The organism is Anaerolineales bacterium, from assembly GCA_015075625.1.
GTDB lineage: Bacteria > Chloroflexota > Anaerolineae > Aggregatilineales > UBA2796 > UBA2796.
This window is the reverse complement of sequence record JABTTZ010000001.1, coordinates 692,059-807,401: the sequence shown is the minus strand read 5'-3', so window position 1 is coordinate 807,401 and position 115,343 is coordinate 692,059. Positions and strand designations below refer to the sequence as shown.

The 115,343-nt window shown below is 56.2% G+C and carries 89 protein-coding genes and 4 tRNA genes (2 of these 93 only partly in view); 39 read left to right on the top strand and 54 right to left on the bottom strand.

The genetic code is table 11. From position 1 onward, the window contains the following. The 4 genes from HS103_03380 to HS103_03365 form a co-directional block, all read right to left on the bottom strand. Window positions 1–1,983, bottom strand: the 5' portion of a protein-coding gene (locus tag HS103_03380) for a (Fe-S)-binding protein (protein ID MBE7511843.1). Its footprint begins 54 nt before the window's first position; 1,983 of the gene's 2,037 nt are visible here — the first part of the coding sequence; the start codon lies at window positions 1,981–1,983; the stop codon falls past the left edge of the window. A gap of 101 nt (window positions 1,984–2,084) precedes the next feature. Further along, window positions 2,085–2,906 (bottom strand): lycopene cyclase domain-containing protein, encoded by an 822-nt coding sequence (locus HS103_03375; GenBank protein MBE7511842.1) that lies wholly within the window; start codon window positions 2,904–2,906, stop codon window positions 2,085–2,087. A 69-nt stretch (window positions 2,907–2,975) separates the two neighbouring features. Beyond that, window positions 2,976–3,950, bottom strand: coding sequence for a squalene/phytoene synthase family protein (locus HS103_03370; protein MBE7511841.1), 975 nt, complete (start codon window positions 3,948–3,950; stop codon window positions 2,976–2,978). Further along, a complete protein-coding gene (locus HS103_03365; GenBank protein ID MBE7511840.1) occupies window positions 3,947–5,431 on the bottom strand; it encodes a phytoene desaturase in 1,485 nt (494 codons plus the stop codon). Before HS103_03365 ends, HS103_03370 begins: the two co-directional genes overlap by 4 nt. Window positions 5,432–5,774: 343 nt before the next feature. Between HS103_03365 and HS103_03360 the strand changes: the two genes are divergently transcribed. Then, entirely contained in the window at window positions 5,775–6,779 is a 1,005-nt protein-coding gene (locus HS103_03360; GenBank protein ID MBE7511839.1) for an N-acetylneuraminate synthase family protein, read from the top strand. After that, window positions 6,776–7,954, top strand: coding sequence for a UDP-N-acetylglucosamine 2-epimerase (hydrolyzing) (gene neuC / locus HS103_03355; protein ID MBE7511838.1), 1,179 nt, complete (start codon window positions 6,776–6,778; stop codon window positions 7,952–7,954). The genes HS103_03360 and neuC overlap by 4 nt, the downstream gene beginning before the upstream one ends. 23 nt (window positions 7,955–7,977) lie before the next feature. Here the strand turns inward: neuC and HS103_03350 are convergent, their stop codons facing one another. Continuing rightward, entirely contained in the window at window positions 7,978–9,510 is a 1,533-nt protein-coding gene (locus tag HS103_03350) for an HD domain-containing protein (GenBank protein MBE7511837.1), read from the bottom strand. A 105-nt stretch (window positions 9,511–9,615) separates the two neighbouring features. Here HS103_03350 and HS103_03345 point away from each other — a divergent pair, with 105 nt between their 5' ends. Next, window positions 9,616–10,692, top strand: a complete 1,077-nt coding sequence (locus HS103_03345; GenBank protein MBE7511836.1) for a hypothetical protein — start codon at window positions 9,616–9,618, stop codon at window positions 10,690–10,692. A 474-nt stretch (window positions 10,693–11,166) separates the two neighbouring features. On the opposite strand, the gene HS103_03340 is transcribed toward HS103_03345, so the two are convergent. The 6 genes from HS103_03340 to HS103_03315 all read right to left on the bottom strand — a co-directional run bounded on the left by HS103_03340 (window position 11,167) and on the right by HS103_03315 (window position 21,433). Next, window positions 11,167–12,489, bottom strand: coding sequence for a hypothetical protein (locus tag HS103_03340; protein ID MBE7511835.1), 1,323 nt, complete (start codon window positions 12,487–12,489; stop codon window positions 11,167–11,169). 58 nt (window positions 12,490–12,547) lie between these two features. Continuing rightward, window positions 12,548–12,856, bottom strand: a complete 309-nt coding sequence (locus HS103_03335; protein ID MBE7511834.1) for a hypothetical protein — start codon at window positions 12,854–12,856, stop codon at window positions 12,548–12,550. Between the two features lie 208 nt (window positions 12,857–13,064). After that, window positions 13,065–15,890, bottom strand: coding sequence for a serine/threonine protein kinase (locus HS103_03330; protein ID MBE7511833.1), 2,826 nt, complete (start codon window positions 15,888–15,890; stop codon window positions 13,065–13,067). Window positions 15,891–15,962: 72 nt separating this feature from the next. Beyond that, on the bottom strand, window positions 15,963–17,087 hold the full coding sequence (locus tag HS103_03325) for a beta-lactamase family protein (GenBank protein ID MBE7511832.1): 1,125 nt from the start codon (window positions 17,085–17,087) through the stop codon (window positions 15,963–15,965). 57 nt (window positions 17,088–17,144) lie between these two features. Beyond that, a complete protein-coding gene (locus HS103_03320; protein MBE7511831.1) occupies window positions 17,145–19,286 on the bottom strand; it encodes a protein kinase in 2,142 nt (713 codons plus the stop codon). Window positions 19,287–19,552: 266 nt separating this feature from the next. After that, window positions 19,553–21,433: a protein kinase gene (locus HS103_03315; protein MBE7511830.1), complete on the bottom strand. Its 1,881-nt coding sequence runs from the start codon at window positions 21,431–21,433 to the stop codon at window positions 19,553–19,555. Between the two features lie 222 nt (window positions 21,434–21,655). Here HS103_03315 and HS103_03310 point away from each other — a divergent pair, with 222 nt between their 5' ends. Further along, on the top strand, window positions 21,656–22,729 hold the full coding sequence (locus HS103_03310) for a hypothetical protein (GenBank protein MBE7511829.1): 1,074 nt from the start codon (window positions 21,656–21,658) through the stop codon (window positions 22,727–22,729). Between the two features lie 13 nt (window positions 22,730–22,742). Beyond that, window positions 22,743–23,849: an alanine--glyoxylate aminotransferase family protein gene (locus HS103_03305; protein ID MBE7511828.1), complete on the top strand. Its 1,107-nt coding sequence runs from the start codon at window positions 22,743–22,745 to the stop codon at window positions 23,847–23,849. Window positions 23,850–23,918: 69 nt separating this feature from the next. Here the strand turns inward: HS103_03305 and HS103_03300 are convergent, their stop codons facing one another. The 5 genes from HS103_03300 to mtaB all read right to left on the bottom strand — a co-directional run bounded on the left by HS103_03300 (window position 23,919) and on the right by mtaB (window position 28,909). Continuing rightward, window positions 23,919–24,821 (bottom strand): SPFH/Band 7/PHB domain protein, encoded by a 903-nt coding sequence (locus HS103_03300; GenBank protein ID MBE7511827.1) that lies wholly within the window; start codon window positions 24,819–24,821, stop codon window positions 23,919–23,921. Further along, window positions 24,822–25,460, bottom strand: a complete 639-nt coding sequence (locus HS103_03295) for a hypothetical protein (protein MBE7511826.1) — start codon at window positions 25,458–25,460, stop codon at window positions 24,822–24,824. Window positions 25,461–25,540: 80 nt separating this feature from the next. Next, window positions 25,541–26,533, bottom strand: a complete 993-nt coding sequence (locus HS103_03290; GenBank protein MBE7511825.1) for a glycosyltransferase family 2 protein — start codon at window positions 26,531–26,533, stop codon at window positions 25,541–25,543. After that, the gene (locus HS103_03285; GenBank protein MBE7511824.1) at window positions 26,517–27,587 is read right to left on the bottom strand and encodes a glycosyltransferase family 2 protein; all 1,071 of its coding nucleotides are present in this window, start codon (window positions 27,585–27,587) and stop codon (window positions 26,517–26,519) included. The genes HS103_03290 and HS103_03285 overlap by 17 nt, the downstream gene beginning before the upstream one ends. Continuing rightward, window positions 27,584–28,909, bottom strand: a complete 1,326-nt coding sequence (gene mtaB / locus HS103_03280; protein ID MBE7511823.1) for a tRNA (N(6)-L-threonylcarbamoyladenosine(37)-C(2))-methylthiotransferase MtaB — start codon at window positions 28,907–28,909, stop codon at window positions 27,584–27,586. The genes HS103_03285 and mtaB overlap by 4 nt, the downstream gene beginning before the upstream one ends. A 158-nt stretch (window positions 28,910–29,067) precedes the next feature. On the opposite strand from mtaB, the gene HS103_03275 reads away from it, so the two are divergent. Continuing rightward, the gene (locus HS103_03275; GenBank protein ID MBE7511822.1) at window positions 29,068–29,958 is read left to right on the top strand and encodes a GAF domain-containing protein; all 891 of its coding nucleotides are present in this window, start codon (window positions 29,068–29,070) and stop codon (window positions 29,956–29,958) included. Between the two features lie 48 nt (window positions 29,959–30,006). Here HS103_03275 and HS103_03270 read toward each other — a convergent pair whose 3' ends face one another. The 3 genes from HS103_03270 to HS103_03260 form a co-directional block, all read right to left on the bottom strand. Beyond that, entirely contained in the window at window positions 30,007–30,720 is a 714-nt protein-coding gene (locus HS103_03270) for an SET domain-containing protein (GenBank protein ID MBE7511821.1), read from the bottom strand. A gap of 694 nt (window positions 30,721–31,414) precedes the next feature. Beyond that, window positions 31,415–32,620 carry a ribonuclease D gene (locus tag HS103_03265; GenBank protein MBE7511820.1) on the bottom strand — a complete coding sequence of 402 codons (1,206 nt, stop codon included), beginning with the start codon at window positions 32,618–32,620 and terminating at the stop codon, window positions 31,415–31,417. Between the two features lie 200 nt (window positions 32,621–32,820). Further along, complete coding sequence (locus HS103_03260; protein ID MBE7511819.1) at window positions 32,821–34,329, bottom strand: S1 RNA-binding domain-containing protein; 1,509 nt, start codon at window positions 34,327–34,329, stop codon at window positions 32,821–32,823. Between the two features lie 688 nt (window positions 34,330–35,017). On the opposite strand from HS103_03260, the gene HS103_03255 reads away from it, so the two are divergent. The 3 genes from HS103_03255 (at window position 35,018) to HS103_03245 (ending at window position 37,214) form a co-directional block, all read left to right on the top strand. After that, the gene (locus HS103_03255; protein MBE7511818.1) at window positions 35,018–36,052 is read left to right on the top strand and encodes a sugar ABC transporter permease; all 1,035 of its coding nucleotides are present in this window, start codon (window positions 35,018–35,020) and stop codon (window positions 36,050–36,052) included. A gap of 12 nt (window positions 36,053–36,064) precedes the next feature. Beyond that, window positions 36,065–36,919 (top strand): carbohydrate ABC transporter permease, encoded by an 855-nt coding sequence (locus HS103_03250; protein MBE7511817.1) that lies wholly within the window; start codon window positions 36,065–36,067, stop codon window positions 36,917–36,919. A gap of 221 nt (window positions 36,920–37,140) precedes the next feature. Next, a tRNA-Tyr gene (locus tag HS103_03245) sits at window positions 37,141–37,214 on the top strand. A 70-nt stretch (window positions 37,215–37,284) separates the two neighbouring features. On the opposite strand, the gene HS103_03240 is transcribed toward HS103_03245, so the two are convergent. The 5 genes from HS103_03240 to HS103_03220 form a co-directional block, all read right to left on the bottom strand. Further along, entirely contained in the window at window positions 37,285–37,896 is a 612-nt protein-coding gene (locus HS103_03240; GenBank protein MBE7511816.1) for a Uma2 family endonuclease, read from the bottom strand. Between the two features lie 39 nt (window positions 37,897–37,935). Continuing rightward, entirely contained in the window at window positions 37,936–39,135 is a 1,200-nt protein-coding gene (locus HS103_03235) for an ABC transporter permease (GenBank protein MBE7511815.1), read from the bottom strand. Continuing rightward, a complete protein-coding gene (locus HS103_03230) occupies window positions 39,132–40,232 on the bottom strand; it encodes an ABC transporter permease (protein MBE7511814.1) in 1,101 nt (366 codons plus the stop codon). The genes HS103_03235 and HS103_03230 overlap by 4 nt, the downstream gene beginning before the upstream one ends. A gap of 182 nt (window positions 40,233–40,414) precedes the next feature. Next, a complete protein-coding gene (locus HS103_03225; protein MBE7511813.1) occupies window positions 40,415–42,175 on the bottom strand; it encodes a hypothetical protein in 1,761 nt (586 codons plus the stop codon). Between the two features lie 377 nt (window positions 42,176–42,552). Beyond that, window positions 42,553–43,224 (bottom strand): response regulator transcription factor, encoded by a 672-nt coding sequence (locus HS103_03220; protein MBE7511812.1) that lies wholly within the window; start codon window positions 43,222–43,224, stop codon window positions 42,553–42,555. Window positions 43,225–43,303: 79 nt separating this feature from the next. On the opposite strand from HS103_03220, the gene HS103_03215 reads away from it, so the two are divergent. From HS103_03215 to HS103_03180, 8 genes are all read left to right on the top strand, one after another. Next, window positions 43,304–44,437: a GAF domain-containing sensor histidine kinase gene (locus HS103_03215; GenBank protein MBE7511811.1), complete on the top strand. Its 1,134-nt coding sequence runs from the start codon at window positions 43,304–43,306 to the stop codon at window positions 44,435–44,437. A gap of 286 nt (window positions 44,438–44,723) precedes the next feature. Continuing rightward, window positions 44,724–45,398: a hypothetical protein gene (locus HS103_03210; GenBank protein MBE7511810.1), complete on the top strand. Its 675-nt coding sequence runs from the start codon at window positions 44,724–44,726 to the stop codon at window positions 45,396–45,398. Between the two features lie 79 nt (window positions 45,399–45,477). Next, window positions 45,478–45,930, top strand: a complete 453-nt coding sequence (locus tag HS103_03205; protein ID MBE7511809.1) for a hypothetical protein — start codon at window positions 45,478–45,480, stop codon at window positions 45,928–45,930. Window positions 45,931–46,120: 190 nt separating this feature from the next. Further along, window positions 46,121–46,193 (top strand) — tRNA-Pro (locus tag HS103_03200). 17 nt (window positions 46,194–46,210) lie between these two features. Further along, window positions 46,211–46,282 (top strand) — tRNA-Gly (locus tag HS103_03195). A gap of 12 nt (window positions 46,283–46,294) precedes the next feature. Next, window positions 46,295–46,367: transfer RNA gene (locus HS103_03190), tRNA-Ile, on the top strand. 480 nt (window positions 46,368–46,847) lie between these two features. Then, a complete protein-coding gene (locus HS103_03185; protein MBE7511808.1) occupies window positions 46,848–47,207 on the top strand; it encodes a hypothetical protein in 360 nt (119 codons plus the stop codon). Between the two features lie 140 nt (window positions 47,208–47,347). Further along, window positions 47,348–47,653, top strand: coding sequence for a hypothetical protein (locus HS103_03180; protein ID MBE7511807.1), 306 nt, complete (start codon window positions 47,348–47,350; stop codon window positions 47,651–47,653). Window positions 47,654–47,700: 47 nt separating this feature from the next. On the opposite strand, the gene HS103_03175 is transcribed toward HS103_03180, so the two are convergent. The 8 genes from HS103_03175 to HS103_03140 all read right to left on the bottom strand — a co-directional run bounded on the left by HS103_03175 (window position 47,701) and on the right by HS103_03140 (window position 54,591). Next, window positions 47,701–48,285 carry a HEAT repeat domain-containing protein gene (locus HS103_03175; protein ID MBE7511806.1) on the bottom strand — a complete coding sequence of 195 codons (585 nt, stop codon included), beginning with the start codon at window positions 48,283–48,285 and terminating at the stop codon, window positions 47,701–47,703. 7 nt (window positions 48,286–48,292) lie between these two features. Further along, window positions 48,293–48,916 carry a hypothetical protein gene (locus HS103_03170; protein ID MBE7511805.1) on the bottom strand — a complete coding sequence of 208 codons (624 nt, stop codon included), beginning with the start codon at window positions 48,914–48,916 and terminating at the stop codon, window positions 48,293–48,295. A 28-nt stretch (window positions 48,917–48,944) separates the two neighbouring features. After that, window positions 48,945–49,334: a pentapeptide repeat-containing protein gene (locus tag HS103_03165; GenBank protein MBE7511804.1), complete on the bottom strand. Its 390-nt coding sequence runs from the start codon at window positions 49,332–49,334 to the stop codon at window positions 48,945–48,947. Window positions 49,335–49,340: 6 nt separating this feature from the next. Beyond that, window positions 49,341–49,826, bottom strand: a complete 486-nt coding sequence (locus HS103_03160; GenBank protein ID MBE7511803.1) for an SMI1/KNR4 family protein — start codon at window positions 49,824–49,826, stop codon at window positions 49,341–49,343. A gap of 318 nt (window positions 49,827–50,144) precedes the next feature. After that, window positions 50,145–50,804: a response regulator transcription factor gene (locus HS103_03155; protein MBE7511802.1), complete on the bottom strand. Its 660-nt coding sequence runs from the start codon at window positions 50,802–50,804 to the stop codon at window positions 50,145–50,147. Further along, a complete protein-coding gene (locus HS103_03150; protein MBE7511801.1) occupies window positions 50,797–52,893 on the bottom strand; it encodes a hypothetical protein in 2,097 nt (698 codons plus the stop codon). The genes HS103_03155 and HS103_03150 overlap by 8 nt, the downstream gene beginning before the upstream one ends. A 106-nt stretch (window positions 52,894–52,999) precedes the next feature. Next, window positions 53,000–54,043, bottom strand: a complete 1,044-nt coding sequence (locus tag HS103_03145; GenBank protein ID MBE7511800.1) for a hypothetical protein — start codon at window positions 54,041–54,043, stop codon at window positions 53,000–53,002. Window positions 54,044–54,246: 203 nt separating this feature from the next. Further along, window positions 54,247–54,591, bottom strand: a complete 345-nt coding sequence (locus tag HS103_03140; GenBank protein ID MBE7511799.1) for a hypothetical protein — start codon at window positions 54,589–54,591, stop codon at window positions 54,247–54,249. A gap of 513 nt (window positions 54,592–55,104) precedes the next feature. Here HS103_03140 and HS103_03135 point away from each other — a divergent pair. From HS103_03135 to dnaJ, 3 genes are all read left to right on the top strand, one after another. Then, window positions 55,105–55,641: a nucleotide exchange factor GrpE gene (locus HS103_03135; protein ID MBE7511798.1), complete on the top strand. Its 537-nt coding sequence runs from the start codon at window positions 55,105–55,107 to the stop codon at window positions 55,639–55,641. A 27-nt stretch (window positions 55,642–55,668) separates the two neighbouring features. Beyond that, window positions 55,669–57,555, top strand: coding sequence for a molecular chaperone DnaK (dnaK, locus tag HS103_03130; protein MBE7511797.1), 1,887 nt, complete (start codon window positions 55,669–55,671; stop codon window positions 57,553–57,555). A 163-nt stretch (window positions 57,556–57,718) separates the two neighbouring features. Next, window positions 57,719–58,900 carry a molecular chaperone DnaJ gene (dnaJ, locus tag HS103_03125; GenBank protein MBE7511796.1) on the top strand — a complete coding sequence of 394 codons (1,182 nt, stop codon included), beginning with the start codon at window positions 57,719–57,721 and terminating at the stop codon, window positions 58,898–58,900. Between the two features lie 89 nt (window positions 58,901–58,989). Here the strand turns inward: dnaJ and acnA are convergent, their stop codons facing one another. Further along, window positions 58,990–61,725: an aconitate hydratase AcnA gene (gene acnA / locus HS103_03120; GenBank protein ID MBE7511795.1), complete on the bottom strand. Its 2,736-nt coding sequence runs from the start codon at window positions 61,723–61,725 to the stop codon at window positions 58,990–58,992. A 697-nt stretch (window positions 61,726–62,422) separates the two neighbouring features. Here acnA and HS103_03115 point away from each other — a divergent pair. Further along, a complete protein-coding gene (locus tag HS103_03115; protein ID MBE7511794.1) occupies window positions 62,423–63,793 on the top strand; it encodes an extracellular solute-binding protein in 1,371 nt (456 codons plus the stop codon). Window positions 63,794–63,882: 89 nt separating this feature from the next. Here the strand turns inward: HS103_03115 and HS103_03110 are convergent, their stop codons facing one another. Beyond that, entirely contained in the window at window positions 63,883–65,025 is a 1,143-nt protein-coding gene (locus HS103_03110; GenBank protein MBE7511793.1) for a Gfo/Idh/MocA family oxidoreductase, read from the bottom strand. A gap of 53 nt (window positions 65,026–65,078) precedes the next feature. On the opposite strand from HS103_03110, the gene HS103_03105 reads away from it, so the two are divergent. Continuing rightward, window positions 65,079–66,389, top strand: coding sequence for a glycosyltransferase family 39 protein (locus HS103_03105; GenBank protein ID MBE7511792.1), 1,311 nt, complete (start codon window positions 65,079–65,081; stop codon window positions 66,387–66,389). A gap of 1 nt (window position 66,390) precedes the next feature. Here HS103_03105 and HS103_03100 read toward each other — a convergent pair whose 3' ends face one another. The 3 genes from HS103_03100 to HS103_03090 are packed head-to-tail and all read right to left on the bottom strand — an operon-like array spanning window position 66,391 to window position 68,762. Next, a complete protein-coding gene (locus HS103_03100) occupies window positions 66,391–67,203 on the bottom strand; it encodes an HAD family hydrolase (GenBank protein ID MBE7511791.1) in 813 nt (270 codons plus the stop codon). 13 nt (window positions 67,204–67,216) lie between these two features. Beyond that, window positions 67,217–67,963, bottom strand: a complete 747-nt coding sequence (locus HS103_03095; protein ID MBE7511790.1) for a hypothetical protein — start codon at window positions 67,961–67,963, stop codon at window positions 67,217–67,219. A gap of 4 nt (window positions 67,964–67,967) precedes the next feature. Further along, window positions 67,968–68,762, bottom strand: a complete 795-nt coding sequence (locus HS103_03090; GenBank protein ID MBE7511789.1) for a hypothetical protein — start codon at window positions 68,760–68,762, stop codon at window positions 67,968–67,970. Between the two features lie 175 nt (window positions 68,763–68,937). Here HS103_03090 and HS103_03085 point away from each other — a divergent pair, with 175 nt between their 5' ends. Further along, a complete protein-coding gene (locus tag HS103_03085; protein ID MBE7511788.1) occupies window positions 68,938–70,365 on the top strand; it encodes an LCP family protein in 1,428 nt (475 codons plus the stop codon). 18 nt (window positions 70,366–70,383) lie between these two features. Here HS103_03085 and HS103_03080 read toward each other — a convergent pair whose 3' ends face one another. Further along, window positions 70,384–70,551 carry a hypothetical protein gene (locus tag HS103_03080; GenBank protein ID MBE7511787.1) on the bottom strand — a complete coding sequence of 56 codons (168 nt, stop codon included), beginning with the start codon at window positions 70,549–70,551 and terminating at the stop codon, window positions 70,384–70,386. A gap of 120 nt (window positions 70,552–70,671) precedes the next feature. On the opposite strand from HS103_03080, the gene HS103_03075 reads away from it, so the two are divergent. The 8 genes from HS103_03075 (at window position 70,672) to HS103_03040 (ending at window position 81,288) form a co-directional block, all read left to right on the top strand. Then, on the top strand, window positions 70,672–72,567 hold the full coding sequence (locus HS103_03075; protein ID MBE7511786.1) for a hypothetical protein: 1,896 nt from the start codon (window positions 70,672–70,674) through the stop codon (window positions 72,565–72,567). 113 nt (window positions 72,568–72,680) lie between these two features. Then, window positions 72,681–74,786 (top strand): LCP family protein, encoded by a 2,106-nt coding sequence (locus HS103_03070; protein ID MBE7511785.1) that lies wholly within the window; start codon window positions 72,681–72,683, stop codon window positions 74,784–74,786. A gap of 170 nt (window positions 74,787–74,956) precedes the next feature. Then, window positions 74,957–76,129, top strand: coding sequence for an aminotransferase class I/II-fold pyridoxal phosphate-dependent enzyme (locus tag HS103_03065; protein ID MBE7511784.1), 1,173 nt, complete (start codon window positions 74,957–74,959; stop codon window positions 76,127–76,129). Window positions 76,130–76,351: 222 nt separating this feature from the next. Continuing rightward, entirely contained in the window at window positions 76,352–77,275 is a 924-nt protein-coding gene (locus HS103_03060) for a hypothetical protein (protein ID MBE7511783.1), read from the top strand. Window positions 77,276–77,342: 67 nt separating this feature from the next. Then, a complete protein-coding gene (locus HS103_03055; GenBank protein ID MBE7511782.1) occupies window positions 77,343–78,107 on the top strand; it encodes a VWA domain-containing protein in 765 nt (254 codons plus the stop codon). Window positions 78,108–78,193: 86 nt separating this feature from the next. Next, the gene (locus HS103_03050) at window positions 78,194–78,664 is read left to right on the top strand and encodes an NADAR family protein (protein ID MBE7511781.1); all 471 of its coding nucleotides are present in this window, start codon (window positions 78,194–78,196) and stop codon (window positions 78,662–78,664) included. After that, on the top strand, window positions 78,661–79,383 hold the full coding sequence (locus HS103_03045; protein MBE7511780.1) for a protein phosphatase 2C domain-containing protein: 723 nt from the start codon (window positions 78,661–78,663) through the stop codon (window positions 79,381–79,383). The genes HS103_03050 and HS103_03045 overlap by 4 nt, the downstream gene beginning before the upstream one ends. Before the next feature lie 42 nt (window positions 79,384–79,425). Further along, window positions 79,426–81,288 (top strand): hypothetical protein, encoded by a 1,863-nt coding sequence (locus HS103_03040; protein ID MBE7511779.1) that lies wholly within the window; start codon window positions 79,426–79,428, stop codon window positions 81,286–81,288. A 7-nt stretch (window positions 81,289–81,295) separates the two neighbouring features. Here HS103_03040 and HS103_03035 read toward each other — a convergent pair whose 3' ends face one another. From HS103_03035 to ftcD, 4 genes are all read right to left on the bottom strand, one after another. Then, window positions 81,296–82,456 carry an iron-containing alcohol dehydrogenase gene (locus tag HS103_03035; GenBank protein MBE7511778.1) on the bottom strand — a complete coding sequence of 387 codons (1,161 nt, stop codon included), beginning with the start codon at window positions 82,454–82,456 and terminating at the stop codon, window positions 81,296–81,298. Then, window positions 82,453–83,490, bottom strand: coding sequence for a hypothetical protein (locus HS103_03030; GenBank protein ID MBE7511777.1), 1,038 nt, complete (start codon window positions 83,488–83,490; stop codon window positions 82,453–82,455). Before HS103_03030 ends, HS103_03035 begins: the two co-directional genes overlap by 4 nt. 274 nt (window positions 83,491–83,764) lie before the next feature. Next, window positions 83,765–84,787 (bottom strand): M23 family metallopeptidase, encoded by a 1,023-nt coding sequence (locus tag HS103_03025; protein MBE7511776.1) that lies wholly within the window; start codon window positions 84,785–84,787, stop codon window positions 83,765–83,767. Between the two features lie 3 nt (window positions 84,788–84,790). Continuing rightward, window positions 84,791–86,428 carry a glutamate formimidoyltransferase gene (ftcD, locus tag HS103_03020; protein MBE7511775.1) on the bottom strand — a complete coding sequence of 546 codons (1,638 nt, stop codon included), beginning with the start codon at window positions 86,426–86,428 and terminating at the stop codon, window positions 84,791–84,793. A gap of 199 nt (window positions 86,429–86,627) precedes the next feature. Between ftcD and HS103_03015 the strand changes: the two genes are divergently transcribed. Next, window positions 86,628–87,653 carry a ribose-phosphate diphosphokinase gene (locus tag HS103_03015; protein MBE7511774.1) on the top strand — a complete coding sequence of 342 codons (1,026 nt, stop codon included), beginning with the start codon at window positions 86,628–86,630 and terminating at the stop codon, window positions 87,651–87,653. Between the two features lie 57 nt (window positions 87,654–87,710). Then, a complete protein-coding gene (locus HS103_03010; protein MBE7511773.1) occupies window positions 87,711–88,856 on the top strand; it encodes a site-specific DNA-methyltransferase in 1,146 nt (381 codons plus the stop codon). A gap of 207 nt (window positions 88,857–89,063) precedes the next feature. Here HS103_03010 and HS103_03005 read toward each other — a convergent pair whose 3' ends face one another. From HS103_03005 to HS103_02980, 6 genes are all read right to left on the bottom strand, one after another. Further along, on the bottom strand, window positions 89,064–90,314 hold the full coding sequence (locus HS103_03005; protein ID MBE7511772.1) for a 2-oxo acid dehydrogenase subunit E2: 1,251 nt from the start codon (window positions 90,312–90,314) through the stop codon (window positions 89,064–89,066). Between the two features lie 2 nt (window positions 90,315–90,316). Continuing rightward, window positions 90,317–91,297, bottom strand: coding sequence for an alpha-ketoacid dehydrogenase subunit beta (locus HS103_03000; GenBank protein ID MBE7511771.1), 981 nt, complete (start codon window positions 91,295–91,297; stop codon window positions 90,317–90,319). Window positions 91,298–91,313: 16 nt separating this feature from the next. Beyond that, window positions 91,314–92,246 (bottom strand): pyruvate dehydrogenase (acetyl-transferring) E1 component subunit alpha, encoded by a 933-nt coding sequence (locus HS103_02995; protein MBE7511770.1) that lies wholly within the window; start codon window positions 92,244–92,246, stop codon window positions 91,314–91,316. Between the two features lie 390 nt (window positions 92,247–92,636). After that, window positions 92,637–93,365, bottom strand: a complete 729-nt coding sequence (locus tag HS103_02990) for a protein-L-isoaspartate(D-aspartate) O-methyltransferase (protein ID MBE7511769.1) — start codon at window positions 93,363–93,365, stop codon at window positions 92,637–92,639. Window positions 93,366–93,371: 6 nt separating this feature from the next. Further along, window positions 93,372–95,720 (bottom strand): ATP-dependent helicase, encoded by a 2,349-nt coding sequence (locus HS103_02985; protein ID MBE7511768.1) that lies wholly within the window; start codon window positions 95,718–95,720, stop codon window positions 93,372–93,374. Next, a complete protein-coding gene (locus HS103_02980) occupies window positions 95,717–97,861 on the bottom strand; it encodes a hypothetical protein (GenBank protein MBE7511767.1) in 2,145 nt (714 codons plus the stop codon). Before HS103_02980 ends, HS103_02985 begins: the two co-directional genes overlap by 4 nt. 164 nt (window positions 97,862–98,025) lie before the next feature. Here HS103_02980 and HS103_02975 point away from each other — a divergent pair, with 164 nt between their 5' ends. Then, the gene (locus HS103_02975) at window positions 98,026–100,167 is read left to right on the top strand and encodes a CHAT domain-containing protein (GenBank protein ID MBE7511766.1); all 2,142 of its coding nucleotides are present in this window, start codon (window positions 98,026–98,028) and stop codon (window positions 100,165–100,167) included. Window positions 100,168–100,589: 422 nt separating this feature from the next. Here HS103_02975 and HS103_02970 read toward each other — a convergent pair whose 3' ends face one another. Further along, window positions 100,590–101,807, bottom strand: coding sequence for a hypothetical protein (locus HS103_02970; GenBank protein ID MBE7511765.1), 1,218 nt, complete (start codon window positions 101,805–101,807; stop codon window positions 100,590–100,592). A gap of 166 nt (window positions 101,808–101,973) precedes the next feature. On the opposite strand from HS103_02970, the gene HS103_02965 reads away from it, so the two are divergent. Next, the gene (locus HS103_02965) at window positions 101,974–102,288 is read left to right on the top strand and encodes a metal-sulfur cluster assembly factor (GenBank protein ID MBE7511764.1); all 315 of its coding nucleotides are present in this window, start codon (window positions 101,974–101,976) and stop codon (window positions 102,286–102,288) included. A 124-nt stretch (window positions 102,289–102,412) separates the two neighbouring features. Further along, entirely contained in the window at window positions 102,413–103,708 is a 1,296-nt protein-coding gene (locus HS103_02960; protein ID MBE7511763.1) for an MFS transporter, read from the top strand. A gap of 13 nt (window positions 103,709–103,721) precedes the next feature. Here HS103_02960 and HS103_02955 read toward each other — a convergent pair whose 3' ends face one another. Then, window positions 103,722–104,894, bottom strand: a complete 1,173-nt coding sequence (locus HS103_02955; GenBank protein MBE7511762.1) for a DUF3426 domain-containing protein — start codon at window positions 104,892–104,894, stop codon at window positions 103,722–103,724. Between the two features lie 128 nt (window positions 104,895–105,022). On the opposite strand from HS103_02955, the gene HS103_02950 reads away from it, so the two are divergent. Beyond that, complete coding sequence (locus HS103_02950; protein ID MBE7511761.1) at window positions 105,023–106,246, top strand: alanyl-tRNA editing protein; 1,224 nt, start codon at window positions 105,023–105,025, stop codon at window positions 106,244–106,246. Window positions 106,247–106,377: 131 nt separating this feature from the next. Here HS103_02950 and HS103_02945 read toward each other — a convergent pair whose 3' ends face one another. The 4 genes from HS103_02945 to HS103_02930 all read right to left on the bottom strand — a co-directional run bounded on the left by HS103_02945 (window position 106,378) and on the right by HS103_02930 (window position 110,398). After that, window positions 106,378–106,884 (bottom strand): hypothetical protein, encoded by a 507-nt coding sequence (locus tag HS103_02945; GenBank protein ID MBE7511760.1) that lies wholly within the window; start codon window positions 106,882–106,884, stop codon window positions 106,378–106,380. A 95-nt stretch (window positions 106,885–106,979) separates the two neighbouring features. Then, on the bottom strand, window positions 106,980–107,996 hold the full coding sequence (locus HS103_02940) for a hypothetical protein (protein ID MBE7511759.1): 1,017 nt from the start codon (window positions 107,994–107,996) through the stop codon (window positions 106,980–106,982). Window positions 107,997–108,094: 98 nt separating this feature from the next. Then, window positions 108,095–110,053 (bottom strand): hypothetical protein, encoded by a 1,959-nt coding sequence (locus HS103_02935; protein ID MBE7511758.1) that lies wholly within the window; start codon window positions 110,051–110,053, stop codon window positions 108,095–108,097. Window positions 110,054–110,119: 66 nt separating this feature from the next. Then, on the bottom strand, window positions 110,120–110,398 hold the full coding sequence (locus tag HS103_02930) for a NifU N-terminal domain-containing protein (GenBank protein ID MBE7511757.1): 279 nt from the start codon (window positions 110,396–110,398) through the stop codon (window positions 110,120–110,122). 119 nt (window positions 110,399–110,517) lie between these two features. On the opposite strand from HS103_02930, the gene HS103_02925 reads away from it, so the two are divergent. Together HS103_02925 and HS103_02920 are read left to right on the top strand one after the other, a co-directional pair. Then, window positions 110,518–112,830, top strand: coding sequence for a CAP domain-containing protein (locus tag HS103_02925; GenBank protein ID MBE7511756.1), 2,313 nt, complete (start codon window positions 110,518–110,520; stop codon window positions 112,828–112,830). A 478-nt stretch (window positions 112,831–113,308) separates the two neighbouring features. After that, on the top strand, window positions 113,309–115,343 hold the 5' portion of the coding sequence (locus HS103_02920) for a hypothetical protein (GenBank protein ID MBE7511755.1). Its footprint extends 1,142 nt past the window's final position; 2,035 of the gene's 3,177 nt are visible here — the first part of the coding sequence; its start codon is at window positions 113,309–113,311; its stop codon lies beyond the right edge, outside the window.

The window sequence follows — 115,343 nt, the reverse complement described above, 5'->3', positions numbered from 1 at the left end:
CTTCACTTCTGGTCCATCGGTGATTTCACCCTTCGCATCGCTGAACATACGCATACAGAAGGGGCATCCCACAGCCACTATCGCTGCTCCTGTCTCTTTCGCCTCTGTATAGCGCGTCAGGTTCACGCGGGCATCACCGTGTTCTTCTTCTTTCCAAAACTGCGCCCCTCCCGCCCCACAGCAGAACGATTTCTTGCCATGTCGGGGCATCTCGGTGAGTGCCACGCCTAAGCCTTTTTCTAGAACGCTGCGCGGCGCATCGACAATATCATTTTGCCGTCCCAAGTAGCATGGATCATGGAAGGTCACGTTGGATTGGCGGTTGGGATGGGCGCTGGCGGGAAGTCTCCCTTTCGTGATCAATTCCTCAATCAATTCGGTGCTGTGGATTACCGTGTAGTTTCCGCCGAATTGATGGTATTCCTTGCCGATGTTATGGAGACAATGTGGACACATCGTGACGATGCGTTTTTCCGCCATCCCAATGCCATTGAGCGTCTCCACATTCGTTTCCGCCATCGCCTGATAAAGGTCTTCCCGTCCGGCGCGGCGGGCGGTATCCCCCGTACAGGCTTCCTGATCGCCCAACACGGCGAAATTCACCCCCGCCAAACGCATCAATTGGACGAACGAGCGGGCGGTTTGTTGGGCGCGGGGTTCAAAGGCGGCGGCACACCCCACCCAGTAGAGAATCTCAAAATTGGGGTTGTCGTCGGTTGTTGGTACATCCAAGCCCTCTGCCCACTTCAGGCGGCTTTCGTTCAACTGCCAGGGGTTGCCCTGACGCTCCATCCCATTAAAAGCGTTCTTGAGATCCCCTGGGAAGGATGCCTGCACCATTGCCAAATCACGCCGAATGTCCAGGATATCGAGCATGGGTTCGTTGCCCACCGGGCAAATATCGACGCACGCCCCGCACGAGGTACACGCCCAGACTGCCGATTCGCTAATGGCAAAGCCGACCAGTGGGTCTTTTGATTCCGCCCCACCGGCAAACGCCGCCATTTGCTCTTTGATCATGAAGCGCTTGTTGATCTCCAACGCCGAAGGGGAGAGTTCTTTGCCGGTGGTGTAGGCGGGGCAGACATCTTGACAGCGGTTGCACATGATGCAGGCAAAGGCATCGACCAGCCCCGTTTGGGAAAGGTGTTCCAAGCGTGCCGCGCCAAACTGCTCTTTTGTCTCGTCGTCAAGGTCTTCCTTCTCCATCTCCCCAAGCGAAGTGCGCTGTGGGCGGGTGAGGAAGTTGAGCGGCGCCATGAACAGATGCGCATGTTTCGTATAGGGGAAATAGGGCAGAAAGGCAACAATCAAGCCGAGCGCCGACCACCAAAAGAAGTGATCAAAGAATTTCAGCACATCGGGATTTGTCCCCCATATCCCGCTGAGCGCTGTGGCAAAAGGCTGCGGTCCGACCCCAATCCCATGAGCCATTTGCACCGATTGCCCCAAGAAGCGCGACCCTACATGAAGCAGGATAAACCCGCCAACAATGAGCGAATCCCGCCGGATACCGCCCGCTTTCACATTTGGATGGAGCAACACATTTTCCCGAAAGGTGAGTTGTTTTTCCTTAAAGACAAAGCGGCGCAACAAAAAGTAAATAACGCCAAGCAAGACAACAACGCTCAATAAATCGCCAATCAGACGATACCCTCCGGCAAGCAGCCCGCCTGTGCCGAGGAATTTGAAATCGGGCAAAAAGCCTTCCAGCGCATCGCCAACATTGACGAGGAAGTAGAAGGTGAAGCCCCACACAACACCGAGATGGATCAAGCTGACGAGGGGGCGGGCGCGGAGTGTCGTCCGTTGGGAAAGGTAGACGTTTAGCGCCTCAAGCGTCCGTGACGGCAGCTTGGCAAGGTTCAGCGTGCCTTCCCCCCGCCTAACAACTTTGTACATCTGCCAAAAGCCCCGCGCCGACAACCCGAGCGCGGCAATGACCAGCGCCACAAATAAGAGTTTTTCAAGGACAGAAAGCATGTTTATAAACCCCTGTTCTTTGGGCATGGTTGCCCGCGTGAATGCCCAATGTAACGCACGTTTCAGAAATTATCAAATGATCATTTGAATTCAATCTAAGCTCACCCGCTGCCTCCCAACCAACGGCGGATTAGTGTGCGAATTGCCCGCCCATAACGGATCGAACGCTCTTTGCTCTGGCTATCCAGCATGAGCACTGCCCCACTGGTGATCAAAATGTTCGTCACAAAGAAAAATAAAAATTCCTCTAATGGGAGTTTCCGAAAAAGGTGAACGCCCACCGTCTTTTCCGGGCTGATTGTCCAATTCCCGTTGGCGATTGCCAAGCGATCTGCGAGGGCAAGGTAGAGTGTCGCAGGGAGGATCGCCCCGGTGACCAACCCCCGCCGCCGCCAGAGAATATCACCGCCAAACGCCCATTGGAGTAAGAGGGGGGGCAGCGCCCATGAGAGCAAAAGAGTGAGGTAGGTTGTCCGTTTGACACCGCTGATCATCAGCAGGGTGGAGAGCAGCCAGGCGATGCCGCCAACCAGCAAGCCGTGCCGGCGGATTGCCATGCCCTGTTCGCCTCCACTTGGAGGGATGGTGGAGGGAAGGTAGCGCCCCACCGTCCCTAACCAAGCGCCGGTCAAAAGCGGTTGGAGGATGAAAAAGGTGTATTCTTCAAGCGGCACATAGCCGATCACTTTGCCCGTGACCCGTGCCTTGTCGTACCACCAGACCTTTGTTGCCACAAGGTAATTGTCCCAGGGGGTGGTGTACAGCAGCGCAATTGCGGCATGGAGTCCGAGGACATCCCACAGCGGGAAGCCGCGCAGCCCATTGGGCAAAGCACGCCCGCCCCTTTTATCGAGCAGCTCCCAAAGGCGCAGCAGAAGGGTTGGGGCAACAATATAGCGAGCCAGAAAGCCGAAATAGGTCACAACGAGTTCCCAATTGCTAGATTCAGTTGACATTTTGGTTCAGAAGGGTTCAGCCCCCACCACCGCTGCTCATGGGAGGTGCGGGGCTTGAAGCCGCCGCATCCGCCACCAAATAGCGGGGATGCGCCGCATTTTTTCCGACAAACTAAGCCGCGCCCGTTCGGTGAATACATTGCAGCCGTTTCGTTCGATCACATCCAATATGCCCCTATAGAGATGAGCCGCTGCGCCAATGGCAAAGCGCCCCTCACGGTTCAAAAAGGCGATTCCCGCCTGTGCCTCAGCGTAAAGCTGGCGGGTGCGGGCAATCTGATAGGTCATGAACGAACGCCAAGCTAGAGTGACCCGCCCGGTTTGGCTGCTGAGGGCAATCTCCCCTTCGCTAATCCCAAAACGGGCGAGATCGTCCTTCGGCAGGTATAACCGTCCACGTCCCCAATCTTCGCCAACATCGCGCAAGATATTCGTCAGTTGGAGGGCGACGCCCAATTTCACCGCATAGGGGATCGTCGCTTCACCAGCAAAGCCAATGATATGCATTGCCATGAGTCCAACCGTAGAGGCAACGCCATAGGCATAATCGGCAAGGTCAGCAAAGGTTGTGTAGCGCGTCTGGGTTAAGTCGCGGGCGACCCCTTCAATCAGTTGGAGGGCATAGCCTGTTGGGATGTGAAAGTGCGCTTGTGTATCTCCCCACGCCAACGCCACAAGCCCCTGCGGTTCATCGCCCGTTGGGTGCGGCGCGGTAAGGACACCCCGCCACGACTCAAGGGCGGCGCGGGCGGTCAGCCCCTCTGATTCATCGACCAGATTATCCGTAACACGGCAGAAGGCATACAAAGCGCGGACAGCGCGGCGCTTTCTGGGCGGCAGAAACCCAGAGGCGAGGTAAAACGTCCGGCTGTAGGCGGCTGTCATTCGTTCACAATGATGGTATGCCCGCTGCAAAAGCGCGTCATCGGCGTGGGATACCGGACGGGGCAAACTGGCAGCCGCATCCCACGCCCGCCGCAGAAGGGATTGTTCCCATGCTTGGGTCGTCACGCCCGCACCTCACTGCCAATCAAATTCGCTGCGATGATCGCTGAGGATAACACACCGGGCAGCCCTGCGCCGGGGTGTGTCCCCGCCCCAACAAAATAGAGGTTTTCTACGTCCTCTGAGCGGTTGTGGGGGCGAAACCACGCCGATTGCAGCAAAATAGGCTGGATGGAAAATGCCGCGCCGAGGTAACTGTTCAAGGTGGTTTCAAAATGGCGCGGATCGATCCAGTGTTCAGCAGCGAGATTCTCGGTCAGATTGGGTAGATAGTGTTTTTCTAAAAAGCCCATGATCGCATCCCGATAAGGCTTCGCGGCGTGCGCCCAATCGATCCCCGACCCTAAATGGGGGACGGGGGCAAGGACGTAAAATGCCTCGTGTCCGGGTGGGGCAATGCTTGGATCGGTCAGGGTGGGCATGTGCAGATAGAGCGAGAAATCATCCGCCAACACTTTTTCCTTAAAAATATCGCTCAACAGTCCCTTGTAGCGTTTCCCCAAAAGGATGTTATGGTGGGCTAACCCGTGATCGCGGTAAAGGCGTTTTGTCCCAAAGTAAATGACGAACAAGGACATGCTGTACTTGTAGTTTTTCACGCGGCGATCGGTGTATTTGCGGCGGTGTTCGGGGGCGATCAGGGTGAGGTAGGTAGAGGCAACATCGGCATTGGAGACGACAACATCCGCCGCCATCTCTCGCCCATCCGCCAAGCGGACGCCCACCGCCCGCCCGTTTTTGATCGTGATCTGCTGAACGGGCGCGTTCAGGTGAACTGTCCCGCCCAGTTCGGCAAACAAGCGCCCCATCGCGGCGACCAATGCGCCCGTCCCTCCTAGCGCGTAATGAATCCCCCATTCGCGCTCCAAGTAATGGATCATCGCGTAGATGGAGGGTGCATCAAAGGGGTTGCCGCCAATCAAGAGGGGGTGGAAGGAAAAGACACGGCGCAGAAAGTCATTCTTCACATACTGCGAGACATAACCGTAAACGCTTTTGTAACTTTGCATTCGGATCAGGTCGGGGGCAACCCTCACCATATCGGTGAATTTCAAGAAAGGTTTATCCGCTAGTTCGAGAAACCCCTTTTGGAAAATTGCCTTTGTTGTCCCCATGAAGCGTTGATAGCCGTCTCGATCTGCGGGATTCCACTTGGCAATTTGGTCGAGGATGAAGAACTCATCTCCATTGTAATCAAAGCTGCGCCGGTGGTGATCAAAAATCCGGTAGTAGGGATCGCAAGGGACGAACTGGACGTAATCTTCGCGCCGCCGCCCCGCCGCCGCCCACAGATCATCAAACATGAAGGGGGCGGTGATCACGGTGGGACCACCGTCAAATTGGAAACCATTCATGCTGTAGACATAGGCACGCCCGCCGAGCTTGTCGCGCCCTTCGAGGATGGTCACCTCATGCCCCTGCGCGGCAAGGCGGATCGCCGCCGCAAGCCCTCCAAAACCGCTCCCAATGACGAGGATTCGCCCCATGTGTGGTTGTTTTCCGTCTGGCTGATGATCGATGTCCTTCTTAGTTTTACGCGGATTGGGCGGGAATAGCAATTACATAGAGCCTGATCCCGCCGCTAAAGCAGCGGGCTGAAAGTAGCCACCCCTTCGGGGCTTAGAAGGCAAAAGACGGCGTTCGCTTTTCCCCTTCTCTCGCAAGGAAAAAAGGGTTAGAGGGATGAGGGCTGGCGGGCACCCCAGGGGACGTCCCTATGGGGTGATGGACTAGGGCAGATTGACTGCACCGTTGAGTCGTCTTTCGGCTTTCGCTATAATGATCATGAATGAATGGCTGTTCCCTTTCAGCAAGGATTTTCCCTTCTTCATGACCCACCCCTGCTTGATCATTGCCGAAATTGGTTCTGTTCATGATGGCAGCCTCGGCAACGCGAAAAAACTGATTGAAGCCGCCGCCCAAAGCGGGGCAGGTGTCGTCAAATTTCAGACACATATTGCAGAGGCAGAAACCCTCCGTGATGCGCCGATGCCCCCTTATTTCAAGGGCGAGCCGCGCTATGAGTATTTCCAACGGACGGGCTTTAGCCGCGAAAAATGGCTAGAGCTGAAGGCACACTGCGAAGCACATGGCGTTGAATTTATGTCCTCGCCGTTCTCCATTGCCGCTGTTGAACTGCTAGACTCCATCGGGATGAAGCGCTACAAAATCCCCTCTGGCGAGGTGACGAATATCCCCATGTTGGAGGTGATCGCCCAGACGGGAAAACCGGTTATCCTCTCCTCTGGGATGAGCAGTTGGGCAGAGTTGGATGAGGCTGTGGCGACGATCACCCGTCACCACACCGATCTGGCAATCCTCCAATGCACCTCTGAGTACCCCTGCCCCTATGAGGAGGTGGGGCTGAACATCATGGCAGAGATGAAAACGCGCTACGGTGTTCCTGTCGGCTTATCCGACCATACCCTGACGCCCTACGCGCCGCTGGCGGCGGTGTGTGTGGGGGCGACAATCATCGAAAAACACTTTACCTTCAGCCGTCTGATGTATGGCAGCGATGCGAAAAACTCGCTAGAGCCAGCCGAATTCGCGGACATGGTGCGCGGTATTCGGGCGGTAGAAATCATGCTGAACACCCGCCTTGACAAAGACCTTGTGGCGGCGGGCAAAGGCGAGATGAAAGCGATTTTTGAGAAAAGCATTGTCAGCCTCATCACCATCCCCGCCGGGGCGACGATTACTGCCGAGATGGTGGCAGTCAAAAAGCCCGGTACGGGAATTCCTGCCCGCCGCCTCCCAGAAATCATCGGCAAACGCGCCCGCATCGCTATCCCATCCGACACCTTGATCAAAGAAGACGATCTTATCCCATGACAGCCAGCACTAGGACACCCACGAAACGGACGATTTGCGTCGTCGTCGGCTCACGCGCTAACTACAGCAGCATCAAATCAGCAATGCGGGCAGTTCAAGCGCACCCTGACCTCATCCTTCGGGTCGTTGTGGGGGCGTCGGCGCTTTTGGATCGCTATGGGGCAGTGGTCAAACTGATCGAAGCCGATGGTTTTCCCATTGATGCCCGCGTTCACATGCTGGTGGAAGGCGAGACACCCGGCACAATGGCGAAATCGACGGGATTGGGGCTGCTGGAACTCCCCACCATTTTTGAGTCCTTGCAGCCGGATATTGTCCTGACCGTCGGGGATCGCTTTGAGACGATGGCGACGACCCTTGCCGCAGCATACATGAATATTCCACTGGCGCATACCATGGGCGGGGAAGTTTCCGGCACGATTGATGAAAGCATTCGCCACGCCGTGACGAAATTTGCCCACATTCACTTTCCCGCCTGCACCGATGCGCGGGATCGGATCATCAAGCTAGGCGAACGCCCCGACGATGTGTACCTTGTAGGCTGCCCTCGGATTGACCTTGTAGCAGAGGTTTTGACGAACGATGCCAACGGGCTGGGTCCTGATCTGTTCGCGCAAGGGGTGGGCGGCGTCTTTGACCTGAATCAGCCCTTTTTGCTGCTCTCACAGCACCCTGTGACGACGGAATATGGCGAGGGTGAACGGCAGATCACCGAATCGCTCATGGCAATTCACAAGTTGGGTATACCGACCATCGCCTTGTGGCCCAACGCCGATGCTGGCTCAGAGGATGTGGCGCGTGGGATTCGCAAATTCCGCGAACATTACGACGATTCCAAGATTCATTTCTTCAAGAATCTCCCCACCGATGCCTACATTGCCCTTATGCGGCGGACGGCGTGCCTGATCGGGAATTCCAGCAGCGCGATTCGGGAAGGGGCGTTCATCGGCACGCCGGCGGTCAACATTGGATCGCGCCAGACGATGCGCCAACGCGGGAAAAACATCATCGACGTGGACGCCAACCGCACGGCTCTGATCGAGGCGATTCAAGCGCAAGTGTCACATGGGCGCTACCCTAGCGAGCCAATCTATGGCGATGGACACGCCGGAGAACGGATTGCCGATGTGCTTGCCACCTGTACATGGCAGATTCAGAAGTTGATCACATATTAAAATGGTTCAGCGCATGGCTGCCCTTAGCTCCCTTCCAAGAGGATGCGGGCAAGGGCAAGCGCCTCCTCTGCCGTGTGGATCGTCCCCACCGCTTGTTCTTCCAACAGAAGGGTCAAGAGTCGTCCAATCTGAGGGCTTGGCGTTAGCCCTAGTGTGTTCATGAGATCTGTTCCGCTCACTAGGGGAGGTGGGGCAATACGCTGATCGTAGTGGTTGACATAGGCATCCAAAAGGGCTTCAATCACTTGCAAGCGCCCTAGCCAGGTGTGTACATTCAGGGCTGCCCCCACCTTTCCCAGATAGTCCGCTTGGGCAAGCAGACAAATATCCACTCCCCCAAGATCGCCCGTCGCCCGCCAATAGCGGTGAATCAGGCGCGGCGTTAGCGCATCACCCTCCTGTGCAGCAGCTTCCACCAGATCGCTTATAAGATTGTGGCGGGCAACCACCCCCACAAGGCGCTCGCTTTCCTCGTTGCTGAGACGCAGGGCTTCGGCGTGGGCGCGGGCGATCTCGGCACTTGCCGCCTCGTGACCGAAAAAACGCGGATCGCCGTCCGCATCCACACTGCGCACGGAGGGCTTGCCGGAATCATGCAGCAGCGCCGCCAAGATGAGCAGCGCCCGCACACTTCGTCCATTGGGGAAAAGATGGGCAAGGTGGGTTTGGAGGGCGCGGCGATAGCGGTCTAGGCTGTAGACAATCATCCCCAACGCAGAGTCGGCGGCGGTATCGTCCGTGCGTTCGGGGCTGATCACCGTCAACACACCGTCCAAGCGCTCCACCACAGCGTAGGTGTGCGCCAAGAGATCATAGATGTGCGCCTTCCGCTGCGCCAGTCCGCGCATTGCGTCCACCTCGGGGATGATCAAGGATAGCAACCCAAGCATATCCAGCGTCCGCAGCGCTACATGGGGGCGTACCCCCCCAAGTATCGCCATAAACTCATCGCGCACCCGCTCTGGAGAAGTTTGGCGAAACAACGCTCCTTCGCGTTTAATAGCGGCGAGGGTATCTGGGGTCATCAGCAATTTGAAGGCGACGCTCTGACGGACTGCCCGCAGCGCCCGAATCGGGTCATCAGAAATGGCGCTTGGGGCGCACAGGCGCAGACGGCGGGCGGTGAGATCAGCGATCCCGCCGAGGGGGTCGAGGAAAGGCTGCGGTTCGGCGTCAATCTCGCTGAGGGCAATGCCAATCGCGTTTAGGGTGAAATCGCGGCGGCTCAGATCATCAGCAAGGGAGTCCCCGCGCTGGCTGGCGACATCAACATTATAGCGTTCGCCTTCATACTCGATGATTGCCCGCCCCACACCTCGTGTTGGGTCAAGGCGGTAGAACGATCCCTGAAAGGCATTGGCAATCCGCCGCGCCCAGGGCTGACCATCCCCCGCTACGGCGAAATCAAGGTCTTTTGCCGGACGGCGCAGCAGGGCATCGCGTACCGCGCCACCGACAAGGAAAAGCCGCTTGGCATCCGTCCCTAGCGCCTCCTGAAGGGCGTTGAGGACGGGCGAAAAGGGGACATGGTAAGGAAGGATGGTTGGGGTGATCATGATCTCTAGTTTAACACCTCCAACACACATCACCCTTGCGGGGATATGGTATAGTTTTTCTGGGCAAGGGACATCCGTTCCAAAATTGGAAAGCGCGAGGGCATTGTGTACAGCTACCGTAACCCGAAAGAGCCGAATCGTCGTCAGACGCTGGATTACCGTTTTCAATTGGTGCGTGATGTGTTGACGAACCTCCATCGCGGCGAGTGTGTTGGCGTTGTGGGCGTAGGAAGCTGCGGAAAGTCTCGCCTGCTGCTGCACATGACCCGCCCAGAGACGATGGAATACCACCTCGGACGGGAGGCTTACGATCACTTCATCGCCCTTGTCGAATGCAATTCATGGCTTGACCAAACCTCATGGGGCGCTTATGAGGGGATCGCCCGTGCGCTGGATGATCTGGTGCGCAATGCCAACCACCCTCGCCTTTCCGCCTTCCAGAACGACCTTGCTCCCATGTATGACCTTGTGACGAAAGAGCGCGATCTCGCCTTCCGTCACCTCATGACGGGGATCACCTACCTTCTTGAGGCGTACCCCTTCAAATTGACCTTATGTTTTGATGAATTCGACTTTGTGTTTCAAAATTACGATGCGCAATTGTTCCGTAACCTGCGGGCGCTGCGTAACAAGAGCAAATACCAACTGACCTATCTGGTCGCCACGCGCCGCCAAATGCCCTACCAACGTCACATAGATCGCCAAGAGGAAGTGGAAGAATTCTACGAACTCTTTACCTCAAACACCTATGCCATCGGTCCCTATGACGCCAAAGACGCCCAAGAGATGGTCTTGGATTTGGAGCAGCGCTACGACTACAAGTTGAAGAAAATCACCCGTGATATGCTGATTGATGTGACGGGCGGGCATTCGGGGATGATCGGCGCGGCGTTCAAAGTCCTTGTTGATTCCCCACAACCGCCCACAACCCCTGAGCAAATGGGGCAGTTAGTCGTTCGCAATGCGTCGCTGTGGAAAGAATGTGAAAAGATTTGGGATTCCCTGCGGGAAGGTGAACACGACGCGCTGAAACGGCTGGTGAGCGGGCAGCGCCCCACCCGTGAGGATGTTGTCCCCTTACAAGAACTGAAGGCAAAGGGCTTGGTCAAGACGATTGGGGAGCGGGGGACGATGCTTGCCTTCAGCCCGATTATGCAGGAATTTGCCCGCAATAAAGCCTAAGTACAAAAAAATCTTTTGGCGTGAGGAAAGTAGAAATCTCTGGGCAGCGACGCCTTTTAAGCCCCAAAGGGTCGGCTGCTTTCAACCCCCACTTTAGCGGCGGGAGCAGTGGGATTACACTATCAACACAATCTACAGCATATTTCAAGGAGATTGACCCCTTAGTGGTTGACAGCCCCCCTTATCACGACATACTTACCGATGGGCTAGGCGATGATGATCTAAGGCGTAAACGAACGACGCTTGCCCTTCTTGTAAGAAGGCTGGTTGCAGCCCAACCAGTGAGGGTACGGCAATAATAACCAGTAGTGCGGATTCCCCGTTTTCGTGGGAGTCCTCATCCCCCTAGCCCCCTTCTCCCATTGGGAGGAGGGGGGTTTCGCTTTTTGAGGGGGCTTCCCCCTCAGACTGTCCCTTTGGATACGTACAAAGCAACCAGGGTCAAGGGCGTAACCCCTATACCTTTCCTATCCATCAGGGCTGCCGTTTGTAGCCCATTTTCTCGGCGTAGGCTTTCACCGCCGCATAGACTGGGCGCGGCGTAAAATCGGGGTCTACCATGCGGAAGTAATACCAACTCTGGTTTTTCTCGCTTTCGTCGGGGCGTTTGAAATACCAATAACAAATCACCCCCGTCCATTTCCATTCCTCGCGAACGCGCTGATAGGCATCAACCACATACTGCGCCCCTTGCTCGTCGGTCACCTGCCCATAGACATAGCGCCCGACCATATCCGGCGCAGTTTCGGCATCGGGGACGGGATTCCACGCCATTTCCCCGATCCAGATGGGCTTCTCACCATCGCCATTGGCAATCATCACATCGCGCAGCCACATCGGATAGTTAAAGTTGATTGTGGTGATGCGCACGCGCCTATCGGTGGGTCCGCTGAACAAGCCGTAGCCTTGCCCGCCAAGAATATCAAAGCAGGGCTTTGCTCCGGCGTCATACATTCGCTGAAGGAAGATGTTCGGGTTCAGGTTGTAGCCGCTAATATCCACCGTTGGCGCTAACGCTCCGGTGATCACGACGATCTCTGGATCAATCGCTTTAAGTGCCTGATACGTTCGGCACAGCATCTCCGTATAGCGCTCTGGGCTAACCGGCTGCCCACCCCATTCGATCTCCAAATTTGGCTCATTCCAAACTTGCACATGGCGAATACGCCCTTTGTAGCGGGTGATCACTGCTGCCGCGTAATTGACGTAATCTTGAAGGTCTTCCGGCGGGGCAAATGTCCCCTTCACGCCCTCTGGCTGACTCCATGCCGGAGGCGTCCCCAAGCGAGCGATGATCTTCACCCCGTATTCGTTGGCAAGGTCAACAATTGTGTCGTATTTTAGCCATGCGTCTACTGGATCGGGCGTCCCGTCGCCGTTCATGTCGTTGCGACGATCCATAAAGTCGCCGCGCCCGTGAATTTCAATGTCTTGCCAGGTGAACTTTTGGCGCATCCAGCCGATTCCCGCCTCAGCAATCATGATCATCTGCCGTTCGCGCTTTGCCAGTTCCGGCTCAAGCTCAAGAAAGGTGTTCACGCCCAACGGGTTTTCGACGGGGTAGTTGGTGGCGATCTCATCGGCGGTGTTCGGCAGGCGGCGGGTGACGTTGCCGAGATAGGCAAGGTAAGCGTAAAGTTGTGGAAAGGGGTCTACTTCGCCGGTGAGGCTGTACAGGTAGCGCCACAAGGCGCCCCGCCCGCGCAAATCGAAAACGGCAAAGACACCGCCAAGAAAGAGGACAGCGGCGAGGATAGCGAACAGGCGGCGGCGGGGACGTAGAAGCAAGGTGGTCAAATGAGGTGGTATCCTTAGAAATAGTCCGGCTCAACACGGGCGATAAAGTCTATCCAATCTACCGCAATCGCCAGTTTTCGCCCATCATCCCCGCCATGCACCTCGGCAGGAACAGCCCATTCATCGTAGCGTAGGGGCGACCCCGTGTGGTCGCCCGCACCATCCCCCCCGTAGGGACGTCCCCTGGGTCGCCCACGCCCGCCCGACGGTAATCCATCGGGCTATGGGTAAACCACCCCACCCTAAAGGGCTTGTCCGGTAAGGAAAAGAAGGCAGCGTCTATGGACAATCCAAGCCAACAACAAAAGCATTGAACAATGGATATGACTACCTTCTTCACCGAATTATAGGTGTAGACGTTACGCACAGACCTTCACCCCCTAACCCCCTCTCCCGCTAAGCGGGAGAGGGGGAATGCACTTTTTTGTTTTTTGAGGGGGAAACCCCCTCAAACTGCCCCTTTCGATGAATACGGGGTGAACAAACCCAACTGCGTAAGGGGAAGAAGTACGACGGCTATCAGCTATCATGTTCCCCTCTCCATTTGGAGAGGGGGCTTGGGACATACTCCCCCTCTAAGGCATTTTGGGCGGCACGACGGGTAGGGCAAACCCCGTCGGCATGGTGAATTCCTCATACATATCAATCTTCAGCGTTGCCCCATCATGCAGTTCGATCAGACGTATCCAATCGTTGCCCGCCCAACCATTCGTTGTCGGCTGTATGACGATCTTCAAGGCATACTGCGCCACCCCTGATTCCCAGACCGCCAGTGTGAATTGCCCCGCCCCCTGAACGCCGATGAACAGGTAATACCAGCGGTTGGGGTTCAGGGTCACGCTGCTGCCTGGGTTTTGGGTGAATTCCTTCCCCGCGCTATCCCATCCCCACAGATAGGGAAACCATGTATTTTCGCTCCAATTTGCGGTAAAATTCAGACGGCGGTAGCCGGGTTTCGCCCATTCGCCGCTGCTGAGATAAAAGGACTTCGCGCCGCTGCCGTCGGGCGATTGAAAGCGCATTAAAAGCCCCTTCCCACTCGTCAGGGGTGGTTCTGAGCGGTAAATCGATTCGTAATCGGCTGCTACCCTGTTTTTGAGTGTTGCCACGCCCTGCTCAAAATCGATCTTCAACCCTGTGACGGACCACCTTCCGGCGAGGATTTCGCTGAAGCTGTTGAATTCCTGACGAGTCGTAATCTTTACGCCCAAAGAATGGAACGGCGAAAGGGGTGTGGCTGTCGCCGTCAGACGCGGCGTTCGTGTTGGGGCGGGGGTGGGTGTTTTCGTTGCCGCTTGGCTCACCCTTGCTCCCGGTGGCAGGCTGGGCATGGCGAAGCCAGCGGGAAGAGCATAGGATTCGTAGGTATCCAGTAAGATCGTGTTTGTGTTCCCCCCCGTCATGTAGACAGTGGGCTGCCATAGTTTTCCTGACCAACCTGACCCTCTTGGGTAGGCACCCGTATTCAACAAAAACGCGGAGGGGTTTTCTTTTTCCCACACATAGATAAAGACACGTCCCGTCGTCCCCAAGCGGAAGAACAGGTAATACCACGTGTTCGGTTTTAAGGTCACCGAAGCGAATTCATTCGTGCAGTCGGTGGTTTCCCCTAGACCGATGCAGTAGGTTGCCGCCCATCGATTTGAGTTGTCGCTGATGAAGTTCCAGCCATGATAGCTTGTTGTCGGATACTGTCCCATCTCAATATACAGGTTGCGCAGCCCAATGGGTGTGCTGTAGGAGAATAAAAACAGCGCTCCTTGCCCGTCCTTTATTCCCGTTCCAGCCCCGTGTATTGCCGCCGCGCCAAGAGGATCACGCAGGCTCATCGCCATGACGCCATCCTTGAAGGCAAGTTTGTAATCGCCACCGATATTCCAAGCGTTTACAACCGCGCTCAGATTATCAAAGCCGTGATCGGTCAGGCGCAGCGCCCCTGTTTCCGCCAAAATCGGAACCGCCGCCGCAACCCGCTGTGGCGTCCGTGTTGGGGTGGATGTGGGCGGCTTGGTATTGGTGGGTGGTCGGTTGGTGGGAGAGGGAGTATTCGTCGGACGCAGCGTGTTTGTCTTGGTGGGCGGTGGGGTAACGGTGTTCGTAGGACGTGCCGTGTTTGTATTTGTTGGGCGCGAGGTGACCGTGTTTGTTGGGAGGGCTGTATTTGTCGCCTTCTCTGTCGCCGTTGGAGGTAAGGTCTCTGTCGCCCCTGCCGCTGCAAGAAGGCTAGGCGTAAGGAAGGGATTCTGTGTCGCCTGAAGGACAGCCCGTGTCGGCGGTTCGGTGGGGGGGAGTGTGGCGGTTTCCACGACGGGCGCTCCGCCCCGCCCGCTGAGGGCGACGACGCCCACCACCGCCACAATGAGAACAGCGATTCCAGCCAAAAATGCCACCGGAGAGCGCCGTTGGGGAGGATCGTCACCGGGAAGGGCGGTGGTGGGTGCGGGCATCCCGATTGAACTTCCGCTATAGCCTTCCCCCGCTGTGATCGGCAGCGGGTTCGTCAGATCGCCGCTGATTCCTACCGCCGTTGCCTCCGCTGCATGGGGTGCGGATCGGGCTGCTCCTCCAACCGATCTTCCATTAAACGCCGCCGAGAGCGCTTCCGCCATCTCCCCTGCTGTGTTGAAGCGCCCATCACGCTCTTTGGCAAGTGCCATTTGCAGCACGGGATCAACGTCTTTGGGTACGTCTGGGCGCAGCAAGCGTGGGCTAGGCGGCGGGTTAAACACGTGCATATGCATCATCGCGTAGGGGGTATCCGCCGTGAAGGGAACGCTGCCCGTGATCATCTCGTAGAGGACAATGCCTAGTGCGTACACATCGGAGCGAGCATCGAGTGTTTCGCCACGCCACTGTTCGGGAGACATGTACGCCGGTGTTCCCATCGCTGTCCCTGTCTGGGTCAGCGACATCATCTCGGCGCTCACTTTGGCTATGCCAAAATCGGTCAGAATGGCGTTTCCCCGCTCATCGATGAGGATGTTTTGGGGCTTCAAATCGCGGTGAACAATACCCCGTTCGTGGGCATAATCGAGCGCATCGGCAATCTGGCTGAACAGACGGTTGATCAGGGGAAAATCGAGGCGTGTTTGGGCTTTGATCAGGGCGGCGAGGCTGCCTCCCTTTTGCCACTCCATGACGAGGTAAATGACCCCCTGCACCTCGCCATAATCGAACACTTTTAAAATATTGGGGTGGGTCAGCGCTCCGACGGTGTTCACCTCGCGCTCAAAGCGCTGGAGCATGATCGCCGCATCGCCAACGCCGCTTTTGACGACCTTCACGGCGACATCGCGGCGGATGTTCTTTTGGCGGGCGCTGTAGACCGTTGCCATGCCGCCCGCCCCAATCACACCGGTGATCTCATAATTCCCTATGGTCGCCCCAATCAAATCGCTCATGAAAGAATTGCCTTTGTGTAGGTTGCTGCCCCTTTGAGGATATGATTGTAGATCAAAAGAGAATGAATGGGGTCAATCAGCCCCCTCGTGGACAAGAGCGATCACCGCCGCTTGGAGATCGTCAAAGAAAACGGTTTCAGCCGTTTCGCCGCCGCTGTTCGTCCACATGGCAAGGATCACCCCTGACTTAGGGTACTGCATCTGCACCGCCAAGTAACCGGGGAGTGACCCATCGTGTTCATAGCGCAGCCCGTGATCGGTCTGGCTGATGAAGATATGGTAGCCAACCTGTTCGCCATCCTCCCCTTCGGTAACGGGAGTCGTCATGAGCGTGGCAAGTCCGGCATCCAGCAGCGTGCCATCAACGAACAACGCCTTCATAAAGAGCGCCATATCCTCGGCGGTGGTGACAATGCCGCCATCGGGCAAGCCGCCGCCCTGATAGCTATCGCCAATTTCGATCAGCCCGTCGCCTTCATCCTCATACCCCCGCGCAATGCGCACAGGGACTGGCTCAAAGACCTCAATATAGGTGTGTTTTAAACCTAAGGGGGTGAAGATACGCGAACGAAGAACTTGGGCATAGGGCTGCCCGGTCACTTTTTCAAGGATCACGCCGAGCAAGACGGTATTCGTGTTGCTGTAGGCATAGGCTGTACCGGCGGGGAATTCGGCGGGTTTGTCCCATGCATAGCGCAGCGCCTCGGCAAGGGTGAAGTCCATTTTATTGGGGTCATCCATGCCGAAATCATCGCTGTTGAAGTAATCGAAAATGCCACTGGTGTGGGAGAGAAGCTGCCCTACAGTGGCGGTCTTGGCGTTCGCAATGTGGTCCCGATCATCGGCGCCTAAAAATGGGGCAATCGGATCATCGAGCGCCAAGGTCCCCTCGCCAATAAGCTGCATGACCGCCGCACCGACCCACACCTTAGAGCAACTGGCAATTCGCCCCACATCACTCGTCGTTAGGGCTGTCCGCGTCGTTTTATCCGAAACGCCAGCGGCGGCGAGGACAATCCCCGCTTCCGGTGTGTAGATGGCTATCGAGACACCAACCAATCCTTCCCGAACGGCATCATCGGCAAGCCGTTGTAGTGCCGCTTGAAGGTCTGCGGCGCGGGTTGGCACGGCGAGAGGCAAGGTGGCGAGGATAACCGCCAAAACCAGACCGCTTATGAGTGTTAAACGGGTGCGCATGGTCGATTTCCTTTAATGTCTTGCCAACCCTCGAATGCTATCGATAACAGCCATTGTTTAGGGGCATTGATGTTGGCAGGTGGGAAACGGAATGTGTGTCGGCGGAACTGCCGTCGGCGGGATCGCTGTCGCCGTTGGCGGAACTGCCGTCGGCGGGATCGCTGTCGCCGTTGGCGGAACAGCCGTCGGCGGAACTGCCGTCGGCGGAACTGCTGTGGGCGGAACTGCTGTGGGCGAATTATTGGCTGACGTCGACGGGTTATTGGCTGCCGTTGGGGGAATCGGTGTTGCCCCGCTGGAAGGATTGTTGTTGGGCGTTGCCGTAAACGTGCGGACACGGGTTGCGGTACGCATGGCGGTGGGCGGCACAACAACAGTCACCACGACATCAAAGGTTTCAAGCGCCATCATTTGGGCGACATTTTCCGTCCACAGGGCGCTTTCGTGAATCCAGCCCTTCTCTGTAGCATTTGCGACATTTGAGGCGTTGGGTACTTCAATTAAGAACCAGAAATCATTCGTCTCTTTGCTGCGTATTTTGGCAAAGGCACGCAGTTGAACAGACATATCGACCATGAGCAAGACACGGTAGCTTGTGCTGGGACCAATGCGGATGTTAGCCCGTGAGCGCGTTAGGACGGAGACCCAAGCGGGGGTCGGTGTTACTGTACTGGTGCTTGTAGATGTATAGGTGGCGGTTGGGATAGGGGTGTTTGTTGCCATCAGCGCCAGTGTGATCGCGTTTCCTGTTGCTGTCCGCTCTACAATCCATTGGGCGGTGGCAAGCAAATCAGGCGTCTCTGAGGGGGTGATTGTCATGGTCGCGGTATAGGCGGCTATAGTGGAGGCAATATCAAGCGTTTGCTTGGCGTTGAGCGTCGCCATGACCAACCCGACGAGCGTTTCCTGATTGGGCGCTTCGGTGGGCGTCAGGGATGGTGTGAAGGTATGCGTTGGAGTGAAGGTATATGTCGCAGTTTCCGTGTGCGTTGCCGTTGGGGTTTCGGTGAAGGTCGCCGTCGCTGTTGGGATGTCCGTTAGCAGCGCGGCAACTTCGGTAGGCTGTTCTGCGGAGGCGGCGCTTGGCGTTGAACGCCCGCTCATGGTCAGAAACAGTCCAATCATGATAAGGGCGAGAATGCTGACGACCCCCAGAACGGCAATGCCTCCCCGCTGAGGGGTAACCATTGTCTGTGCGACTGTCTGTGTGACTGTCTGTGCAGCAGCTGATGGTACGTATAATGGCTGTTGTACTGTTGATTGCTCTGGCACAAAAAGGGATGTAGGCATGGCAATTGCCACTGGCTGCGTTCCGGTGGGCATTTTCTCATATGTCCCCGTTGGCGGGGGGACGACAATTCCGGCGGGGAGGCGTCCGCTGTGGATTGCCGCTTGGAAAACCGTTGCCATGTGGTCGGCGGAACGGAAGCGTTGGTTGGGATTCTTCGCCAGTGCCACCGCCAAAAAGTCATCGATCACCGGAGGGAGCATAGGGTTGATGCTGGTTGCCTGCAGCGCATCTTCATAAATGTGCATGTGCATCATGCGGTAGGGCGTCTCCCCATTGTGCGGGGTACGTCCGGTGACCATCTCATAGACAATCACCCCTAGCGCGTAGAGATCGGTACGGTTATCAGCATAACTGCCGTTCCAGAGTTCCGGCGCAATGTAGGCGGGCGTGCCGACCACCGTCCCTGTGCTGGTCATTTTGCGTTCGGTCAGCAGCTTTGCCACGCCGAAATCGGTGAGAAAGGCGTTGCGGAAACTATCCAGCAAAATATTATCCGGCTTCAAGTCGCGGTGAATGATTCCCTGTTGATGGGCAACATCCAGCGCCCGCGCCACCTGCTGGAGCATCTCGCTCGCCTTCTCCAGCGGCATATCCCCCTCAGCGCGGAGCAAGCGGGCAAGGCTGCCCCCCTCCAAGAGTTCCATGGCAAGGTAGGCAAGGTCGCCCTCGCTGCCATAATCAAAGACCTTCACAATATGCGGGTGGCTCAATTTGGCAATCGTGTTCGCCTCGCGCCGGAAACGCTCCACAAACATGGGATCGTTCATCATGTCGGAGCGGATGATCTTGATCGCCACATCGCGTTCCACCGATGCCTGCCGTGCGCGGTAGACAGTTGCCATCCCGCCCACACCCAAGCGCGAGATGATCTCATACTGCCCTAAACGCTTCCCTATCAATGAGTCCATAATTCCCATCCTATAACCCTATGAGCTATGAAAAAAAATTTACTCACCTTACGCACAGCCCCTCACCCCCCAGCCCTCTCTCCCCCTATGCTGGCTGAGGGGGAGTGCATTTTTTTGAGGGGGCTTCTACTCTAAAACGTATGTCAAAAACCCCTATCTCTCTACCCCCTTTCCCTGCAAGCGGGGAAAGGGGGTAAACAACCCCTCTCCTTTATGGAGGGTCAAGGAGCGGGGTTTTGAAATGACTTGTACAAAAAACATCCTCATCATGTACATGGGTTTGGACCACAACTGGTTGGGATAGGCGTTCGGGTTGGCGTGAACGCGGGCAGGGTGGTTGGGGGAATGGGCGTTGCTGTTCGGGCAGGGACTGTTTCTACTGCCCCACTTGTTGCCATTATCGTTGGAAGCGGGTTCGCCCCATCGGGGGTGCTGGTCAAGGTTGCCTGACTCGGTGTGGCTGTGCGCGTGTTCAGCGGCGGCGGCGGGATGGTGATGGCAGTAGCGAGATTCACGGCGTAGATCGGATCGCTGACCTCCACAACATCTTCGGAAATCCAGCCCTGTTTTTGCAGGTTTGGCACATCAATCAAATACCAAATTGCCCCGTCTTTGCCCTTCACTTTGGCAAAGGCGTAGAAGTCGCTTGTTGTTTCAACCACTGCCAAAACCAGATAATTCGTGCCGGGACCCATCCGAATCCGTGTGCGGGGCTGCGCCATGATGCGCAGCATTGACTCTGTGGGGGTGGGTGTTGGAGTGTAGGTGTTTGTGGCGGTGGCGGTTAGGGTCGGGGTCTTTGTTGCCATCAGCGCCAGTCTGAGGGCGTTTCCCGTTGCTGTTTGTTCCACAATCCACTGTGCTGTGGCAAGAATATCGGGCGTCTCCGTCGGGGTGATCGTCATTGTCTCCGTGTGTGATACCATCACGGAAATAGCTTCCAGTGTTTGCTTGGCGCTGAGGGTTGCCATGACCACGCCAACGAGCGTTTCCTGATTGGGCGCTTCGGTCGGTGTCAGAGACGGCGTGAAGGTATATGTCGCTGTTTCGGTATAGGTTGCCGTCGCTGTCATTGTTGGCATGTCTGTCACCAGCACGGCAACTTCGCTAGGGGGGATCGTGGGATTGGCGCTCGGCGTTGAACGCCCGCTCATGCTCAACAGCAGACCGATCACGGCAAGGGTGAGAACGCCTACCACCCCGAAAACAACCGCGCCCCCCCGCCCAATCGATGAGGCAGCCTGAGACCTTGAGCGGGCGGTGCGGTTGGGCATTTGTTGAGACCCCGTTGGCGTGGGGACGACGATTCCCGGGGGGAGGCGTCCGCTGTGGATTGCCGCTTGGAAAACCGTTGCCATGTGGTCGGCGGAACGGAAGCGCTGGTCAGGGTCTTTCGCCAATGCCACCGCTAAAAAGTCATCAATGACGGGAGGGAGCGTCGGGTTGATGCTGGTTGCTGGCGGCGCATCTTCGTAGATGTGCATGTGCATCATGCGGTAGGGTGTATCCCCATTGTGGGGGACTCGCCCGGTGAGCATTTCGTAAACGATCACCCCTAGCGCGTAGAGATCGCTGCGGTTATCGGCATAACTGCCGTTCCAGAGTTCGGGGGCAATGTAGGCGGGCGTCCCAATCACCGCTCCGGTGCTGGTCATTTTCTGTTCGGTCAGCAGCTTTGCCACGCCGAAATCGGTGAGAAAGGCGTTGCGAAAACTATCCAGCAAAATATTATCTGGCTTCAAATCGCGATGAATGATTCCCTGTTGATGGGCAACATCCAGCGCTCGCGCTACCTGCTGGAGCATCTCGCTCGCCTTCTCCAGCGGCATATCCCCTTCGGCACGGAGCAGGCGGGCAAGACTGCCCCCCTCCAAGAGTTCCATCACAAGGTAGGCAAGGTCGCCCTCGCTGCCATAATCAAAGACCTTCACAATGTGCGGGTGGCTCAGTTTGGCAATCGTGTTTGCCTCGCGCCGGAAACGCTCGGCAAATACAGGATCATTCATCATGTCGGAACGGATGATTTTGATCGCCACATCGCGTTCCACCGATGCTTGTCGTGCGCGGTAGACAGTCGCCATTCCCCCCGCCCCTAAACGGGAGATAATCTCGTATTGCCCTAGCCGTTTTCCAATCAATGAGTCCATCAGGATTCCTGAAGAGTGTAAAGGGAGACCAAGCGTCAAACATTGTATCGCGCTTGTCCGCTTTATGGTTTAATGTAGATTAAAAAAAACAAATATTTACAAACAAAACAAATCCAAAGGGGTTGTATCCTACGTAAAGCAACACTCGTCAGGGGAGACTATTGCAAGGGGGCATGTTCCTTTGTACTATTATTCACGATTTTCCCAAGAGGAATGCGTGCTGTGACCACCGACGATCTCGCCCGTTACCGTCAAACCGATGCCAGTGGCATGAGTGACCATCTCGCCCGTTTCCCCGACGATCTGGCGGCGGCGTGGGCGCTTGGGGCGGGGCTGCCCCTTGCTGAATCGTTCCCGCGTATTGCACGAATCGTCATCGTTGGGTTGGCGGAGGCGAAACTTGCCGGAGAGATGCTCGCCGCCTATGCCGCCGATCTGTGCAATGTCCCAATCTGTGTTTGGGGTGGGCGCGATCTGCCCGCCTTTGCCGATGGGCAAAGCACACTGGTGATCCTGATCGACCACAGCGGCAGCTCAGCCGATCTGTGCGCGGCACGCGATCTAGCCGACGCACGGGGGGCAAAGATGCTTGTGATCAGCATGGGCGGGGCGCTGGCAGCGGCGGCGGAACGGGCTGGCTCTACACTCTGGCGCTATAAAACGGCTGCCTCTGAACGGGCGGCATTAGGGTGGCAGTTTGGCTTACTGCTGGCGTTTTTTGCCCGCCTAGGCTGGCTGCGCGATCTCGATTCTGACATGGGGGAGGCGATTCGTGTTCTGCGCGAGGAGCAGCCCATCATCGGGTTTTCTGTGCCGCCTACGGAAAATCCAGCAAAACGCCTCGCTGCTCAAATGATAGGACGCCTCCCCCTGATTTACGCTGGCGGCGTCCTGATTCCGGCGGCACGCCGCTGGAAGGCACAAATCGCCCTGAATGGGAAAGCCCCCGCCCTCGCGGATTCGCTCCCTGACCTCACCCTCATCACGCTTTCAGGGCTGGCGATGATTCCATCGGGTATCCGTATCGGGGCATTTTGTCTGGCAGCGCCGAACGAGCCGCCGCACCTTCGGGCAGCGGCGGAAGCGGCGCGGCAAGTGTTCATGATGGAGGGGATTGTTCCTGATACGGTCACGGCAAAGGGCGCCTCGTCATTGGCGCACCTGCTCTATGCCGTCCATTTCGGGGATTATGTCAGCCTTTACCTCGCCCTGCTGACAGACACCGACCCAACACCCACCCCTGCCCGTGACGAGGCTATGGCAATTCTGACTCGCGTGGAAACGACGAACAACTAAAAAGGAAGACCTCATGTCCGATGTGAAAAAGCCTGACCATGTGCGCCTGTTTATTCCCGGTCCCATCGAAGTTCGGAAAGAAATTCTGGACGAACAAGCCCGCTGGATGATTGGGCATCGCGGCGCGGAATTCGAGGCGCTGTTCAGCAGTGTTCAAACGAAACTTCGCCAAGCGTTCTTCACCCAATCGCGGGTGTATGTGTCCACCTCGTCGGGAACGGGCTTGTGGGAGGCGGCATCACGCAACTGTATTCGGGATAGCGTCCGCGTGCTGCACCTTGTGAACGGGGCGTTCAGCGAACGGTGGGCGGATGTTAGCGAGCGCAATGGGAAAAAGGTCGATGTGATCAACGCCGAATGGGGCAAGGCGATCAAGCCGGAAGACGTGGCAGAGCGCCTGAAGGCACAGCCCTACGACGCAGTGGCGATTGTCCTGAACGAAACCAGCACGGGGGTGAAAAACCCGCTAGAAGACATGGTGAAGGTGATTCAGCAGTACCCAGACACCCTGATCCTTGTGGACGCGGTAAGCATCTTTGGCGGCTATAAGATCGATTTTGACGGTCTGGGCTTGGATGTTCTGCTGACCAGCACGCAAAAGGCAATGGCGCTGCCGCCGGGCTTGGCGTTTGCCGCTGTTTCAGATCGGGCGTTGGCGCGGGCGAAGGAAATTCCCTATCGCGGCTACTATTTTGACTTCCTTGAACTGGAAAGTTTCCTCGTCAAAAACAATACCCCCTCTACCCCAAACGTCTCGCTGCTGTATGCTACCGAAAAGCAGATGGACTACATTGTCAATGTAGAAGGGTTGGAAAACCGCTTTGCCCGTCACCAGAAGCTGGCGGAAATGACCCGCGATTGGGTGGTCGAATCGGGGTTTGCTATGTTCAGCGAGGAAGGCTACCACTCGCCAACGGTTAGCACGGTGGCAAACACCCGCAATGTAGAAGTGAAGGCGCTGAACAAATTCCTAAAGGGGCGCGGGATGACGCTCTCTGATGGTTATGGGCAGTTGAAGGATAAAACCTTTCGCATCGCCCACATGGCAGATTTGACGGCGGACGATCTGCGTGAACTCTTTGCCGCAGTGAGTGATTTTCTGAATGGGGCGAAAGCCTAAAAACCCCTAACGCTATCTATGCGGTTTCGCCGGGCGCGTTCTGACGCGCCCTCACACGATGCCTTCCCTTTAGGCTTGTTTCCCGCCACTCATCGTAGCGACAATCTGCCCCACAATTCCGCTGATCTCCATAGGCAGGACAAACTTTGTAGAAGGCGACGAGCCGATCTTTTGCAGCGCCTCTAAGTATTGGAGCGCCATCGTCTTTTCATCAACCCCCTTCGCCTCGGCTTGAATCACGCTGAGCGCGGCAGCAAACCCTTGCGCCCGCAGCGCTTGTGCCTGTCGTTCGCCTTCTGCCGTCAGGATGGCGGATTGCTTCTCACCTTCAGCACGGAGGATAGCAGCCTGCTTTTCGCCCTCGGCAACCATAATCGAGGCTTCGCGCTCCCCGCTGGCGGCGGTGACAGTGGCGCGGCGAGTACGTTCTGCCGTCATTTGGCGGTTCATCGCCTCTTGAATATCACGCGGCGGCTCAATCTCGCGGATTTCAACGTTGGTGACCTTCAGCCCCCACCGTTCGGTGATCTCATCGAGTTTCACCCGCAGCGATTCGTTGATCGTCTCGCGCTTTGCCAGCACGTCGTCCAGCGGAATATCCCCGATCACGGCACGGAGGGTTGTGGTGGCAATGTTCAGCGAGGCTTGGACGACATCATCAATCTGCAAGATCGCCAACTTCGGATCGACCACGCGGTAGTACACGAGGAAGTCAATGGCGATACTGGCATTGTCTTTCGTAATCGAAATCTGACGGGGGATTTCAAGGAAACGTTCCCGTAAGTCCACCTTGATCGCGTTTTCCCAGGGCAAGACAATGGTCACGCCCGGTCCCCGCGTGCCGGCGTAGCGCCCTAGCGAGAGGATCACCAGACGATTGTATTCAGCGACGATCTTGATGGACCGCATCAGCAGCCACAAGAGCATGATGACCAAAAAGACGATAATGAGAATTGTGACTTGGTTTGGCATTTAGTTCTCCAGTTCTCCATCTGCACCCGTGCGGCGGGCGTCCCGTTTATCCTTCTGGCGGGCAACCACTAACCGCAGCCCATCCCGACGCATCACGACGACACTTTCGCCAATGGGAATGGTGTCGTCACTATAGGCAGACCACTGCTCACTGCGCACATGAACCGTCCCCCCTGCCGGGGTGACTTGTGCCACAACACGCCCCACCGACCCGGGCAGCAGTTCTTCATCACCGAGGATGGGATCGCTCAGGCGTTTGTTCAAGAGCGGCAGCAACGCCCATTGGTAAAGGGCGAAGGAAACCGTCGCCGTAAAGACGATCAAGACGGGCGACACAGGCGACCCGCTGAAGATAAACAAGCCGCCTGCCATTTGTACCGCTAACCCAACAAGCGCCAACTGCGCCAACCCTTTACGGTAGAGCGGTAAGAGAAGATAGGCAAGTGTTCCGGCGGTGACCATCCCCACGGCGATCCAATTCGTCATTGGGTTGGTGGCAAAAGCATAAATTCCCACGCCCAAAAGGGCGAAGGAAATCGTTTCACCTGCGCCCGTCCCGGGTGTGTAGATGCTGAACACCGCCGTCCACAGACCAACGATGAGCAGCATGTAAATCAAATTTGCATCTTGGAGAATCATTCCTAACCTCTCCTTCCCCTTCATTATAGCCGGGGTTGGCGAATATGAAGGCAACACCCCTGAAGATTGGGGGATGGCACTCATCTGCCGAGCGTCTTTTCCCCTTTTACGACAAGGGTGAGTAAGACGCGCTGAAAGGCAAAAAAGCGGACAAGCGTACTGCGTACCCACATCCGTTCAGGGACGCTGCGCAGCAGTGTCCCCCGCACGAGATCAAGGGCAATCCGCTTCCACCAATGCCGCCGCGACCAAGCCTCTTTCAGCATTAGGCGGAGGACACCCAAGCGTCCCGGGTAATGATAGAGCGTGGCAAGCTGTGCTTGCTGCCGCCCCAAGCCACGACTTCGCCTCAGGAGGAATGAGCGGTTTTCCCGCTGCTCACCGAGGATATGCCAAACGAGCGCACCCGGCTGATAATAAATGGCGAGATGATCTTTGCGCATCCGCAGTAAAATATCAACATCTTCCCCCAACGTTTGCTGCCGACCTACCAACCCCAACCGCGTGTCATACGCATAGCGGCGAACAACCGCTGTGGGAAAGGCAATATTCCCTCCATTTACCATCCGAACGGACTGCACATCCTCACCATAATCAAGGTAGCCAAAATACCCCCGTAACTCGTCGGACATCCAACGGGGCGGTGCGTTTGTCCAGCGCAGCCAGATTCGCCCCCCCACAGCGCCGGGCGGCGGCACAATTCCCCGAAACGGTTCGATGAGCGCCGCCAACCACTGGGGTGAAGGCTGACAATCATCATCCAAAAAGGCGACATAAGGCGTTTGGGCGTAATCCAAAGCGACATTACGGGCGTGTGAGAGTCCAACAATAGGATCAAGGATATAGCGTATCTCAACGGCTGCCCGTTGGGCGATAGCTTCCACAAGTTGAGGGGTGCGATCTTTTGAGGCGTTATCAACCACCAAGATGACAAAGGCGAAATCCACCCCTTCCTGTGCCATCACCGCGTTGAGTGTTTCAGCCAACACCGCACAGCGGTTGTGGGTGCAGATAATCACCGTGACGAGCGGATCATCGGCGGAAGCAGTGATCGGATCAAAATTTGGGGACAACCGTGCGCCCTGTTGAAATAATAGGGATGATGTCGTCGGGGGATGATCCCTCCGGTGAGAGGGATTGTGGTGGCGGGCGTAAGGCACGGTACCCTTCCCGAAGGCGCAGGCTAAAGCGGCGCAGACGTTCGGCATGGGCATAACCAAACCAGCGGATCAACTGTCGGTAGCGTTTCCCTTCGGGTTGAAAGGTTGGTTGCAGCGCCAGAGTCTTCTTGATCAACGCTCGAAACAGGCGCTTGTCTTCAGGAAAAATCCGGCGGGCAATGCCAAAGTAACGCCCAGCAAGCACCTCTATGCGGAAAGGAGTCCATGCCTTATCGCGCTCCAAACGGGATTGCATCCGCTGCATAATCTCAAGTTCCCGTTCCGTGCGTACAGCGTTTGAGGCAGCAAGGCTTATCCGTTGCTGGCGAGGAAGAAGCGCCCGATACGACCCCAAGGAGAGCGGCGCGGTGGGATGATAGCCAAACAAGACGCCGTTCAACGCCGCCTCTACCACAAACCGCATATCGGTGAGAACGCGAAAACTGGTATCCCAGACCAGTCCACGCACCGCATCAGCGCGAAACAAGTAGACAAAGAGCGGACACCACCAATCCATGATCAGGTAGCCGACAGGATCATCGATCTGGCTCATGGTGTAAAACCAGCGCTTGATTTTCCCCTCTTTCGTTCGCGCCACGAACATCCAATCCGAATAGCCAACGCCGATCTCTGGATGCTGCTCCATATACGCCACTTGGCTAGAAACTGCCTCTGGGTCAAGCACATCATCATCGTCGGTAAATTTTAAATAGCGCCCTTGTGCCAGCCCCGTCCCCAGATTGCGTGCCGCCTGTACCCCGCCATGCTCCGCCAAAACAACGCGGCATGGCGCTCCCAGCGCTGCCAGATACGCCCGTGTATCGTCGGTGCTGCCGTCATCGACAATGATGATCTCGTAGGTGCAGGTGAGTTTCCCCAGCACCGATTCAACCACCTCTTGGAGCAGTTGGCGGCGGTTATAGGTGGTGATGATGATCGACAGATCAAGGGGATCGTTAGGTGTCATAAGGGATGAGTATACCCCGCCAAGGGCGACGCTTGGGCAAGACGTGTTTCCGGCTCGTAGGCGGTAATGACTGCCGGCGTGATCGTATTCGTCAGGACGGATTTTCCCACCCATCGCGCCCGAAGGAAGGTTTCCGTATAGCCTGTGTTCAAATAGCCCTCGGCGCTTGCGCCGCTCACCGCTTCCCAAAGGATAGTCACCGGCTGCCCGATGAATTGGCGGGCATAGGCAGTTTCTTCGCGGTGGGCAAGCGCCTGAAGGGTTTCGCTGCGGGCTTTTTTCACCGCGTCCGAGATATGGTTGGGAAGTTTTATTGCTGCTGTGCCGGGGCGCGGACTATAACGAAAAATATGCATGGCGGCGAAATGCATGTCCTCAATAAAGGTGTGGCTTGTGGCAAACTCTGCATCGGTTTCGCCCGGGTAGCCCACAATGACGTCCGTCGCCAGCGCCACATTGGGAATCGCCTCCCGTGCTGCTTCAACAATCGTGCGGAATTCCCGCTGGCTGGTGCGGCGGATCATTCGTTTGAGCGTCGCATCGCTGCCGCTTTGCAGCGGAAGGTGAAGGTGGCGGCACAGGCGCGGATTTTCCCACAGACGGAAAAAGCCATCGGGGATTCCCCATGGCTCTAAGGACGATAAGCGAATTCGTGGCGCGTCGGTGTCGCTTAGCAGCGCCGCAAGGAGTTCCCAGAGGGCGAATCCCGCGCCCTGATCCTCGCCATAGCTGCCCAAATGGACACCGGTCAGGACAAGTTCGCGGTAGCCCGCTGCAACCAACCCCTGCGCCTCGGCAACAATGGCGGCAACCGCTTTGCTGCGTCCCGCCCCCCGCGCCAAGCGAGTCACACAGAAGGCGCAGTGGCGATCACAGCCATCTTGAACTTTCAGAAATGCCCGCGTTCGCCCACCCGCCCCGATGATTGCCTCCCGTTGAAGAGGTTCATGATCATAGACTTCTGGCGCGCTGAGCGGCTCTCCGGTGACGATAGAGACAAGCGACTCTTTGGCAAGGTTATCGATCACATGGCTGACGCCGGGCAAACCCTGAATGTCTTGGGGCGCAATATGGGCATAACAACCGGTGACCACGATGTGGGCGTCGGCGTTGGCGCGGTGCATTTGGTGGATTGTTTGGCGGCTGCTGCGGACGGCATCTCCGGTGACCGCACAGGTGTTGATCACAATAACGCCGGCGGTTTCGGGTTCAGCCGTGACGGTATGCCCGTTCCCGCTGAACTGCCGCGCCATCTGATCGATCTCGCCCTGATTCAGCCGACAGCCGAGGTTGCGAAGGTGAATCGTTCGTTTTTCGGACATGGCAGCGTGCTGCTCTCCTCACTCCTATGTCGTCGTCTTCACGCCCTTCGCCGCAGGAAACATGGCATTGATAAGGCTACTTATTGTATCATGATAGGCAATGGCGTATACTACCCTCATCAGCCGTTGGCATGACCCGCTGAGGAATGCAAATCTCGATGACCGACCAATCCAATACAAAACCGGCGAATTTTACCGAGACCTTTAACCACTTGACCCAAAATCTGGATCGGTTAGAGACGGCACTCGAACAAAGCCTTCAGGCATTACGGAAACGTGGGATTCAACTCTCTGTAGATCTCACGGGGATGGTGCGCACGGTGCGCCAAGACCTTGAATCGGTCAGTAGTGGTGTTTCCCAAAATGCTGGACGGCTGCATCAACTTCAAGAACTCGTGCGCGTTTCAGCCCTGCTCAATTCGTCTTTGGAGCTAGACCGCGTTCTGGAAGAGGTCATGGACACCGTGATCCAACTGACCGGGGCAGAACGGGGCTACCTCATGCTCCAAGATAAAAACACCGGGGAATTGGAGATTCGCACAGCACGGAATTGGGATCGGGAGTCGCTCCTTGAGGGGGAAGCGATTTTCAGCCGAGGGATCATCAACACAGCGATTGAACAACGGCAGCCCATCCTAACCACGAATGCCCAAGACGATGCCCGCTTTCAGGGGATGCAGAGCGTGATGAGTCACGCCCTACGCTCGATCATTTGCGTGCCGCTGCAAGTACGAGGGCAGATTGTGGGCGTGCTGTATGCCGATAATCACATTGGGCAGGGGGTCTTTAACCCCGATAGTTTGTCCATCCTCAGCGCCTTTGCCAACCAAGCCTCTATCGCCATTCAGAACGCCCGCTTGTTCTCGCAAGTGAAGGCAGATTTGGTCGTGGCGCAGAAGGAAGTTCAAGAACTGCGGATCATGATTGACGAGGGCAAGAAGGACAAACAAGTCAAAGAAATCACCAATTCCGAATACTTCCGAGAATTAGAAGCGATGGCACGCACCCTGCGCCGCCGGAAGGATGAGGGGAACGAAGAAGGAAAATAAGCCCCTCTCACCTGCCAACGGGTGGGGGGCTAGACCTCTCCCTAGATGTTAAGCGCTGATACGGGCGCCGGGGGTATCAAATTTCCGATGGAAAAACACGGAAATATCCCGTATCTGGCGCAGCGCATCGAGATAGCTGCGATACTGTTTGGGATAGGCTTTCAAAATCTCGACAAGGGCTGGTTCGTAGGACAAGACATTTGCCGGGATGCGTCCGCGAGGCATTTCTTCGGGGAGCATTCCCGCCAATTGAAGCGGCAAGGGCAAGGCGTGAAAGCCAACGAGTTCCCCTCGGCAGTGGGCATCCCCACACAAACAATTCATCACCCAGGGCGCCCCTTGCGCCGAGCCATCATGGGGAACAGTAATTAAAGAATAGTCACAGTGTATTTGCTCACCGGGCTGAATCGGGCGGTGGGCAACAAAGGGAATCTTTCCTTCCTCTACCCATCCCCAATTGACAAACCCGCTGTTTGGTTCACAATGATGATTTACATACCAAAAAGGGTGTTCAGGTTCGACACAGAGGGAAAAATCGGGGATGATGGTGACCGACCTGTCGTTATATTTGTGGAAAGCATCCGCCCAAAGGCGAACGCTTAGTCGGGACTCATCTTGGAGTTCAAGCTGAAAAACAGGTTCACCGGGGGCAAAGGTCGTCTCGGCAAATAGCCCCCAACCGATAGACCCGATAGGTTTAGCGACAACGCCTTTCTCGATAAAGCGTTGTTCGGACGAACTGGTAGCTGTCGTGTAACTCATACAAGGCTCTGCAAATCCCTTTCTGATGCATATTCATCCCGTGAGCGGGTCGTGATCTAGAGTGCATTGTATGCCCATTTTGGGAAATTTGAGAAGGGGTCAATTTGGCGGTTTGAATAACCCCCCAAAAGAGGGGGAAAAGAGCGCTGGCGTGGTGGATTGATCGCGCCCCCCCTCGCAAGCGGAGAGGGAGAATTCATTTGCCCCTTTTGCCTGTGTACGGGCAAAGGGCGCGGCGGTACAGCCTCAGGGGGGCTTCCAACCATCCCTGTGGCGAACGGCTCGTCGTTCATTCCTGCTTGAACGCCGGCAGCCTTTTCCCCACACACTGCCTAAACCCACCCCTTGACATATTAGAACTTTTGTGCTACAATCGCTCCCACACACTGCGCACTGTGGTTTCGCGTCTAAAGCATACCGAACGGTATCACCTTCCCAAAGGTCGCCCACCGTACCTTATCAAGCAGTCTAGTCCGCTTAAGTAGCCACCAACCCGGATACCTGCCTTCTTCCAAGAAAGGCGGTAGGCGGCGCGGTAGGCGGAACGACGGCAAGACCGTGTTCGTCCAGCGGTGATGGCTGCCCGACAAAGGCGCGGCACAACCGAAACAACCATCCAGCCTACCCTCCCACAAAGGGTGGGCTGTTTGGGCTGCCCCTAGTTACCCCAAACAGCCCATCCCCCAAAAACTGGTTAGGTATCTTGCTTGGGCAGGGTGGATTTGCGCCGCCGTTTAGGTTTGGGGGTGGGGGGCGGGGCAACAGACGCTAATACTTCGATGATCTCTGCCCCATAGCGCTCCCGTTTCCACGCGCCCATCGTGGTGATCATCGCCAGCCCTTCACGGGTGTCGGGGGCAAGGCGGGCAATGGTCAGCAGAATGTCTTTCGGGATGATCACGTCGCTCTCAACCCCGCGTGCATCGGCAAGTTTTCGACGCCATTCGCGGAGGGCGTTGTAGCGCGTTTGGGTGAGGGCATCATCTTGGGCGGCGGGCGGTGGGCGGCGGGTTGGAGGGCTATTCAACCCCCGCGTGATCGCGGCAATCGTATCCTCGGCATAACGCCCGCTGATCCAGCGCGTAACACCGCGCACCTTCGAGAGGTCTCGCGGGTGTTGGGGGGCGCTTTCGGCAAGGATAACCATCGTCTCATCAAGCATCACCTTGAAGGGAGGAACGTCTTTCGTCTGCGCAATTTCCTCACGGAGGATAGCGATCTCGCGCAGCGCCCCCATCTGGCGGCGGTTTAGACGGCGAGCAGCAGGCATGTTCCAGACTTCATCAGGGTTAAAGTGGCGGGTGCTGGCAGCCGGCGGGGTAAGTGCGGCAAAGGTGGCAAACACATCAAGCGCCTCCTCAAGCAGACCACGCCCGACCAATTCCTCATAGAGTTTATCTCGCAAGGCGGGAAGGTAATGGGTGTCTTTCTGGGCATAGCGGAGCATGTCTTTGGGCAGGGGGCGCTCCGACCAATTCGCTTTTTGAAAGCGCTTATCCATGTGTAAGTCGAAATAATCTTCCAAAAGGCTGCCCAACCCAATGGCTTTGCGTCCTAAAATCCGCGCAGTGACCATCGTATCAAAGAGGTTTAGAAAGATGAATTCGTAATCCCGCTTCAAGCACATCAAATCATATTCAGCGGCATGAAAGACTTTTTCGATATGGGGGTCAGCAAAGATCGTGCCGAGGGGCGATAAATCATCAAGGGCAAGGGGATCGATCACCCAATCGCCCGTCTGCGTGCTGATTTGGATGAGGCAAACGCGCTCATAGTAGGCGTAGAGGCTGTTCGATTCGGTATCTACGGCGATCAGCGCTTCATTGGCAAGGCGCTCAACGAGACGCAGAAGGCTTTGATCGGAGTCGATCATTTGAATCGGTGGCAAGGATGTAGTCATGATGGCACGTTTAGAATTAGGCTAAATGAGATCGTATGAATGAGTGTCATTATGCCGAATTTTGGGCAGTGAGGCAAGGTTTGGAAATCATGACCGGATATGACCGGAGGGGGGGAAATCAAAAACCGCCCTCCCCGACGAACGAGAAAGGCGGTTTCATTCAGCGCGGCACGGAGAACAGGCGCTGAAGGGTTTTGGGTTTAGCGATAATCATCCCCATAATCGTCGGAGAAATCGCCCTTGCCTTTCTTGCCGCCGCGCTTTCCACCACCACCACTACTGCCCCCGCCGCCTTTTTTGCGGTCACGGCGGCGTTCGCCTTCTTTCAACTGCTGCGCCTCAAAGTCGGCAATATCGGCGCCGGGGTTGGCTTCCCTCGCCGGACTCATCGCCCGTTTGATGTCGGCTTCTATATAGGCAGTGCTGTTCGCCCGTTTTAAGCTCAGCCCCAGGCGACGCTCATCGGAGTCGATCTTCACGACGCGGAGGGTCAACACATCCCCTTCATTGACGACCTCTTTGGGGTGCGTCACCCGCTGAGTGGAAAGTTCGCTGATATGGATCAACCCTTCAATTTCGGGGTTATCCACCAAGCGGGCAAAAGCGCCAAACTTGGTCAGCTTGGTGATCGTCCCTTGAACGAGTTCACCCTCTTGATATTTGCGGGTGATCACCTTCCAGGGGTCTTCTTCGCGGCGTTTGATGCTCAAGCCGATGCGTTTTCGTTCGCGGTCAACGTTGATCACCTCAACCTCAACCTCTTGCCCTACCTTCAACACGTCTTTGGGATGGTTGATGTGCTTCCACGAGATTTCGGTGAGGTGGACAAGCCCATCTGCCCCGCCAACATCGACAAAGGCGCCAAAATCGGCAACGCTCTTGACGCGCCCCACCTTCACATCGCCCACTTGCAATTCGTCCAGCAGTTTTTCTTTCTTCTGCTCCCGAAGTTGGGGGGTGGCGTCGCGCTCGGAAAGAATCAGGCGGTTACGCTGCCGATCCACTTCCAAGACCTTCACCGAAATATCTTCGCCGCGCATCGATCCCCACTTTTCCTGGGGGTCTGTGCCGGCTGCACGCATCCGGCGGTCACGGCTGGCTTGGCTTTCGGGGACAAAGCCGCGCAAACGCCCAAAGCGGACGATCAAGCCGCCTTTGTTGTAGCCGTCAATTTTGCCTTCATAGACATTCGTATTTTGACGGTGTTCTTCCGCCATCCGCCAATCGCGTTCCTCGGCAGCGCGGGCGATAGAGACAACAACATACCCATCGCGGTTTTCGGGGTTGAGGACAAACACATCAACCTCTTCGCCAACCTTAAGGGCATCAATCGTCTCTTTATCCATGCGCTCGATCTCTTTGCTCGGCACAATGGCAGGGGCTTTCAGCCCCAAATCAATCATAATCTCGGTGGGCGTGGTCTGGGCGATAACTCCCTTAAGGATAGCGCCTTTTTTGACCTGAGGATCGGAAGGATCCGCAGGGGCTGCCCCCTCTACGGCGTTAGCCGAATCCGTCGTCGCCGCATCATCTATATCAGCAGCAGCAGCGGGGGCGTGGTCTTCAGGGACACTCGCCATTGGGAGCGAGGTCTCGGCATGTGCCACAGGGGCGGCGTCTATGACGCCGTTTGCCAGCGAATCAGCAGGCGTGGGGGACATTTCCCCTGCCGGCTCCTGCTCGCCTGCGGCGTGAATGTTGGACTCCATCAGTTTTCGTTCTCCGTGCAACAGGGGTACAAACGGCATTATATCATGGGGCATGGTAGATGGTCAAAGGTTTTTTCATCCATCCATCCAGTACCCCTCGCTGATTGGATTACAACCAGCATTCTTACAAGAAGGACGGGCGGAGTTGTTTTATCCCTTGATGACTACAGCCTACCCCAATCCACAAGTATAGCGTGATGAGTCAACAAGTCAATCAAGAGGGGCAATGTCCTTGAAAATGGCGCTCGAAAGCAATGGCGCAGAGGAGTCGCCTAGGGGCATGGTGAACGAACTGAAGCCGCCTTGCCCCTGTGCAAAAGGCGTGTCTGGGAACGAGGTTATGTTGACATTGTAATCCCAGTGATCCCGCCGCTAAAGCAGCGGGCTGAAAGAAACCACCCCTTCCGAGCTTGGAAACCCTAATCTCCACCCCGTACACCGAGAGAGAGGCTCTCCCCTTTCCCTGTCTACGGGGAAGGGGCAGGGGATAGGGAGGGTTCTAAACCAAACACATGAACTACAGCGCTAGTCCTATCCGTCTTGCTCACGCTTGTTCAAAACGCCACAGCGCAAGCATGACGGAACACTAGACACACGCTACAATCGGCACATTGAAAGACCGCTCTTTTTTGGAAAGGTTTTTACCCTTATGACAACGGCATCAGCCTCCCCCTCACCGAGGGTAAGGATGCCCCGCTTCGACACGATTAATGCACGACAAACGCGCCTTGCGCTGCTTTTGCTCTTGCCTACCTTCATTGTGTTGATTTTGGTCGCCTTTTACCCCCTTGCACGGACATTTACCGCCAGCCTCACCGATGAACGTTTTGCCGCTGAGGAAGGAACTGTCGTCAAAAATGTCAATTTTCAGAACTATCAACGGCTGTTAGGAATTCAATTTGTCCAAATCCCACCAGATGAAACACGCCTGCCTACAAGCCTTCTCCCCCGTGTTGAGGCAACGGATACCTACCCACGTTACACCTATTCGCGGGTAGGGGTGCTTCAAATTTTTAGTGGACGGACGACGATCACCGCTGGGGATGGCGATTTTGTTGGGGCGATCCTCAATACCGTATTCTTCACCATTGTTTCGGTGTTTCTTGAACTCAGTTTTGGCTTGGGTATTGCCCTCGTGGTGAACACGAAGTTTCGTGGGCGCGGTGTCATGCGGGCGGTGATGCTCATCCCATGGGCAATCCCAACCGCAGTCTCCACCCGTTTGTGGAAAGAGATGTTGGGGGATAACAGTTCGCGGTTTCTCAATGCCCTTCTGCTCCAGACGGGGTTGATTCAGAGATCGCAGGCGTGGTTAGTCGATTTTCCGTTCTTGTCGATCATCCTTGTCGATGTATGGAAAACCGCCCCCTATATGGCGCTGCTGATCCTCGCCGGATTGCAGACGATCTCGGCTGATCTCTATGAAGCGGCGGCAGTGGACGGGACGACGGTGGTTCAGCGCTTTTTCCGCATCACCTTCCCGCTGCTGATGCCAACGATTCTGATCGCCCTGATCTTCCGCACGCTGGATGCCCTCCGCGCCTTCGATGTGTTTTACGTCCTCTTTAACCGTAAGCTGTTATCGATGGCGTCCTACAATTACGAGAAATTGGCGCAAGACTTCCAATATGGCTATGCCAGTGCCATTGGCGTGGTGATCTTCATCATCATCTTCGCCTTCACCATCCTGTATATGAGTACCTTCCAAGTTCAGGAAGATTAGGAAAGCGTCCTTATGGTCACCGGAAAGAAGAATAACGAACTTTGGGGGCGCATTATCTTTTGGGCGCTCGTCATTTTCATTTTTATCTACACCATTTTCCCCTTCTATTGGGCGCTGGTCTCTGCGCTTAAAACGGAAAATGAAGTGATCCGCACGCCGGCTACATTTATCCCGCAAGCATTAACCTTGCGAAGTTTCCAAGCAGTTTTTCTGAAAGATACCTTCTGGCGTGGGCTGCTGAACAGCACCGTCGTCGCTCTGACGGTGGTCGTTTTAGCGCTCGTTTTTGGCTCGTTTGCTGCCTATGCACTAGGGCGATTGAAATTCAAGGGAAAACGCTTCATTTTGTACCTCATTCTCTCTATGACGCTCTTTCCGCAGATTTCGATCTTGCCGGGCTTGTTTGTGGTCATGCGGGAGATCGGCGCGTATGGAAACATCACCTCACTGATCATTTCCTACCTCATTTTCACCTTACCCTTCACGGTCTGGGTACTGACGGCGTTCTTCCGCGCCCTACCGGGGGAATTGGAGCAAGCCGCCCTTGTCGATGGCTGTACGCCCTTCCAGACGTTCTATCGCATCTTGCTCCCGCTGGTTGCCCCGGCAATGGTCACAACGGGACTGCTGGCGTTCATCGCCGCGTGGAACGAATACCTCTTTGCTCTCACCTTCACTTTTGTTAGCCCAAGCTCACAAACGGTGACGGTGGCGCTGGCAAACTTTACCGGAGAAATTTCCCGCAACGAGCCATTCGGGGAGATCATGGCGGCATCCATTGTCGTCACTGTCCCTCTGATCTCACTCGTCTTGTTCTTCCAAAACCGGATTGTTGCCGGTCTAACGGCGGGGGCGGTGAAAGGCTAGTAGTCCATCAGGACGGTACCCACAGAAAGAGACAGCCCTCATCCCCCTCCCCCCCTCGCCTGGGGAATTCGCCCCCTTTCCCCGTTCACAGGGAAAGGCGGCGGGGGGATAGGGGTTCTTCTAAAAATCACTGTGGTGTACTTAGGCTAAGAGAGGTTGGTGTTTGGGGGAGCGCACCGTTGACGCTCCCCACTTGCTATGGTATCATCCCCACTAGTCGCCCCGAGGTAGCCAAGCGGCCTAAGGCAGCGGACTGTAAATTCGCCATTCGCTAGTTCGAATCTAGCCCTCGGGACAGCAAACCCGATCACAACGTGATCGGGTTTTTTGATTCCTAATTCGCTATTCATGAAGGATAGATAGCACTACGAAGGGGATTCCTCCGTTTTAGTGGGCGAGAAGAACGCCGTAATCGGGGTGCGGAAACCGGGCAAAACAGGATCGTTTTCCAAGACGGCATCCCCCACCAAATCGTAGAAATAGACCCCGCCATCCGCCGCCGGACGGTAAAAGCGCACCGCCCGTTTTTCGGGGTAGATCACCCAGACGCTGGATGTGCCATGTTTCAAGTAGAGCGCCGCCTTCTCGGTGAGGTCTACCGGCGTGTTGCTTGGCGAGGCAACCTCCACCGCCAGATCGGGGGCAAACGGGGGGTAATCGGGTAGGTTGACGAAAGCCGCCAAGCGTTCGGTGCGAATGAATGAGATATCCGGCACAAGGATCACCTCAGGCGCTAGGATATACGCCGTGTTATCTGTATAACATGCGCCAAGAGGATGATGATCAAGAAAGCGGATTAACAGCCGAACCACTAAACGCACGACTTCTTGGTGAAGCCATTTTGGTTGGGGCATCTCACTAGGAATCCCTTCGATCAGTTCAAACTGCTTATCGGCGTTTTCGGGACGCTCGCAAAATGCCCAAAATGCCTCGTTCGTCAGGCGTACTGTTGTTGGTGTATGGGGTGCGGCGGTCATGAACTGACTCTCCCTAACTATCAACCCACTCACTCTATTTTATAACCCACTGCGCAAGCGTGGATTAAAGATTTCTTCCAACGAGCGGGTGAACAAAACAAGCGATAACTGAAACAGAGCAATTGCCAAAATGGGCGAAAGAATCGTGCTGATCGCATCGACGTTGAAGATTGCCCCCCGCTGCCGTGCATTCAGGATCAACACCGCCCAATCTGGTTCCTTGAAGGGCACCATACCCAAATAGGTTAAGCCGACGAGGGCGTAAACGGCGGCGCGGATGCTAAAAATCATGTTGACGACGATGTAACTGATCAGGTTGGGAAGCACCTCGCGGAAAATAAGATGGGGCAAGCCTAAATCAAGGGCGATTGCCGCCTGAATAAAATCACGCTCGCGCAGGCTTAGCACCTGTGCGCGAATCGCCCGCATAAGGACGGGCCAATCCAACAACCCTAATAAAAGCGCCAGATAAAGGCGGTTGTCAAAGGTGATGATCGACGCCAAGACAATGAGCAGCGGAAATTGGGGAATGGTCAGGATGAAATTGGCGAGACCGCTCAAGACTTGATCAAAGACCCCCCCAAGTAGCGCCGCCAACGCCCCTAAGGTGACAGCGATCAGGGTGGTGATTGCGCCGGCTTGGATAGCCGTCACGATGAGCGGCTGTCCGCCGTAGATCATATGGCTTAAGACGCTCCGCCCCGCCCAATCCAAGCCTAAGGGGAACTCTGCGGAGGGGGGGTGAAAGCCTGTTCCGGCGCCGGGTTTGGCGCGGCTCAGCTGCGGCGCACTCTCATAACGGATAAACAGGGGACCAATGGTGAGCAGCAAAAAGAAGAACAGCAGCCCCAAAAAGCCGAGAAAGCCCGCTCGGTTGCGGGTCAACCCTCGCCAATACGAACGCAGAGACATCCCCAAACGTGCCATTTGACGAAGAAAAAATTCGCTGTTCGATTCGCTGAAATCGACGTTCTCTAAGGATTCCCGTGAGGTGAAGGGGTCTTGCCTATCGACATACACATAAGAAATGACAACGGCGGACGCCAGCAAAATCATCGGCACACCGCCCAACGCACCACAGGCGAAGCCGCTGAACAAACACGCCAAAAACCCTCCCACGCCGATGCGGTAGCGTTTGTAACGGAAGGCGATCAATAGGGGGATAAGTCCGCACAGCGCCCCAATGAGCAGCCCAACAGGGGAAGCCGCGATGATCCCACTTGGTGTTCCCGGTGTCATCGTGATGATCCTCCCCCCACCCGCACACGCGGATCAAGCATCCCATAGAGTAAATCGGCAAGCATATTCGAGAGGATCACCGCCATAGCAATGGCGAGAAAGACACCCTGCATCGTTGTGTAATCACGGGCGATAATGGCATTGCTGAGCGTCCGCCCTAAGCCAGGATAATTAAAAATGGTTTCAATAATGACCGACCCACCGAGGATGAACCCCACACTAATCGCCAAACGAGTGACCTGCGGAAGCAGGGCATTGCGTCCCACATAGCCAAGCAAAATCCGCCGTTGGGAAAGCCCTCGTGCCTTTGCCACTGTGATGTAATCTTCGCCAAGCGTGGTGATCGTGCTGCTTTTCATGGTCAAAATCCAGCCGCCAATCGTTGTGGTGAGATAAGTCACCAGCGGTAAAAAGACATGCCGAAGCAAACTGCTGATGTATTCGGGGGTAAAGCCCGGCGGAATCCCGGGATCAGAGCCGCCTTGCAAACTCCCCGGCTTGAACAAACCTAATTGGACACCGCCAATCAAGATGATCAACAAGGCAATGACGAAATCGGGAATCCCATAGAGGATCGAGGAAAAAAAGGTGACGATGTTATCGAACAGCCCGCCGCGCCAATAGGCGATGGCTACGCCAATTAACGTTCCCAGCGTAAAGCTGATCAGCAGCCCCAAGCCGACACTAAAGAGCGTCCATGGCAAAAATTCGGCAATTTGGGACACCACTGTTGTACTGGGCGAGGTGATCGATTTTCCCAAATCCCCTCGCAGCAAGTTTCCCATAAAGCGCATGTATTGGGTAACCACCGGTTCGCTTGGATCAAAGGGAAACAACCCGGCGGCTTGGCGGGCGGCTTCCTCATAGGTCAGGTTTTGGCTGTTGATCAGTTGTTGAATTTTGATGTCTACAGGGTTGCCGGGCAAAAAGCGAATCAAAACAAAAGTGAAGGTTGTCACCGCCCAGAGCGTAAACAGCCCTTGCGCAATGGATCGCAAGATATAACTTTTGCGGGCATTCTTCCAGAGCATACCAAGCCGAGAACGCCTCTCTGGGGTAGAGGTATCCGCTGGTGGGGAGAGTGTTTCACTGTGCATAGCGTACCGTTCTCGAAAAAAGTTTTTAGGTGGCTAGTAAGAAAAGGGCGCACCTCACAAGCGTGCGCCCGATACGGCGAGTAAAGAAGGAGGGCAATAGCCCTTCCACCCGCTGAACAAACAACCTTTGCAAAAGCCCCTTGAGGGGGGTGCCCTCAGGGGATAAGCATCTAAAGGATGGGCTATTGGGCAGGCGGTGTGATGGTACCGTTCAGCATATACCAAATGATAAAGTGATCCGGGCTAGGATTCTGCAAGATGGGGTCGCCATCGGCAGGACCGCCAGAGACCAGTTTAGTGTTCCATGGTTCAGTGCTGAGGATCACATTCAAGGGAACAAAGGGCATCAGATCGTTGATGATCACTGCCACCTCGCCCGCCCGTTCCTTCAGGACGGCGGGATCCATGCTGCTGCTGGAGAGGTTGATCATCTCGTTGAGGTCGATCTCTTTGCCGCCGTATTCAAACTTCATTTGGAAGTTCATCCCCACCTGACCTTCCGGCAAACCAACGTAGTTGAAACGTTGGACGGGCCCGAAGAATTGGCGGGCGGCGAAGGGCGAGGTGTTCCCCCAACTCCAGACAGAGAGTTCAAAATTGCCCTGACGGATATCCTCCGCCGTTTGCTGCCAGGGCAGCGCCCGTGCGGTGATGTCCCAACCGAAGTCATTCAGTTGTTGAATGGCGTCTTGGGCAGCGGCGGAAAAGTCAGCGAATTCGGCAGGGAACTTGTATTCCGCCTTGACCGTTTTGCCGTCCTTATCCGCCCACTTGCCATCAGCGTTCTTGGTGAAGCCTGCCGCTGTCATGAGTTCCGCCGCTTTTTCAAGGTTCAACTCATAGCGGTTTAGCTTGGCAATCACATCCTCATTGAGCAGCCCCGGCACAGAGCTATCGAGCAGCCCGCACATGTAGACTGTTCCCATCGCCCCGAAGCCGTTCGTCAGGAAGGCGCTTTGCTCACGGTTGATGGCATAGGCGGCTGCCTGACGGATTTCTTTGATCCCGAAGGGATACACATCGTGCTTAAAGAGCAAGGCGGGTCCGTACATACGCGGCTGCACAATCAAGCGCACGCCAGCATCTTTGAATGCCTGCTGCGCCGCTGGCGGGTAGACATTTGTGCTGTGCGCCAACTCGCCGCTCAGCACAAGGGGGGTCGTGGCATCGGTTTCACCTGCCCACAGGCGGATTTCCCCAAACTTCACGCTGCCAGAGAAAATGCTGTTGGGCTGCCATTTCAGAGTCAGGTATTTATCGTTCACATCGTCAAGGGTATAGGTGAACGGACCAGAGGCATTCAGCGTCTCAGGGCGGAAATCGGTAATTTTGGCGTTCAGGTCTTTCCATTCCTGATCGGCGTTTGTCTTGCCGGCGGCAACGAGAGCGGTGGCTTCATCTGCCAACGCGCCCCATGTGGCGCGGTCAAGGATATATTCTTTCAAGACAAGGCGTTCTGCCAAAAGGGACGCCTCACCCTTAACGACAAAGGAAACCGTCAAATCATCAACTTTTTTCACCTCGCTAAAGTAGGTGAACTGCGCCCAACCACGAATACGCCCCAGCGCATAGGTGGCGATCACATCGTCGGCAGTCACTGCATCGCCATTGCTCCACTTCGCATCGGCGCGAAGTTTCACATCGTATGCCGTCATGTCACTGTTATAGCCGAATGATTCGGCAAGCAGTGGCTCGTACTTATCTTGCGCCCACATATAGAAGGCAAAGGGCATTTGCACCATCTGGCGATAGATCACGCCGAGGTTATCGCCCAAGCCACCCGCTGCAAAGGAACTTAGGTGGTGATTGGGGGGAAGGGCATAGGGCCACGTACCGAGGAATGTCCCGCTAGGAGCATCGGCAGCAGCCACCGGACGCGGCAGGGCGGCAAAGCCACCGAATGCCAAAGCAAAAATAACCACGAGGGCAAGTAAACGTTTCATTGTCTCTGGTCTCCCTCACTAATCTGGAAACGATCTCTATGAGCGGCATTCGATACAACAGAACACCGCATAAGGGAGATTATGACGCTAGATTGTGATGGGAGCAAACGAGAAAGAGGACATTGCAGTACCCTCACTGGTTGGGCTACAACCAGCCTTCTTACAAGAAGGGCGGGCGTCGTTCGTTTACCCCTTGCTCACCACCGCCTAACCCATTAGTAAGTATATCGTGATAAGAGGGGTTATCAACCATTAAGGGATCAATCTCCTTGAAAAATGCTGTAAGTGTTTTTTAGAGGGTGCGGATGGAAAGGATGCGGATCACCTCAACATCCTAACTCGCCATGACTATAGAATAAGGGGGTGAGGGGTCATCCTCACCCTTCCGAAAGGTACTCTTTCACATGATGCTGCACGGCAAAGGCGGCGGCTTCGGCGCGGTTGGCAAGGTGCAGCTTGCTTAAGAGGTTGCTCACATAGTTGCGCACTGTTCCCTCGCCAAGAAAAAGCCGCCCGGCAATCTCGCGGTTCGTCAGCCCATCGGCAATCAGCGCCAAAACGCGCATTTCTTGCGCGGTCAGGTCGGCAAACACAGCCGATTCGCGGTGTTTTTCTGCTTCACGAACTTCCCGAAAGATCGCCGCCGTCATGGAGGGATCGATTGCCGATTCGCCACGCCCTACGGCTTCAATCGTGCGCACAAGGTCGTCGCTGCCGATGCGCTTCAAGACATAGCCCGATGCGCCGGCGCGAATGGCGGCAAAGAGTAGATCATCCTCCGCATAACTGGTCAACATGACAACCCGCGTCGTTGGCACTTGGCGGATGATCTGAGCGCACGCCTCAACGCCAGACATGCCCGGCATTCGCACATCCAAAACGGCGACATCGGGATGATGTTCTATCGCCATTTGGATAGCATCCTCGCCGCTGGCTGCCTCGGCAATGACATGCAAGTGAGGGTGTTGGCTCAGAAGGGTGCGAATCCCCATCCGTACAACTTCATGATCATCAGCGATCAATACCCGGATATGGTGGTTAATGGTCATAATGGTTAGTCTCTGTCTCTCTCACTTTAGGGTACAATGACTCACACTCACCCGTCTATGATGAAGATCACGAGTCATTATGACAAATGTTAGTACAGAACCTGGCGATGAACGGTTGAATGCTCTTGGTGAGGCACTTTCAGCCCTAACGGAAGAATTCACCCTCGAACACATCCTCCGCCGCTTGGCGGAAATTGCCGGGAAACTGGTGAAGGCGAAGTATGCGGCGCTCGGCGTTCCCGATGGCGTTGGCGGTTTGGCGCAGTTCATCACCTATGGCATGGCAGACGATCAGCTTGCTCATATGGACAAACAACCGCGTGGTCACGGCTTGCTTGGCGCGTTGTCGGCAACCTCCGCGCTAATCCGCTTGAATGATATGCAAAGCGATCCGCGCTCAACTGGGTTTTGCAGCAACCATCCGCTGATGACGAGTTTCCTCGGTGTTCCCATTCTTGCGCGGGGGCGGCATTTAGGCAATCTTTACCTGTGTGATCGCTTGGATGGCAAACCCTTTGATGAAGAAGATGAACGGATCATCCGCCTTCTTTCTGCCTATGCTGCCATTGCCATTGAAAACGCCCGCACCGCCGAACAACTGCGCAAACTTGCCGTTGTCGAGGAACGGGATCGCATCAGCATGGAACTTCACGATGGAATCATCCAATCGATCTATGCCATCGGCATCAAGCTGGAACTCATGCGTCTGAGTCATGCCGGTGATACGGAGATCACTGGACAGGTGAACGCCGTGAACAGCGATTTGGATCGGGTCATTGATGATCTGCGCCGTTACATCGCAAACTTGCGGGCTGGTGTGGAATTCACCCTCAATTTACGCCAGCAGATGGATGAGATTCGGGCGCGTTTTGAAGAAGTTTCTTCGGCGCGGTTGGTGATGGATTTATCGTCTAGCTTTACGGGACTAACCGAAGCAGTCGTTCACGCTCTGATTCAGATCACCCGCGAGGCGTTTTCAAATGTCGTCCGCCATGCACAGGCAACAGAAGTTTACTTCGATCTCCATGAAACTCATGACACGATCTCGCTGGTCATTTCCGACAACGGCATTGGCTATGACTCCATCGCCGTTCAGCCCGGGATTGGCTTGCATAACATCCGTCAGCGCGTTCAACACTTAGGTGGGATTGTTCAGGTGATCGCCCATCCGGGGCGCGGCGTGACCATCGAAGTGACCTTGCCTATAGGCTAAGTGCCTATCTGTAAATTAGGGGTAGCTATTAAGGCAGTCCGCCCCCCATAGGGACGCCCCCCCGTTTTTTACGCCCGCCGCGCCCCGTAAACGGGGCGCGGGTACACACCGAAGGCGGGTCGCAGGGAGGTGGGGTTTAGGACTATTCTAAAAGAACATCAGGTGTCTATTGGTCGTTGAGGACAAGCCCCTATATCGCCTTTTTGCCGCAGGCAATGCCCACAAAATGGTTTCTGCTATACTACCCTGACGCCTTACTTCTCGAGATGATCACCATTGGAGAATCATGATGAATCGTCGTGTGCTTGTGAGTCTCGTTATTTTTGCGCTTATGGTCGCTTTCTTTTCTTTGGCAGCACCCGCGCAGGCAGCCGGGTCAGCCTCATTTATATTTTATTGCGATCACCTCACCGTGAATCTGACCACCGATGCGCCCGCCGTCCAAGCCGATGTCATTGTCCGTCTGACGGGGATTCCCGGCGTCACTCGCGCTGGCAGTGGGCTGATTGTTATGCCCGGCAGCGGGACGCGCTCCATCACCGTTGAAGTGCCAATCAATCCGATCTTGGTGAACCCGCCCCCTTCGATTGCCGATCCTGACAATCAGGAGCAATACATTTTCGTCACCGAGCGCGACCTGAGCGGGACGATTATCGGCGTTTTGGTCGCTGAATCGGTTGTCTGTGGCGGGGCGGCTGCCTTTCGGGGACCGGGCTTGCCCGCCAACCGCGATCTCGTCTTGATCATTGGCGATATTGGCGTCCAAAGTGCGCCGGACGGCGACCCAACGGGAAAGGTCATCTACAAATGCCAAACCGTGTTCCTCATTGATAACAACACGACGGGGGATTGGGTTCAGGTCTTTATGATGGGTGGGTGGATTCCGAAGGCGGCAACGGTGGATGTGGCGGAAAACTACGGGCAACCCGGCGGGCAGCCGATTGATCCGGCGTGCCAGTAGGTTAGCATACGTCTGAATCGCCATTCGTGCGCTACAATCAGGATATGATGCGGTAGATTTAGAAAGGATACAGACCATTATGGGTGGCGGCACAATCACAGCACAACAATTCCTTCAGCGGCTACTGCCATGGTCGGGCGAAGGGATCATGATCTTATGGGGGATCATGCTCTGGGGTATTTTCATCTTCGCACTTATTTGTATGTTTCGGCAAGCAATCCCCAACACAAATGTCCTTTTGTTCCTGACGGCTGTCGTCTTTTTCGCCTTCATTGATCGCGTCGGCGTCGGTTGGAAACCCCCCTTTGGGACATGGAATATGTTTTCCTCAAACCCCTGCCGAGGGCTTCCCTTGTTTTTCATGCGTATCGCGATGTTCGTCTTTCCGCTTTTGGCAATAGCCATCTCAAAATCGGAGAAATCACGGGTATGGGGACTCATCGGTGGGGGGTGGGGGGCAATCTATTTCTTTGTGCGCGGGCTGGCGGAAATGGGCTTCCTCAGCGGGGCGTTCCAAACCTGCGACTTCTAAGTTCGGGCTAAATCCCGTAGAGTCTCTTGACATCGTAACCCGGCTGCCCGGCGCTAAAGCACCGGGCTGAGATCAACCACCCCTTCGGGGCTTCAATTACATCAACACCCCCCGGCAAACCTTCCTTTCCCACCATTCCCAAAATCCACCATAGAATTACGCTTTGGAACGTGCTATACTAAACGCCATTCGGGGTGTGGCGCAGTTGGTAGCGCGCTACGTTTGGGACGTAGAGGTCGTCGGTTCGAGTCCGACCACCCCGACAGAAGGTTTCCCCCATGCGGCAGTAGTTCAGGGGTAGAACGACAGCCTTCCAAGCTGTATGTCGCGGGTTCGAATCCCGCCTGCCGCTCTTAACCAGCAAGGGTCCATAGCTCAATGGTCAGAGCAAGCGGCTCATAACCGTTTGGTTGTAGGTTCGAATCCTACTGGACCCACAATCTAGGATCCAATCCGAGCATGAGCCAGCACATTCACTGGCTTTTGTTTTGCCTGCACCAGCCTCACCCTGATAGCGCACCCGCTCAGAGATTTCTTGCCGGTGGGCGAAGGGAGGACGCAATTCCAGTGGCACTTTTCCCTCGGGGTCAACAACCACTTTCTCGACCATCGACTCGATATGAGAACACTAGGTTGTGTTGACATTGTAATTCCCGTAGGGGCGACATGCCTTGCGCTCAGCGCCGCCCGTGAGCGCCCGCCGCTAAAGCAGCGGGCTAGGAGCAGCCGCCCCTTCGGGGCTTGGAAACCCTAATCCCCACCCCGTAAACACAGAGAGAATCTCACCCCCTCGCCCGCAGAATTTCTTTCCCCGTCTACGGGGAAAGGGGGTGGGGGGATAGTGGTTCTAAACCAAAACGTCAACAGAGCCTAGCGCATTCCCTGATGAGACACAGCAAGCATTAGACCATTATCTGGTGGCGCTGGAGTCAGAAACAGGCGCTGCGGCACAGTTGCTTCGCTTTGCGGTGATGTGTGTACGGGAAGAAATCAGCTACACCGGCAAGGATGGGCAGTATCTCCGTTGGGATTACCGCTCCGGGCGGCGACAGGGCAGTAAACCCTTCGACAAGGGCAAAATTCTCAATTTCAACGAAGAAATCACCCACAAGCTGGATGAAATATGCGCTGATCTTCAACAGTCAGGTTTCCTGCCGGGCTTCTTCAATGGCTTAGGTGAAAAGGGGAAAATTGAGGTACTGTGGGGATCGTGCCTAGATGTGCTGCCAACACTGGATATAGCGTCGTTTGATGGGCTGTTCCCTCGCATCGTATAATCGTCGCAGCGGCGTTGTGCGAGAGGGAAAGCGGTTCATTTTGTGACTAAAAATTTCAAACCAGCGGGTTGATAATTCAGACAGAAGTTGAAGCAAGGTTTATCAAGTCATCAAATAGAGAATTCTCAAGAGGAAATATCGTGGAATTATATTATGTTTTTATCTACCGACCCGGACCAAACTGGCTGCATGGCAAACCCATCAACGAACAACCCCTTACGGGGCATTTTGCATATATGAGCCACTTGCAGAAAGAAGGGATACTGATCCTGGGTGGCGGTTTTCTGGATAACACTGGCGCGATGGGGATATTTCTCTCGGAGGACATCGAACATGCACAGGATATTGTTTCCGCTGATCCTGTGGTGCGCGACAAAATTGTCACAGCGACAGTCCATCCATATCTGGTAACAGTACCCGGATGTATTGGCGTGGAAGAGCGGTGATTGCCAAAATGCTCCTGTCACCCAGTCGCCGATTATAGGGAAACAATTTATCCTGTACGTCGATAAATCCGAAACTTCATGCCGTGTGGGTAGCTCTCAACAAATTCAACGATAGGATCTGACCATACAGGCAGCACAGATGAAGGCACACTTTCGGCAATTGGCGCATAAGCATCGGGAAATGATGCCTCTGTCAGTTGTGCCATAAGAAACCCGACTTCGATGAAACACTCCGCCGCCAGTTTGTGCGGAATCATCAGTTGAATGTAGTCCTCATGCTCAACGGAAACACTGACTTTCAATTCTTTCAGTCGTTTGATCGCCAGATTGCGCCGGGTTTCGACAGCGGGGTTATGGAGGTCAGCGAACAGCGGGACTTCAACACCCGCTTCATGTAATGCCCCCAGTGCCAGCGCGACCATATGACGCACCGCACCGTGTTTTTCACGTTTGAACAACTTCAACAGCTCATCGAGTGCTCGCGCATCGGGATTGAACCGCAGCACCCGCGCCGCGTTGAAACGCACCTGCCAGTCGTCATGTTTCAGCAGCCTGAGCAAGGTTTCAGTGTCTACTTCGTCCGGCTGAAAGCGCGAAATCGTGCGCCACTGTGGGTCAAGCTCTTCGCTCATGGAATAGTTATCCTTTCAAAAGTCGCTTGATAATCTTTTCAACCACCGCATTTATAGTGTCATGATAGGTGTGGACTTCGTAGCCCCGTGCCAGACATTCGAATGTCGAGTCGTGGAACCAGAAGATGTAGTGTTTGATGCGCTGTTGCCAGTGTTTCTCATCGCTGTCATCATCCTCAAGATTTGCTTTCTTCCACATGTCGATCATTTCGCGCAGCCACGCGGAGTTTTCTACGATCTGCGCTCTGTAAATTTCTTGTCCTCTACCGCAAAGGTAGTGTCCAAACTGGTCATCTTCAGACGGTGAACCTGATCGATGAGCCACAGGTCTGAGAAACTCAACCACCGCATAAGTCAGGCTTACAGGCTCAGTGGGGATCATCGGCGAATCCGCGACAAGGAAGGTCAGGAAGACCCAATGCTCGTTCGCAAAAACATGAGGCATGGGTGCGCCAACATCCCACCTGACAGGGAAATCGAGTGTAGTTGCATAGGCTTCCCCTTTAGCAGCAGCGAGTTTACGCTCAAGTTCATACACTGTCACTTCTGCGGCTGCACGGGTATCCACATCACAATTCCGATAATCAGCATTAGCCTGGGCAAGCGCGGCTTCAAGCTCTTTGATGTCCAAAGCGATGTTTGCTCCTATCTGAGATTATCTACTGCCAGAAATACCTGCGAGCTGATCGAAGCTGCTCCTGCGTGATGATTGTGCTTTTAAGCGACGCGCCTCGAATATCCGCATTCTTCAGGTTTGCCCCGGTCAAATTGGCTCCGTCTAACCTGGCTTTCTTGATGTCAGCGCTCTGAAGATTTGCATTAACCAGACTGGCGTTTACGAGATTTGCTTCTCCGAGATAAGCGCCTTGCAGGTTCGCACGATCAAGGCAGGCTGATTCCAGACATGCACCCTGTAAATCCAGACCGTGCAGATCAGCATCACTCAAATCACAGCCCTTAAGGTTTAGTCCCATCCCTTCAAAATCCGTCAAAATCACACGGGTCTTTTCAATCAGGGTCTCAACGTCCTGCCGGGTTAATTTTGACATTTCGCTTTACCACTCCCATTCAAAGGGTTCAAATGTATTGTCCTGCATGGGTTCAATCAATATCCCAGAACGACACAGCCATTCCAGCGCCTCAAACAGAGTTGTTCCCACATGGAAAATGGTATCTTTATTGCGGGGAAGCACATAGAGTCGATCAGGTTCATCCGGGCAAAAAATGAGTTCGTCGCCTTCCATCGTATCGGCAATGATGATGGCTTGCAGCGCCTTTACTTTGGACAGAACATCTCGCCCATCATCCCAAAACCAGTATTCCGCCCATCGTTTCTGAAAATTCCGATATTCCTTGAGGATGCGGCGTGGGGGATAGACGCGAATATAACTTTCACAAAAGAAACCCTGCCCAAAGGTCGTGATAAATTCACGATAGCCAACTGGGAAAGTGATGTTGAGCCTTGCCTCAACATCCGACACCACATCATGCGTAATCGGGTTGAGTTCGCCGCCAGAGATCTTCACATCTTCCAGCTTCATGTCTGAAGCATCCTGCCTTTATGAGTACATTTTGATTCTGTTCTTGGCTGTTGTTTCCTCATAAGCCGATCCGGTAAATCACCACATCATCGCCTTTCATGCCGACCAGTGTTTGCCGGCGCAGTGGATTGATACAGGTCACGCTGGCTTGGAAATCAGGCGGCATCGTGAACACCAAACCATTGTCACAACCGCCACAACTACCAATTCAGTCGGTTGATGCAGGTTGCCGATACCCCGTGTGATTCTATATTTTGCAGCCCAACTGCGATTCTGTGGCAGGTTCACTGGTTCACCTGCGACACATCACCACCCACCTTATTCGTGTAGATTGCCAAGCCCTGCGGCTCGCGCTTTCAGGATAGCTTCTGCCCGATCCGCCACCTGCAATTTGCCGAGGATGTTGGAAACATGATTGCGGACGGTTTTGGGGCTGAGAACCAGTTTCGCGGTGATCTCAGGATTTTTATAACCCTGAGCAATCAACGTCAGGATTTCACGTTCACGCTCGCTGAGTTCTGGAAAAATCAGTGGCAGTTGCGCTGGACGCAGGACCGAAAAATAAGTCATCATCCGGGCAGCGACCGAAGGACTAAAAATTGCTTCGCCATTGCTTGCCGCCCGAATCGCCCGCTGAATTTCATCCTGTTTCGCGCCCTTCAGAACATACCCGCGTGCCCCAGCCCGCATTGCGGCGAAAACGGAATCATCATCATCAAACATTGTCACCATTAACACCACAATATTCGGACTGGCATGAACAATCCGTCGTGCCGCTTCAATCCCGTTAATTCCCGGCATTTGAATATCCATCAGTACCACATCCGGCTGCATCTGGGTTGCCAGCCTGACCGCTTCGTCCCCGGTTTCGGCTTCACCAACAAGTTCCATATCGGACACAGACAGCAGCATAGTACGGATGCCATCTCGAAATAAGGGATGGTCATCCGCTATCAATAACGAAATCGTCTCATTCACTCAAATTACTCGCTATACTGGAATATTTTTCCATTGAATGCGGCTGTAGGGGCAGCCGTACATGCACCGCAGTCCCACCGCCGGGTTGATTACGAATCGAAAAGTGTCCCCCAAGTTCCTCAGAACGCTCCCGCATCGAATGGAGTCCCACCCCATAGTTGAGCGGGGTTGGCAAGCCAAGCCCATCATCCTGAATGTGGATCATCAACTGTCCGTTCGTTTCGATTTCAACCTGACAACTGCGGGCATGGGCATGGCGGATAACATTATTCACACCTTCCTGAACAATACGATAGACAGCAACTTCAACCGCAGCCGGTAACGGCGATAACTGCGCTAGACTCTGAAGCATAAACACTGTCTCGTTATTTCCGCGCTGATTGCACTGCTGGATGAAGTCGTTTAAGGCTCCAATTAGCCCAAGCTGGTCGAGCGCAGGCGGACGCAGGTTATAGACCAGACGGCGAATATCGGTGAGTGAATTAGCCAGACTGGTTTCCAGTTCGGACAAAATAGCGACTGCCGTCTGGGGATTGCTCTCAATCAATGCCCGCGCCGCCCCAACTTTGATGGTATGGGCTGCCAGGGTAGGTCCCAATCCATCATGCAAATCGCGCCGCAAACGGCGGCGTTCTTCTTCGCGTGCCGTCACAAGCTGCTGACGTGACTGCTGTAAATCCATACTCAACTGAACGGCATGAGCTGCTGTGCCTGCCTGCCGTGCGATATTGATCAGCAGTTGATGCTGGCTGGCATCCAGCGGCTTGTCACCGGCAGTCTGCCCAATCACCATTTGCCCGACAACCTCCTGTCCGTACATGAGCGGCAGGGTGGTAATCTGCCCACGATCCGCAGGTTGACCATAAACCGCATCCGTTTTGAATTCAGCGCCTGATTTTAGCGCGATAGAAACAAAAGGTAGTTTCAACGCCTGTGCCACGGTTTCGGCAATACCGGGCAGCAGAGTACCCGGTGCGGTGATAGTTTCCAGGCGCTGGCTAAGGCTGGAGATCACCGCATAAGGATTATTGCGTTCCCCATAAACATAGTGATCGACCAGATATTGCAGCCGCTCCCGTAGGGGATGGAAGGATACCGAGACCACACTAGTAGCGATCAGGGAAATCAGGAAACTGCCGCTGCTCTGGAAAACCGTACTCATTGTCCCTACGACCAACACATAAATTCCGACGACAAGTGCTGTCAGCGTACCATAAACCAGCGTGCGATTGATGATGATGTCAATATCATAAAGGCGATGCCGCAAAATAGCATTTCCAGTGGCGATTGCCGGGAATAAGGCGAGATACAGTCCATAAATAAACCGGACAACCACCATCACCTGATTATCGGCTTCCGTTGACGCAAACCCCAGAGTAATCGACATAAAAATCATGAGCTGAGTGAAAGGAATTACCGCCCCGAACAGCATCCATTTCAACTGCTGCCGCACCTGATAATCCGCTGCCCGAAAGCGTAGGATGGGGCTGATGAACAACAGCGGTATAACAACCAGCGTGAATAAGCCGCCGAAGGAACTCAGGAGTTGACCGGGGGCTTGCAAAGCCGGAATAAAGAGCGGATTAGCGAATGTCTCTCGACCGCTATTTGGGTTAAAGTAGATGTAGGGCATTCCCACAACCGATGCCAACCCAATGAACAGTGCCAGCAGCATGTACGGGGTGGCGATGTAATGGAGCCTATAAGGATAGATTTTGCCATCGGGGAAATAGAACACTAGCAGGATGAGGCTGACGAAACGAACGCCATTCAAAAAGAGTAGTGTCAGATAGAGTGGAAGCTCAATGTCGATCCGCACAGAAAGACTGCTGATTCCAATCCCCCAGACGATGAGCAGCAAACTGACGACGTTTCCCGGACTGTGCCGCAGGACGAGAAGCCCCACAATCACCGTCCCCGGACCGGCCACCAGCGCGTAAAATGCCCGTTCTAGCGGGTACGCCCCTCCCAAGCCCATCTCCAGCGGGTGAAAGACGTAATCGACCGACAGCCAGACAAAAAACCCAATATGAATGAGGGTGAGTACCAGCATCAGGCGAAAGAAAAAGGTTGTCCGTGATGGGTTCATGGGTCATGGCGCTTTCAATACGGTGGTATCAAAAAGGTATTTCTTCCATCATACGCTCAGGCAATCCGTTTGCAAGCGGATTGCCTGAGCAAGGTAATTCGGCTGCTTATGGCGCGTCGGCTGCCTGTACAATGACGTAACCACTGATGGTGCCCATGGAGACATTCAGATAGCGATACACACCGGGTTCAGTAAACGTCAGCGTATAGCTGTCACCGGGACTCATCATGGCATTCCCCCATTTAATATCTTTAATATCCGCTGTCACCGTTGAGCCGCTGGGCGGATTCGCCTCCCAGACAGCTAACCGGATCGCTGGTGGGTTGTCACCATCCGGCGGGATGAACGTGAATGGGAAGGGTGCTTGTTCGCCCTCGAAGCGCGAAGCCCCAATCGGCAGGTTGACCAAGCCAACGGTAGGCTCTGGCAGGTCTTCCGGCACGACCCACGTCACGCTCTGTCCCACTTCGATCACCACCGCGTTCGGGAAGAAGTCCAGCGCCTGCGCCCGTCCGCTGCTCACCCCAATCGTCACGATCACGCCAGTATCTGTCGTCTGCGCCGGGGCATCCATCGCCGCCTGCATCGGCTGGTTGAGCGCGCCGAGTGCCGCCGCGATTTCATCGAGTCCCTGGATGGTTACATCGGCGGGTGTCGGGATTAGCGTCGCAGCATCGACAACTTTGATTACCCCGACCATCCCCGAATATGTATCGCAGTAGTACGAATATGTCCCGACTGCCGCGTCGATGACGAGTTCAAAGAAAGGTGGCGGCGGTCCACCAAACGAGTAGCCGCTGTTCGCTTCCCCGCCCGTGAAAGTGTCGCCGCTCTGAATAGTTCCGACGAACGCCGCCGGATTGGTAGTCATCACTGGGTTGCCCTCGTATTCGCCGGGCAACCACAACTGTGTCTCACCGTCGGCAAAATGGATGTTGCAGCCGCGCGTGATCCAGCGCACCGTGTCGCCCGGATGCACCTGTACAGTGGCAGGCGCGAACGCCCGATAGTTTCCCTGCCCTGTCCCTGCCTGAATAACAAAGGTCTGGGATGCGCTTTCCTGCGCCAGAGTAATTCCGAGTTGTGTGGATAGACTCAGTAGTAAAGCCGAACCCAGCACAACAGCCAGCAGCGTCGTAAATTTACGCATATGCCTCATCTCCTCAGTATAAAGATCGACACCTGTACTGTATGCGGCAATTCGTCCCGTCGTCATGAGGCAATGTCCCAAAATTGTCCCGACTTTCAGCCAGCGGGATATCCATAAAAAGCGAGTACCTGTTTAGAGTGAACCAGTGTCACATCTGAAACAGGCACTTTTATGCTCCTTTACTGCGATAATTCGCACTGCTGCTATGCTGTGACTGAACCACTGTCACAATCGTCACAGCCCCAAAAATCCGTTTTCAACTGCCACAAACGTGTAGGAATACCCCGAATGCGACGCTGCACTGTCTGGTTGTTGGTGCCAGGGATCAGCCAGCCATCTTCCTTCAACTGTGCGCCAATCGTCGGGGTGTTGAACTTGAGCGACTGCACTCGCAGGACAGCGCGACGCGCCACATCGGGCAGCAGATAGACATAACGCTCGTCTAGATAACCGACAATGGTAGTTCCATGTCGAGGTTCTTCCGGTTCACGCATATCTTTTGCCAGCATAAGCTCACCGCTGGCAAGGAAGCTGCCCCAGTGTGTCAATGAACACCTGACCGGCACGTTCCTGCTGCACTGGCTTCACGGGTCAGCCTGCCGCGCCCATGCCCCGCGAATAGCTCTGCAAAAAACGAGTGAAAGTGCGCTCGTCGGCATAAATGGTTTTGTAGTCATCGACCCAGTAGAGGGTATCCGCCAGCGCGTAGCCCAGTGTCTCAACGGTGTTGATGGTATCACCCCACTGACCCGGTGGTGTGTCACGGGTGAATTGGGAGTAGGGCGGGCGGTGGGAGGGCGTCCAGACTAGCCGACTCCGGCTGGAGTGTGCCCATCATCGCGGCGGTTGATCTCAGCCCGCTCCTTTTAGCGCGGCGTCACTCCCTTTACAATGCCAACAGCGCCGAGCGCAAAATACAGCCCCATTGAAACTTCCTACAAATTTTTGATAGAAACACTTACGGAAATCTATTACAACTGATCTATAGTGTGCATCAGAGATGGGCGAGAGAGGCTATGCGTGCCACGCCCACATATGAAGGAAACCGGAGAGCAGCCACATTGACGGATAACACCCACGCCCAAACCAATGAGACACCGCCAACGACAACAGAAGCAGCGGCGGACTCCCCGCCTGTTGATTTGGCAGTGGCTCTGGCACAAGCACAAGCAAAAGCACAGGAATACCTTGACGGTTGGCAGCGTGCGCGTGCCGATTTTGCCAATTACCGCAAACGGGCAGACAAAGAACGTGAGGATACCTTTCAACTGGCGGTCATTGACACCCTTCGGAAGTTTATTCCGGTGATCGATGATTTTGATCGGGCGATGGGCAACATCCTCACAGAGGACGCAGAGCGCGAGGTGATCAAGGGCTTCAGCCTGATTCACCGAAAACTAGCCACTCTTTTGGAAGGGGCGGGGTTAGCCGTTATTGATCCACAAGGGCAGGTATTTGATCCCGCCCTTCACGAGGCAATCGGGCAAGATGCGCCCACCGCCGATATTCCCAGTGGGCATATCAGCGCGGTATTGCAAAAAGGGTATCGCTACGGGGATCGTGTGATTCGCCCCGCCATTGTACGAGTAGCAAACTAACCGACAGCAGGAGAGCGACAAACTATCATGGGTAAAATTATTGGTATTGACCTCGGCACGACGAACTCCGTCATGGCGGTCATGGAAGGTGGACAGCCCACCGTGATTCCCACCAGCGAGGGCAGCCGTTTGCTTCCCTCGGTTGTGGCGACAAACCCCAAGACGGGCGAGCGGATTGTGGGTCAGGCGGCGCGGCGGCAGGCAGTGATCAACCCCGAAAACACGATCTTCTCGATCAAGCGCTTTATGGGACGCAAGTTTAGCGACCCAGAAGTGCAACGCGCCCTGAAGAACGTTCCCTATAAGGTGACCGAAGCGCCAAACGGCGATGTGCGCGTGATCATGAATGGCAAAGAATACAGCCCGCCGGAAGTCAGCGCGATGATCTTGGGCAAGCTTAAGACCGATGCCGAAGCCTTTCTTGGCGATACCGTCACCGATGCGGTGATCACTGTGCCTGCCTACTTCAACGACAGCCAACGGAACGCCACAAAAGACGCCGGACGAATTGCCGGCTTGGATGTCAAGCGCATCATCAACGAGCCTACGGCATCCTCCCTTGCCTATGGGTTGGATAAGAAGGGCGAGGAAAAAATCGCCGTCTATGACCTCGGCGGCGGCACATTCGATATTTCCATTTTGGACGTGGGTGATGGTGTCTTTGAGGTGAAGGCGACGAACGGGGATACCTACCTCGGTGGGGACGACTTCGATAACCGCATCATCAACTGGCTGGCAGATGAGTTCAACAAAGAGAATGGGCTTGATCTGCGTAAGGATCGGCAGGCGCTGCAACGGTTGAAAGAGGCGGCAGAAAACGCCAAGAAGGAACTCTCGCAAACTTTGCAGGCAGAGATCAACCTCCCCTTCATCACGGCGGATGCCAACGGTCCCAAGCATTTGGTGATCACCCTCACCCGCGCCAAACTCGAATCGCTGACGGAAGACCTCGTGAAAAATTCGATGACCCCCGTCGCACAGGCATTGAAAGACTCTGGCTTGAAGGCGAGCGACATTAACGAGGTTGTCCTTGTGGGCGGGATGACCCGTATGCCCGCCGTTCATGAGGCGGTGAAGAAATTCTTCGGCAAAGAGCCGAACAAGAGCGTAAACCCCGATGAAGTAGTTGCCGTTGGTGCGGCAATTCAGGCGGGCGTCCTCTCTGGCGAGGTGAAGGACGTGCTGCTTTTGGACGTGACACCGCTGACGCTGGGTATTGAAACCCTCGGCGGCGTGGCAACGCCCCTCATTGAGCGGAATACGACCATCCCTGTGCGCAAGTCGCAGGTCTACAGCACCGCCTCGGATGGGCAAACGCAGGTTGAAATCCACGTTTTGCAGGGCGAACGCCCCATGGCGAACGACAACAAGACGTTGGGGCGCTTCATTCTTGATGGTATTCCGCCCGCGCCGCGTGGTGTGCCGCAAATTGAAGTCACCTTCGATATTGACGCCAATGGGATTTTGAATGTCTCGGCAAAGGACAAAGCAACCTCCCGCGAGCAGCACATCACGATCACAGCCTCCAGCGGTCTGAGCGAAGCAGAGATTGAGAAGATGGTGAAGGATGCCGAACGCAACCGCTCTGCCGACGAACGGCGCAAGAAGGAAATTGAACTGAAGAACCTTGCCGATAACACCGTCTATGCGGCGGAGAAAGCGGTTCGTGAATTTGGCGAAAAGGTTGACCCCACGCTGAAACGGAGCATCGAAGGGCAGATTGAGGCGGTGAAAAAGGCACAAGAGGCGGGTGACCAAACCCGCGTCAGCGCGGCGGTGGAAGATTTGCAGCGGAGCATCCAACAGATTGGGGCGACCATGTACGGCGGGGCGCCGGGTATGGATGGCGCGGACGCCGCTGGCGGACAGCGGGGCGATAAGGAAGATGTCATTGAAGGCGAGGTTGTAGACTAAGCAGCCCGCCGCCGCACCACGATGGGTAAACGGGTGCTAGTCCTTCTGGGCTAGCGCCCTCACAAGACGAGTTTATTGGGCGCAGTAGATGCGCTCATATGATTCTTTGTCTGTTTCGGTCATAATGAACGTTCACACCCACGACGGATGAATGATGGATCGCATGATGCCTAAAGACCTCTACGACATTCTCGGTGTGGCGAAGAACGCCTCCACCGATGATTTGAAACGCGCCTATCGCAAACTTGCCAAACAATATCACCCCGACACAAACAAAGAGGATGGCGCGGAAGAAACCTTTAAAGAGGTGAATGCTGCCTATGCGATCTTGAGCGATGCCGATAAACGCGCCCGCTATGATCGGTATGGCTATGCCGGAATCGACCCCAACGCTGGAGCAGGCGGGTTCAGTGGGGGGTTTGGGGGGTATACCGATCTCTCTGAGATGTTTGAGGAACTGTTTGGCGCGTTCACCGGAAATTCGCGGCGCTCAGCGGGCGGGGCGGCGGGGCGTAAACAGCCCAGAGCCGGGCGCGATCTGCGCCTTGATATGACGCTCACCTTTGAGGAATCCATTTTTGGGATCACCCGTGAGGTCGATGTTTCTCGTTTGGAAAAGTGCGAGGTGTGCAGCGGCAATGGCGCTGAACCCGGCACAGCCGTAAAACGTTGCCCAGACTGCGGCGGTACAGGTGAGGTAAAAACCGTTCGCCAAACATTTTTGGGGAGCATGGTCAGCGTGGCGGGCTGTTCGCGCTGCAACGGCACAGGCGAGATGATCGAATCGCCGTGCAAAACCTGCCGAGGCGAAGGTAAAACCCGCAAGACGCGCAAAGTGACCGTCACCGTCCCCCCGGGCGTGGACGACACCACACGCCTCCGTGTGGCGGGCGAGGGCGACAGCGGCGACAACGGCGGACCAAACGGAAATGTGATGGTCTTTTTCCGTGTTCAGAAGCACGATTACTTCAAACGACGAGACAATGATATTTTGTTGGAACTTCAGGTGAATATTGCGCAGGCGGCGCTTGGCGCGGATGTCTCCGTCCCAACCGTGGATGGCATGGAAATGCTGACGATTCCCGCCGGAACGCAAAGCGGAAAGACCTTTGTGCTGCGGGGGCATGGTGCGCCCCGTTTGCGCGGCGATGGTACATCCGCCGGACGCGGCGATCAGATCATCGTTGTTGAGGTGGTGATCCCCACCAAACTGACGCCAGAACAGCGCGGGTTGTTTGAAGAATTGGGACGCAGTTTGGGAACAGAAGTCCATCCGGCACGGGCGAACAAGGGATTCTTTGAGCGGGTTGCCGAATTTTTCAATGGGGGCGATCCGCGTTCTTGAGCGGGGGAGAGGGCAGCTTTCCCACACCCTTTCTAAATTCACCACCCCTCGCCCCCTTTGGCAAGAGAGCGAGGGTGAACGTGGTGTGTTTAGCCCTTCATGATGTTGCGCAAGACGGAGGGCAGCAGCCCGCCATTGCGGTAGTTATCGATCTCCACAACGGAGTCGAGGCGGGCAATCACGGTGAAACTGAACGTTTTGCCATCAGGACGGGTGACACTGACGGTGAGATCGGCACGAGGCTGCATCGTATCGCTGATACCGTCAATGCTGAAGGTCTCGTAGCCGGTCAAGCCATAGGTTTCGGCATTCTCGCCGGGTTTAAACTGAAGGGGGAGGACGCCCATCCCCACTAGGTTTCCGCGATGGATGCGCTCGAAACTTTCGACCAACACTGCCTTGACGCCTAAAAGCGCCGTTCCCTTCGCCGCCCAGTCACGGGAACTCCCCGTTCCATACTCTTTGCCACCAATGACAATCGTGGGGGTGTTCGTCCCCTTATAGCGCATTGCCGCATCGTAGACGGAGAGGTAGTCCTCGCTTGGGAGGTGGACGGTAAAGCCGCCCTCTTTTTGCTTGTCGGAGAGGTCGGTACGGTTTTTCAACAGGCGGTTCTTGATGCGGATGTTGGCGAACGTCCCCCGCAGCATGATCCGGTCATTGCCGCGCCGTGTGCCGTACTGGTTGAAATCCGCCTTCGTCACATTGCGCTCGATGAGGTAAGCGCCAGCGGGACTGTTCTCGGCAATGTCCCCGGCGGGGGAGATATGATCGGTTGTGATCGAATCGCCCAAGAGGAGCAAGCAGCGAGCGTGCTGAATATTCCGTAAGGGGTTGACCTCTAGACTGAACCCTTCAAAGAAGGGCGGCTCTTGGATATAGGTGGATGTGCCGTCCCACGCAAAAAGCATGTCGCCTTTGTTGGGAATGGCGTTCCAATCCTCGTTAGCATCCTCAATCCCTGTGTAGAGACGGCGGAACACCTCTGGGTTGGTGGCAGTCTCCAGCAGCGCGGCAAGGTCGGCTTGGGTGTACCAAATGTCCTTCAGATAGACAGGCTGACCGTCGCCGTCATAGCCGAGGGGGTCGTTCATAAGATCAATATCCACCGTGCCAGCAATGGCATAGGCAACCACCAGCGGCGGCGATGCCAAGTAGTTCGCCTTCACTAGGGAGTGAATACGCCCCTCAAAGTTACGGTTGCCGCTGAGGACGGCACTTGCCACAAGGTCGTGTTCTTTGACGGCGTTCCCCACATAGACGGGCAGGGGTCCGCTGTTGCCGATGCAGGTTGTGCAGCCATAGCCAATGACATGAAAGCCAAGCTGCTCAAGGTAGGGCATTAGTCCTGTCTCAGTGAGGTATTCGGTGACCACCCGCGAGCCGGGTGCAAGGCTGGTCTTGACATACGGTTTGACGCTTAAGCCGCGCTCCACCGCCTTCTTTGCCAGCAACCCCGCCCCCAACATAACGGATGGGTTTGAGGTGTTCGTGCAGCTTGTGATCGCCGCAATGACCACCGCCCCATGTGTTATCTCAGCCTCCGTGCCGTTTTTGATATGGGCGACGCTGGCAAGTTTTTCCTCGTTCAGGGCATAGCCGCGCTTATCGACGGGGGCGCGGAGGGCATCTTGGAAGGTTTGCTTCATCTGCCCCAACGGGACGCGATCCTGGGGGCGCTTGGGACCAGCTAAACTTGGCTCAACACTGCCCAAATCCAACTCGACATGATCGGTGAAAACGGGTTCGGGCATGTCATCGGTGCGGAATAAGCCTTGCGCCTTCGTGTAGCGCTCTACAAGCTGAACTTCCGCCTCGGTACGCCCCGTCCGGCGGAGGTAATGGAGCGTTTCGCTATCAACGGGGAAGAAGCCCATTGTCGCCCCAAAATCTGGCGCCATGTTCGCAATGGTTGCCCGATCGGGGAGGGACATTTGGCTAATGCCCGATCCGTAGAATTCAACGAACTTATCGACAACGCCCTTCTTGCGCAGCATCTGGGTGACAACCAGTACCAAGTCTGTGGCGGTTGTCCCTTCGGGAAGTTTTCCGGTGAGCTTGAAGCCGATTACTTCGGGAAGCAGCATGTAGTAGGGCTGCCCCAACATGACCGCCTCTGCCTCGATGCCGCCCACACCCCAGCCAATGACGCCCAAGCCATTGATCATCGTGCTGTGCGAATCCGTCCCCACAAGGCTATCGGGGAAGGCGACGTGTGCGCCGCTCTCAGGGCGCAAGACGACGCCCTTTGCCAAGTATTCAAGGTTGACCTGATGGACGATCCCGCTGCGGGGCGGCACAACGCGGAAATTTTGAAACGCCTTCTGCGCCCACCGGAGGAATTCATAACGTTCTCCGTTGCGCTCAAATTCCTTTTGGGAATTCAGTTGGAGCGCCTGCCGTGTCCCGAATTCATCGATCTGAATCGAGTGATCGATGACGAGATCGACGGGGACAAGGGGGTTGATTTGGGCAGGATCGCCCTTTGCCCGCACCATGGCGTTGCGCATAGCGGCAAGATCAACCATACAGGGGACGCCGGTATAATCTTGCATGAGAACACGGGCGGGCATGAAGGGAATTTCACGGGAGGCGGGCTGCTTGGCGTTCCATTCGGCAAGCGCTACTACGTCATCCTCGGTCACGTCATAGCCGTTTAGGTTACGGAGGGCGGATTCGAGAAGAATTTTCATGGAGATGGGAAGGTGGGATACGGGCGCGATCTTGAGTTCTTCGAGGCGATTGATGCGGTACATGAACGCCGAACCGCTGCCCGTTTCAAAGGCGGTGCGTGCGCCAAACCGATCCATTGGGTTGGAGGTCATTGGGGCTCCTCTCGGTGATCCCGTGTGTCGTCGCGGGGTCGTTAAAAAATATAGGTGTATTTTTATTTTAACCCAGATTGGGAAGGGTGGCGTATCGATAATGATTTTCGGATGTGTGTAAGGTGTCTCAATACAGCCACAGTGAAAAAGCGGCATGGCGCATACCTACGGGTTTTTCTACTGCCTTTACCGCAACAAATGTGGGCGCATCAAGCATCCGTTGCCCTCACCCCCTCTCCCTTCCGCTGCGCGACAGGGAGAGGGGGGATAGACTCTTTGGGAGGCTGTGCCTCCCACCCACCCTTTTGGGCGCAAACCCTCACCCCGTCGGGGGAACGCCCGCCTTAAAAGTAGCGGGCTATGGCTAACCGCCCCGACAGGGCTTAAAGGCGTAGTGGCACAGGTTTTTCTCCCTTCTTTGGCGCAAAACATGCTTAGACGTTAGGCGGGAGCCCTCATCCCCCTACCCCCTTCTTCCACAAGAGGCTTGAGGGAACTTCCGGCTTGGACTGCCCTTTGGGAGTGGGGAGCCCACAATGAATACGGCGTGACGACAACGAAACTACTCTCAGAAATTAATCAAGCCCGCGCAATATTTAACAAACTCTTAACATCATTTCGGTATGCTCTCTAAACGTAGTTGAGGAAAGAAATCCCCAACGAATGAGAACGTCTACCCTTTGGGAGGATTGTATCCATGCGTAAATTCAATCTTATGTTAGTGGTTGCGCTCGTCGCCGCCGTCCTGTTTGGGATGGTTGGTGGGAACGCCCACGCCCAAACGAGCAAGTATGTAAAGACCTTTGATTTGAGCTTGCCCCTTGCTGATGGCGACTTCAAGGGCGTTGATGTGAAGGGTACAAAAATTGTTTGGTGGCACCAGCACACGGGCAGCCGTGAAGAAGTTGTCAAGAGTCTCGTTGAGAAGTTCAATGCCGAAAACCCCTTTGGCATCACGGCAGAGGCAGTGACGAAGGAAAATTACGACAACGCCTTCACCGCCATGACCGCCGGGTTGCAGACAGGCGAACTGCCAAACATTGTTGTAGCCTACCCGAACCAAGCCACTGTCTATCAGAACGACGGCGCGTTGGCTGATATGAACCCCTTGTTCAGCGATCCGGTCATTGGCATTCAGGACTTTGAGGACGATTTCTTCGTGAATTTCTTCTTCAGCGATCTGAGCAGTGCCTTCGATGGGCAGCGCCTCGGCTTTGCCACCTACCGTTCGATGGAATCGCTCTATTACAACCCCGACGCGCTGAAGGAACTCGGTTACGATGCGCCGCCGAAGTCGTGGGCAGAATTCAAGGAAGTTACCTGTAAGTTCGTCGCCGTTGACCCCGCCAATCGTGATGGGTACATGGTGCGCACGGATGCTTCGTTCCTTGCAGCGGCAGCATTTGCCGCGGGCAGCAACATGTATGATGCGGAAAACGGGTTCACCTACGAAAACGTGACCGAAATGCCCACCGTGATGCAGGAGATGATCGCTGAAGGCTGTGCGAAGAAAATCCCAGAGCGCAACGCCGACCAGAACAGCTTTGCCAATGGCAAGTCGCTGTTCTACACCGGTTCATCCTCTGGTATTCCCTTCGTGTGGGATGCAATTTCCAAGTCTGAGAAGCCCTTCCAATTCGCCATTGGTCCGATCCCGGGCTATGGGGATGTACCGATCCAGAATGTTTACGGCGCAAGCAATTCGTTAGTTAGCAAGGGCAAGACCCCGGCGGAAATTCTTTCCTCGTGGTTGTTCATGCGCTGGTTCAGCGAAGCCGATGCGCAGGCACTCTGGGCGGCGGGGACAAACTACTTCCCCGTGCGCAAGTCGGCGGCAGATGCGCTTGGCGAGGTTTTTGCCAAAGAAGGCACAGGCGCTCCCTACAAGCAGGTCTTTGACCTTTTGGGCAGCACGAACGAAGAACCCGGCGTGTCCGTCTACCAGACCGTCCGCAGCGAAGCGGGCAAGGCGTTCAATAACATCCTCGATGGCGCGGATGTTGCCGAAACGCTGAAGGCGCTGGACGAAGCGGCAAACAAACTGCTGGATGAAGCAGGCGGCAAGTAAACTAGGTGATTCCGGCGCGAAAGCGTCGGACGGAGATCACCCCCTTTTCCCGCACGCGGGAAAAGGGGTTTTTGATTCCCCCGAACCTCTCAGCCTACCGTCACCCACCCATGCCCTTCGTGGCTGGCAAGGATGGCGTCACACAGGCACATCTGCTGATGTCCATCGGCAAAGGTGGGGAACGGGCGCGGAGCGGCGAAATCGCCCTGTGCAATGTACCTGTACACCGCACGGTAGAGTTCTTTGAAGGTCTCCGAATAGCCCTCGGCATGACCTCCCGGATAGTTGGCATAGTCCCGCGCTTCGGGGCGCATCAGATTTGGGTCTTTGATGATTACCTCGTTTGGCGTATCGCGCCGCCCGATCCACAGTTCGTTGGGGTTTTCGTGATGCCACGCCAGCGCCCCTTTTGAGCCGGAAATTTCAAAGCTGAGTGAATTCTTGCGCCCGGCGGTGATCTGTCCGGTACTCATTGCCCCCCGCACACCGCCCGCATAACGGAGCAGGACACTCGCCCAATCTTCGGTATCGACGCGGGTATCGTCGGTGGTTTGTGCGCCAGCACTTTGAAAGGTTTCTGCCGTGTGGCGGGGTTTGCGGCGTGTGGGGTGGACGGTTGCCATGTCTGCGCAGAGCGATTCAACGGTGAGTCCGGTGATGAAACTGATCATATCCAACCAGTGCGTCCCAATATCGCCCACTGCCCGCAGTTTGCCGCCCGCCGCTGCCTCTACCCGCCAATTCCAATCCGTTGGGTAGAGCAGCCAATCTTGGACATATGCCCCGCGCACGGCAAGGATGGTCCCAATTTCGCCCGCCCGCACCATGGCGCGGCAGTGTTGGATCATGGGGTAATAGCGAAGGTTGTAATTGACACAGGCGACAAGGGTGGGGTGTGCGGCGGCAAGGGCGACCAACTGCGCTGATTCTGCGGCGTTCATCGCGAGCGGCTTCTCGCAAATGACATGTTTGCCCGCCTTTAAAAGGCGTTCGCATTGGGAGAAGTGATCCTTATTAGGGGTGGTTACATGAACGACCTGCACCGATGGATCGGCAGCGAGGGCGTCAACATGGGGGTAGGCGTGGGGGATGGCGAACGACTCTGCCGCTTGACGGCTTTTCTCTGGGGATGATCCTAATATGCCGAGGACGGTGACGCCCACCCGCCGGAGCGCCTCTGTGTGGACACGCCCCATAAAGCCTGTTCCGATGATTGCTGCTGTTTGTGTCATGCCATAATCTCCCAAAAAAATGACCCTTTGGCGCGGGGTATTATAGTGTGCTTATGAATGAAATCCCTACCCCCAAGACCCGCTCACAGTTGGCACATCTGCTGATGATTGCCGCTCTCGCCCTCCTTTTGCGAGGGATTCCCTTTGTAAATGTGTACTTGATTCAACAGGCTGATCCCGCCCCACGCTGTGGGGGCGATCCCGGAACATACCTCGGTATGGCACACCATGTTTACCTGATTGGCGATCTGAGTCCGAGTACCTTCCTCCCGCGCCCGTTTTTGTTTCCCGCCCTTGCCGGCGCGATCTATGCGGTGGTGGGGGAAAGCCCCATCGTGATTATTGGGATCAACCTCCTTCTGAACGTGTTGACCTGTCTGTTGATCTACCGCTTTGCCCATCTAATCGGCTTATCTGGGCGAGGGGCATTCGTGGCGGGGCTGGCTGCCGCCTGTTATCCAGCGATGATCTCGGCAAGCGTCTGTTACATGACGGACGCGCTCATGATGGTTTTCCTCGTCTATGGGCTGGTCTTTTTTGCCCGCTTTTTGAAGCGCCCAATGTGGCATGATCTGCTCATTGCTGGCGCATTGTTTGCGCTGGCAAATCTGGGACGCTCAGCGACGATTGTCCTGCCCTTCCTGCTTGTGGCAATTATCCTTTGGCGGCTGCGTCGGACGTGGCGGCTGTATGGACGGGCTGCTATTGTGGCTATGTGGGTGGCAATTGCCGCCCTGCCTTTTGTTTTACCCACACTGCGCAATGCGGTGTATGGGGGAATTCCCACCTTTTCCACTGCTGGACAGTGGATGCTCCTCTTTATGCGTGCCACCTCCTCCGAACGGCGGGCAACGGACGATCCCGTTGAGCTTATTTACGCCCGCTATATTCAAGAGATTGAGCGGCGACAGGGGAACGCTATCCCCCCATTGGAAAGCATCTCGCCGGTGGCGATTTGGGACTACTACCAACCGACGCCCGCCGAACATGCGGTGATCAGCACACTTGCCCTTGAGACGATCCTGAAATACCCACAGTGGTATATCCTGAACACGCCTTATGGTATCTGGCGTATTTTGACCGTCGCGCCGGATGACAGCTTTTTTCCTCGTCCTGTAGGGGGAGTGATCAACATAGGGATGATTCTAGGGGCGGCGGTGGGGGGTGTGCGCTTGTGGCGGCGGGGCAAACGCACACATCTCTTTGTTTTGGGGCTGTTGTTCGTTGTCGTCATTGGCTTAGCGGTGGCGCTTCAAACGGCGGTATTGGATACGCGGCACGGCTTGGCGGGGATAGCTGCCTTTTTCCCGTTGGTGGGGGCGGCGTTTTTTCCACCTCCGGCGGACTCATCTCCGCCGAACTGACTTAGCCCGTTGGCGCGTTTGCTTCTAAGACGCGCACCACCTCTGCCAATTCGCTCAGGTGGACGATCACCGCGTCGGGGAGAACCCCTCCGGTCTCGGCAGGGTAACGCTGGATGTGCGCTGAAAATGGCTCAATGTGGGCGGGGCGCTCAAAGGGCGAAAGGGATTCTAGCTCTGGAACGGGAAGGCGCAGCACAGCGCTGAACCCCAAGCGTTTTGGGGCGGCAACATCGTGCATAAAATTATCACCCACACTGATGTAGCAGCGGTGCGGTGGGGCAGCGGGGTCATCTAGGTAGCGAGCAAAGAAACCCCGCTCTGTCTTTTGAAAACCAGTTATATCGGGCATCAGGAAGTCATCGAAACACTCCGTCAGACCAAGCGCATCCAAGACGGGGCGTTGGTAGACATTTAAGCCCATCGAGGCGACATTCAAAACGCGGTGCGCGGCGCGAAGGGCGCACAGGTGTACTTCTGCCTCGTCAAGGGTTGCCGTGTCGGGCGGGGCGGCATACTGGCGGGCAAGGACAGCGCATATATCGAGGGGGATTACCCCTAGCGGGATGCCATGCCGTCCGGCAATTTCTTGGACAATCTGATCCCAATCCCATACCCAGGCGGCGGAAAGGGGATTGGGGAGCGTCTGACGGTGGGCGTTTTCGGCAAGGACTTGCCGCAGCAGATTTTCGGGGGGGAGCGCACATGCCTGCGAGAGCATCCCCATGACACGAGGGAACACTTGCCGCGCAAAGGGATTTACCATGCACGTTCCATCCAAATCGATGAACAAGATGGTGCTTGCCGCAGAATTCACGACGGGTATGCTCCTATTCTCCCTGCCGAACAATAGTGATTGTCAGCGCCTCTGGGCGGACTGTCACCGCGCTGACGAATACGATCTCGCCTTCGACTGCCCGTTCCAGTAAACGCAAAATCACATCGCGCAACAGCCCCTCACTGGCTTTGATCAGGCGTGTACCAATACGCGCATCGAGGGGGACAAGCTCAACGGGATAGGTTTCCAGATAGCCCCCCGGCTGGCGGAACTGGATCATCAGTTCCGCCTCAATGGGTGACGCCCCAATAGGTGAGCCTAAGGGAATCAGGGATGCCTTGAGAGTGAGGAAATTAAAGCCCAAGTCAATCGTTGGGGCGGCGCTGTAGGATGAAAAAGGGGCGGAGTCAAAGGCGCGGGCAAGGGCAGCGTTAATCTGCGCCCGTGTCAGGATCACATCGCGCCCGCGTGCCGTGTTCGGGCGGATAGCAGGGGGTGCTTCGCCGGCAGGGTCAAGTGTTGCCGTTGGGGGGAGCGGCGTGGGCGAGGGGAGCGTCCGAAGGGTGGGCAGCGGTGTCACCGATGCGGCGGGCGTCCATGTTGGCAGCAGGGTGATTGTGGGAGGCGGGGTGATGCTCCCGCTCCCTGTAGGCGTGGCGTCAACCGTCGCGGTGACAGTTCTCGCGGGTGGCACGGTGGGTTCAGGCGGCTGCCCGCCACAGGCGCTGAGCAAAATGCTGATCAGCGCAAAAAGGGCAATGCCCCACCACAACCCCCGTCGTGCCTTGACGCCGCTCATCTGGTTAGGGGGTGGGCGTCGCTGATGGGGTGGGCGTTTCCGTCAGCGTGCCAGTTGGCGTCCCTGTTGCTGTTCCGGTAATTTGCACGGTGAATGTGCCGCCGGTCTCGGTGAGGGTGACCCCAAGCGTATCAAAGGTGGCGATATCCTTTTCAAAGCGCCGTATGGCGGCGGGAACAACGCGCATCATCAGCGCTCGGCGCAGCATCTCCGTGCCTAGCTCCACACGGGCTGTTGTCAAACCTCCGCCAGTGGTGGTGCGCACTTTCTGAACAACGAGGTAAAGCTGACCGCTCAAGATGCGCGGTTTGAACTCAAACTCGGCGGAAATGCCGCTTGTGGTGAAATCGTTAAAGTTCACCTCGAGGAGCAGCGATTCTTTGCTGAGGCGTGCCTTCGGCTCAACATTGATCTCACCCGTATACCATGTCTCGCGTAGTTCCATTGCGAGTGCCGCGTTCAGACTGTCCAACGTCCAGGCAACGGTGAGCCGCCCATCTTTGCTGATCATCCCAGGCTCGCCGCCAACGGGGGAGGCAGATGGGCGCGGGGTGCGCGAGGGAATGGGTGTGTTCGTGGGTAGGCGGGTGCTTGTTGGACGCGGGGTGAAGGTTGGCGGGAGAGTCCATGTGGGCAAGTTGGTTGCCGAAAGGCGCGTCACGACAACGGTGGCGAACAACTGCGGGGTGGGAGACGCCACAGGGCGCAGGGTTGCGGTGGGGACGGGTGGGGTACAGCCCACCAAACCACCTAAGAGAATGAGAAGAATCAGTCCCCCCAACCGTGTTCGTCCGTCCATCGCGCTCTCAGCCCTCCTGTGAATGCCCAATGTTGACTCTACCACGACGTGCGGCAGGAGGCGAATACTAGAGCATTTTCTGGCATTTTCTCATCATCCTTCTCATGATCCCTCATCAACTTTCGGCTATAATGCCAGCGCGTTCGCGTTAGTTGCTTAGGGGATGGAATCACGGATGCGTATTTCGCCTTTGTTTGTGTTGGTCATTCTGATTGTCGGCGCGATGCTGACGGTGGGAGGGGCGTTTGCCGCCTACAACGGCGTCAAAACGGTGGTACTTCAATCTCCCATTGAGCTTCCCCCACCGCCGCAAGTAGGGGCGATCCGCCCAACGCCTATCCCCTTGATCGCCGCCGACACAGAGACGCCGCCCCCCCTTGCCACCGAGTCAGGAACGGATGGAACGCCCGTCGCCGTCGCCCCTGTTGAGCCGACGGCGCTTCCCACCTGGAATGATCCGAAACGGGTGACGATTCTCCTGCTCGGTATTGATCAGCGCCCCCAAGAGACGGGACCCTTCCGCACCGATACGCTGATCGTCCTCAGTGTTGACCCGATCAGCAAACAGGCGGCGATGCTCTCCATCCCCCGTGATGTCTATGTAAAGATTCCGGGATTCAATGCGCCGCTCTCGCCAAACCGAATCAATGCGGCGAATTATATTGGCGATCTGAACGAATACCCAGGCGGGGGGGCAGCGTTGGCGGTGAAAACAGTCGAAAACCTTCTGGGCATTCCCATTCAGGGTTATGTCCTGATCAATTTTCAGGCATTTGAGACGCTGATCAACGCCATTGGGACGATCCAGGTCTGCCCGACGGATCGCATCTTTGATGCCAACTACCCAGATACAGAAACCTACGGGGTGATCACCGTCGAGTTTCAACCCGGCTGTCAAGAATTGGACAGCACACGCCTGCTGCAATATGCGCGGGTGCGTCACAATGCGGGAGATGATATTGGACGGGCGCAGCGCCAACAAGAAGTGATTCGGGCAGTGAAAGACAAGGTGTTGACGCTTGGCGGGCTATCGACTCTGATTGGGCGTGCGCCAGAGATTTGGAGTGCCCTTGCCGAAAACATCAAGACGAATCTCACCTTTGAGGAGGCGCTTCAATTAGCCTCTCTTGCCCAAGATGTAAAGGAAATCAAATCTGCGGTGTTGACAATCAAGACGGAAAAAGGCGGGCAGCTTCTTCCGGCGACACTGCAATCTGGTGAGCAGGTCATGACGCCCTTCTATGAGGGAATCTACCAACTTGTGGGCGACCTGTTCACCACCGGGCAGGGCGGTCCCAGCAACCCGCAGGCATCGGAAGAAAACGCGACCATCTATATAGCGAATGGGGCGGGAATCGATGGGTTGGCGGGGCGGACGCGAGATCGCCTTGTGGGGGCGGGGTTTAATATTGTAGGGGTGGGGAATGCCGAAGGCGTCGGTCTTTACGGACAGAGTGAGATTCGTGTTTATGGCAGCAAATTCAAGACAGCTCGCTATCTTGCCGAAGTATTAGGGCTGACAAATACGATCATCACTGCCGGCTCGGAGCCAAACCCCCCCGCCGATATTGTCTTGATCGTCGGAAAAGATTTGGCGCAATGATAGTGATATTCCGCCGATTTAGCTTTCGGGACGGTTGAAATCGGTATCGTCAATGATCGTCCCGGTGAGCGTATCATGGGTAAGCTGTGCCAAGGTACCATAGGTGGTTAATTTTGGCGTGGTGTAGTGCTTTTTGATAGCCTTGCCTGCTGTGTTTGGAGCAGATGGGGACGGTTCTATAAACATGGATGATCCCTTTTACTCCCTATCCCAGATCATTTTGGATAGTCTGCATAGGATGAACCCCAATCAGATTAATTGTGATCAGTATAGACAATTCCCTCGCGGTACGCAACTCACATTCCAATGAGCGCACTTTGTGGGTTCGTGTGTTGGGATCGCCAACCGGCTCTCGACGGGTTTCAGGCGATGATTGGAGCGCTTGCTCACCGAGGGACTGCCCAGACATGGATCACGGGTGGCGTTCATCTTGCCGCCTTTGGTGAGGATGCCTCACTTCGGATCGAGAGCGATCCCCCCTCTCTATTCCTCGCTGTGAGCAGCACCCAACCTCATAGCGTCTTATACGAAGGGCTTGTTCGGTGGGGAACGGAGACGGCACAGCACATCCCCGGTGAATACAGTGCCGCCTTGTGGGATGCCCCGACGGAACGGCTCACCCTGACGCACGACCACTTTGGCGCACGCCCCGTCTATTATTACGCTTGTCGATCTTTTTGCGCCTTTGCTACGGAGTTAGGGGCAATTTTGGCGCTGCCCGATGTTCCCCGCCGGATCGATGAGTCTCATCTTGCCGCCTACCTTCTGAACCTTGACACAGAAACGCTCACCTTTTACCGCGACATTGCCCTGATTCCCTGTGGCGGTTCTGTTGAAATCGGGGCAGCCGAGCGCACCCCGCAGGTAAGAGTAACTCCCCTCCCGCCAATGGAAGGCTTTCTTCGCTTGCCCGATGACCGCGCCTATGAAGAAGCCTTTCGGGAACACTTTGCCCAAGCAGTACGACGGCGAATGGGAGAGGTGTTCGCTAGCCCGCCGCAGCCCATCGGCACACATCTGAGCGGCGGCTTGGACTCAAGCCTGATCACCGTCATGGCACGGTCAATCTTATCCAGCAGCAAGGCGGCTGAGGGCGGCTCACTGCACGCTTTTCACCTTGTTCCCCCCAACACGCCCGAACGGGATGAACGCCCCTTTGCCCGTGCGGTGGCAGCGACGGGTGGTTTGATCCATCACGAGGTTGCCGAAGGGAGCGCCTTTGATCATCTAGATAGGCTGCTTCAGGCACATGGACAGCCTATCTTCAGCATGAACGGGGCAGCGCACCTCGCGCTCAATCGGGCGGCACACGATCTCGGCGTCCGCGTGATGCTTGATGGCGAAGATGGTGATGGCGTCCTTTCACACGGCTGGACATACCTTGACGAATTAGCCGCACAAGGGGATTGGGATGCCTTCCTTCGGGAGGCAAAGGCGGCAGCGGCGTTACGGGGGACAACAGCCCATGCCTACCTTTACAAAACGCGGGATGCGCTTGCCCATTTCTTAAAACGAGGGCGGTTGGCTGCCTACCTGAAAGGGATGCAGATGCTCCGCCGAGGGTTGGGGAAAGGGACAACCCGTCGCCTTGCCAAAAATACCGCCGCCGCCATCCTCAAACCGCGCCAGAGCGATCCGCTTTATGGCTGGCGTAAACGTCTTTTGGCAAACGATAGACTGCTGACCATTCCCCGTTGGAAAGAACCAGCCCCCCGCATGGAGCATCTCGCACACCATCAGGGGCTAGGGCGTGCGCGGCGGGCAATCCTCTTAGCAGAGATCGACGCCATTGGCGGGGCGGCGGGGATCGCCATGCGCCACCCCTTTTACGATCTCGATTTGGTTAGGTTTTGTTTGGCGCTGCCGCCAGAACAAAAAATGCGCAGCGGGGTCACCCGTTCATTGGCACGGCGGGCGCTGGCGGAAATGCTCCCTGAATCGGTGCGGGCGCGTTTGACCAAGAGCGATTTTGCCCTCTCCCTCGTCCACGATCTACTGACAACGGCACGCCCGTTCGTAGATAGGCTGTTTGATTCTGACCTAGAAGGCTTTGTATCTATTCTGAATCTTGACGAAGTACGCCACCTTGCGGGGCGGATCAGAGGGCTGCCTGATTATAGGGCGTATGAGGCAGGGTGGGAGTCTTCTTTTGCGCTGACCCTGATTCGGCGGATGGTTATTGCTGCTCATTGGCTTGGCTGAGAGGAAAATTCAGTGCGATAGATTAGGCGTTTGCCCTACGAACCCTCGCAAATTCGGCTGTTTTCCGCTATTCTTTCCGGCGCTATCCACATTGGTATATAAGCGCGGGTGTCATGAGACAACGGTTGTTTGGCTATCTTGGGCTGTTTTTTCGGGGCGTGTTTACGCTCATTAGCATCGGCACCATCATCCTTTTGGCGCATCTCGCGCTAAATGGTCTACGCGATTTGAACACACGAAGGGCAGTATACGCCACACAAACAGCGCAGAGCATTGTTTACCCCGGCACAGCCACCGCGTTAGCCCTTCTCAATGCCACTCGCCTTGCTTCTCCGCTCCCAACGACACAGCCCACCACGGCTCTCGATGTGTTCTCCATGACAGAAACGGCGATCAGTGAGCGCTTGCTAACGCCTCTTGAGACGCCTCTTGAGACGCCCCTCGAACGCCCACTGGAGACGGCGACGCCTTCCCCCGAACCACCCACCTTCACACCAACAATTACTGCGTCCCCCCTGCCACCCTCAGCGACGCCCACCCCCGATAGCCCAACAGGGGAACCGACACAAACCGATCTACCAACGCTGATCAGCGAAGTGACTATTATGACGGCGACGCCGCAAGGGGCGGCGATTCTTCCGACGGAGACACCGATCCCGCCAAGCGCCACGTCAAGTGTCACACCCACACTGCCACCACCGACGCCAACCATCACACCGAGTCTGACGCCAACAGAGCGCCCAACGGACACGGCAACAGCGACCCATACGCATACAGCGAGCGCAACATTCACCGCCACGCTGACCGAAACGCCGCTCCCGCCGACGGCAACCGAGACGATGGGGACGACGCTTATCGCCGTGACGCCGCCGCCGACGAACACGCGCCGTCCAACCCGAACGGTGCTGCCCACCGAAGCTCCAACGATTGCGCCGACGGTCATTGCCGCCTTGCCAACCGCCGGAGCAACCAGCACCCTGCCCCGTGTGCCGGGACGTGATGCCTGCGAAGGGAAAAGTACCCCACCAACGGCGATCCCACCGCGTGCGGCACGGCTGCAAGCGGGCACCTACGACATTATGAATATCCTCTTGATCGGCAGCGATTCCGATCTCGACCCGACGGAACGTTCCTTCCGCACCGATACGATGCTGGTGGTTTCCGTCAACCGGACGACAAACACTGTCGCCATGTTGAGCATCCCCCGCGATCTGTTCGTGTGTATTCCCAATTTAGGGATGCAGCGGATCAATGTCGCCTATACATGGGGGGAATCCGTTGGGTGGCAGCCAAATGGCGGGTTTGGGCTGCTCCAAGAGACGATCCTCTACAACTTGGGCATCCCGATCCATTTCTATGCGCGGATCAGCTTTAACGGGTTTAAGCAGGTCATCGACACGCTGAACGGTGTTTCGCTGGCGGTGGATTGCCCCATTAAGGGTCCGAAATTCACCGGTCAATATGACGCCCAAAACGCCCCAATCTTTGAAGAGAACTTCCAACTGACGCCGGGCTATTACCGCTTGGATGGGATCACCGCGCTGTGGTATGCACGGATGCGTACCGGGACGAGCGACTTTGACCGCAACCGCCGCCAACAGCAAATTTTGCGGGCAATCTGGCGGGAGGCACGCGATCAGGGCTTGCTGGCGAAAGCGCCCGAACTGTGGGGACAAGCAACCCAGATTGTGGAGACAAACCTCCAACTTCAAGACATTATCGGACTGCTGCCTGTTGCGCTGAACTTGAACCCGGCGAACATCACCCAGTTTACGATGGTCAAGGGGCGGGAGACGGATGGCTGGACAACCCCGCAGAACGAAGCTGTTCAAATCCCGATCCCAGAGGGGATGGCAAACACCCTCTTAAACTTCTATACGCCGCCGACGAATCGGATAACCGAATCCTTAGGGGCAATGGAAGTGATCAATGGCTCTGGTGTCCCCGATTTGGAACGGGTGGCGATTGACGCCTTAGGATGGGGGGGCTTTGCCGCTACATCGGGCGGGGTGCTGGAGGCTGCCCCCAAGACGGTGGTCTATGACTATACAGGGGGCGCTTCGCCGCAGACGTTACAGCGGATGCTGCGGGCGTTGAATGTGCGGGCAAGCGCGGTGATTAGCCAACCCGACCCCAATGCCACAGTATCCTTCAAGATTGTCCTCGGCGCGGATTACAACCCGTGCAGCGCACCGGGCTTTGGCACAGCGGTGAATTAACGTGTGCCGCCAATGATTATGTTGACCCACAAGGTAGGCGTCTTGTCCCCGTGCTAAAGCACGGGGCTGAGACCAGAGAAACCCCCAAATCTGTTTTCAGTCCGGCAGGTGGGTGCCGAGGATACGTTGCCGATAGACTCTTGTGCCGCACCCGAAGGGAGGCTGTTTGTATGCCCGGAATGTCCGCCCGTGTCGCCCCCTTTGGGACGACCATTTTCGCTGAGATAAACACCCTTGCCCGCCAGCACAATGCCGTAAACTTAGGGCAAGGTGCGCCGGATTTCGATGCCCCTGCCGAGGTGATCGCCGCCGCCGAATACGCCCTTCGCTCTGCCCAAAACCAGTATGCGCCGGGCATTGGCACACAGGCAGCGCGGGAGGCGGTGGCACAGCACGCCCTCCGTTTTTATGGGCAGCAGATCGACCCCGCCACCGAGGTGTTGATCACTGCGGGGGCAACCGAGGCGATGTTTGCGGCGATCCTCGGTGTGACCGACCCGGGTGATGAGGTGATCGTTTTTGCCCCCACCTATGATAGCTATGTCCCCAACATGACGATGGGCGGCGTCAGTCCGCGCTATGTCTATTTGAATCCGCCAGACTGGGCATTTACCCCCGCCGAACTTGCAGCGGCAATCACCCCCCGCACACGGGCGATCATTATCAACACCCCGCACAACCCCACCGGAAAGGTTTATAACCGAGCGGAATTAGAGGACATTGCCCGCCTGTGCCAAGCCCGCGACCTGATCGCCATCACCGATGAAGTCTACGAACACATCCTTTACGACGGCACGCCTCATCTGCGGCTGGCGACGCTCCCCGGCATGGCGGAACGGACGATCACGATCAGCAGCTTGGGCAAAACCTTCAGCGTCACGGGCTGGAAAATTGGGTGGGTGATCGCCTCGCCCGCGCTGGTGACAGCCGTGAACAGAGCGCATCAGTTCATCACCTACGCCGTTGCCACGCCGCTCCAAGTTGCCGCCGCCGCCGCCCTCCACCTGCCCGACGCCTATTTTAGAGGATTGCACAGCACCTTTCAGCGGCGGCGCGATTACCTGATGGGCGTTTTGGGGGAGGCGGGGTTTACCCCCCTAACCCCGCAAGGGGGGTATTTCGTCATGGTCGATTGGCGTTCGGGAGCGCCCCCCGCCGTGACAAACGATGTTCAGTTTGCCGAATGGCTGATCCGTGAGGTGGGTGTTGCGTGCATCCCGCCGAGCGCCTTTTACACCCCACCCGAAAAGCACCGCGTGGCACATCTGGCGCGATTTGCCATCTGCAAACAGGATTTAACACTCACAGCAGCGGCAGAACGTCTGACAAGGGTACGGAGATAGGATAAGAAGTAAACGGCAGTAAGTAAAAATAAAGAGGGTTGATGTAGATGCATTCAGCCCCTTACAGATGGTGGCGAAAAGGACGGCTTAAATACCGTCCTTTTTATTCAGTTGATTTTGTTCAGAACTTTTTCAAACCGCCGCCATAGCCTTGTCAGATGAATCCCTTACACTGTAATCATGAACAGAAATGACAAGCACAGTTTGAAGGGATAAACGATCATGACCACCCCTACGATGGCTCTCTTTGACCCCCGCAAAGTTGGTACGATGTATGAACCGAACATGCAGCGTGCCTACGAAATGGGCGTCGCGGACTTCCAAACCCCCGCCAGCGCTGATGGCACTCGCGTCCTTGCCTGGTTAATCGATATGCAAGTTGATTTTGTCTTTCCCGCGCCAATCGGCAATCTCTCTGTGCCGGGGGCGGTGGATGACACGGTACGCACGGTAGATTGGCTTTATCGCAATGCCCACCAGATCACCCAGATTGCCGCCTCGTTGGATACCCATACGCCTTTCCAGATTTTCTACCCCTCGTGGTGGAAGAACAGCAGGGGTGAACGCCCCGCACCCTTCACAGCGATTAGCGCCGACGATGTGCGCAAGGGGATTTGGACACCGATTACCGAACCGATTTGGTCGATCAAGTACCTTGATGAACTGGAAAACGTTGGGAAGAAGCAGCTAATGATTTGGCCCTTCCACTGCATGGAAGGATCAACGGGACGGGCGCTTGTTCCGGCGCTTACCGAGGCAATCATGTACCACAGTGGAGCGCGGATGGCACAGCCCACCTTCCTGACGAAGGGGACGATTGCCCACACGGAGTTCTACAGCGTCGTTGAGCCAGAGGTGAAGTATCCCAAGCACCCCGATGGCGGCTTGAATACGCGCTTTCTGGAGATGGTCGCCCAATTTGACTTGATTTATGTGGCGGGGCAGGCGCGTTCACACTGCGTGTTGGAGACGATGAACAGCGTCGTCCGTCACTTCGCCGCCCACCCAGAGGTGATCCGCAAGCTGCGCTTCTTGGATGACTGCACCTCCTCCATTCCGGGTTTTGAGAAGGCAACCGAGGCAGCCATTCAACAGTTCGTGGCGAAGGGTGTCAAGCTGGTGAAATCCACCGACAAAATCGGCTAACCGCTTTTCCCACCACTATTCTACTTATGAGGGCGCATACGATGCGCCCCTACTTGGAGACAAACCAATGACCAGCCAAAACCTTCATTCCCTTTTTCAAAATGCCCAATCGAATGGGCTGAGCCGCCAATCTGTTGACCTGCTGGTGCAGAATCTTGATGGGCAGACCGGACTCGGTTGTGTGGGTGCGCAGGTAGACGATCTGAACACCGATGATGTGACACTGCTCGCTGTCTTACTCGATGAATCTGGCTCGATGGACAGCGTTCGTAACGACGTGATCGACGCCTTCAACCAGATGATGCGGGCGCTGCACGATAGCAAAGCGAAAGACAGCATCCTCGTTAGCGCGTGGAAATTTGCGAATAGCCCGTCGCTGCTGTTCAACTACACGCCCATTGACAACGTGAAAGACCTGACGGCACAGGACTACACCCCCAACGGCGGGACGGCGCTCTATGATGCGACGATGGACAGCTTCACTGGAATCGTTGGCTATGGGCAGGATTTGCGCAACAACGGGATTCGGACGCGCTGCATCGTCGTCGTCGTCACCGATGGTGGCGATAACAGCAGCGGTCATTCGGCGGCAAGCGTCCGCACTGTAGCGCTCGACTTGCTGCGGCAGGAATACTACTCACTGGCGTTCGTCGGCTTTGGCGATGAACCCATGTTTACCCAGATTGCCCAAGCAATGGGCTTCCCCTCGCTGATGACGGCGGGGACGGGCGCGAAGGAAATTCGCAAAGCCTTAAACTTGGTCAGCGGCAGCATCATCAAGGCAAGTCAGGCGAAAATCCAGCCGACGGGGAACAATTTCTTCACCCCGTAGTACCTTCTTTCTTTTGTAGGGCGTATACCATGCGCCCCTACAAAAGGCAGGCGTTCGATGCGTTGTCTCTGAGAGGATAAACGATTATGCCCATCTATTTCTATTCCACAACAGGGGAACACGGCTGTTTCTCGAACTTTTCCCGACATGGCTTCACCCTTGATGGCGTGTACTGGAAAACGAGTGAACACTACTTCCAAGCTCAGAAATTTGTTGGCACGGAGCATGTCGAACGAATCCGATTGGCAAAGACGCCTAATCAGGCGGCGTTGATGGGGCGGGATCGAAAACGCCCACTCCGTCCCGATTGGGAGAGCGTGAAGGAAGCGATTATGCAAGCGGCGGTCTTGGCAAAGTTCAGCCAAAACGAGGCGATTCGCGCCATCCTCTTGGGAACGGGCGATGAGGCGCTCGTGGAGAACGCGCCAAAGGATTACTACTGGGGCATTGGGACGAACGGCACGGGAAAAAACCGCCTCGGTGTGATCCTCGCTGCGGTGCGGGCGATCCTTCGTGAACAAGAGGGACAGACACAGACAACGGAGGGAACACAGTGACCACGACGGCGGACATTCGGCTGCGCGCCCGCGCTGGACAAGTCACAGGGCGCGATCATATTTTGCGAGGGATGAACTGTCAGGATGCCTACACCCTGCTTGAACAGGCGGATGCGGTGATTGGTATTGTCTGTGATGGCTGCGGCGTTGGGGGGCGTTCGGAGGTGGGTGCGGCGTTGGCGGCGCAGTTCATTAGCGGGCGGGTGGCGCGGGCGTTGGCGGAAGGAATCGCCCTAGAGGGACTGCCAGATGTGATCTATGCCGAAACAATCCGCTTCTTAGAGGGAATCGTCAGCGCTGTAGACCCGATGAACCGTCCGGGCTTTGTCCGCGATTACCTGCTTTTCACCGTGATTGGCGTCGTGATCACACCCACCGGCGGGGTTATCTTCGCCGCTGGTGATGGACTCATTGTGCTGGATAGCCGGATGATTCGCCGCGACGAAAATAACACGCCAAGCTACATCGGCTACCACGTTGTTGATCCAGCGGTGCTGGCAGAGGCAGCGCTACCAAGCGGGTTCGATATCTACCCCCTCCCTTCAGATTGGGCGCGGGTTGCCATCGCAACGGATGGTTTCGAGGCAGACGTTCTCCCTAACCTGTGGGGAAAAGCCCACCCACGCGGAGTCCAGCGTTGGCTGAACGTTCTTTCCAGCCAAGAAAAACGTTTCCGTGATGATGCTACGGTGATTGCGGTGGAACGAATCGGGGCATAGCTGAACAGCACCAGATAGCGCAGGGAATAAGGGAAGGCAGCCATGAACGTCACCATTGACAACAAACGAGTCAATTTGTCCGATAAAGATGTGATTGGGATGGGCGGCGAGGCGACAATCTTCCGGTACAAGGGCGATGCGGTGAAAGTCTATAGCCAGCCCACCCCCGCCCGTGACCGGAAGCTGCGCGATATGATTGCCGCCTGTGCTGCCCTACCCAACCAGGTGATTGCCCCCCGCACGCTCACCTTTGACAAAAGCGCGAAAACTGTGGTTGGGTTCACTATGGCGCTCTTAGACCCGAATTATGTAGAGGTGCGACGGCTTTCCACAAAGAATTACCGCGCCACCAGCGGCATTACAGCGCGGGAGGTGACGGCGCTTTTCCTTGACACATGGCGAACGCTTCAGGCGATCCATCAGGCAGGAATGGTCGTTGGCGATTTCAACGATCTCAACCTGATGTTCAATGGGGCGGCGGGAAAAGCGCCCACAGAGATGATCTTCATTGACACCGATAGTTTTCAATATGGCGCTCACCCCTGTATGGTTGGCACGGAGGCGTTCCTCGATCCGCTTCTCTATGGCGTTGATCTGGACAAAGCGCCGATCTTCAAACCGGAACATGATTGGTACTCCTTCGCCGTCTTGCTGTTTAAGTCGCTCTTACTCACGCACCCCTACGGTGGCGTTCATCCCCTCGTGACAACGCTCATCGGGCGGGCGCAAGGGCGGATCAGCGTCTTCGATGCACAGGTCAAATACCCGCGCATTGCCTACGCGCCAGAACTGCTCACCGATGAGTTGATCACCTGCTTTGAGACATTCTTCACTGCCGGCAAACGCATGGTATTCCCTGAAGCAGCGCTTTGTGATTACCTCAATGGGCTGCGGGAGTGCGCCAATTGTGGGGCAAGCTACCCCGACAGTCGGGCGCAATGCCCCATCTGTGCAGCGGCATCGCCCACCCCGCCCACGCCGAAACTTGGCGGGCAAGTTGCTGGCAGCCGTCCGATTTTCCAAGCGGGGGGAAATATTGTGGCATGGAAGGTATCTGGCGAGACGATCCGCCTGATCGCCCGCGAGAACGAACGCTTTATCTACTACCGCATAGGGAATGGCGCGACACAGCGCGTCGTCCTCTTTGATGCCCTTTCCAATGCGCGGTTCACCTTCTTGGAGGATATGATCATCATTTCGCCCGCGCCCGATAGTGACGACCTGATGGTGGTCGATTGCAGCACAGGTAAACCGGTGGGCATCCTCAAGACGACGACGGGGCGCTATGGTGGGAATGCCCCGATGTTTGGGGCAAGCACGCGCCACCTCTATCGCCTTGTGGGGGGCTATCTGATGCGCGGGTCTATCGAACAGGGCAACCTGTTAGAACAGCCGGTGATGGCAGCAGCCGAAAATCAAACGTGGATACAGGTTGCCCCCGACATGGATCGCGTGATCGGCTGCTTCCGTGTCTACAGCGCCTATTCGTTCTTCCTTCTCGATGGCTCAACGCGCATCGATGCGGCGGTGACACCTCTTGATCGCGGTGAGGTTGTCCTCAGCATAACCGCATACTTTGCCCCGCAGAGTGTCTTAATCGCCCGCCATACACAGATCAACGGGGTGGAACAGGTGCGCCTTGATGAGGTTGATCTGAAGGGGCGCTTGGCAAACGCCCGCACGGTGAAAGCCGAGGATTTCGATCCATTGGAGGCACATGCCTATATGACAGGTATTCTGCTGCGGGCGTCCGATGTAGGAATCGTCCAAGAGCGGTTGAACGGGGGACGGGGCAAGGTGTTCACCCAAACGGAAACCTTCGTTGGGCAGGGAGATGCGCTCTGTGCCTACCAAGATGGGTTGTTGGTCAAGCGCGATGATCGCTTGTTCTTGCTGACGCTCTAAGCCTCTCTCAGAGCGCTCGTACAAGCACTTCGGTCAATTCCTCATCGGTGAGGGGAAGGGGGTTGCCTCTCATCGAACTGGCATCGCGTGCCTTTGCCACAATCGCGGGCAAATCGTCCACCCCAATGCCATAGCTGGCTAAGGGCGAAACGGCGAGGGCGCTCACCAGATCAGCCACCCATGCCGCCCCATCTTCCGCCGCTGCTGCCGCGTTTCCGGTGAGAAGGCGGGCAACGTCCTCATAACGATGAAGGGCTGGATTTTCCGCAGCGCGGCTGCGCAAGGCAGCAATGTTTATCGCCATGACCTGCGGCAAGAGTGCCGCACAGATTGCCCCGTGTGGGGCGGAAAACATCCCCCCAATCGGCGCGGCAAAACCATGCACCGCACCCAAACGAGCGTTCGCTAAGGCCAGCCCCCCCAACACGCTGCAAAGCGCCATCCCTTCACGGGCGCGGGGAGTGTCCTTTGCATATGCCTCGCGCAGCGACGCCGCCCCTCGTTGAATTCCCTCACGGCAAAGCGCATCGGTGATTGGGTTCGGGGCGTTGCACACAAACGGTTCAACCACTTGAGTTAGTGCGTCAAGTCCCGTGCTGGCGGTGATGGCGGGGGGGAGTCCGTAACTCAGTTCGGGATCGACAAGGGCAAGGCGGGGAAGCATCAACGGGCTGCGCAAGCTCACCTTCACCTTGTGTTCCGGGGAGGTAAGAACCGCGTTGCGGGTCACTTCGGCGCCTGTTCCGGCAGTGGTGGGAATGGCGATATAAGGCAAGGGTGGCTGTTCAAGGGCTTTTCCCTCGCCAATGACTTCAAGGTAGCGCAGCGGCGGAGCGCTGTTCGTGACGAAAGCAGCAATTGCTTTTCCCGCATCAAGAGCGCTCCCCCCACCAAAGCCAATGACGAGATCGCACGCCGATTCCCGTGCAGCCGCCGCGCCTGCCGCTGCCAGAGCAATCGTCGGCTCACCAACCACAGAAAAGGGGATGCTCAGCACACCTGCGGCGTGCAAACGCCCTAGCAGCCCTTCGGCGCGGGCGGGCGTCCCTCCGGTGATAACAAGCGCCCGCCGCCCGAATCCTTTTGCCAGTGAGCCGATCTCGGCAAGTTTCCCCGCCCCGAATACAATCCGCGTCGCGGTGGCAAATTCAAAGGAGAGCGTCGTCATGGGAGGACGCTCAGGTCAAGACGATCTACAGTGAACGGTGGTTTGTCCCCGATCTGATCGATCAGTCCGGTGATGTCGGAATTGACGACGTACAACACACTGCCTTTGGCAAGCATCCCTAAGGGGGCGCGGAATTTTTCAGCAATCGTCGTCAGCGTGCCGTCTGGTTCAAGCCGGCGCACGACACCGTTATCGCCTTGCCACAAGCTCAGATAGATACGTCCGGCGGAATCGACGGCAACCGTCCGCAAGTTAACCCCAGCGGCGCGGTAGAGCGGCTCGCCAACAGGAACAGAATCCGTCAAGGCAGCGCGGTAGAGCGTCCCTGTTCCGGCGTCGGCAATGAGAAGGGATTTGCGGCTAGGTTCATAGGCAAGCCCAATAGGCTGTGCTTTCGTCGTCCCCAGAAGGGGAATCGTCCACCAAACGAGCGCTGCCCCCTCCGGCGTCACGCGCCAGATCACGCCCTTGTCGGGGTCAGAAACGTAGAGATTCCCCACCTCGTCAAGGGCGAGGTCGGCAAAAAGAGGCAGCCCTACCTGATTGATCGTCTCGGCGTGGAAACGAACCATCCCATCAGGCGTTATGCGCTTGAGCGTTCCCAAAGCACGAAAATCCGGCGCGGAATAATCAATGACATAGAGCGTTCCATCAGGGGCGAGGGTGATTGCGCCGGGGGCGGTGAGCGGAACGGCGGTGGTCATTTGCCCGCTGTCGCTCACCCGCTTCACCGCGCTCCTCCCAAACAGGCTCAAGTAGAGATCGCCGTTGGAAGCGGCGGTAATCCCAATGGGAAACACGTTTGCTTCCTCAAAGTGAAGGTAAGCAGTGAGCGTCACACCAGCAGCGACGGGTACGGCGTCGTGACGCTCACCCTTGTAGCGGTTGGTTACATCGTTGTAGAGAAGAAAGAACCCCCCGCCAGCAATGAGGGCAATGACCATCCCAAAGATCAGGAAATAGAGCAGGCGGCGGCGGGGGGAGGGATTCTCACCGCCTTGCGGTGGGGTTTTCGTTCGATTTGTGATAGACACAGGTTGTCCGATCATCCTCATCAATTTAGCATGGACTATATATCAGGCGGGCTAGTAGACCACCAAGAAAATTTCTAAAAAACCCCTATTCCCCGTCCCCTTTCCCCGTAGTCAGGGAAAGGGGAGAAATGCTGCGGGCGAGGGGGACGCCCCCTCAAAAATGTGATTCCCCCTTCTCTCACAGGGAGAAGGGGGTTAGGGGGATGAGGGTCGTCTCTTTCTATGGTTATCTTCCTGATAGACGACTAGGGCATAAGCCAGATCATAGCAAGTCTCAGGGCTGGATATTGATCGTGACAAGGGTGACTTTGCCCGCCTCCACATAAACAATACGCCGATAGCGGAGAATTGTATCCGCCCCGGTGATCGTTAGGGTGTGGTAGCCAGCAGGCACATCGGGGACGGTGACATTCTCGTTGAAGCCGAGATCGCCGTTCACATTAAAGCCCGTATACGTCCACGCTTGCTGGTAGACGCCGGGCGACTTGACCTCAACCATCACCCCCTGAAGGGGCGTCCCATTGACATCCATGACCCGCGCAGCGACGACGCCCGTATTTGGGTAAGGGGCAAGCCACAATTCGGGGTTGCGGGTAGCGTAATAGTTTTCCGGTTCGCCCGTCCGCACTTCAAAATGGAGATGCGCTCCGGCGGCAATCCCCGCTGAGCCAACATAACCGATCACCTGCCCCGCCGTCACTGTTTCGCCAACGGTGACATTCACATCGCGCAAATGCCCGTAGAGCGTGTAGATTTTGATGCCGCCGACATACTGAAAAGGGTGTTCAATGACGATCAGCCGTCCATAGAAATCGGGCTGAGGACCAAACAAGGTGGTCACATCTTCACCCGCCCAATAGACGACGCCATCTGCCGCCGCGAGGACGGGTGTGCCGCTAGGGTTGGGAAAATCCAGCCCGTGATGGACGCGCAAATTGCCGTTGCTGGTTGAGCCATAAGCGTAGTTCCGCGCCCAATAGGTGATCAGGTCGTCACTGAAGGGACGGCGAAAGAGGAAATGACCCTCCACAACGTTTGACTCGGTGGGCGGGAGCGGCGTCCAGGTGGCATCCGCTCCCCCAAAGCCGCCCGGAATTAGCGTGCTAATCGTCGTGGGGGCGGGGGTGACTGTCGGCGGCGGGGTGTAGGTGGGCGAGGGGGTTGCCCGCTGGCGGGGGGTGTTGGTTGGAAATGGGGTGTTTGTCTCGTTGTTTTGAGCATAGGCGGGAGGAAGCGCCCCCAAGAGGGCGATTCCCACACAGCCGACGAGAAGGATGCTGATGAGGGTACGACGCATCGCTTAGTTTTTTAACCCCGTGCGCCCTTCCACCGCCGCCACAATGACGCCGATCATCCCCCGCGCTTCGCTCAAGAGCGCGGCGACATCCGCCCGCAGCGCATCCGCCCGCCCCGCTGCGGTAAGGTTCTGGGCATTTACGCGGACATTCAGCGCCGCCCCTTCGATCCCCGCCAGCGCCATGTAAGCGCTGACGCCGGCATCGGTAGCCGCGTTGGTGTTTCCCTTTTCGGCGGCGGTTCTTGCCAGCCGCATGATTTCCAGCCCCAAGCGCATTACCGAAAGGGGAACATGTGCCGCCCGTTCCAGTGCCGCTTGGATTGCCCCCTCACGCGCTGGATGCATAGCGTCCAATTTGTAAGCATCCATGACGGCGCGATAGGCGTCAGAGTCATCTTGGACAGCGGATAGCAGCTTTCCGCGCAAGCCTTGTGCGGAAAGGACTATAGTATCCATCTCCGGGGCGACATCGGCATATTTTTTCTTGCCCACCGTCAGGCGGGCAACCATCTCCGCCAGCGCCCCTGCCAACGCTCCTGCCAGCGCTGCCACCGAACCGCCACCGGGGACGGGCGTCCCTGCGGCAACCTCGCTGACAAAGCGGCTCACCCCATCGGGCGCCACCTCCACCGGGGGAAGTCCGAGCGTTGGTTGAGCAAGCCGAGTGGCATCTTCAGGGATGGGAGGTTCGCTTATGGCGGGGCGGGGATGCGCCGCCGCATGTGCCGCCGCCAAACGACGATCCAACAACTGCCGTTTCTCGAAGGCATCCAACTGCAAATACCATTGGGCGGCGTCGATCAGCGCATCATCAGGGATCAACCCCACGAGTTCGGAATAGGCGATGCCCACCCCATAACGCTGTGCCTCGCTGCGAATCATCTCCACCACGCGGTGAATAGGCGTTTTTGTATAATTGGTCAGGTTCATCGACACCTGCGCCCGTCCCTCCACAAGGACGCCCATCCCTTTCACAAAGCGCAAGCCGCCGCTGGACATGCGCACCGCTTTGGCAATCTGTTGGGCAATGCGTACATCGGCGGTAGTGAGGTACACATTGAAGGCGATCAACGGGGCGCGTGCGCCGATCACCGTTGCCCCCGCCGCGCCAAGTTCCGGCTTGCCAAAGTCGGGGAATCGGTTGGGGTCTGTGCCGATGACCGTTTTCAAGCCCTCGTATTCGCCACGTCGGATGTTTTCAAGGTTTTCACGTTCTGGGCGGGTTGCCGCCGCCTCGTAGAGATAGACAGGAATGTTTAATTCTGTGGCAACCCGCGCCCCTAACCGTTTGGCAATGGCAATACATTGCTCCATGCTCACCTCGCGGATGGGGATGAAGGGGACAACATCCGTCGCCCCAATGCGCGGGTGCTGTCCCTCATGCTGATCAAGGTTGATCAACGCCGCAGCCGTTTTGATTCCGGCAAAGGAAGCAGCCTCTACCGCTTCTGGCGTCCCCACAAAAGTGACCACTGTGCGATTGTGGTCGGCGTCACTGCTGTGATCGAGCAGGATAATGGGGGCGGTGGTGGTCATTGCCTCAACAATGGCGCGAACCACCTCTGGGCGGCGTCCTTCACTAAAATTGGGAACACATTCAACAAGGGCATCAACTGGCGGATGAATAGGCGGGGTCGGCACGGGTCATTTTCCTAATTTTGTAACTCAAAATGCGGAGGGAAAGTATAACATAAGGGGTTTGGATGGTGAGGGAGCGTTGGGCGAACGGTGGGAAACCCCCTTTCATTTGCTCATGGGGGTCACATTGTTCTCACTGCATCCTTGCGTTAGACTCATGTTCACCACAAAATGATTGTGTGGAGGGGTGATACCTATGACCATGAAATCACGTAAAATTCCCGGTACAAAGTACATCTATGCCCCCGGTAGTTCGCCAGATAACCCCCCACCCGGTCAGTATGGGGATATAAAACTGATCTCTGGCTCAACCTACGTTCCCTTTGGGCAAGAGGTATCTGACTATCTGAACATCCCTCTGTGTGAACATGAGGTGATCAAGTTTTCCAATGAGAATATTTTCGTCCGCCTCATGCAATCGGTGCGCGGGCAAGATGTCTACTACATCATGGGAATGTCTGCCCCCGTCAGCGATAGCATCATGGAGATGCTGATCACCCTAGACGCCCTCAAACGGGATTCGGCGGGGCGGATCAATGTGGTGATTCCCTATTTCAGTTATGGGCGCAGCGATAAGAAAGATCAGCCCCGTGTGCCGATCACAGCGCGTCTGCTGGCAGACATGATCCAAGTCGCTGGCGCAGATCGCTACATGGCGATTGACCTCCACGCGCCGCAGATTCAGGGTTTTTTCAGCATCCCGGGCGATGCGCTGACTGCCTTCCATTTGATTAGCGATTATTTCGCGGAAAAACGCCTTGAGGATGGCGTTGTCCTCAGCACGGATTTGGGCTTTGCCAAACGGGGGCGCAACTACGCGGCACGGCTGGATATGCCCCTTGCCGTCGTGGAGAAACGGCGCATCGGCAACCGCGATCAGGCAGAGGTGATGAGCCTGATTGGGGAGGTGGCGGGCAAGGCGGCAATTGTCATTGACGATGAATGTGACACGGGTGGTACGCTCTCCAACGCTGTGCAGGTCGCCCTTGATAATGGCGCACGGGAGGTCTATGTTGCCTTCACCCATGCGGTGATGAGCGGTCCGGCGATAGAGCGCCTGACAGCGCTGCCGATTCAGGAAATTGTGACGACGAATACGCTGCCGATTCCCGCGGCAAAGATTGAGAAGTTGCCCAATTTGACGATTCTGAGTGTTGCCCCGCTGATTGCCGAGGTAATCAAGCGAGCGCATGAGGGACGCAGCGTAGGGGAACTGTTCAACGAGTGAGTTCTGCCTACCATTCAAGTATCCTATATATCCCCCATGGAGAGGCGTAAACCTGCGATGATTCCTGTCAAATCAACGCCATCAGCGCTCTCCGTAGATTGCCTCTATCAGGGGGATAATCGCACGATTTTGGCAACACTCCCTGAGAAATCCATTGATCTGATCTTTGCTGATCCACCCTACAACATGCAATTGCAAAACACACTCTATCGCCCGAACCTTACAGAGGTGGATGCGGTTGATGATGCCTGGGATCAGTTCGATACGTTTGCCGCCTACGATCAGTTTACCCGCGAATGGTTGAGCGCCTGCCGACGTGTTTTGAAAGATACAGGAACGATCTGGGTCATTGGCTCATACCACAACATCTATCGGGTGGGGACGATCCTTCAGGACTTGGGCTACTGGTTTTTGAATGACGTGGTGTGGGTAAAGACAAACCCCATGCCGAATTTTCGCGGGGTGCGCTTTACGAATGCCCATGAAACGCTGCTCTGGTGCAAAAAATCCCAAGACCAAAAAAAATACACCTTTAACTACCATGCCATGAAAACAGCCAATGAAGACAAGCAGATGCGCAGTGATTGGGAACTTGCCCTTTGTACAGGGGCAGAACGGCTCACGGAGAATGGGCAGAAGTTACATACCACGCAAAAGCCAGAGGCGCTACTTTACCGTGTTATCTTAGCAAGTTCCAACCCGGGCGATGTGATCCTTGATCCGTTCTTTGGCACAGGGACAACGGGCGCAGTGGCAAAGAAACTGGGGCGGCATTATATCGGTATCGAACGAGAACCCGCCTACATTGAAGGGGCAAAAATACGGCTGGAGAGCATCGCTGCCCCGTTGATGAGTGATGAGAGCGTTTTAGGAAAGTTGGCGACGAAACGCTCTGCACCGCGCATTGCTTTTTCTGCACTGCTGGAAAATGGGCTGTTGTTACCGGGTCAGGCACTTTACCTAGATCGAAATAAACATAAAACCGCCTATGTTTTGGCAGATGGATCGCTGCGCACGCCAGAGGGAGATAGAGGCTCAATCCATAAAATTGGGGCAAAAGTTGGAAACCAGCTCGCCTGTAATGGTTGGGAACATTGGTATTTTGAGACGGATGATCAGGAACTTGAGGTTATTGATACGCTGAGAGAAAAGATCAGACGGGAGATGGGTGTTGCGGCAACAGGGGGAGAGTCTTCCCCCTGATGTGAAATTAATTTTGGCGGGGCGCAATGCATTGCGCCCCGCGCCGCCCGTGAGCGCCCGCGCTAACGCAGCGGGCTAGGAAGTAACCACCCCTTCGGGGCTTGCCCCCACCCTGTAAAACAGAGAGAGGGACTCTCTCCCCCTTTCCCCGTACACAGGGAAAGGGGGGATAGGGCTTCTGAACCAAAACGGTCAACAGAACCTAGGTTACAGCAGCAGCTTCATGGGGTTTTCCAGCAGTTCCTTCAGGGCGTTGAGGTACTGCGCCCCTTCCGCCCCATCGCTCACACGGTGATCGACGCTGAGCGTTGCCTTCATGCGGCTGCCAATGCGTATCTCGCCATTGATCACAACGGGGACTTCCTTCGCCGCTGAGACGGCAAGAATTGCCGCTTCCGGCGGGTTGATGATCGCCTCGAAATGCTCAATCCCATACGGACCCAAATTGCTGACGGTGAAGGTGCTACCTTCCAAATCTTCCGGCTTTACCTTGCCCACCCGCGCTCCGGCGATCATCACCTTGTTGCGTGCCGCCAACTGCGAGATCGGCGTGCTGTCGGCGTTTTTCGCCACAACGTTGATCAACCCGCCGCCATCGAGCGCGACAGCAATGCCCACGTTGATATTCTGATAGCGGATGATCTTATCCCCATAGAAATGGCTGTTCAGGTTCGGGAAACGCCGCAGCGCCAGCGCCGCCGCCTTCACAATCATGTCGTTCACGCTCACCTTGTGATCGTCGGGGAGTTCTTCGTTGATGAACTTCCGCAGGGAAACCGTCGCCGCCATGTCGATCTCGATGGTCAGATAAAAATGCGGGACGTTCTGCTTGCTCTCTGTCGTTCGTTGGGCAATCCGCACCCGCATCCGCGAGAGCGGTTCTTCGGTGATCCCCGCTCCGGAAGGGGGAACAAGGGATTGCGCCGGACGCGGCGTTGTCGTCACCACCGCCACAGCCGGCGCGGGAGCGGCGCTCTGGGGTGGCGTGTAGCTTTCCACATCCGCTTTTGTGATCCGCCCGTTCGGTCCCGTCCCCTTCACCAATTTCAGGTCAATTCCGCGTTCGGCGGCAATGTTTCGGGCAATCGGCGTCGCCCGCACGCCACCGGGGAGGTCAGCATCTTCTTCAACAGCGGGCGCACTCGGTGTACTAGGTGCACCAACCGAAGGGCTACCAGCCGCCGCCGGAGCAGGCGTTGGAGCGCTTGCAGCGCGTTCGCCCGCTGCCCCCACAACGGCAATCACCTGTCCCACGTTGACTGTATCACCCGGGTTGACACTTGTTTGGAGCAAGACCCCGCCAAGCGGCGCTTCCACCTCGATGGTCGCCTTATCCGCTTCCACCTCCGCGATCACCTCACCTTGCTGGATCGTCTCTCCAATTTGTTTCACCCAGTTCAGAAATGTCCCTTGTTCCATGTTCATGCCGAGGGGCGGCATTTTCACCTGTTCCGACATGGCTACAACACCTCTTTCACGGCGGCGATCACTTTTTTGGCATCGGGCAGCGCCATCAATTCAATATCGTGGGCATACGGCAGCGGCACATCCATAGAACTGACCCGCTTGACGGGCGCATCCATGTAGTCAAAGAGGTTATCCTGAATCTGCGCGGCGATCTCGCTGCCGAAACTGTAGAAGGGCAAGCATTCTTCAACAACCACGCAGCGATTTGTCTTTTTAAAGCTCTCAAAGACAAGGTTTAGATCGAGCGGACGCAGCCAACGCAGATCGAGAACTTCACAGTCAACGCCCTCTTTTGCCAGTTCCGTTGCCGCCTCTAGCGACCACTCCACGCCGCGCCCAAAGGTGACGATGGTCACATCCTTGCCGGGGCGCTTGATCTCACCGCGCCCAATGGGCAGGACGAACTCTGGGTTTTCGGGGACGGGTCCCGGTTTTCCATAGAGGGCGATCACCTCGGTGAACAACACAGGGTTGTCATCGCGGATGGATGCCTTCAACATACCCTTTGCATCACGCGGGGTTGATGGGCAGCCCACATAAAGCCCCGGAAAGTGGGCAAAAATTGGCTCTGGGGTGGCGGAGTGCGTGGCAGTGGCTTGCATCCCCCACCCTGTGGCACAGCGTAAGACCATCGGCACCTTAAACTGTCCGTTGAACATGTACCGTATTTTCGCCATGTGGTTCACAATGGCGTCCATAGCGATGAAGGCAAAATTGATCGTCATGATCTCGGCAACAGGGCGCAGCCCGGACATTGCCGAACCAACGGCTGCTCCGGCAATAACCATCTCGCTGATTGGCGTGTCGCGCACACGGCGTTCGCCAAATTCATCCAAAAAGCCAGCGGTGATGCGGTGCGTCCCCTGCCACGCGCCAACCTCCTGCCCCATCACAAAGACGCGCTCATCCCGAATCATTTCTTCACGCAAGGCGGTACGCAGCGCCTCACGCATGGGCATTACTTTCTCTGCCATAATCCCCGCATCCCCTTTAGGCGTAAACGTGGTTGATTAAATCGTCATAGGTGGGGTCGGGGCTTTGTTCCGCAAAGCGGATCGCTGCCTCTACCGTTTCATGGGCGTTGCTGGCAAACTGTGCTAATGTGGTTGCCACCTGCGAATCAAGTCCCTTAAGGTGATCGCCAAGCAGGGTGATTGGATCGCGCTCTTTGTAAAGCGCCATCTCTTGCTCTCGCTTCAGATAATTGCGATCCGAGACGCCATGCCCCTTGTAGCGGTAGGTCATCGCTTCGATGAGGACGGGTCCTTTCTCGCGGGCGTAAGCAACCGCCTCTACCGAGGCATCGTACATTGTCAGCACATCCATGCCATCGACCCGCCCCATATCGTGCATTCCATAGGCAATGGCGCGTTTATGGAGTTCCGTTTGCCCGCTGGAAAGCTCAATGGGCGTTCCCATGCCATAGAAATTGTTCTCGATAACCCAAACGACGGGCAAATCCCACACGGCGCTGAGGTTCAACGACTCGTGAAAATAGCCGTTGTTCGTCGCCCCATCGCCCATAAAGCAGATGATCACTTCGCCGCTGTTTGTGTATTTTGCGGTGAGGGCAATGCCCGCCGCCAGCGCCAAATGCCCCCCGACAATGGCATACCCACCCCACATATTTTTGGAGCGATCTGCCAAATGCATAGAGCCGCCCTTACCGCCGCTGACACCCGTGCGTTTGCCGAACATCTCCGCCATCAGGCGGTTGGCATCCACGCCCTTTGCCAAAGCAATGCCGTGATCGCGGTACGAGGTGATCACATGATCGGTGGGACGCAGGGCAGAAAGCGCCCCGACACCTGTGCCTTCTTGCCCATTGTAAAGGTGCAAATAGACGCCGCCGATCCGCTTTTGGGCGTAAAGCTCTTCGCAGCGTTCTTCAAAGCGTCGGATCAGCACCATCTGACGGTACATCTCCAACTTCTGATCTAGGGTGAGATCAGCCATAATGGTTACGGCGCTCCCTTCCAAAAATAGCACGCCAATCGGACACACCAAAACGACGGCAAATTCCCTGCCGCCGCAGTTTTCCCTTAATCGTTTGCTCAGGAATTCGGAAAAATCTTCCCATGAATGTACCACAGCGGTGAGGGCTGTGCCAATGAGCCGCACGGCTCATGTGCCAATGTACCAATAGAGCTTTCGCAGTGTACCCACCTCATTCAGTTTAGCGATTACATCGAAGCCCTCATCCCCCCAACCCCCTTCGCCCCTTGTGGGAGAAGGGAGAGTCGTTTTGTGAGGGACATCCCCTCACAATCTCCCCTTTTTATGAATACACAAGTCAACGGTGTAAGGCTTGGTTTACTCTCTGAATCCGTGTTTCCCCACTAACGGCACAAAGCGCACACCTCCGAATGTTTGATGGAGATAGTCTGCCCCGCGCCGCACGACACCCACTAAAATTTGATCGTTGCCCGGGTTTTTCCGTCGCCGCCCAAAGGGGAGGGCGTGAACCGCCGCAATTGGCATGATTAGGCGTCCGCCATCAGCAAGCTGATCGATGAGCGGCTGCGGCACGCGAGGGGCGACGGCGGCGGCAATAATGACATCGTAGGGGGCATATGCCTCCAAGCCGGCGCTGCCATCCCCATGAAACATGGTGAAGTTCGTATAGCCGAGGCGGTGAAGGGTTTCGGCAGCATTTGTGGCAAGCGTTTCAAAGCGCTCTATGGCATACACATACCCGCACAGGTGGCACAACAGGGCGGTTTGATAGCCCGACCCCGCCCCAATCTCCAAGACGCGCTCCCCCCCCCGCAGGGCGAGCAGCGCCAACATAACGGCAACCATGTAGGGCTGGCTGATGGTCTGGTTTTCACCGATGGGCAGCGGGTAGTCGGCATAGGCATTCCGGCGCACCGCAAGGGGAACAAAGTCATGGCGGGGCGTCTGGCGAAAGGCTTCCAACACCCGTTTATCGGTGATTCCTCGCTCGCTGATCTGGGTCGCAATCATGATTTCGCGCAGGGCGTCGTAATCAGGATCAATCGCAGAGGTCGGATCACTGGAATCAACCGGCTCATCAGGCATGGCACGCTAACCCCGCCGCTTTTCCATGAATCCCCACAACGCCATCAATGGGAGGGCGGGTTGTTGTTCCCGATCTGCCCCCCGATGATGAAAGCGCCCCACATTCCACAATACAATGAGGTCACGCTTTGCCCGTGTAATGCCCACATAGAGCAAGCGCAGCCGTTCTGCCGAGTAGTCAATACGTGCTTGCTCGGTCGCCGCCCCTTCATAGTAGGCAGCCCCTTCCACAAGACAGGTCAATTGTTGGAGCGCTTCCGCCTCGACATTGAGCGAATCGCGAATGTAGTACCGCTCCGCGATGTAGTGATCATAAGGCTGACGGGAGGGAAAACTGTAATTGTTCACCGAAAGCAGGTAGACACGATCCCACTCCAACCCCTTCGCCGCGTGCATCGTCGCCACCGTGACAACGCCCGGTTTCGGCTGGTAGCCCTCGGCAGTGTCTTCAAAGCCGATGAATTTTCGCTCATTCTTGCTGATCTTCTCTAGCTCTTGGATGAAGATCGACAGACGGGCGGTGGGGTCGTTCCGGGCGACACCGCCCAAGAGATGAGCAATTTTGTAGCAGAGTGCGATCTCAGCCGGTTCGGAGTATAAATCTTGCCCAATGGTCAAGACGAGTTGATCAATGGGCAGAATGGCTGCCCGCAGCCAACGCGCCATCGTTGCCCGGAAGCGCTCTAGATCGTCATGGTAAAGCGCGTCCAACGTCGCCACATCGTAGGGAAAGCTGATCGCCTCTAGCGGCGAGGTATCCGGCGGGGGGGCGATGAACGCCTCCACCCGACGGCAGGCGTTAAAGCCCTTCACGAGGGTATCCCGCCACAGATCATATTCGGCGGGGTGATCATTTTCCGCCCCGAAGTTACGGGGAAACCAGTAATCACGGTAGAGCGCGGCTAGTTTTTCCGCCCCGTTCGCTTTGGCAGGGGTGGCGATGAACTCTAAGGCAGTGCGGAGGCGGGCGGCAGTTTCCCGCGTGGTACTGGTGCTGCGCAGAAGTTCTTCATAGGGAATACCCGCCTCATGGAGCTTTTCGCTCAGTTTGAACCCGCCCGCGTTTTCGGGGACAAGGCAGGCAATTGTCCGCTCTGGGTTTTCCGGTAGGTAACGTTGGAGCGAGGCGATAATCAGTTCCCGTTCGCGGTCTGGCGTAATTTTTTGCCCCGGTTCGTAGGCAATAAACACCTGCGACTCGCTCACCGGGGGGTTGGGCTGCGGGTCATTGGGCGTTGTTGGCACAATCTGCTGTGGGCGGAGGGCGGAGCGCAGCTCAGGGACGGGGTGATCGTCCCTTGTCCAGCGCACGAGTTCATTAGCAAGGTCAAGGATAGATGCCGCCGAACGCCCCGCCTCTGGGAGTAGAAACGCCTTCACCTGTGGGCTATCCAGAAAGCGGGTCAAAAAGCGCGGATCAGCGCTGGTAAAGGTCGTGTTGATCGCCTGATTCGGATCGCCAACGCGCACCCAATAATCAGCGGGGTCAAGCAGGCGGATGAGCGTCTCTTGGAGGGCGCTGCTGTCTTGCGCCTCGTCTTCGAGAATCGCCGTATAGCGGGCGCGGAGGCGAGCAAGGTAGCCTGCATCGGTGCGCAGCGCCATAAGCGCCATCCGTACCAAATCGTTGAAATCCACCGCCCCGCGCATCTGCAACCCACGTTGGTAATTTTCATAGACTTCCAGCCCAAAACGTGCCAAAGGCAGCCGCGCCGGATCATCGCCATGCGCAGCGAGGGCGGTACGCAGATCGGCGGGGGTCAGTTCGCGGTCTTTCGCCCGCCCGATGTAGCGCAAGGCGATTTGGACAAATAGATCGTGGGCATCATTGCTCAGCAGGCGAGGGATATTCGCCTCATGATCACCATGAATATAGTGCCGCAAAAGATCAGCGCCAGAAGTGCGTAAGGTGGCAGTGACGACCTCGCTCAGAAGTTTTTCGCTGGTGCGTTCGTCCACAATCTGAAAATCATCCGCCAGCCCCGCCAGCGCCGGACGTTCGCGCACAATATCATGTGCCAGCCCGTGCAGCGTGCGCACACGGTAGCCAACATGGGGGAGAATATCGCGCTTGCGCCCCAAAATCTCGGCAATCCGCGCCTTGATCGCGTTGGCGGCGGCATTGGCAAAGGTGACGATCAGAACTTCTTGATCGCCAATGGCGGCGCTTTTTTTGCCGCCTTTTGCCGCCTGATCCGCCATACGTTCGATGATCGTCGCCGCGAGGTGTGTTAGAGTAAACGTCTTGCCGCTGCCCGGCACGGCAGAGACGCCCACCCGCCCACGCGGGGCGCTGAGAATGTCTTTTTGCCCGCTGCGGAAGAACGGTTTAGAGGTGCGTTTGGGTTGGGTCATTCGTCCACCGCCTCCTCATTTGTTCCCGCCCGCAGCGCCGCTTGTAACTTCCGCAAAAATAAGCCGCGCTGCTCATGCCCGCTCTCGCCCAAATCGGCTAAAGCGAAGTAGACTCGTTTCCGGCAGCGGCGCACCAACCCAATGATGATCTTGTAGAGCGCCCCTGTTTGGGCGTCGTCTTCATCATCATCCGTCCAAACCTGATCGAGATGGCGATCCCGCCGCAATACGTAAGGGTGCGTCAGCGGCTGCTCCAGACGCTCTGACCACGAGGGGCTGCCCACATCTAGCCAAAATTGGTAATCGACATAGCGATTGCGCATGAGGAAGGTGGACGCTGGAGCGATGAACAGGGCGTTGGAGTCTTCATCTTGCCAGCTTTGCGGAAACAGCGCCGGCAGCAAGCGGGCGTTCACAAAGCCAATGTATTCCCCGCCAACCTGATCCCAATCCCAGTCCGTCCCGGGATACAAGACGCGCCGGAAGCCTTGTGCAGAGTCGATCAATTGGGCAGCGATCCGCCCCGCCTCTAAATCACCATGAAAGCCATAGCCGGGTTGGGAGAGGACTTCCCCAAACAGCCGCCGCCAGAAATGATCCACCGGCACGCGCCCCTCAATCTCACACTGTGCCTGATAGCTATCCAGCCATTCGCGCAAGAGATCGAAGCGTTCGCCCGCCGTGTAGGTGAGCCGCTCTTGGACATCGGCTTTGATCTTGGCGAAGGGGGAAAAAGACGCCACACCATCTTTTTTGCGGTAGACAATATCCGCCAAAAGCCTTGCCCGAACAGGATCAAGCCCGTCAACGGCTTGGGAAAGAGCATCCCCAACATCTTCTGTTGGGGGGAGGTAGCCCATCCCCGGATGGGCAATTCCGGCAAAGGTCAATAAAGCGCGGGTGACCGGCTCATCACGCAACGCCCGCGAGGGACGGTGGGAGAGCGTCGGGAGGTCAACACCCTCTGCCCGCGCCCGCTCTGCAAATTTATAGACGAGGGAGAAACGAAGGGAGTCGTTCAGGTAGGGGGCGAGGATGGCGATCTCGCGGGGGGGGACGCCAGCTTTCACCAGCGCGATTGCCTCCTCTACTGCCCAATCGATCATCTGTGGATAGAAACGGCGCGTGCCGAGGCTGAAGGATTCAGGGAGGGCATCGGTTGGGGTCGGCTCAAAGCGATCCCCCATCACGCGGTTAAACGCCCCGCCAAGCGCGACCAACGGCGGCGACATGATGAACGACTGGCGGAGGGCGATCTTCTCCTCACAGACGGTTTCCAACTGGGCAGCATTGTCGGGGTCCGCGCCGAGAAAATTACGATAGCCGCCGTCCTCGTCGTAAATGATCAACGCCCCTTGTGCGCCGCCCTTTTCGGGATGGAGAAACCACAGCAGAAAATCATGGGCAAGCGGACTGTCTTCCTCTACGTTGTCTGCGATCACGTACCGAAAGGTATTGCGCAGAAATGCCTGTACGTGTGGGTCTGGCAAGAGGTGCGCGGCGAACGCCTCCATCATCAGCGAGAAATCAAGCAGGGTGTGGGTCAGACATTCGGTGCGGAAGGCATTTGCCAATTCCCGCGCTGCCTCGTAGACCTTTGGGCGGGTTTTATCGCGCTCCTCACCCCATGCGGCGATCAGTCGCTCGGCAATCTCATCCACCGGAAAGCGGGTGATTGCCGCCCGATTCAGGTTGTCCAATACCTGAGAGAGGATGCGCTGTGGGGCAACATTCACCGCACCAAAGCGTCCATCGCCAATGACGGGCGCAGCCACCCGCGCCATATAATATTGCGCCGCTTCAACATTCAAAAAGACCGGTTCGCGGGCAGGATCGGCAAACCCCATTTTTTCAGCGATCAATCCCCAATACACCTCAATCAGCGCCCGCGCTAAACTGGCTAAGGTGAGGATGCGCACCGCGCCCCCCGCATAGGTGGAATCGTGCAGGGCTTTTTGATAGGGGCGTCCGAGAGTCACTTGGGGGACAAGGATCAAGATCGTGTCGGGCGGCGTGCCACGTTCTAACCAACGGAGAAGATGCTGCGTGGCGTAGGTTGTCTTTCCCGTCCCGGCAACACCGCTGAGAAACAGACGGCGGTCAAGACGAGCATCGTCATGGTAGCTGAGGAAATCGCTCAAACCGGAGTCCTCATCAGTGTGGGATCATTCTAGCACAATCGTTCGCTCATTGTACCAGAAAGCGTAGGATTCGCCTACACCCGACCCCACCTGCTTTTGACACATCCCTTGTCTTAACCTAAAATCAACCCTTATGACACCCGATACGCACGGGAGATGCTGACATGCCCGCAGGGGATTACCTCGATTTTGAACTGAATATCGACATCCTAAGTCCCGAACGACTGCGGGTGACTGTGGTCAATTCTCCGGCGGGGTCGGTGGCGGTGGAGGTCGCCTATACGCTGACGGAGGCGGAGATTGCCGAGGTTATTGGCGTCCTTGATGGCAGTAACCCCAAAATCTCACGCGGCGCGGCGGCAAAGGTTGCCCGCACCTTTGGCGAAAAACTCTTTGGGCTGATCTTCACCGGGCGCGTCTATACCGCCTATTTCAACAGCCTAAAAGAAGCGGGCGAACGCGGACTGCGGATCAAACTTGGCTTGGAAAACGCCAAGTCACTGGAACTGCTCCCATGGGAGCTTATGCGCGACCCCAACAGCGATTACCTTGTCCTCTCTCGGCAGACGCCATTGGTGCGCTATCCACGCTTACTCACCGTCCGCCCGCTGGTGGAGGTCACCCTTCCCTTACGTGTCCTCGTCTTGATTTCTACCCCGAAAGACCTTGATAAACTTGATGTAGAAGCGGAATGGCAAGCGCTTGTTACGGCGACAAACGACCTGAGAGCGCGAGGGCTACTCGAATTGGTGCGTGTTGATGATGCCAATCTGAGCGCCCTTCAGCGGAAACTTCGAGAACGAACCGCCTTTCAGGTGTTTCATTTCATCGGTCACGCCGCCTTTGATGAGCGTTCGCAAGCAGGGATGCTTGCCTTTGAGGATGCCGGCAGCGGGGAAGCCGTACCCGTGAGCGCAGAAGCGCTTGCCCGTGAACTGAGCGAAGAAAACAGCATCCGGCTTGTCGTCATAAATGCTTGTCAGGGGGCGCGTTCCAATCAAGATGACCCCTTTGCCGGAGTTGCCTCTAGCATCGTCACACGGGGGATTCCGTCCGTGGTCGCTATGCAGTTCGAGATCAGCGACACTGCCTCTCGCCTTTTTGCCGGGGAGTTTTACCGCGCCCTCTCGGAAGGCTACCCCATTGAGGCAGCGGTTGCCGAGGGACGGCGGGCAATTAGCAGCGGGATGAACACCCTTGAGTGGGTGACGCCCGTCTTGTATCTGCGGGCAGCATCGGGGGTGCTGTTCCCCAAACGGATGGATAGTGGGGTTACTGTTGGCGGCGGTGTGCGTGATGTCCTCATGCGTGCGCCGATCCTCGCCCTGCTTGGCGTCATGGGCATCGTTGCGGTAGCGGTATTCATCTTAGCCGCCGGACGTACCCCGGCAGACACACCAACCCCAACCGCCAATGTGAACGTCGCTACCCTAACGCCCACCCCACCGGGAGGGAAAATTGATGTTGATCTGGTCGTTTCGAGCGTGCGTTTCCTGCCACCTAACCCCAATCCGGGTCAGCAAGCGACAATTGCCATTAAGATTGAAAATCGGGGCAAGACTGATTCGGGAAAGTTTTCCTGGGTGTGGTTTGCCACGAATCCCCAAACAAACCCCGAACCAACCTTGCGCGGCGAGGTTTTGAACCTTAGTCCGGGTCTTAGCACAACGGTGATCACGAATTACCGCTTTTCATGGTGGGGGACGTTCACCACAACGGCGTGGGTGAATTTTGATAATGCCATTCCAGAGACGAATATCTTTAACAATTTCCAAAACCGAACAGTGGAACTTGGCAAAGAAGCGTTTGTCGTTGATTTTGCCAATGCTCCCAACGGCGATCTCATTGAACCGGGTGTGTTGCCAGCGGCAGTCTTTGAACGGTGGGGCATCCTCCCCCGTGCGCAGGGTGAGGGGGCGTGCGCGGCTGCCGTTGTGCGGGCGGCAATCAGCGCCCGCGATGTGCCGCGCTTGGTCGTTGGCACTGCCGAAGGGACGCCCGGCTGCGAAACGACACCGCTTGAATTCCTCTTGAATGCCGTTGAGGATACCCCTTCAATCATTGCCGTGACGGTGGCGTTCGCCCCTGTAGCGGCGGGCGAGTATGCATTAGAGATGCTTGGCGGGGATGGAAGCGTCACCAGCCGCCAAACGGTGCAGGTTGAGGCGGGGGGCGTCAACCCTGACGGGGAAAACACGGTGACGATCAGCGCTCCGGCGGGACAGCTTGATTTAGCCCGCTTGGTGTTCCGCCCGCCAGCGGGGGCAGCGGCGGTGGTTTTGTCCCTGACACGGGTAATTCAGTAGGGTCTATAAGGCGTGTCCGCAAAGAGGTTAGCCTAAGAGAGACGCCAAAGCGCTGAGGTGTCTAGGCTCTGTTGGCAGCCTCATTCTCGTAGGGGCGCCATGCCTTGCGCCCATCGCCGTCCGTGTGCGCCCGCCGCTAAAGCAGCGGGCTAGAAGTAACCACCCCTTCGGGGCTTGCCCCCCACCCCCTAATAGAGACAAGGACTCTCTCCCCCTTTCCCTGTGTACGGGGAAAGGCGACTGCTGCGCAGTAACCGGGGGGATAGGGGTTCTGACCCAAAACCGTCAACACAGCCAAGTTGGTCACTTTTGAGTTTATCCCTTCTTGGCAGATGTCCTTTTTCTAATTACGGACACGCCTTACAGGGGTGCGGATGAGATCGGCGGCGTGCGTCTCACCCGCCTTTTCCCTGTGGCTGCCTTTAGGGGCGCTTCATGGGCGTCGGTTCATAGGTTGGTGTTGGTGGGAAAATGATGTTTAAGGTCGGTGTCACTTGCAAGGTGGGCGGCGGGGTGGTCACGCCTAACCACTCACGCCACGCAAGTTCAAATTCCTCCAAGGTCAACCCGGTATGATCAGCCAATGCCTTCGTAAACTTTTCCCCGGTGCGGACACGCTCGATAATCTTTCCCAAACTATCGGCGCCCCATTGTTCATAGAGAAATGCCACCAGCGAGGCAGATTGGGCATACCAATTTGCGGTTTTTAGCGAACTATCCCGCCCCTGAATTGCCACCCGATCCAAGATGGGCAAGCGATCCAGATTGCCCATCATCGCCAGTTGGCGGGCGCGTTCAATTTCCTCATCAATGCCTTCTAACTCGTTGTTCGTTGCTTGCCCTTCGTTGAACCAGCGAGGGACGTTATCCGTGTTTCCATCTAGCCAATCGTTAAGGAAGGCATGGGCAAGCTCATGGGGGACAACCTGCCGAATCACAAAATCACGCTCATCAGGGATCAGCCATTGGACGGTGACTCCGCCAAAGGTAACCCCGGCGTACCAATCAAGGCACATACCGGGGGTAAAGATGGAACAGAACGCCCGAAAATCGTTATAGACAACAATGCGCAGATCGTCTTCAGGGGTAAAGCCGGTTCGCTCTTTCACAAAGGTATAACCCGCCTGTGCCGCTTCCAAAAGGGATTCCCCGAACGCCGCGTCTTGATCGTACCAATAGACCGTAATGCCTTCGACGTTAAGGCTCTGCCAATCGCGGGTGGTATCGGTAATCTCAGCCTTTTGGCGAGGGGTGAGATAAATCTGCCCGGTGTCGTCTTGAAGTTCCCATCGATAAGTGATCATTTGGAAGGGTGGGGTTGTTTCATAGCGGGTGTACCACAGATAACTGAGAGTAACCTCTTGTCCGGGGGTAAAATCCGTGACACGGAAAGCGGTGCTGCCGCCTGTCGCCCGCGTCTGGTAGATGATCCGTGCTTTGACGATACGCCCTTCGGCAATGCGTGCGTGAAGGTCAAAACGCACATAGCGACGGAAAACACTCGTTGTTGTTTCTTCAAGAATGGTGATTTTTGAGGAATCCCCGGCGTGAACGGTTGTCACGCCCACACTGCTGCTCAGGGCGATAACCCCTACGGTGATGATCCATGCCGCTGCCAGCCGAATGAATGTCCGTATCATGAAAAGGTGTCCCTTGTCTTTGGGCATTTTGCAAAGTATAGAGGAATATTCGGTGGGGAGTCGGAACGTTCATCATTTCTGAATATTTTGGCAGCGTTCAGGTGTAGTGATTTGGCGCATCCTGTGCGATAATAGAGATAATCATCTGAAAAAAGGATTGCATCTGATGACCGCACCCACCAGCCCCTTAACCGAGGCGGATGTCCTTTTAGCGTTGCGCAATGTTATTGACCCCGAAATTGGGTTGGATGTTGTTGCGCTTGGCTTGATCCGCGAGGTAACCCTCCACCCGGATCGTTCCCATGTGAAGATGATCCTGACAACGCCGTTCTGCCCTTATGGTCCGCAGCTTTTGGAACAGGCACGGATGTGCGTCCAAGAGACAACGGGCGTCCCGACGACCATTGAGTTCAGCCCAGAACTATGGGACCCCTCGATGATGGAGGAAGGCGTTGCCCAAGATTGGGGCTTGTTCTATTAGGAATTCAGCGATATATCCCGCTCCTCTTGCCATCTAGGACAGAGGAGCGCAGTTATCCGCCTTTGTTCTTTTGCGGATTATAGGGAGAATTAGGGAGGACATAGGTTCATATAGGAAAGTCCTCATGAACACGCCGGATCCATCTACTCCCGTTTCATCTCCCCTTGATGCAGCAGAAAAATTGCCTCACCCACAGACACCAAAACGTTGGTTTAACCGCACCGTTATAGGCGCAGGGCTGACCAGTGCCTTTGGCGATTTTTGTTATGAAACTACCACCGTCATCTTGCCCGGTTTCCTTTCCGTACTTGGTCTACCCGCCGCCCTCTTAGGGACAATTGAGGGAATTGCCGACGCCATTGCCAGTTTTACCAAGATGGGCGCTGGCTATATTGCCGATAAATTGGGACATCGCAAGCGATTGGTGCTGCTTGGTTATGGGCTGACTCCAGTCGGGCAAATTTTGATCGCCCTTGCCGTCGGTTGGCATTTGCTCTTGTTGGGGCGGATAGTCTCATGGTTTGGGAAGGGGCTTCGCGGTCCGCTGCGGGATGCGATTGTTGTTCAATCCGTCACGCCACAAATACGCGGGCGGGCGTTCGGATTTCATCGCGCCATGGATACGCTCGGTGCAGTTTTTGGACCCTTGTTGGGCGTTCTTTTATTGGGCTGGTTTCAGGAACGCGGCGTGGGCGCCCCCGCCCAACCCTTTCGCTTTGTATTCTGGCTCAGTGTGATCCCCGGCGTGTTGGCGGTGATCACCTTTCTGATCTTCGTGCAAGACCCCGAACAGTCTGCCAACCCCGCCCCTAACTTTTTTGCTGCTTTGCGGAGACTGCCCACCCGCTTTCGGCGCTATTTGCGGGCGGTGGGGCTTTTTGGTATTGGCGATTTCTCCCACAGTTTGCTGATTCTGGCGGCAACCCAGCTGCTTACTCCCTCTTTGGGAGTGATACAGGCGGCACAAATCGCCGGATTGCTCTACATTTGGCGCAACATTGTCCAAGTCGTCACCTCCTACCCCATTGGACTGCTAGGGGATCGGATCGGGTCGTATCGCGTGTTGAGTATGGGCTATGGGCTTGGGGCGTTTACCGCCCTTCTCACCGTCGCCGCATTCTGGTTCAAGGTCGATAGTGTCGTTTTTCTTGGCGGCATCTTCTTGGTCGCCGGGTTGTACATTGCCGTACAAGAAGCATTGGAATCGACAGTGACCGCCGAGATGGTGAGCCAAGAGACCCTGACGATGAGCTATGGGACGTTAGGGGCAGTGAACGGCACAACGAAGTTTATCTCTAGCACGCTGGTGGGCGTCCTTTGGACGGCAGTTTCCCCTTTGCTTGGATTTGGGGTTGCCGCCGCCCTGATGATCGCTGGCACAGGGGCGCTGCTGAGCGGGCGGACGGGCAATCCAGTCTAACCCATACAGTGAACTACTGCGCCGATTTTCCCTCAACGGTAATTGTGTAACGGAGGGCGCTCCCACCCAATTCGGGAAAGGTGATCTCAAAGCGCCCCACCTCGCCGGGGAGAAGGGCGGCTTTGTTCAGGAATACGCTGTCGGCGGCAATCACCTGTGAGGCATCATCAAAGACGGTCACAATCGCCTTGACGAAATAGGCTGCCTGCTGCGTTCGGTTGACCACATCGGCAACAATGACAAGGTGACCGTTCGCATTGTAGCTGGCACGATCATTGCCACGAATAAATTGATCATCGCCTAAATAGCTACTCACGGCATATTCGGCATAACGTCCCGCCCCTTGCAGTTCGTAGCGTACCGCTTGTGTAGGACGCCCATTCCGAAAGCGAATACTGAAGGGAGCGGTCCCGCCCGCAGGGACAATTTCTGTGGCGACAACGTTTGAGGCAGTTTCCAAAACGGTATTGCTCGCATCAAACAAAAGCGCCGTGATCCGAATTGCCTCCAGCGGAGTTGTCCCTGTGTTCGTGACCACCCCATTAATGACATACTCGCCGGTGGGTGTTGTCCAAGCATACAGGTTATCAAACCTGAGGACGCCCGGTGTATCTACCGACCCACCCTCCACCACAGCCCGTAAATCGCTGGCGGTGATCACTGCCGAGGGATCGATACGGAGGGTATTGATCACCGCCCGAAGGGTTGCCATTGCGCCCCCTTCAAGATCGCTTATATCCGCTTCTAGGGCAGCCAGATACGCGCCATTCGCCTGAAAAAAGGTGTTCAGCGTCCGCGCCCCAATAGGGGTTTGGCGAACGCCGACCACACGCCAACTGCCATCGCCCTGAGCATTCCGGCTCAACTCATGATAACTATCTGGTTTGGGGTTGATCAACACCAGAAAGCGATCCATTGAATCGAGCAGCGCGGCAGCGCTTAAAACTGTACCCGTGTTCACAATGTAAACAGCAACCGGCAGCCCGGCTGACCCTGACGCCGAAAACTCGACATGGATCACCCCCCCGTGACTCACATCCCGCACCGCCCAATCGGGGGGGAGGCGCAGGCTAAAGACCCCACTAGGATGGCGGTAGGTGCGAAAATTCGCGTCCGGTGGAATCGGGGTTGCCACCTGGACGGCAGTTCCCGTTCCACATCCGGCAAGAAAGAAAACAGCCCCCATCCATAGGACCACCATCCTATGAAAATATCGGGGTCTCTTACCGGTGGGAGATGGTGTGTTATCGCCCCTTCGGGCGGTTCTCGGTACACTGTTCAGCATATAGCCACTCATTATAGCGAACGCAATCCATGACCACCGAACGCCTCTACTATGACGATACCACCACGCTGACCTTCAGCGCACGCATCCTTGAGGAAACCGATCACAAAGGACGCCCGGCGCTCATTTTGGATCGTACCTATTTTTACCCCGAAGGCGGGGGACAACCAAGTGATCAGGGAACATTAAACGGCGCTCTGGTCATAGATGTTCAGACTCGTCCGGCAGATCGCGCTGTGCTGCATATCCTTGCGGCTCCCTATCAAGGCGAGGCATTCGTTGAGGGGGCAGTTGACGCGGTGCGACGGATGGATTACAGGCAGCACCACAGCGGGCAGCACATCCTCTCGCGGGCGCTGGAGCTTGCCGCTAACGCTGACACCCTCAGCGTCCACATGAGCGCCGAGAGCATGACCATTGACGTGAATCGCATCGACATAACGCCTGCGGAGTGGGCAGCGGTGGAAGACCTTGCCAACCGCATTGTTTTTGAAAATCATCCCGTTCGCCAATGGTTTCCCTCACCCGAAGAACTGGCAGCGCTTGCCACCCGTAAAATGCCCGCTGTCGAAGGAAAGGTTCGCATTGTAGACATTGGCGGCTTTGATGTGACGGCATGTGGCGGAACGCACGTCCAGCGTTCGGGGGAGATTGGATTGATCAAGGTTATCAAAGCGGAGCGGCGGGGAGCAACGACACGCCTAGAATTTCGCTGTGGGGGCAGGGCGCTGCGCGATTATCGCACCAAAAACACCGCCCTTGCCCAGTTGACAACACGGCTCACCGTAGGCATCCCCGAATTGGATAGTGCGGTGGAGCGCCTGCAAGACGAAAATCGCCTCATGCGCAGCGCCTTAAACGCCGCAAGAGATCAACAGGCGGCGATGGAGGCAGAAACCTTGTACGGCAAGGCGCATACCATCGGCACGGTGCGTCTTGTTGTGGGGGTTTATGAGGAAGGTGAACGAAGCGTGGATGAGGTGCGTCTTTTGGCACAAAAGGTGACAGCCCATGAAGGGGCGCTGGCGCTGGTTGCCCTTGCTGGCGAAAAGTGTCAAGTGATTGTTCAGCGAGCAGAGGATGTGGCGTTGGATTGTGTCGGCTTACTGAAAACCGCATTGCGTGTAATCGGCTCAACGCGGGGCGGGGGGCGACCCAACGCCGCACAAGGTGGGGGCGTCGCTGCCACCGCCGATCAGTTGCGTTCGGCGTTTGGGGCGGTGGTCAGCGCGATTGAGGCGATGTATGCCTAGTCGTTTATCGAGAAAATTTGTAAAACAACCCCTATCCCCCGCGCTGCGCCTCTCTGTAGGGGCGACCCTCTAAGGAAAGGGGAGAAATGCTGCGGGTGAGGGGGATGTCCCCTTAATCTTCTCTTTCGATTTTAGCGGGGTTTTGTTTTCGTCACGACGATAGTCAGTTCACTCTCGCTGATGGTCATGCTGCGCACCCAAAAACTCCCATATTTCAGCCGCACCAGATGGGCGCGAATGGCGGTGCGGATGACCGCTCGCACAGAGCTATTGACGATGGCGAGAAGCGATTCGGGGAGCGCTTGTCCACCCACCGAAGCGCCCGTTAAGGTGAGGTCGATCCGTCCGGCAACAATTTTCGTTTCATAGGTGGAGGTCGTCGCATAGGCTATGCCGGAGGCAGTAATTGTGGCGGTGACATGGAATTGACCCTTTTGAAGGTCAACAACAACATCGGAGAATCGCTTATTGCCCTTGAGCGCTTTTGCCAGCGCTTCGTTGATTTGTTTTTCCGTGAAGGTGACGGTTATATCGTCAGCGGCGCTTGCCGTCAGGGGGAAGGCAGCCATTCCAAAGAGCAACGCCCCAATTACAGCGATAGTCAGGCAGATTTTGATCGGTTTCATGGTGGTTCTCATTTCTGATTACGGATTCCTTTGTCGTTGACAATAAGTTTAGCGGTGAGATGCTGTGAAAGGATTGAGCCGTTGTAAAATTTTGGTAAGGTGGTATATCAGTCTGACACTGTGCCGAGGTAAACTGCCTCAGAAACGGTTGTCACCGCTCCATCGCTGAGGGTTACCTTGAACGTTCCGTCGCGTTCAACGCCAACGAGAATCGCGCTTTCGCCATCAGCGCTCAGAGTGAGAGGGCGAATGATTCCTCGAAACTCGTTCGAGAGCGGGCGGGCGCTCTGTGTTCCCAAATCCGCCAGCATAAGGGTGTATTCAATTCGCCCATTTGCCAGCGCCCGCCCGCTGAGGTAAAGCGCTTTGCCCGCCGCCATCGTCAACAATAAATTACCCGCCCGATCCCCACGCCCGCCGGAAGGTACAACTGCCGCCGCCCCGCTGATCACATCCCAAAGGCGGAGTTCGATTCCCTCGCTAGTAGGAACAAGCCGCCCAAACCACCGCCCATCGGCGCTAACCCCCACCGCACAGGGACATTCGGCTGCCTCTGGAAGGGTGGTTGATTGCCCGCTTGCCGTATCCAAACGAAACGCCGTTCCATAGGTTGGAAGCAGGGGCAGTGCCGCCGTTGGATCAGAGACACGGGCGTAGACCAAGCTCTCACCTCCATCGCTCAGGGCAAGGGGGATAATTCCCACCCCTTCTGGCGAGGAAGCAAAAAGGATGGAGCGCTGGTTTTCGCCCCGCGCATCAGCCATAAACACCTCACTCACTGTGTTCAGTCCGCGTCGTGCAGTCACCGACCATGCCATCCACGCCCCATTACTGGCAGTGACAAGCTGAACAGTTTCCGCGCTTGAACTGGGCGGGATTGCCGATAAGAGACCCACCCGCCCATCGGGGTAAGCAATTTTTACCCCCTCAACAGCGCGAAATAACACCCCGTCCCGAAGAGGGGTATGCCCCTCACCATTGGCGGGGACAACCGTGCTTAATCCTGTTCGCACATCGAGAAAATAAAGGGATGCGCCGCTGGCTGTTCGGCTAAGATAAACCTCATAGCGGGGGGATGCTTGAGCGGCAGCCGGACGGATTCCCCCCTTACCGCCATTCCCCATACTCCCTAACAGAAGGCTCAGGCATACGATGATAAAGCTAAGGCAAAGCAAGCGACTATTCAGCGCGAACAAGGGGAAACGAGACCGCCGCTGAGCCATCATTCGACACGCAATCTCGCTACGGTAATCACGATAGGATCAAAGGCATTATTAGTGTCATAAATCACATAGCGGAGCGCTACCTCGCCCGCCGGAATATCTTCCCCCACACGCAGTTCATAGCGCCCTAACACCGGGACGCCGGGTGTCCAGCGATCATCGACATTTTTCCATGCCGAGGGGGGTTGATCGATCTGCGTATACACCCAACCATTATCCAGAGTCGTCAGGCGGGCGCTCACCCGTAACGAGGGCTGAAGGAACGTCCCTCGTTCCCACCACGCCTGAAGCGTGATTACATCCCCATTGTGAACGGTTGGCGGGGCAATCAGACGAAGGGCGATCAACGCTGCCCCATCGGGTAGGGCGCGAAGGTTATACCACTCTGCCGATGGATCGCTCAGGATTCCGGCTGAAGCTACTGTTCCCAAACGTTCATATTCAGCCTCATGACCAAAGGTATAGCGATCCAAGCGGACATCGCCAAAAGGCTGATTGATCACTGTATGGGGGACAATCCCATCTAGTAAGCCATATGCCAACCCCTGTGATTCCATAACATCCCCTTGCCATGCCACAACCCATACATTGGGCGGGCGCATCCGGGCAATCTCAGCAATGACGCTTTGCGCCGCCCCTAAATCGAGAAGGCGGGTTACATCAGGAATCAGCGCCTCCGGCATCCCAAAGGTTTGGCGGGGGGCATGGCAAGGTGGGCGGGCAAGGTAATACCGTGCTGCCACGAACAGCGTCCCATCGCGGAGCAAGATCACATCATCGGGCGATCCGTCGCGGCAAATCGTAGCAAATGCGCCACGAAAATCACTGTTGGGGGATTCGCCGCGCTCGCCCGTCAAATAGGGAATGGCGCTCAGGACAACGGCAAGCCCAACGGCGAGAACGGTTCGATAGCGGGTGAGAGCGACGAGGGCGAGGGCGATCAGTAGATCAGCGCCGATCCATGCTGCCCAAAAATAGCGCCCAGTAAGTTTTGGGTTGGCTAACAGCAAGATCACCACCGCGCTGAGCGGGACAACGGTCAGCGGCAGAGCAACCAGCGCCGCACGACGTGTCCGTTGAAAGCCCAATCCGGCAGCCAACCCCACAGCAACCAGCACAAGGTAGCCCGTGCCAAGTGCCGCTGCGGTAGGGAGAGGCGGGAGGTCTTGCTGTCCAAGTGCTTTGAATGCCGCTGCCACATGGATCGATTGATCGATGGGAATTGACCCCGGATAGTAACTGCGATCTGCTGCCCCCCGCGCCCGCACAATGGGTAGCCATGGGGCAAAGAGAAGCGCCGCCAAAAGAATTGGAGCGCAAAGGCGGACGATCATTTCAATAGGCGTCCGACGGGCGATCATGAGGAGGGCGGCAACGCCCACAATGACGCCGTGTGCGGCTAAGCCTGCCAACGCGGTGTAATGGGTGTAGAGCGCCCCCGCCATGAGCAGCCCATACCCTATGATCCTGGCGGTGGTGATGCGCCTTGCGGTGAGGGCGTGTACCAAGAAAGCTGTTGCCCATGTATAGAGCCACACTCCCCACGCATAAGCGCGTACTTCATAAGCAATCCATAAAACACCGGGAAGCAAGCCCAAGAGTGCCGCCGCTACCTGTCCCGCGCCGGTTCGTGGGGTAACCCGCTTTCCAATGGCAATCATCCCGCCCGCCGCAACAAGAATAGAAAGCGCGGAGAGACTGCGCAAGGCGAACTCGGAATCACCCACCACCCCTGCCCACAGGCGCAGCGCGACATAATGAAAGGGAACTTGAATATCAACCTCGGTAGACCAGCGCCAGAGTGTCTCCCATGAGTCGGTGGCGACATAGGTGGTTAGGGCTTCGTCGTACCAAAAGGAATCTTTCGGAAAATTGAGGGCAAGAAGGGTCATAATGCCCAAGATCACGGCGACAGAGAGCCAAATATGTTTGATGTGGGGCTTAGAGGGTGCGCTCATGAGGGAAATCATAACCCCGCTTGTCGTTCTCCGAAACCCTCTGTGATGCGTGGGCAGAGGCGGTTCTTAGAGGAAAAATTCTTTCAAGGCATTGCTCAACTCATCAATCAATACATGCCACTCCACATCTGGTTGGCGAGTCACGGTGAGCGTTCCTCCCTCAATTGTGAGCGCCACAACCCCTTCAATTCCAAATAAAAATTGCGCCAACGGTGATCCTTCTTCGCCCTGCGCTCGCTCGGTATAGTGTTCATCGGTATCAGAGGGAAGGGGGATGTTTGTCAGAAGGCGGATAACATCGGGATCATCCGCGAAATCTACCTCAATGCTGATGTATTCAGACATGAATCTACTCCCCAATTTCATAAAAAATCCATGAAACCCTAACCTACTGGCTAGGCTAGATAACACAAAACGCTATTATACTGAACGCCATAGGCAATTCTCAAAGAGGGTTTACCTCCATGCGCCACCATGTTTTGCTTTATTGGTTGCTCCTTGCAGCGCTTATCGCATTTATGATTGTCCCTCCACAAGGGGCTGCGGCAGCCCAAAGCAGCAGCGAAACAGATATTATGATGGATGTCCTTGCGCGGATGAATGTGTGGCGAATATCACAGGGACTCATGCCCTTGAAGGTGAATCCTGTGCTGATGCGTATGGCACAGGATCAGGCAGATTTCGTCGCCCCCCGTGCCAGCGCCATTGAAGACGAGGCAGAGTACCACAAAGACGAACAAGGGCGGGATGCCAAACGTCGGGCAGTGGAACGCTATAACTACCCTTTCTATGGCAACCCCGAACAAGTGGAGGTGGGCGAGATTGTCGCGGTGGGCAACACCAGCTTTGCCTTTGGCTTTTGGGAACGCTCTGATAGTCACCGGCGCACAGCCTTGAATCCTGTCTATCGGGAGATTGGGATTGGCGTCGTCAAAAAACTAGCGGGGGATGTCTATTATGTGACGCTTGGCGCTCGCCCGAATGTCCTTACGGCGCTGGTTGCGCCAGATCGACAAAGCCTTTATGTCACACTTGAACTCTCCCCCTACCGTCCGATGAGTCCAAGCGCCACAACCGTTCAACTGATCGATGTAGAGGGAAAGCCCCTCACAGAGGTTCGGGCGTGGTCGTCCCAAATTCCCTTGCCCTCTGGTCTGCCGAATGTTATTCAGGTGAAGGTTGTGAGTGGGACGTTCCAAACGCAGATTCCCGTTAACCTGACCACAGACCTTGTTGTTGTTGACACCAAAACACTGCCCGCTTCGGAGGTTTTTAAGATTATTTCTGCAACGCCCATCCCACCGACGGCGGAAGCGGGGAAACGGGCGGTCAAGGTGGCAAACGAAGCCGATATGCTGCTCGATATCTTTGCCCAGTTGAATAAGTGGCGCATCGCTGAGGGGTTTGCCCCCTTACGGATCAATACAACGCTCATGCGTATGGCGCAAGCGCAGGCGGATTACGTTGCCCCCCGTCTGGGGGAGATCGAAGTCACGGGAAAGTATCACGACGATGAGAAGGGACGAAATGTTCGCCAACGCGCTGTGCAAGTCTACAATTGGCCCTTCTTCAAAAACCCAGATCGCGTGGAAGTGGGCGAGAATGCGGCGGTGGGGAATGTCTCCTTTGCCATTGGCTATTGGCAGCGTTCTGATATTCACCGCAAGGCGGCGCTGAGTGCCGCCTATCGGGAGGTAGGCATTGGCGTTGTCAAGCAGTTGGGCGGGAACGTGTTCATCGTCGTCTTTGGCTCACGCCCCTACGAGTTAACGGCGCTGGTTGCGCCAGATCGTCAGCACCTTTACGTGACGTTGGAATTCTCCCGCTATGGCGCTCTCAGCCCTAGCGCGACAACAGTGCAGCTTCTTTCGGTGAATGGCAACCCGCTCACCGCAACACTGGCGTGGTCGCCTCAGATACCCCTTCCGGCGGGGCTTACGGGTGTGATTCAAGTGAAGGTGGTCAGCGGCACATTTAGCACAACGATACCTGTTGATCTCTCTCTTGATATTGCTGTTGTCGATACACAAACCCTCTCTGCCGATGCCGTTTTTAATCGGGTGGGGGCAACGCCCATCCCAACGCCTGCTGTCGCCAGTTTGCCAACGGTGACACTCGTTCCAAACAGTTTCCCAAACACGGCAACGCCAACCCCAAGGCTCAGTCCCAGCGCCACATCGACAGTCAAGTTTACGCTGACACCCACCCCAACGCCGATCATGCGCCTCGTCACCAGTTTCCCAACAAATACCCGCCCTGCGCCGCTGCAAACAACGCCTGTTGGGATTCTGACCACTCCTACCGCCACAGCCTTCCCGACGATTCCCATCACGGCGCCGCCCATGACGCCAACCCCAACCCAAGCGGCTATCTCGCCCACCACCGTAGGGGGAAAGACAGACCTTCTGTTGACCTATTCGGCAGACAGTATCGCCCTTGTCAATGTTGCCCCTGCGCCGCTCAACCTAACAGGGTTGGCAATCACGAATGGCGAGCGGCGAATTGCCCTTGAAGCGTGGCTGCGGGTGGCATCCTTTCCAGCAGAGCGCTTTTCTATGGGGCATTGCCTTGCGGCAGTGGCGTTCGGTGGGGCGGTGGTGATGCCGTCGGAATGTCGCGTCTTGCGCAGCGAGATTCAGGTCGCGGCGAATCAGGCGGTGTGGCGGTCAGCCACCTTCCAAGTGACGCTTGGCGATCAGGTGATTGGCGTCTGTGCCGGAACAGAGCGTCGCTGCGCAGTCAGCTTCCCGAAAGCGGCGGGCGGCTCAGGAAATTAAATGAAACATAACCCAAGTAGATGTCTCTAAAAGACCGCCTATGTCCCCCGGTTACTGCGCAGCAGTCGCCTTTCCCCATAGACAGGGAAAGGGTGAGAGAGTCCCTGTCTGTGTTAGGGGGTGGGGGCAAGCCCCGAAGGGGCGGTTACTCCTAGCCCGCTGCTTTACGCTCATGGACGGTGAGGGGCGCAAGCATTGCGCCCCTACGAGAATGACTCTGCCAACAGAGCCTAGACCGCCTCGCTACTTTGGCAACTCTCTTAGGCTGGACTCTGTGCGGACACCCCTTTAAAAGGCATATCCGCACAGGTATTTCCATCTTCCCCGCCCCAAAGGATTTTTGTGGCGGTGCTTAGTAAACCATATCCTAATTTTTCCTGAATTTTCCGGCACACCGCATCGCCTTCTAAGCGCATGGCATAGAATCAGGTAGAATTGTCTAGAAGTGATACCATTCTAGCCAGCGGACAATCCACCTGTGGCAGTCATTGACGGACAAACCTTTTCAGTTGACCGAGTCTCCATGGCATTGACGACGGGCAGCGCTCAGACGCTTGCCCGTTCGGGCGGCGTGCGCCCCGAACACCTTGTCGAAGTACGGCGGATCGCCATTTTGCCCCCCCCACCCGGGCGCACCCCAACGATGCCCGGGGCGCTTGCTTTGTTCAAGGGCGAAACTATTGATTATATCCTCGCCCGCAGCGAACAGCGCCCCAGCAACCCTCCGTTGGTTGAATACCTGCTGCTGCCCGCCCCTATGGTGCGGCTGATGGGGGGCAATTTACGTTGTTTGGGCAGCTATCTGCGCACACCGATCCCCGTTGAACAGCGGATGGAAACGCCGCCGGTGCTGTTCAGCGAGGTATCCCCGCCGACACACGATCAGCAAGCCGCTGATCTGGTTGCGCTCATGAACGCCTGCAAGGGGAATCTGAAAACCGTGCAAGGAATGTTGGCGGGCATTGTGCAAGGGATGGGGCTGGTCATTGTGAACGCCCCCGCTGTCTTAGACACCCGGTTGACGTTCATTCAAGGGATTTTTGGCTTGCTCCCTGCGCCGGTGCGGGTGGTCATTTCCTTTGCGACGAACGTCATCGATCCGGCGCAAACAAACACGCAGATCAAATTCATGGCGTCGCCCGTCGCATTGGATCGCCATCTGACCTTTGATTGGGAGACAGGAAAGTTGGCGGGGGAGATTCCCGACGACCCCTACACAAAGTTCATCATGTCCCAACTGCGGCTGGATGTCTCGCTCGTTATTGAAGCGACGGACAAACTGGCGCGGACAGCGGTTTGGCGTTCGATGCGCCGCGAGACGATGAGCAACGCCCTGGCGTGGGCGTCCAAACGCGCCAGCCTAGACAGCGCCATACGGGAGGGGCTTCCCGCCGGACGCGATATGGTCGCTTCGATCCTCCAAGAAGACCCGACTCTTCCCGATGATATGCGCGTTCTGTATGCCAAACACCTTGTCACCTTTTCGCTGCTGACGAATGACTACGAACATACAGAGATTATTCCGGCAATGGCAGCCCAAAACCAAGAGGTAGCGGACGCCATTTATGAGCAGTTGTGGGCGGCGGCGGGGACGGATAAGGCACTCTCGGTCTACCACCTTGCCGAGATGTGGGTGGCGAAGGCTCCGCTTGGGGTCGATGTGACTCGCTGGCGTCCGCTTTTGGGGATGGCGGCGTTGGCGCACCTAAACACCCTGCTGAGGGGTGATGCGGCAAAACTCGCGGCATATCTGGATACCTTTTTAGACGCAGCGCCCGTCTTGCAGATTGACACGGCAGTTGCCCAGATGATTGGCTTGTGCCGCAAACGCGCCTATGAAAATAACGAGATCGCCCGTCTGCTGTTCCTCTTGGCAATGACCTACGTGCCGCTGGGCGGCTTACAGCGGTTGTTTTCCGATCAAGCGCTCATGGCACAGCTTCCGGTCAGTTTGCGCGGAATCATGCCGCTCTTGCTGCCGGCAGCGAGGCAGCGCGAACCCGCTCAGGCGGGTGTCCTTGCCCGCGCCTCCGAATTGTTTGGGCTGGACTATCAGCCGGTAATCTTAGGGCGCTTGGTAGAGTGGGCGCTGACGCTCCCCCGCCTTGATCTCATTGACGAAAACGCCTTGAAGGGGTTGATCCGCTTGGCAAATTCCCCACAAGCGCGGCGCTTTGATGCGCTCTTGGGGCATGTCGTAAATGATCTTAGCCAACTGACGGTGATTCGGGTCATGCCGCCCGGTGCGCAGTGTGCCTTAGTGCAGCTTCAACTGGCACGGCGGCAGTTTGACGCCGCCGCCCAACAGATCACCTTTTATCAGGACATGCTCTATACAGGCAGCGGGCAAGAAACGCTTTCCAAGATTGCGCGAGAGGCGTACAAAGGGGTTGACCTTCCGCCGCGCCTGATGGGAATTGCCCTCGAAGCGCTGCAGCGCGGCGGACTGAAGGCGATTAATGCCGCTTTTGCCGAATTCGGCGCGTTGGAAGCGGGGGATTGGTCGGACGAAT

What these genes read in the sequence shown, in the direction of transcription:
- HS103_03065 (MBE7511784.1), top strand. Translation starts at nt 74,957, where the DNA reads ATGCCCGGAATGTCCGCCCGTGTCGCCCCCTTTGGGACGACCATTTTC.
- HS103_03115 (MBE7511794.1), top strand. Translation starts at nt 62,423, where the DNA reads ATGCGTAAATTCAATCTTATGTTAGTGGTTGCGCTCGTCGCCGCCGTC.
- dnaJ (MBE7511796.1), top strand. Translation starts at nt 57,719, where the DNA reads ATGATGCCTAAAGACCTCTACGACATTCTCGGTGTGGCGAAGAACGCC.
- HS103_03240 (MBE7511816.1), bottom strand. Translation starts at nt 37,896, where the DNA reads ATGACCGCCGCACCCCATACACCAACAACAGTACGCCTGACGAACGAG.
- dnaK (MBE7511797.1), top strand. Translation starts at nt 55,669, where the DNA reads ATGGGTAAAATTATTGGTATTGACCTCGGCACGACGAACTCCGTCATG.
- HS103_03230 (MBE7511814.1), bottom strand. Translation starts at nt 40,232, where the DNA reads ATGCACAGTGAAACACTCTCCCCACCAGCGGATACCTCTACCCCAGAG.
- HS103_03090 (MBE7511789.1), bottom strand. Translation starts at nt 68,762, where the DNA reads ATGGACGGACGAACACGGTTGGGGGGACTGATTCTTCTCATTCTCTTA.
- HS103_03160 (MBE7511803.1), bottom strand. Translation starts at nt 49,826, where the DNA reads ATGAAGCTGGAAGATGTGAAGATCTCTGGCGGCGAACTCAACCCGATT.
- HS103_02925 (MBE7511756.1), top strand. Translation starts at nt 110,518, where the DNA reads ATGCGCCACCATGTTTTGCTTTATTGGTTGCTCCTTGCAGCGCTTATC.
- HS103_03305 (MBE7511828.1), top strand. Translation starts at nt 22,743, where the DNA reads ATGTCCGATGTGAAAAAGCCTGACCATGTGCGCCTGTTTATTCCCGGT.
- HS103_03060 (MBE7511783.1), top strand. Translation starts at nt 76,352, where the DNA reads ATGACCACCCCTACGATGGCTCTCTTTGACCCCCGCAAAGTTGGTACG.
- HS103_03000 (MBE7511771.1), bottom strand. Translation starts at nt 91,297, where the DNA reads ATGGCAGAGAAAGTAATGCCCATGCGTGAGGCGCTGCGTACCGCCTTG.
- HS103_03300 (MBE7511827.1), bottom strand. Translation starts at nt 24,821, where the DNA reads ATGCCAAACCAAGTCACAATTCTCATTATCGTCTTTTTGGTCATCATG.
- HS103_03315 (MBE7511830.1), bottom strand. Translation starts at nt 21,433, where the DNA reads ATGGACTCATTGATTGGAAAACGGCTAGGGCAATACGAGATTATCTCC.
- HS103_02975 (MBE7511766.1), top strand. Translation starts at nt 98,026, where the DNA reads ATGCCCGCAGGGGATTACCTCGATTTTGAACTGAATATCGACATCCTA.
- HS103_03365 (MBE7511840.1), bottom strand. Translation starts at nt 5,431, where the DNA reads ATGGGGCGAATCCTCGTCATTGGGAGCGGTTTTGGAGGGCTTGCGGCG.
- HS103_03270 (MBE7511821.1), bottom strand. Translation starts at nt 30,720, where the DNA reads ATGAGTTACACGACAGCTACCAGTTCGTCCGAACAACGCTTTATCGAG.
- HS103_03255 (MBE7511818.1), top strand. Translation starts at nt 35,018, where the DNA reads ATGCCCCGCTTCGACACGATTAATGCACGACAAACGCGCCTTGCGCTG.
- neuC (MBE7511838.1), top strand. Translation starts at nt 6,776, where the DNA reads ATGACAGCCAGCACTAGGACACCCACGAAACGGACGATTTGCGTCGTC.
- HS103_03175 (MBE7511806.1), bottom strand. Translation starts at nt 48,285, where the DNA reads ATGAGCGAAGAGCTTGACCCACAGTGGCGCACGATTTCGCGCTTTCAG.
- mtaB (MBE7511823.1), bottom strand. Translation starts at nt 28,909, where the DNA reads ATGTCCGAAAAACGAACGATTCACCTTCGCAACCTCGGCTGTCGGCTG.
- HS103_02945 (MBE7511760.1), bottom strand. Translation starts at nt 106,884, where the DNA reads ATGAGAACCACCATGAAACCGATCAAAATCTGCCTGACTATCGCTGTA.
- HS103_03225 (MBE7511813.1), bottom strand. Translation starts at nt 42,175, where the DNA reads ATGAAACGTTTACTTGCCCTCGTGGTTATTTTTGCTTTGGCATTCGGT.
- HS103_03080 (MBE7511787.1), bottom strand. Translation starts at nt 70,551, where the DNA reads ATGTTTATAGAACCGTCCCCATCTGCTCCAAACACAGCAGGCAAGGCT.
- HS103_02970 (MBE7511765.1), bottom strand. Translation starts at nt 101,807, where the DNA reads ATGATACGGACATTCATTCGGCTGGCAGCGGCATGGATCATCACCGTA.
- HS103_02985 (MBE7511768.1), bottom strand. Translation starts at nt 95,720, where the DNA reads ATGACCCAACCCAAACGCACCTCTAAACCGTTCTTCCGCAGCGGGCAA.
- HS103_03105 (MBE7511792.1), top strand. Translation starts at nt 65,079, where the DNA reads ATGAATGAAATCCCTACCCCCAAGACCCGCTCACAGTTGGCACATCTG.
- HS103_02940 (MBE7511759.1), bottom strand. Translation starts at nt 107,996, where the DNA reads ATGGGGAATGGCGGTAAGGGGGGAATCCGTCCGGCTGCCGCTCAAGCA.
- HS103_03295 (MBE7511826.1), bottom strand. Translation starts at nt 25,460, where the DNA reads ATGATTCTCCAAGATGCAAATTTGATTTACATGCTGCTCATCGTTGGT.
- HS103_03005 (MBE7511772.1), bottom strand. Translation starts at nt 90,314, where the DNA reads ATGTCGGAACAGGTGAAAATGCCGCCCCTCGGCATGAACATGGAACAA.
- HS103_02950 (MBE7511761.1), top strand. Translation starts at nt 105,023, where the DNA reads ATGACCACCGAACGCCTCTACTATGACGATACCACCACGCTGACCTTC.
- HS103_03095 (MBE7511790.1), bottom strand. Translation starts at nt 67,963, where the DNA reads ATGAGCGGCGTCAAGGCACGACGGGGGTTGTGGTGGGGCATTGCCCTT.
- HS103_03145 (MBE7511800.1), bottom strand. Translation starts at nt 54,043, where the DNA reads ATGCGTAAATTTACGACGCTGCTGGCTGTTGTGCTGGGTTCGGCTTTA.
- HS103_02935 (MBE7511758.1), bottom strand. Translation starts at nt 110,053, where the DNA reads ATGAGCGCACCCTCTAAGCCCCACATCAAACATATTTGGCTCTCTGTC.
- HS103_02955 (MBE7511762.1), bottom strand. Translation starts at nt 104,894, where the DNA reads ATGGGGGCTGTTTTCTTTCTTGCCGGATGTGGAACGGGAACTGCCGTC.
- HS103_02995 (MBE7511770.1), bottom strand. Translation starts at nt 92,246, where the DNA reads ATGTACCGTCAGATGGTGCTGATCCGACGCTTTGAAGAACGCTGCGAA.
- HS103_03085 (MBE7511788.1), top strand. Translation starts at nt 68,938, where the DNA reads ATGCGTATTTCGCCTTTGTTTGTGTTGGTCATTCTGATTGTCGGCGCG.
- HS103_03235 (MBE7511815.1), bottom strand. Translation starts at nt 39,135, where the DNA reads ATGACACCGGGAACACCAAGTGGGATCATCGCGGCTTCCCCTGTTGGG.
- HS103_03320 (MBE7511831.1), bottom strand. Translation starts at nt 19,286, where the DNA reads ATGGACTCATTGATAGGGAAGCGTTTAGGGCAGTATGAGATCATCTCG.
- HS103_03165 (MBE7511804.1), bottom strand. Translation starts at nt 49,334, where the DNA reads ATGTCAAAATTAACCCGGCAGGACGTTGAGACCCTGATTGAAAAGACC.
- HS103_03360 (MBE7511839.1), top strand. Translation starts at nt 5,775, where the DNA reads ATGACCCACCCCTGCTTGATCATTGCCGAAATTGGTTCTGTTCATGAT.
- acnA (MBE7511795.1), bottom strand. Translation starts at nt 61,725, where the DNA reads ATGACCTCCAACCCAATGGATCGGTTTGGCGCACGCACCGCCTTTGAA.
- HS103_03110 (MBE7511793.1), bottom strand. Translation starts at nt 65,025, where the DNA reads ATGACACAAACAGCAGCAATCATCGGAACAGGCTTTATGGGGCGTGTC.
- HS103_03010 (MBE7511773.1), top strand. Translation starts at nt 87,711, where the DNA reads ATGATTCCTGTCAAATCAACGCCATCAGCGCTCTCCGTAGATTGCCTC.
- HS103_03075 (MBE7511786.1), top strand. Translation starts at nt 70,672, where the DNA reads ATGAGCGCACTTTGTGGGTTCGTGTGTTGGGATCGCCAACCGGCTCTC.
- HS103_03015 (MBE7511774.1), top strand. Translation starts at nt 86,628, where the DNA reads ATGAAATCACGTAAAATTCCCGGTACAAAGTACATCTATGCCCCCGGT.
- HS103_03260 (MBE7511819.1), bottom strand. Translation starts at nt 34,329, where the DNA reads ATGGAGTCCAACATTCACGCCGCAGGCGAGCAGGAGCCGGCAGGGGAA.
- HS103_03265 (MBE7511820.1), bottom strand. Translation starts at nt 32,620, where the DNA reads ATGACTACATCCTTGCCACCGATTCAAATGATCGACTCCGATCAAAGC.
- HS103_03330 (MBE7511833.1), bottom strand. Translation starts at nt 15,890, where the DNA reads ATGAGCGATTTGATTGGGGCGACCATAGGGAATTATGAGATCACCGGT.
- HS103_03210 (MBE7511810.1), top strand. Translation starts at nt 44,724, where the DNA reads ATGATGAATCGTCGTGTGCTTGTGAGTCTCGTTATTTTTGCGCTTATG.
- HS103_03025 (MBE7511776.1), bottom strand. Translation starts at nt 84,787, where the DNA reads ATGCGTCGTACCCTCATCAGCATCCTTCTCGTCGGCTGTGTGGGAATC.
- HS103_03215 (MBE7511811.1), top strand. Translation starts at nt 43,304, where the DNA reads ATGACAAATGTTAGTACAGAACCTGGCGATGAACGGTTGAATGCTCTT.
- HS103_03220 (MBE7511812.1), bottom strand. Translation starts at nt 43,224, where the DNA reads ATGACCATTAACCACCATATCCGGGTATTGATCGCTGATGATCATGAA.
- HS103_03250 (MBE7511817.1), top strand. Translation starts at nt 36,065, where the DNA reads ATGGTCACCGGAAAGAAGAATAACGAACTTTGGGGGCGCATTATCTTT.
- HS103_03275 (MBE7511822.1), top strand. Translation starts at nt 29,068, where the DNA reads ATGACCGACCAATCCAATACAAAACCGGCGAATTTTACCGAGACCTTT.
- HS103_03150 (MBE7511801.1), bottom strand. Translation starts at nt 52,893, where the DNA reads ATGAACCCATCACGGACAACCTTTTTCTTTCGCCTGATGCTGGTACTC.
- HS103_03205 (MBE7511809.1), top strand. Translation starts at nt 45,478, where the DNA reads ATGGGTGGCGGCACAATCACAGCACAACAATTCCTTCAGCGGCTACTG.
- HS103_03035 (MBE7511778.1), bottom strand. Translation starts at nt 82,456, where the DNA reads ATGACGACGCTCTCCTTTGAATTTGCCACCGCGACGCGGATTGTATTC.
- HS103_03325 (MBE7511832.1), bottom strand. Translation starts at nt 17,087, where the DNA reads ATGCGCACCCGTTTAACACTCATAAGCGGTCTGGTTTTGGCGGTTATC.
- HS103_03285 (MBE7511824.1), bottom strand. Translation starts at nt 27,587, where the DNA reads ATGACACCTAACGATCCCCTTGATCTGTCGATCATCATCACCACCTAT.
- HS103_03050 (MBE7511781.1), top strand. Translation starts at nt 78,194, where the DNA reads ATGCCCATCTATTTCTATTCCACAACAGGGGAACACGGCTGTTTCTCG.
- HS103_03040 (MBE7511779.1), top strand. Translation starts at nt 79,426, where the DNA reads ATGAACGTCACCATTGACAACAAACGAGTCAATTTGTCCGATAAAGAT.
- HS103_02930 (MBE7511757.1), bottom strand. Translation starts at nt 110,398, where the DNA reads ATGTCTGAATACATCAGCATTGAGGTAGATTTCGCGGATGATCCCGAT.
- HS103_02960 (MBE7511763.1), top strand. Translation starts at nt 102,413, where the DNA reads ATGAACACGCCGGATCCATCTACTCCCGTTTCATCTCCCCTTGATGCA.
- HS103_03070 (MBE7511785.1), top strand. Translation starts at nt 72,681, where the DNA reads ATGAGACAACGGTTGTTTGGCTATCTTGGGCTGTTTTTTCGGGGCGTG.
- HS103_02965 (MBE7511764.1), top strand. Translation starts at nt 101,974, where the DNA reads ATGACCGCACCCACCAGCCCCTTAACCGAGGCGGATGTCCTTTTAGCG.
- HS103_03055 (MBE7511782.1), top strand. Translation starts at nt 77,343, where the DNA reads ATGACCAGCCAAAACCTTCATTCCCTTTTTCAAAATGCCCAATCGAAT.
- HS103_02990 (MBE7511769.1), bottom strand. Translation starts at nt 93,365, where the DNA reads ATGCCTGATGAGCCGGTTGATTCCAGTGATCCGACCTCTGCGATTGAT.
- HS103_03350 (MBE7511837.1), bottom strand. Translation starts at nt 9,510, where the DNA reads ATGATCACCCCAACCATCCTTCCTTACCATGTCCCCTTTTCGCCCGTC.